Origin of the sequence: Aeromonas sp. FDAARGOS 1416 (genome assembly GCF_019048085.1) — a bacterium.
Classification (GTDB): domain Bacteria; phylum Pseudomonadota; class Gammaproteobacteria; order Enterobacterales; family Aeromonadaceae; genus Aeromonas; species Aeromonas veronii.
Genome location: NZ_CP077301.1, coordinates 2,418,790 through 2,534,132, shown reverse-complemented (window position 1 = coordinate 2,534,132; position 115,343 = coordinate 2,418,790). Strand labels below are relative to the sequence as shown.

At 58.7% G+C, this 115,343-nt stretch carries 106 protein-coding genes, 2 tRNA genes and 2 pseudogenes (2 of these 110 only partly in view); 81 read left to right on the top strand and 29 right to left on the bottom strand.

Going from position 1 to position 115,343, the window contains the following annotated elements:
• Positions 1-1,337, top strand: partial view of a type I DNA topoisomerase gene (gene topA / locus I6L46_RS11225; RefSeq protein ID WP_216975517.1) — the 3' portion only. Its footprint begins 1,285 nt before the window's first position; 1,337 of the gene's 2,622 nt are visible here — the last part of the coding sequence; the start codon falls outside the window, past its left edge; the stop codon is at positions 1,335-1,337.
• Positions 1,338-1,445: 108 nt separating this feature from the next.
• Positions 1,446-1,610, top strand: a complete 165-nt coding sequence (locus I6L46_RS11220) for a hypothetical protein (protein WP_216975515.1) — start codon at positions 1,446-1,448, stop codon at positions 1,608-1,610.
• A gap of 16 nt (positions 1,611-1,626) precedes the next feature.
• Here the strand turns inward: I6L46_RS11220 and I6L46_RS11215 are convergent, their stop codons facing one another.
• From I6L46_RS11215 to I6L46_RS11165, 11 genes are all read right to left on the bottom strand, one after another.
• Positions 1,627-1,983, bottom strand: coding sequence for an MGMT family protein (locus tag I6L46_RS11215; protein ID WP_216975512.1), 357 nt, complete (start codon positions 1,981-1,983; stop codon positions 1,627-1,629).
• A 66-nt stretch (positions 1,984-2,049) separates the two neighbouring features.
• Complete coding sequence (locus I6L46_RS11210; RefSeq protein WP_216975510.1) at positions 2,050-3,603, bottom strand: PAS domain-containing methyl-accepting chemotaxis protein; 1,554 nt, start codon at positions 3,601-3,603, stop codon at positions 2,050-2,052.
• 212 nt (positions 3,604-3,815) lie between these two features.
• Positions 3,816-5,681, bottom strand: a complete 1,866-nt coding sequence (locus I6L46_RS11205) for a beta-N-acetylhexosaminidase (protein ID WP_216975508.1) — start codon at positions 5,679-5,681, stop codon at positions 3,816-3,818.
• Complete coding sequence (locus tag I6L46_RS11200) at positions 5,666-6,538, bottom strand: BadF/BadG/BcrA/BcrD ATPase family protein (protein WP_216975505.1); 873 nt, start codon at positions 6,536-6,538, stop codon at positions 5,666-5,668. Before I6L46_RS11200 ends, I6L46_RS11205 begins: the two co-directional genes overlap by 16 nt.
• Positions 6,531-8,276, bottom strand: a complete 1,746-nt coding sequence (locus tag I6L46_RS11195) for a glycoside hydrolase family 9 protein (protein ID WP_216975503.1) — start codon at positions 8,274-8,276, stop codon at positions 6,531-6,533. Before I6L46_RS11195 ends, I6L46_RS11200 begins: the two co-directional genes overlap by 8 nt.
• A gap of 114 nt (positions 8,277-8,390) precedes the next feature.
• Entirely contained in the window at positions 8,391-9,383 is a 993-nt protein-coding gene (locus I6L46_RS11190) for an ABC transporter ATP-binding protein (RefSeq protein WP_201957951.1), read from the bottom strand.
• 11 nt (positions 9,384-9,394) lie between these two features.
• A complete protein-coding gene (locus I6L46_RS11185; RefSeq protein WP_216975501.1) occupies positions 9,395-10,414 on the bottom strand; it encodes an ABC transporter ATP-binding protein in 1,020 nt (339 codons plus the stop codon).
• Positions 10,411-11,331: an ABC transporter permease gene (locus I6L46_RS11180; RefSeq protein ID WP_216975498.1), complete on the bottom strand. Its 921-nt coding sequence runs from the start codon at positions 11,329-11,331 to the stop codon at positions 10,411-10,413. The genes I6L46_RS11185 and I6L46_RS11180 overlap by 4 nt, the downstream gene beginning before the upstream one ends.
• 1 nt (position 11,332) lies before the next feature.
• On the bottom strand, positions 11,333-12,316 hold the full coding sequence (locus I6L46_RS11175) for an ABC transporter permease (protein WP_005334871.1): 984 nt from the start codon (positions 12,314-12,316) through the stop codon (positions 11,333-11,335).
• A 118-nt stretch (positions 12,317-12,434) separates the two neighbouring features.
• Positions 12,435-14,120, bottom strand: coding sequence for an ABC transporter substrate-binding protein (locus tag I6L46_RS11170; protein ID WP_005353816.1), 1,686 nt, complete (start codon positions 14,118-14,120; stop codon positions 12,435-12,437).
• 415 nt (positions 14,121-14,535) lie between these two features.
• Positions 14,536-17,973, bottom strand: a complete 3,438-nt coding sequence (locus tag I6L46_RS11165; protein ID WP_216975497.1) for an ATP-binding protein — start codon at positions 17,971-17,973, stop codon at positions 14,536-14,538.
• A 249-nt stretch (positions 17,974-18,222) separates the two neighbouring features.
• On the opposite strand from I6L46_RS11165, the gene I6L46_RS11160 reads away from it, so the two are divergent.
• Positions 18,223-18,298: transfer RNA gene (locus tag I6L46_RS11160), tRNA-Gly, on the top strand.
• Positions 18,299-18,355: 57 nt separating this feature from the next.
• Positions 18,356-18,429 (top strand) — tRNA-Cys (locus tag I6L46_RS11155).
• 48 nt (positions 18,430-18,477) lie between these two features.
• Here the strand turns inward: I6L46_RS11155 and I6L46_RS11150 are convergent.
• Positions 18,478-18,771 carry a hypothetical protein gene (locus I6L46_RS11150; RefSeq protein ID WP_005347702.1) on the bottom strand — a complete coding sequence of 98 codons (294 nt, stop codon included), beginning with the start codon at positions 18,769-18,771 and terminating at the stop codon, positions 18,478-18,480.
• Between the two features lie 212 nt (positions 18,772-18,983).
• Between I6L46_RS11150 and I6L46_RS11145 the strand changes: the two genes are divergently transcribed.
• The 9 genes from I6L46_RS11145 (at position 18,984) to I6L46_RS11105 (ending at position 26,151) form a co-directional block, all read left to right on the top strand.
• Complete coding sequence (locus I6L46_RS11145; protein WP_005334863.1) at positions 18,984-19,184, top strand: YbfA family protein; 201 nt, start codon at positions 18,984-18,986, stop codon at positions 19,182-19,184.
• A 431-nt stretch (positions 19,185-19,615) separates the two neighbouring features.
• Positions 19,616-19,879 (top strand): DUF2282 domain-containing protein, encoded by a 264-nt coding sequence (locus tag I6L46_RS11140; RefSeq protein ID WP_021229844.1) that lies wholly within the window; start codon positions 19,616-19,618, stop codon positions 19,877-19,879.
• Between the two features lie 72 nt (positions 19,880-19,951).
• The gene (locus I6L46_RS11135) at positions 19,952-20,800 is read left to right on the top strand and encodes a DUF692 domain-containing protein (protein WP_216975495.1); all 849 of its coding nucleotides are present in this window, start codon (positions 19,952-19,954) and stop codon (positions 20,798-20,800) included.
• Entirely contained in the window at positions 20,793-21,545 is a 753-nt protein-coding gene (locus tag I6L46_RS11130; protein WP_216975493.1) for a DNA-binding domain-containing protein, read from the top strand. Before I6L46_RS11135 ends, I6L46_RS11130 begins: the two co-directional genes overlap by 8 nt.
• The gene (locus I6L46_RS11125) at positions 21,542-21,985 is read left to right on the top strand and encodes a DoxX family protein (RefSeq protein WP_216975491.1); all 444 of its coding nucleotides are present in this window, start codon (positions 21,542-21,544) and stop codon (positions 21,983-21,985) included. The genes I6L46_RS11130 and I6L46_RS11125 overlap by 4 nt, the downstream gene beginning before the upstream one ends.
• Before the next feature lie 97 nt (positions 21,986-22,082).
• Complete coding sequence (locus tag I6L46_RS11120) at positions 22,083-22,562, top strand: GNAT family N-acetyltransferase (protein ID WP_216975488.1); 480 nt, start codon at positions 22,083-22,085, stop codon at positions 22,560-22,562.
• A 91-nt stretch (positions 22,563-22,653) separates the two neighbouring features.
• Positions 22,654-23,955: a methyl-accepting chemotaxis protein gene (locus I6L46_RS11115; protein WP_216975485.1), complete on the top strand. Its 1,302-nt coding sequence runs from the start codon at positions 22,654-22,656 to the stop codon at positions 23,953-23,955.
• A 180-nt stretch (positions 23,956-24,135) separates the two neighbouring features.
• Complete coding sequence (locus I6L46_RS11110; RefSeq protein WP_216975483.1) at positions 24,136-24,690, top strand: DUF3332 domain-containing protein; 555 nt, start codon at positions 24,136-24,138, stop codon at positions 24,688-24,690.
• A gap of 87 nt (positions 24,691-24,777) precedes the next feature.
• Positions 24,778-26,151, top strand: coding sequence for an HD-GYP domain-containing protein (locus tag I6L46_RS11105; protein ID WP_216975481.1), 1,374 nt, complete (start codon positions 24,778-24,780; stop codon positions 26,149-26,151).
• Between the two features lie 77 nt (positions 26,152-26,228).
• Here the strand turns inward: I6L46_RS11105 and I6L46_RS11100 are convergent, their stop codons facing one another.
• From I6L46_RS11100 to I6L46_RS11075, 6 genes are all read right to left on the bottom strand, one after another.
• On the bottom strand, positions 26,229-27,287 hold the full coding sequence (locus I6L46_RS11100) for an FUSC family protein (RefSeq protein ID WP_216975480.1): 1,059 nt from the start codon (positions 27,285-27,287) through the stop codon (positions 26,229-26,231).
• A gap of 62 nt (positions 27,288-27,349) precedes the next feature.
• Complete coding sequence (locus I6L46_RS11095) at positions 27,350-29,113, bottom strand: bifunctional molybdopterin-guanine dinucleotide biosynthesis adaptor protein MobB/molybdopterin molybdotransferase MoeA (protein ID WP_216975478.1); 1,764 nt, start codon at positions 29,111-29,113, stop codon at positions 27,350-27,352.
• Positions 29,110-29,754 carry a molybdenum cofactor guanylyltransferase MobA gene (gene mobA, locus I6L46_RS11090; RefSeq protein ID WP_216975476.1) on the bottom strand — a complete coding sequence of 215 codons (645 nt, stop codon included), beginning with the start codon at positions 29,752-29,754 and terminating at the stop codon, positions 29,110-29,112. The genes I6L46_RS11095 and mobA overlap by 4 nt, the downstream gene beginning before the upstream one ends.
• Entirely contained in the window at positions 29,726-30,421 is a 696-nt protein-coding gene (locus I6L46_RS11085; protein ID WP_005334830.1) for an energy-coupling factor ABC transporter ATP-binding protein, read from the bottom strand. The genes mobA and I6L46_RS11085 overlap by 29 nt, the downstream gene beginning before the upstream one ends.
• Positions 30,422-30,455: 34 nt before the next feature.
• Entirely contained in the window at positions 30,456-31,157 is a 702-nt protein-coding gene (locus I6L46_RS11080; protein WP_005347674.1) for an ABC transporter permease, read from the bottom strand.
• A gap of 64 nt (positions 31,158-31,221) precedes the next feature.
• Entirely contained in the window at positions 31,222-32,064 is an 843-nt protein-coding gene (locus I6L46_RS11075; protein WP_216975473.1) for a substrate-binding domain-containing protein, read from the bottom strand.
• A 254-nt stretch (positions 32,065-32,318) separates the two neighbouring features.
• Between I6L46_RS11075 and I6L46_RS11070 the strand changes: the two genes are divergently transcribed.
• Both I6L46_RS11070 and I6L46_RS11065 read left to right on the top strand, forming a co-directional pair.
• Positions 32,319-33,674, top strand: a complete 1,356-nt coding sequence (locus I6L46_RS11070) for a sigma-54 dependent transcriptional regulator (RefSeq protein WP_216975472.1) — start codon at positions 32,319-32,321, stop codon at positions 33,672-33,674.
• Between the two features lie 25 nt (positions 33,675-33,699).
• Positions 33,700-35,802, top strand: a complete 2,103-nt coding sequence (locus tag I6L46_RS11065; RefSeq protein WP_216975471.1) for a HAMP domain-containing sensor histidine kinase — start codon at positions 33,700-33,702, stop codon at positions 35,800-35,802.
• A gap of 80 nt (positions 35,803-35,882) precedes the next feature.
• Here the strand turns inward: I6L46_RS11065 and I6L46_RS11060 are convergent, their stop codons facing one another.
• A complete protein-coding gene (locus I6L46_RS11060; RefSeq protein WP_013723539.1) occupies positions 35,883-36,749 on the bottom strand; it encodes a helix-turn-helix transcriptional regulator in 867 nt (288 codons plus the stop codon).
• Positions 36,750-36,764: 15 nt separating this feature from the next.
• Positions 36,765-37,622 (bottom strand): formate dehydrogenase accessory sulfurtransferase FdhD, encoded by an 858-nt coding sequence (locus tag I6L46_RS11055; RefSeq protein WP_216975469.1) that lies wholly within the window; start codon positions 37,620-37,622, stop codon positions 36,765-36,767.
• Positions 37,623-37,893: 271 nt separating this feature from the next.
• Between I6L46_RS11055 and I6L46_RS11050 the strand changes: the two genes are divergently transcribed.
• From I6L46_RS11050 to I6L46_RS11005, 10 genes are all read left to right on the top strand, one after another.
• On the top strand, positions 37,894-38,811 hold the full coding sequence (locus I6L46_RS11050) for an FRG domain-containing protein (RefSeq protein ID WP_216975467.1): 918 nt from the start codon (positions 37,894-37,896) through the stop codon (positions 38,809-38,811).
• Between the two features lie 381 nt (positions 38,812-39,192).
• Positions 39,193-39,747 carry a DUF3305 domain-containing protein gene (locus I6L46_RS11045; protein WP_216975465.1) on the top strand — a complete coding sequence of 185 codons (555 nt, stop codon included), beginning with the start codon at positions 39,193-39,195 and terminating at the stop codon, positions 39,745-39,747.
• The gene (locus tag I6L46_RS11040; protein WP_216975463.1) at positions 39,740-40,333 is read left to right on the top strand and encodes a DUF3306 domain-containing protein; all 594 of its coding nucleotides are present in this window, start codon (positions 39,740-39,742) and stop codon (positions 40,331-40,333) included. Before I6L46_RS11045 ends, I6L46_RS11040 begins: the two co-directional genes overlap by 8 nt.
• Before the next feature lie 103 nt (positions 40,334-40,436).
• Entirely contained in the window at positions 40,437-42,206 is a 1,770-nt protein-coding gene (locus tag I6L46_RS11035) for a 4Fe-4S dicluster domain-containing protein (RefSeq protein ID WP_216975461.1), read from the top strand.
• Positions 42,207-42,216: 10 nt separating this feature from the next.
• Positions 42,217-42,834 carry a molecular chaperone gene (locus I6L46_RS11030; protein ID WP_075114851.1) on the top strand — a complete coding sequence of 206 codons (618 nt, stop codon included), beginning with the start codon at positions 42,217-42,219 and terminating at the stop codon, positions 42,832-42,834.
• 101 nt (positions 42,835-42,935) lie between these two features.
• A complete protein-coding gene (locus I6L46_RS11025; protein ID WP_005303194.1) occupies positions 42,936-43,139 on the top strand; it encodes a transcriptional initiation protein Tat in 204 nt (67 codons plus the stop codon).
• Between the two features lie 23 nt (positions 43,140-43,162).
• Entirely contained in the window at positions 43,163-46,039 is a 2,877-nt protein-coding gene (locus I6L46_RS11020) for a formate dehydrogenase subunit alpha (RefSeq protein ID WP_216975460.1), read from the top strand.
• A gap of 4 nt (positions 46,040-46,043) precedes the next feature.
• Entirely contained in the window at positions 46,044-46,670 is a 627-nt protein-coding gene (gene fdh3B, locus I6L46_RS11015; RefSeq protein WP_005334799.1) for a formate dehydrogenase FDH3 subunit beta, read from the top strand.
• Positions 46,667-47,638: a formate dehydrogenase subunit gamma gene (locus I6L46_RS11010; RefSeq protein WP_216975458.1), complete on the top strand. Its 972-nt coding sequence runs from the start codon at positions 46,667-46,669 to the stop codon at positions 47,636-47,638. The genes fdh3B and I6L46_RS11010 overlap by 4 nt, the downstream gene beginning before the upstream one ends.
• Before the next feature lie 160 nt (positions 47,639-47,798).
• Entirely contained in the window at positions 47,799-48,209 is a 411-nt protein-coding gene (locus I6L46_RS11005) for a DNA breaking-rejoining protein (protein WP_234919099.1), read from the top strand.
• Positions 48,210-48,296: 87 nt separating this feature from the next.
• On the opposite strand, the gene I6L46_RS11000 is transcribed toward I6L46_RS11005, so the two are convergent.
• Complete coding sequence (locus tag I6L46_RS11000; RefSeq protein ID WP_216975455.1) at positions 48,297-49,061, bottom strand: ABC transporter substrate-binding protein; 765 nt, start codon at positions 49,059-49,061, stop codon at positions 48,297-48,299.
• Between the two features lie 274 nt (positions 49,062-49,335).
• Between I6L46_RS11000 and I6L46_RS10995 the strand changes: the two genes are divergently transcribed.
• A complete protein-coding gene (locus I6L46_RS10995; RefSeq protein WP_100653246.1) occupies positions 49,336-51,051 on the top strand; it encodes an NAD-dependent malic enzyme in 1,716 nt (571 codons plus the stop codon).
• 87 nt (positions 51,052-51,138) lie between these two features.
• On the opposite strand, the gene I6L46_RS10990 is transcribed toward I6L46_RS10995, so the two are convergent.
• The gene (locus I6L46_RS10990; RefSeq protein ID WP_202002041.1) at positions 51,139-51,480 is read right to left on the bottom strand and encodes an RT0821/Lpp0805 family surface protein; all 342 of its coding nucleotides are present in this window, start codon (positions 51,478-51,480) and stop codon (positions 51,139-51,141) included.
• Between the two features lie 449 nt (positions 51,481-51,929).
• Positions 51,930-53,156, bottom strand: a pseudogene (locus I6L46_RS10985) (hypothetical protein); the annotation flags it as partial.
• Positions 53,157-53,462: 306 nt separating this feature from the next.
• On the opposite strand from I6L46_RS10985, the gene I6L46_RS10980 reads away from it, so the two are divergent.
• From I6L46_RS10980 to I6L46_RS10960, 5 genes are all read left to right on the top strand, one after another.
• A complete protein-coding gene (locus I6L46_RS10980; RefSeq protein ID WP_005334784.1) occupies positions 53,463-54,701 on the top strand; it encodes a uracil-xanthine permease family protein in 1,239 nt (412 codons plus the stop codon).
• A gap of 551 nt (positions 54,702-55,252) precedes the next feature.
• A complete protein-coding gene (locus tag I6L46_RS10975; RefSeq protein WP_005334783.1) occupies positions 55,253-55,984 on the top strand; it encodes an ABC transporter substrate-binding protein in 732 nt (243 codons plus the stop codon).
• Between the two features lie 64 nt (positions 55,985-56,048).
• Positions 56,049-57,575, top strand: a complete 1,527-nt coding sequence (locus tag I6L46_RS10970) for a methyl-accepting chemotaxis protein (RefSeq protein ID WP_216975452.1) — start codon at positions 56,049-56,051, stop codon at positions 57,573-57,575.
• Positions 57,576-57,951: 376 nt separating this feature from the next.
• Positions 57,952-58,743, top strand: a complete 792-nt coding sequence (locus I6L46_RS10965; protein ID WP_216975450.1) for a winged helix-turn-helix domain-containing protein — start codon at positions 57,952-57,954, stop codon at positions 58,741-58,743.
• Between the two features lie 10 nt (positions 58,744-58,753).
• Positions 58,754-59,272: a hypothetical protein gene (locus I6L46_RS10960; protein WP_005353702.1), complete on the top strand. Its 519-nt coding sequence runs from the start codon at positions 58,754-58,756 to the stop codon at positions 59,270-59,272.
• On the opposite strand, the gene I6L46_RS10955 is transcribed toward I6L46_RS10960, so the two are convergent.
• Positions 59,262-59,681: a GNAT family N-acetyltransferase gene (locus tag I6L46_RS10955; RefSeq protein WP_216975448.1), complete on the bottom strand. Its 420-nt coding sequence runs from the start codon at positions 59,679-59,681 to the stop codon at positions 59,262-59,264. The genes I6L46_RS10960 and I6L46_RS10955 overlap by 11 nt on opposite strands.
• Positions 59,682-59,841: 160 nt before the next feature.
• Here I6L46_RS10955 and I6L46_RS10950 point away from each other — a divergent pair, with 160 nt between their 5' ends.
• Entirely contained in the window at positions 59,842-60,342 is a 501-nt protein-coding gene (locus tag I6L46_RS10950) for an SRPBCC domain-containing protein (protein ID WP_128816009.1), read from the top strand.
• Between the two features lie 205 nt (positions 60,343-60,547).
• Here I6L46_RS10950 and glk read toward each other — a convergent pair.
• Positions 60,548-61,519, bottom strand: a pseudogene (glk, locus tag I6L46_RS10945) (glucokinase); the annotation flags it as partial.
• A gap of 347 nt (positions 61,520-61,866) precedes the next feature.
• Here glk and I6L46_RS10940 point away from each other — a divergent pair.
• The 3 genes from I6L46_RS10940 to I6L46_RS10930 all read left to right on the top strand — a co-directional run bounded on the left by I6L46_RS10940 (position 61,867) and on the right by I6L46_RS10930 (position 65,323).
• Complete coding sequence (locus I6L46_RS10940; RefSeq protein WP_005334759.1) at positions 61,867-62,721, top strand: MurR/RpiR family transcriptional regulator; 855 nt, start codon at positions 61,867-61,869, stop codon at positions 62,719-62,721.
• A gap of 163 nt (positions 62,722-62,884) precedes the next feature.
• Entirely contained in the window at positions 62,885-64,324 is a 1,440-nt protein-coding gene (gene pyk / locus I6L46_RS10935) for a pyruvate kinase (RefSeq protein WP_005362071.1), read from the top strand.
• Positions 64,325-64,537: 213 nt separating this feature from the next.
• Positions 64,538-65,323, top strand: a complete 786-nt coding sequence (locus I6L46_RS10930) for a hypothetical protein (RefSeq protein WP_005353696.1) — start codon at positions 64,538-64,540, stop codon at positions 65,321-65,323.
• A gap of 91 nt (positions 65,324-65,414) precedes the next feature.
• Here I6L46_RS10930 and I6L46_RS10925 read toward each other — a convergent pair whose 3' ends face one another.
• Both I6L46_RS10925 and I6L46_RS10920 read right to left on the bottom strand, forming a co-directional pair.
• Positions 65,415-67,166: an amidohydrolase gene (locus I6L46_RS10925; protein ID WP_216975445.1), complete on the bottom strand. Its 1,752-nt coding sequence runs from the start codon at positions 67,164-67,166 to the stop codon at positions 65,415-65,417.
• Between the two features lie 66 nt (positions 67,167-67,232).
• Entirely contained in the window at positions 67,233-68,144 is a 912-nt protein-coding gene (locus tag I6L46_RS10920; RefSeq protein ID WP_216975442.1) for a GyrI-like domain-containing protein, read from the bottom strand.
• 154 nt (positions 68,145-68,298) lie between these two features.
• Here I6L46_RS10920 and fliE point away from each other — a divergent pair, with 154 nt between their 5' ends.
• From fliE to I6L46_RS10725, 39 genes are all read left to right on the top strand, one after another.
• Complete coding sequence (gene fliE, locus I6L46_RS10915; protein ID WP_005362062.1) at positions 68,299-68,616, top strand: flagellar hook-basal body complex protein FliE; 318 nt, start codon at positions 68,299-68,301, stop codon at positions 68,614-68,616.
• Between the two features lie 62 nt (positions 68,617-68,678).
• A complete protein-coding gene (gene fliF / locus I6L46_RS10910; RefSeq protein WP_047439665.1) occupies positions 68,679-70,388 on the top strand; it encodes a flagellar basal-body MS-ring/collar protein FliF in 1,710 nt (569 codons plus the stop codon).
• Entirely contained in the window at positions 70,381-71,442 is a 1,062-nt protein-coding gene (gene fliG, locus I6L46_RS10905) for a flagellar motor switch protein FliG (protein WP_005334749.1), read from the top strand. The genes fliF and fliG overlap by 8 nt, the downstream gene beginning before the upstream one ends.
• A 68-nt stretch (positions 71,443-71,510) precedes the next feature.
• Positions 71,511-72,335, top strand: a complete 825-nt coding sequence (gene fliH, locus I6L46_RS10900) for a flagellar assembly protein FliH (protein ID WP_139433180.1) — start codon at positions 71,511-71,513, stop codon at positions 72,333-72,335.
• A 52-nt stretch (positions 72,336-72,387) separates the two neighbouring features.
• Positions 72,388-73,719: a flagellar protein export ATPase FliI gene (fliI, locus tag I6L46_RS10895; protein WP_005334747.1), complete on the top strand. Its 1,332-nt coding sequence runs from the start codon at positions 72,388-72,390 to the stop codon at positions 73,717-73,719.
• A gap of 27 nt (positions 73,720-73,746) precedes the next feature.
• Positions 73,747-74,187, top strand: a complete 441-nt coding sequence (gene fliJ / locus I6L46_RS10890; RefSeq protein WP_216975440.1) for a flagellar export protein FliJ — start codon at positions 73,747-73,749, stop codon at positions 74,185-74,187.
• 67 nt (positions 74,188-74,254) lie between these two features.
• The gene (locus I6L46_RS10885; protein WP_216975438.1) at positions 74,255-76,183 is read left to right on the top strand and encodes a flagellar hook-length control protein FliK; all 1,929 of its coding nucleotides are present in this window, start codon (positions 74,255-74,257) and stop codon (positions 76,181-76,183) included.
• A gap of 57 nt (positions 76,184-76,240) precedes the next feature.
• Positions 76,241-76,756: a flagellar basal body-associated protein FliL gene (fliL, locus tag I6L46_RS10880; protein WP_043822474.1), complete on the top strand. Its 516-nt coding sequence runs from the start codon at positions 76,241-76,243 to the stop codon at positions 76,754-76,756.
• Positions 76,757-76,763: 7 nt separating this feature from the next.
• Positions 76,764-77,834 (top strand): flagellar motor switch protein FliM, encoded by a 1,071-nt coding sequence (gene fliM, locus I6L46_RS10875; protein WP_005334736.1) that lies wholly within the window; start codon positions 76,764-76,766, stop codon positions 77,832-77,834.
• A gap of 49 nt (positions 77,835-77,883) precedes the next feature.
• A complete protein-coding gene (gene fliN / locus I6L46_RS10870) occupies positions 77,884-78,276 on the top strand; it encodes a flagellar motor switch protein FliN (protein ID WP_005298791.1) in 393 nt (130 codons plus the stop codon).
• Positions 78,273-78,653, top strand: a complete 381-nt coding sequence (gene fliO, locus I6L46_RS10865) for a flagellar biosynthetic protein FliO (RefSeq protein ID WP_005362049.1) — start codon at positions 78,273-78,275, stop codon at positions 78,651-78,653. The genes fliN and fliO overlap by 4 nt, the downstream gene beginning before the upstream one ends.
• A complete protein-coding gene (fliP, locus tag I6L46_RS10860; RefSeq protein ID WP_005334729.1) occupies positions 78,640-79,413 on the top strand; it encodes a flagellar type III secretion system pore protein FliP in 774 nt (257 codons plus the stop codon). Before fliO ends, fliP begins: the two co-directional genes overlap by 14 nt.
• A 25-nt stretch (positions 79,414-79,438) precedes the next feature.
• Positions 79,439-79,708, top strand: coding sequence for a flagellar biosynthesis protein FliQ (gene fliQ / locus I6L46_RS10855; RefSeq protein WP_005334727.1), 270 nt, complete (start codon positions 79,439-79,441; stop codon positions 79,706-79,708).
• Positions 79,705-80,502 carry a flagellar biosynthetic protein FliR gene (gene fliR / locus I6L46_RS10850; RefSeq protein ID WP_005353677.1) on the top strand — a complete coding sequence of 266 codons (798 nt, stop codon included), beginning with the start codon at positions 79,705-79,707 and terminating at the stop codon, positions 80,500-80,502. The genes fliQ and fliR overlap by 4 nt, the downstream gene beginning before the upstream one ends.
• Positions 80,495-81,625, top strand: a complete 1,131-nt coding sequence (flhB, locus tag I6L46_RS10845) for a flagellar biosynthesis protein FlhB (RefSeq protein ID WP_005334720.1) — start codon at positions 80,495-80,497, stop codon at positions 81,623-81,625. The genes fliR and flhB overlap by 8 nt, the downstream gene beginning before the upstream one ends.
• Before the next feature lie 107 nt (positions 81,626-81,732).
• Complete coding sequence (gene flhA, locus I6L46_RS10840) at positions 81,733-83,835, top strand: flagellar biosynthesis protein FlhA (RefSeq protein WP_005353675.1); 2,103 nt, start codon at positions 81,733-81,735, stop codon at positions 83,833-83,835.
• Positions 83,836-83,851: 16 nt separating this feature from the next.
• Entirely contained in the window at positions 83,852-85,276 is a 1,425-nt protein-coding gene (flhF, locus tag I6L46_RS10835) for a flagellar biosynthesis protein FlhF (protein WP_069529541.1), read from the top strand.
• Position 85,277: 1 nt separating this feature from the next.
• Positions 85,278-86,153, top strand: coding sequence for a MinD/ParA family protein (locus tag I6L46_RS10830; protein WP_013723550.1), 876 nt, complete (start codon positions 85,278-85,280; stop codon positions 86,151-86,153).
• Entirely contained in the window at positions 86,146-86,865 is a 720-nt protein-coding gene (locus I6L46_RS10825) for an RNA polymerase sigma factor FliA (protein ID WP_019444723.1), read from the top strand. Before I6L46_RS10830 ends, I6L46_RS10825 begins: the two co-directional genes overlap by 8 nt.
• A 111-nt stretch (positions 86,866-86,976) precedes the next feature.
• Positions 86,977-87,360, top strand: a complete 384-nt coding sequence (gene cheY, locus I6L46_RS10820) for a chemotaxis response regulator CheY (RefSeq protein WP_013723552.1) — start codon at positions 86,977-86,979, stop codon at positions 87,358-87,360.
• Between the two features lie 12 nt (positions 87,361-87,372).
• Positions 87,373-88,113, top strand: a complete 741-nt coding sequence (locus I6L46_RS10815) for a protein phosphatase CheZ (protein WP_042054457.1) — start codon at positions 87,373-87,375, stop codon at positions 88,111-88,113.
• 11 nt (positions 88,114-88,124) lie between these two features.
• Positions 88,125-90,326: a chemotaxis protein CheA gene (locus tag I6L46_RS10810; RefSeq protein ID WP_216975436.1), complete on the top strand. Its 2,202-nt coding sequence runs from the start codon at positions 88,125-88,127 to the stop codon at positions 90,324-90,326.
• 32 nt (positions 90,327-90,358) lie between these two features.
• Positions 90,359-91,474 carry a chemotaxis response regulator protein-glutamate methylesterase gene (locus I6L46_RS10805; protein WP_101529888.1) on the top strand — a complete coding sequence of 372 codons (1,116 nt, stop codon included), beginning with the start codon at positions 90,359-90,361 and terminating at the stop codon, positions 91,472-91,474.
• Between the two features lie 2 nt (positions 91,475-91,476).
• Positions 91,477-92,214 (top strand): flagellar motor protein, encoded by a 738-nt coding sequence (locus I6L46_RS10800; RefSeq protein ID WP_005343988.1) that lies wholly within the window; start codon positions 91,477-91,479, stop codon positions 92,212-92,214.
• 2 nt (positions 92,215-92,216) lie between these two features.
• Positions 92,217-93,137 carry a flagellar motor protein MotB gene (locus I6L46_RS10795; RefSeq protein ID WP_005334698.1) on the top strand — a complete coding sequence of 307 codons (921 nt, stop codon included), beginning with the start codon at positions 92,217-92,219 and terminating at the stop codon, positions 93,135-93,137.
• A gap of 4 nt (positions 93,138-93,141) precedes the next feature.
• The gene (locus I6L46_RS10790) at positions 93,142-93,936 is read left to right on the top strand and encodes a ParA family protein (protein ID WP_005334696.1); all 795 of its coding nucleotides are present in this window, start codon (positions 93,142-93,144) and stop codon (positions 93,934-93,936) included.
• Complete coding sequence (locus tag I6L46_RS10785; protein WP_204385218.1) at positions 93,933-94,805, top strand: chemotaxis protein CheW; 873 nt, start codon at positions 93,933-93,935, stop codon at positions 94,803-94,805. The genes I6L46_RS10790 and I6L46_RS10785 overlap by 4 nt, the downstream gene beginning before the upstream one ends.
• Positions 94,806-94,874: 69 nt before the next feature.
• The gene (locus I6L46_RS10780) at positions 94,875-95,363 is read left to right on the top strand and encodes a chemotaxis protein CheW (protein WP_005298836.1); all 489 of its coding nucleotides are present in this window, start codon (positions 94,875-94,877) and stop codon (positions 95,361-95,363) included.
• 28 nt (positions 95,364-95,391) lie between these two features.
• Positions 95,392-95,769 (top strand): DUF2802 domain-containing protein, encoded by a 378-nt coding sequence (locus tag I6L46_RS10775; protein WP_168176983.1) that lies wholly within the window; start codon positions 95,392-95,394, stop codon positions 95,767-95,769.
• A 198-nt stretch (positions 95,770-95,967) separates the two neighbouring features.
• A complete protein-coding gene (gene ccmA / locus I6L46_RS10770; protein WP_005353659.1) occupies positions 95,968-96,612 on the top strand; it encodes a cytochrome c biogenesis heme-transporting ATPase CcmA in 645 nt (214 codons plus the stop codon).
• A gap of 4 nt (positions 96,613-96,616) precedes the next feature.
• Positions 96,617-97,285 (top strand): heme exporter protein CcmB, encoded by a 669-nt coding sequence (gene ccmB, locus I6L46_RS10765; RefSeq protein WP_005353658.1) that lies wholly within the window; start codon positions 96,617-96,619, stop codon positions 97,283-97,285.
• A gap of 170 nt (positions 97,286-97,455) precedes the next feature.
• Positions 97,456-98,196 carry a heme ABC transporter permease gene (locus I6L46_RS10760; protein WP_216975434.1) on the top strand — a complete coding sequence of 247 codons (741 nt, stop codon included), beginning with the start codon at positions 97,456-97,458 and terminating at the stop codon, positions 98,194-98,196.
• Positions 98,197-98,198: 2 nt separating this feature from the next.
• Complete coding sequence (ccmD, locus tag I6L46_RS10755; protein WP_005353657.1) at positions 98,199-98,405, top strand: heme exporter protein CcmD; 207 nt, start codon at positions 98,199-98,201, stop codon at positions 98,403-98,405.
• Complete coding sequence (gene ccmE / locus I6L46_RS10750) at positions 98,402-98,893, top strand: cytochrome c maturation protein CcmE (protein WP_005334685.1); 492 nt, start codon at positions 98,402-98,404, stop codon at positions 98,891-98,893. The genes ccmD and ccmE overlap by 4 nt, the downstream gene beginning before the upstream one ends.
• A gap of 82 nt (positions 98,894-98,975) precedes the next feature.
• Positions 98,976-100,931: a heme lyase CcmF/NrfE family subunit gene (locus I6L46_RS10745; RefSeq protein ID WP_194496009.1), complete on the top strand. Its 1,956-nt coding sequence runs from the start codon at positions 98,976-98,978 to the stop codon at positions 100,929-100,931.
• A complete protein-coding gene (locus I6L46_RS10740; protein ID WP_216975432.1) occupies positions 100,928-101,458 on the top strand; it encodes a DsbE family thiol:disulfide interchange protein in 531 nt (176 codons plus the stop codon). The genes I6L46_RS10745 and I6L46_RS10740 overlap by 4 nt, the downstream gene beginning before the upstream one ends.
• 11 nt (positions 101,459-101,469) lie before the next feature.
• Positions 101,470-101,949, top strand: coding sequence for a cytochrome c-type biogenesis protein (locus tag I6L46_RS10735; protein ID WP_017788562.1), 480 nt, complete (start codon positions 101,470-101,472; stop codon positions 101,947-101,949).
• The gene (ccmI, locus tag I6L46_RS10730; protein WP_216975430.1) at positions 101,946-103,214 is read left to right on the top strand and encodes a c-type cytochrome biogenesis protein CcmI; all 1,269 of its coding nucleotides are present in this window, start codon (positions 101,946-101,948) and stop codon (positions 103,212-103,214) included. The genes I6L46_RS10735 and ccmI overlap by 4 nt, the downstream gene beginning before the upstream one ends.
• An 85-nt stretch (positions 103,215-103,299) precedes the next feature.
• Positions 103,300-104,112 carry a VacJ family lipoprotein gene (locus tag I6L46_RS10725; RefSeq protein ID WP_216975428.1) on the top strand — a complete coding sequence of 271 codons (813 nt, stop codon included), beginning with the start codon at positions 103,300-103,302 and terminating at the stop codon, positions 104,110-104,112.
• A 112-nt stretch (positions 104,113-104,224) separates the two neighbouring features.
• On the opposite strand, the gene sodB is transcribed toward I6L46_RS10725, so the two are convergent.
• Positions 104,225-104,809, bottom strand: a complete 585-nt coding sequence (gene sodB, locus I6L46_RS10720; protein ID WP_216975426.1) for a superoxide dismutase [Fe] — start codon at positions 104,807-104,809, stop codon at positions 104,225-104,227.
• A gap of 287 nt (positions 104,810-105,096) precedes the next feature.
• Between sodB and I6L46_RS10715 the strand changes: the two genes are divergently transcribed.
• From I6L46_RS10715 to I6L46_RS10690, 6 genes are all read left to right on the top strand, one after another.
• Entirely contained in the window at positions 105,097-105,441 is a 345-nt protein-coding gene (locus tag I6L46_RS10715; protein ID WP_005353650.1) for a Grx4 family monothiol glutaredoxin, read from the top strand.
• 358 nt (positions 105,442-105,799) lie between these two features.
• Positions 105,800-106,804 (top strand): bifunctional threonine ammonia-lyase/L-serine ammonia-lyase TdcB, encoded by a 1,005-nt coding sequence (gene tdcB, locus I6L46_RS10710; protein ID WP_103251234.1) that lies wholly within the window; start codon positions 105,800-105,802, stop codon positions 106,802-106,804.
• Positions 106,805-106,815: 11 nt separating this feature from the next.
• On the top strand, positions 106,816-108,147 hold the full coding sequence (tdcC, locus tag I6L46_RS10705; RefSeq protein WP_139437651.1) for a threonine/serine transporter TdcC: 1,332 nt from the start codon (positions 106,816-106,818) through the stop codon (positions 108,145-108,147).
• Between the two features lie 199 nt (positions 108,148-108,346).
• Positions 108,347-109,555, top strand: a complete 1,209-nt coding sequence (tdcD, locus tag I6L46_RS10700; protein WP_216975423.1) for a propionate kinase — start codon at positions 108,347-108,349, stop codon at positions 109,553-109,555.
• A 44-nt stretch (positions 109,556-109,599) separates the two neighbouring features.
• Positions 109,600-111,894 (top strand): formate C-acetyltransferase, encoded by a 2,295-nt coding sequence (pflB, locus tag I6L46_RS10695; protein ID WP_216975421.1) that lies wholly within the window; start codon positions 109,600-109,602, stop codon positions 111,892-111,894.
• Positions 111,895-111,963: 69 nt separating this feature from the next.
• The gene (locus I6L46_RS10690; RefSeq protein ID WP_201986609.1) at positions 111,964-112,347 is read left to right on the top strand and encodes a RidA family protein; all 384 of its coding nucleotides are present in this window, start codon (positions 111,964-111,966) and stop codon (positions 112,345-112,347) included.
• Positions 112,348-112,428: 81 nt separating this feature from the next.
• Here the strand turns inward: I6L46_RS10690 and I6L46_RS10685 are convergent, their stop codons facing one another.
• Entirely contained in the window at positions 112,429-113,640 is a 1,212-nt protein-coding gene (locus I6L46_RS10685) for an RsmB/NOP family class I SAM-dependent RNA methyltransferase (RefSeq protein ID WP_216975419.1), read from the bottom strand.
• Positions 113,641-113,855: 215 nt separating this feature from the next.
• Between I6L46_RS10685 and I6L46_RS10680 the strand changes: the two genes are divergently transcribed.
• Positions 113,856-115,343 carry the 5' portion of a reprolysin-like metallopeptidase gene (locus I6L46_RS10680; RefSeq protein ID WP_216975417.1) on the top strand. Its footprint extends 531 nt past the window's final position, so 1,488 of the gene's 2,019 nt are visible here — the first part of the coding sequence; its start codon is at positions 113,856-113,858; its stop codon lies off the right edge, out of view.

Here is a 115,343-nt window from a genome sequence, read left to right as displayed (position 1 = left end):
GTCGTACCCTGCGCTTCGCCGGTTGGACCAAGGCGCTGCCGCCGATGGGTCGCAAGGGCGAAGATAGCCAGCTGCCGGCGGTGACCGTGGGCGAGCTGCTGAAACTGGTCAAGCTGGATCCGCGCCAGCACTTCACCAAACCGCCTGCCCGTTTCACTGAAGCTGCGCTGGTGCGCGAGCTGGAAAAACGCGGCATCGGCCGTCCGTCAACCTACGCCTCCATCATCTCCACCATCGTTGATCGCGGTTATGTGCGGGTCGAAAGCCGCCGTTTCTTCGCCGAGAAGATGGGCGAGATCGTCACCGATCGTTTGGTGGAGAACTTCGTTGAGCTGATGAACTACGAGTTCACCGCCAAGATGGAAGACAAGCTCGATGGCATCGCCGAAGGGAGCCTTGAGTGGAAGAAGGTGCTGGACGCCTTCTACGCCGAGTTTACCCAGGAGCTGGAGAAGGCCGACAAGGCGCCCGAAGAGGGCGGCATGCGTGCCAACCAGATGGTGATGACCGACATCGACTGCCCGGATTGCGGCCGCAAGATGGGTATTCGTACCGCCACCACCGGCGTGTTCCTCGGCTGCTCCGGCTATGCCTTGCCGCCGAAAGAGCGCTGCAAGAAGACCATCAACCTGGTCTCTGCCGACGAGTTTGTCTCCGCCACTGACGGCGAAGAGGCGGAAACCGAAGCGCTGCGCGCCAAGCACCGCTGCGGCGTCTGTGGCACTGCGATGGATGCCTACATCATCGATGACAGCCGCAAGCTGCACGTCTGTGGTCGCAACCCGGACTGCGATGGCTACGAGATCGAGAAGGGCCAGTTCAAGCTCAAGGGCTACGAAGGGCCGAGCATCGAGTGCGACCGTTGCGGAGCCGAGATGCAGCTCAAGAACGGCCGTTTCGGCAAGTACATGGGCTGCACCAACGAGACCTGCAAGAACACCCGCAAGATCCTGAAAAACGGCGACATCGCGCCGCCGAAGGAGGATCCGGTGCCGCTGCCTGAGCTCAAGTGCACCCAGTCCGATGCTCACTTTGTGCTGCGTGACGGGGCTGCTGGTCTGTTCCTTGCGGCCAGCAACTTCCCCAAATCCCGCGAGACCCGCGCGCCGCTGGTGGAAGAGCTCAAGCGCTTCAAGGATCGCATCTCCGCCAAGCACAAGTATCTGGCCGGTGCCCCACTCACTGATCCGGACGGCAACCCCGCCATCGTACGTTTCAGTCGCAAGACCAAGGAGCAGTACGTGATGAGCGAGGTCAACGGCAAGGCGACCGGTTGGACCGCTCACTACGACAACGGTACCTGGCAAGAGAGTTTGCCAAAGGCTAAAAAAGCGTGATGAAAAGAGGCCCCGACAAGGGGCCTCTTTGCTTATGGATAGCGGTATACTGAGACAGCTGCAAGGAGTGCAGCTGTCGTCAATCGCGAAGTAGACAAGGAGGTTGAGATGGAGATTAACGAGATCCGGCCGGGCATGAGCTGTATGACCCGGGAAGGGGCGGCCTATGTGCTGGAGGTTGACCGGCAGAGCCTGCTGGTGCTGCTGCAGCGAGCGGATGAGACTATACCAGTGCAGGTGCGCAGCGACGAGATCCTGACGCCGCTGGAGTGAGCCGGCTGTGCCCCCCTCAAAACGGCAGTAGAAAAAGCAGCTCGGCCAGATCGGGCTGCCATTGCCACTCCTTCATTCTGACCCTCCCCCCGATCACCACGACCCCCTCCTGCTGCAGGCGTCCCGTCTGTTCGGCAAAGCCTTGCGACCCTTTCGGTAATGAGATAGTGCCCGCCGCGCCCAGTACCCGATGCCACGGCAGTACCTTGTCGGTTTCCCGCAGCACCTTGCCTACCAGTCTCGCCCGTCCGGGCAACCCGGCCAGATCGGCCACCTGACCATAGCTGACCACCCGGCCTGCCGGGATCAGGGCGATGATCGCTTCGATACGGGCAGTTTTGTTCAATGAGGATGGACTTGGTTGAATGCTCATAGACCCGATTCGTCAAAAACAACAGAAGCGCCATTGTGGCGCTTCTGTCATGGGTCTGGCAATGATTCAGCCGAAGGTCTGGCTAAGCCCCTTCAGTTGCTTGGCCCGTTCCAGCAGAGCCTGACTGGAGTGATCGACATCCAGCATCTTCTGACTGTTGGCGTGGGAGTATGCGGATATCTGGTGGATGCTGCGGCTGATCTCCTCCACGACCGCTTGTTGCTGCTCAGCAGCGGTGGCGATCTGGGTGGAGTGTTCGGTGACCAGCTCTATCTCTGCCAGCACGGTATGGAGGCTGCTGGCGCCCTGGCGGGTCATCTCGGCACATGCGCGGGTCTGTTGCAGGTTCTCCTGCATCATCCCCTTCCAGCGTCCCAGCGTGTGCTGGATCTGCTTGATGCTGCCCTGGATCTGCTCGGTCGCCTTGTGGGTGCGGGTCGATAGAGTTCGCACCTCGTCGGCCACCACCGCAAAACCACGGCCCTGCTCTCCGGCGCGAGCCGCTTCGATGGCGGCGTTGAGGGCCAGCAGGTTAGTCTGCTCGGCGATGCCCTGGATCTCGCCCATCACACTGCCAATCCGTTCGGATTCGCTGGCGAGCTCTACCGCCGAGTTGAACGCCAGCTCTGCCTGTTTGGCGAGTTGTTCGATCTGTTGCTCGGTCTGGTTCAACTGCTGGTTGGTTTGTTCACAACGATTGCGAGCTTCGTTGACCTGACCGTTGGAGTCCTGAATGTTGCGGGCGATCTCGTGGGCCGTGCTGGCCATCTGAGTCATAGCCGTAGCCATCTGCTGGGTCTGGGCATCTTGCTCGTTGATATCGAGACATGCTTGATGAGAGGCCTGCTTCAGATTGATGGCCAGGGTTTGCAGAGGTGCCGTGGCATCGTTGATCCGCCCCAACACGGTTCGGATGCGGGCCTGCAGCATCTTGATATGAAAATCGGCAATGGCGCCGGGGTTGTCACCGGAGTAGACCAGCCGGGTCAGACTGTCATATTCACGGCCCAGCTGCTGCAGATAGTGGGGCAGGGCAAAGAGCTCGCGCCAGTAGGCTCCGCCAATAAGCAACAGGGGCAGCAGCATCAGCAGGACGGTCATGGCCCCTTGGCTGGCGAAGGTCCAGCCCATCATGCCGAGCAGCAACAGGGTAATGGCCGGGGTGCGCACTCTGGCAAGAGAGGGAAGGTTGCTGCTGTTGCCGCGCTCGGCCTTGAGCAGTGCCTGGTAGGTCTGAGCGGCGATGCGCTTGAATTGGGGCTCGGGCTTGCAGCGTACCGACTGGTAGCCGCTGATCCTGTTGCCTTCGTAGATGGGGGTGACGTAGGCATCTACCCAGTAGTAACGACCATCCTTGCAGCGGTTTTTTACCATACCGCGCCAGGGTTTGCCCTCCTTGAGGCGGGCCCAGAGATCGGCGAAGGCGGCCTTGGGCATGTCGGGGTGGCGTACCAGATTGTGGTTGTGACCCACCAGTTCATCGACCGTGTAGCCTGCGATGTCGCAAAAGGCCGGGTTGGCGTAGGTGATCACCCCGCGCAGGTCTGTGGTGGAGACCAGTTGTACGTCGGCAGGAAACTCCACTTCGCTGTCCAGGGTATGGACGTCTCTGCGGGTCATAGGAATACGCTCCGATGTTCTTGTTGATAATGTTGTCGTTGTTATTGTGGCAGATCTGGAGGTGGCCGCAGGCTCGCGCCAGCAGGAGGCAGACCAGCTTCATTGGGGGCTGGATTTTGCCAATAATGGCGGATGAATGGTAGGGGGAAGTTGATGTTTTGTTGGCTAATCGTAAAAAAGGCGGCCGATTGGCCGCCAAAGTAGAGACAACATTACCTCTGTGGCATCCGGTAGCGCACCTGCAACTGATCGAGGATCTGCTGCTGACCCGGCAGGCGGGCGGCGAAGTGCTCCCAGCCCTTGTGGGCGGGATCGCTCCAGGCCACCTCGGCCGTGGCCAGCATACGCGGGAACAACATGTAGTCGAGACGATCACGGCTGGTGATCAATTCTGACCACAAGGGGCTCAGCACCCCGAGGATGTTATCGTTGGCATGGAAATCGGCTGGGGCAGGATCGCAAGCATAAACCTGCTCCAGATTGAGGGTCCCCGCCCAGTAGAGGCCGGGTTCATGAATATCGGCGCTCCAGGCGAGATCGAGATAGAGGAACTGGGCGGGCGCCATCACCACAGGATAACCGGCTGCGGCTGCGTCCAGCCCCGCCTGAAAGCTGGTCCAGGCACAGATGGCCGCTTTGCGGCTCACCTTGTCGCCATGCAGGATCTCCTCCCAGCCGATCATCTGTTTGCCTCTGGCGGCCAGATAGCGCTGGCAGTGGCGCAGCAGATGGCCCTGCAGCTCGCGGCAGTCGGCGTAGCCCTGCTCGGTCATCAGCTGCTGGCAGGCGGGGCTGTCGGTCCAGACCCCGGTCGGCACCTCGTCACCCCCCATGTGGATCTGCGGGCCGGGAAAGAGCTCGCATACCTCGTCCAGCACCGCCTCCAGGAAGCGGTAGGTGCCGGGCAGGGCGGGGTTGAGCACGTTGTCATCGAAATGCTGAACCGAGCGGTAGCGGGAGTGATCCGCCGTTTCGATCAGCAACTCGGGCAGCGCCTTGATGGCGGCGTGGCAGTGGCCCGGAATGTCGATCTCGGGAATGACGGTGATGCCGAGCTCACTGGCATAGCTCACCAGCTCCTTCACCTCGCTCTGGGTGTAGTAGCCGCCATAGGGTTCGGCGCCGCCGCTGAGCTGGGGGCCGATCGCCAGATCGTGGCCGCGCCAGGCACCCACGTCGGTCAGTGCCGGGAAGGCCTTGATCTCGAGTCGCCACCCCTCGTCATCGGTCAGATGCCAGTGGAAGCGGTTGAACTTGTAGAGGCTCATCAGCTTGAGCAGACGCTTGATGGTGGCCGGAGTGTGGAAGTGGCGGGCGCAATCGAGAAAAATGCCGCGAAAGCCAAAGCGCGGGGCATCCTCCAGCGTGACGCAGGGCAGGCTCTCCCCATGTTGCAGATACCACTGGGCTAGCGTCACCAGCCCATGACGCCAGCCCGTTTCGTCGGCGGCGGCAATCACCACCTCCTGCGGCGTGATGGTGAGTTGGTAGGCTTCGGGTGCCAGTTTGGCCTCGGTCAGCCGGATTTCAGCGTCGTGATCCTGCTCCAGCGCCAGCGACGTCAGCTCGTTGAAGTGGGCCAGCAATTTCGGTACATCGCGGGGAGCGCTGACATGAGCCCGCTCGGCCAGACGGAAGTTCCCCTCCAGCAGTACCAGATGGGCCGGTTGCGGCACGATACCGGGCAGAGGCTCGACATCCGGCAGATCTGGGCGGGCTACCGGCGGGTTCTCCAGTCCGAGATCCTGCGCCGCCAGCGTCACCGGCAGCAGCTGGGCACCGGTGGTCGCCTCCGGCAGGCTGAGGAAGAACCCCTGCGGCATGTCGGAGAGCTTCTTGATGGGGGTCTGGCGGCAGCAAAAGCGCAGCTCGCAGCTGCCAGCGTTCGGGACAATCACCTTGTAGCTGCCGCTCTGGCGCTCCAGCTCGCCCCCTTGCAAGGAGTCGGGGTCGATATGGCGAGCCAGACAGAAGTGCAGCTTCCACTTGGTATCAGGCATGCGTGAGAGGGTGAAGGTGAACCAGACATCCTCGCTGTCACGTCGGGCGACCTGGGTGTGGATCAGGGGTGTAGACATGGAAAATCCTCTGATTGGGCAAACAGGATGGCGCCATCGAGCGCATCTGCCTGGGGGGGGATCAGGTTGAGCTGGCCGAGACGGGGAGCGAGGCGGGTGCCAATCCCACCCAGCAGGGCGATCTGTCTGGCACCCAGCTGGGTCATCCCCTCCAGCAGGATCCGCAGTTGTTCGCAGGTTTCGTCCAGCAGCTGATTGGCGAGCTCGTCGCCATCGCTGGCTGCATCAAATACCCAGGGGGCAAAGTGGCCATAGTCCGCCGGAATGGCGTGGGCGGCCCAGCGAACCACCTCGGCCTGATCCCGCTTGAAGCGGTCCATCAGGCGGATTGCTAGAGTGCTGGGGGGCAGAATGCCGTCGTGGCAGAGCAGGGATTGCTGGATGGCGCGCAGCCCCAGCCAGGCGCCGCTGCCTATGTCTGAAATGGGGAAGCCGCGGCCGGAACAGGTGCGGATCTGCCCCTCCTGATAGACCAGCCCCACCGAGCCGGTACCGGCGATCAGAATGGCCCCCTCACGGCCGCCAAAGGCGCCGAGGCAGGCACCGAAGGCATCGGAGGTGAGCCTGACGCTGGCGAAGGGGAAGGGCATCTCGAGCAGGGCGTGATAGCAGTCGGCCAGCTCGGCGGAGGCGAGCGCCAGTCCGACCCCCATCTGCTGTTCACTCTCGATAGCGATCCCGGCGGCAAGGCGGGCGCTGGCGATGGCGGCCAGCACATTGGCGTGGGCATGGGGGATGCCCAGCTCCAGATTGGAGCCGGCAGCACGCCCCTCTCCGAGCAGCTTGCCCGCCCGATCCCGAATGCGGGCGCGGGTGTGGGTGCCCCCGCCATCGACGCCGACCCAGAACTCAATCATGGCGACCTCCATTTCCCTGCGCATTCAGCCAGGTGATGGCCAGGGCAAACCAGGCTGCGTGGGGGATCCACTGCTCGCCCCAGCGCCAGTTCTGATCCAGCCGATCCTTGTACTCCTCCGGAATAAAGGCCACCTCATTTTCGTCATCAAACCCGGCGGTGATGCCGTTGCAGATCCCCCCCTGCGCATTGGGATAACCGGCAGTATAGGCGGGGTTGTTGATGCCGTGGCCCGCCAGCATGCAGGCGTTGAAGGGGTTTTGCCCGAGGATCCAGTCGAGTTGGCGCTGACCGTAAGTGATGAGCGGCTGGCTCTGGCGGGGGAAGTGGCGGGCGCCAGCAAAGGCCATGGTCGCCAGCGAGGCGAGGCGGGCATTCTCCCCCTGCCACCAGTAACCGGACTCGTTGTGATGGGGCATAAAGAAGCTGACGCGCGGCGCTTCATCCACCCCTTTGACATATTGGCGGGCGAGGGAGAAGGGGTTGCCCGCGCGGGCGCAGAGCGCCAGCTCGGCGGCCAGCGCCTGCTCCACCACGGTTTGTACCCGGGCCTGGTGCTCCTGATCCGGCTCTACGCCCAGATATTCCAGCAGCGCCAGCACCGGCAGACCCGCCTCGGCGGCGTGGTAGTAAGGGCGCGAGCCATCCTCGTTGGCCGACCAGTAGTGACCCAGCTCAGGATGAGGGCGCTGGCGGGCGCAGAGCTTGCTGGCTCGGACTCTCGCTTCATTCAGCCACTCGTTGCCGAAGGTGCGGGTCAGCTCCACCGCTGCCAGCAGGGCGCAGTAATCGTCGATGATGTTCTCGACCCCGTCATCAAGGTAGGCAAGGTTGTGCTCACGCAGATGCAGGTAGCCGCGTTTGGCCGCCTCGGCGTAGCGGCTGGCATCGAAGTCGCCGCTGACGCTCTCGCGGGCAGCGCGGGCCAGCGCGGCGATGGCCATGCCGCCCCCTTGGCGGAACCCCGCCTGCCAGTTGGCAGACTTGAGCCCCTGCTGGGTGGCATAGGCGCACAGCTCGCGCTGGGCGGGATCCTTGCTCCACTTGTCGAACAGGGTTATGTAGAAGAAGCCCGACTCATCCTGCATCCGGCAGAGGAAATCGGCGCCGTGCAGCGCCTCGTCATTGAGCCGCTTGCAGAGGTTCACCCCGTCGATATCGCGGCGCGGGGCCAGCAGTTCCCGGCACTTGAGCAGAGCCCACACCACCATGGGGGTCTGCTGGGGGTTGAGGTAGTTGGCGTAGGAGAGGTGGCTCAGGTACTTGCTCATGTCGCCGCTGGCATCGAACCAGCCGCCGTGCACATCTTTGTGCTGGTCGGTGCCAAACAGGCGGGCGTTGCGGTCGGCCCGATCGAAGGTGCCGCTGGCGCGCTGGCCCTTGAAGTAGTGGATGACATCGGAGAGACAGCTGTTGGCCAGCAGATCCTGGCCGATGGCAAAACGGGTGGAGCGGACTATGCGTTGCTCTGTGGCGGCTGCGCCTATGGGGGCAATGATCGCCTCCAGCCGATAGTGGCCGGGCTCCTTGAAGGCGGAGAAGTCGGCGCGCCAGTAAGCGCGGCCCTGCCAGCCTGGGACGCTGCCAGCCGGTTGCAGCGGAGTTTCAAACAGGATCTGGCCATCATCAAGGCGTTGCAGCCTGACATAGCCGCCGAGATCAGGGGCGGGGGAGGTTTGCAACAGGGCGACCTTGTGTCCGTCGCTCTCGTAGCCCACCTGATTGATCAAGAGTTCCATCAAGGTATTACTCCTGTGGTTCACCGCCGGGCGGTGAGGCACATCACGGGGCTGTGGCCGCCCCGTATCGAGGCATGGCCGGACAGGGTTGTCCGGCCGGTCTAAGGCTCACCCTCACTCGTAGAGGTAGCAACGCACGAAGTGGTTGTCGGCAAGCTTGGTGATGGGGGGCAGCGCCTCCTTGCAGCGGGGCATTGCCTGATTGCAGCGCCCGGCAAAGGGGCAACCGCAGGACTCCGGTGTCCAGAGCGGGATCTCCCCCTTGCGGCCACCCTCCAGCTCGGCGTGGATGCTCTTCTCGGGGTCGGGCACCGCCGAGATGAGCAGCTGGGTGTAGGGGTGCTGCGGGTGATGGAGTATCTCGTCCACCTCGCCCCACTCTACCATGTGCCCCACATACATTACCGCCAGATCTTCCGCCACATAGCGGGCGGTGGCGATGTCGTGGGTGATGTAGAGCATGGAGACGCCCAGCTCGTTCTTCATCTGCTCCATCAGGTTGAGGATGCCGATGCGAATGGAGACGTCGAGCATGGAGGTGGGTTCGTCCGCCAGCACCACTTCCGCTTCCACCGCCAGATTGCGAGCGATGTTGACCCGCTGGCGCTGGCCGCCGGAGAGCTGGTGCGGATACTTGGCCGCCGTTGCCTTGGCAGGGGTCAGGCCGACCTTCTCCAGCAGGGCGTAGACCATGTCGGGCAGCTCTCTCTTGTCGATCACCTTGCTGTGCAGCAGCAGGGGGCGGGCGATGTGGTGGTAGATGGTGTGGGTCGGGTTGAGCGAACCGAACGGATCTTGCCACACCATCTGTACGCTCTGGCGATAGTCCAGCAGGGCGGTGCCCTTGTTAAACTCCTCCAGATCGTGGCCGCGATAGAGAATGCGCCCGGCACTGAGCTTGTACATCTTGGCGATGATCTTGGCGATGGTGCTCTTGCCGGAGCCCGACTCCCCGACCACCGCCAGGGCGCGGCCCCGGTGCAGGTTGAAGGTGATGTCGGAGAGGGCCCGCATCTTGCCACTCTTGATGGCATTAGAGTTGATGGGGAAGTCCTTGTAGAGATGCTGGACTTCGATGATGGGTGCATCGGTTTTGGCGATTTGCATGACAGACATCCTTAACAGCCAGCGGCCTTGTCCAGATAGATCAGGGGATCTTGTTGTTCATCCTGCACGTCATAGAGATGGCAGGCGGTCTGTTGCCCGGGGCGGATCTCGGCCAATTGGGTGTACTCCTGACGGCAGCGATCGTGCACCTTGCCGCAGCGAGCCTGAAAGCGGCAGCCGACCGGCACCTCCAGCAAGTTTAGCGGGGTGCCCGGGATCCCCTCCAGCACCTTCTTCGGCCCGTGCAGGGGCGGGAAGGAGTTACCGAGCCCTCTGGTATAGGGGTGCAGCGGCGCGGTCAGGATCGCTTTGGAGGGGGCAACCTCCACCAGTTCACCGGCATACATGATGCCGATGCGATCGCAGAACTCCACCATCAGGGAGAGGTCGTGGGTGATAAACAGAATGGAGAAGTTGAACTTCTCTTTCAGGGCATAGACCTTCTGCAGGATCTCCCGCTGCACCACCACATCGAGCGCCGTGGTCGGCTCATCCATGATGAGCAGCTCGGGGTTGAGCGCCATGGCGATGGCAATCACCAGTCGCTGGCGCATGCCGCCGGAGAACTGGTGCGGGTAATCCTTGAGCCGGCTCGGGTGGATATCGACGATGGTGAGCAGCTCCTGGGCGCGCTTGATCGCCTCGTAGCGGGTCATGCCGAGGTTGTGGGCCAGCAGCACGTCGCAGAATTGCTCCTCCATCCGCAGTACCGGGTTGAGGGCGTTCATGGCGGACTGGAACACCACCGACACCTGTTGCCAGCGGTAGGAGCGCAGCCGCTCGTCACCGTAGTGGAGGATGTTCTCCCCCTTGAACAGGATCTCGCCGCCGCTGATGTAGGCGGGCGGCTTGTGTAGCCGGGCCACCGAGAAGGCGACGGTGGATTTACCGCAGCCCGACTCGCCGGCGAGACCGAAGATCTCGCCCTGTCTGATATCGAAGCTCACCGAGTTGACGGCGCGCACATCGCCATTTTCGGTGATGTAGTCGACGCAAAGATTGCGTACTGACAGCAGGGGATGCTTGTTCATGCTGTCTTCTCCTGTGCTGTGGCAACCGGAGTGGTGACCGGCGCCGCGAGTTTCTTCCAGCGGTTCAACCCTTTGTGGGAGCGCAGCTGCGGGTTGGCAATCTCGTCGATGGCGAAGTTGAGCAGGGCCAGACCGGCACCCAGGGTGGCGATGGCGAAGCAGGGGGCCAGCACTTCCCACCAGGCGCCGATCAGGATGGCACTGGAGGTCTGGGCGTTGTAGAGCATGATGCCCCAGCTCACCACGGTCGGGTCGCCGAGACCGAGGAACTCCAGGGTCGCTTCGGTGACGATGGCGTAGATGATGGAGCCGATAAAGCTCACCCCGATGATGGAGATGAGGTTGGGCAGGATCTCCACCAGAATGATGCGCCAGGCCGGCTCGCCCAGCACTTCGGCGGCGATAACGAACTCTTTTTCGCGCAGCGCCAGGGTCTGGGCCCGGATGACCCGCGCGCCATAGGCCCAGGAGGTCAACCCGATTATCACGGCAATCACCGCCGGTGACGCCTCCCCGATAAAGCTCGCCAGCACCAGTAGCAAGGGGAGGTTGGGGATCACCAGTACCACGTTCATCAGGAAGGTGAGGCACTCATCTACCAGACCGCCGAAGTAGCCGGCGGTGATGCCGATGGCGACGGCCAGGGTGCAGACCAGCAGGCCTGCGCTGAAGCCCACCAGCAGCGAAATACGGGCACCGTTGGTGAACTGGGCCCAGATGTCGTGGCCCATGCGGGTGGACCCCATCACGAACTCGGCACTGGGCGGCTGGTGCGGGCGAGCCACCCGTTTGGTCGGTTCGTTGCTGGCCAGAATGGGGGCAAAGAGGGCCATCAGTACGAAGGCAACCACGATGGCGAGGCCACAGGCAGCCTTCTTGTTGCCCAGCAGGATTTTGAGAATGGTCGGCATACGCATCTTATTTGCCTCCTGTACGCAGACGGGGATCCAGGAAGACGTAGAGCACGTCGGCCAGGAAGTTGAAGCTGAGCATGGTGATGGTCATGATGAGCAGCTGCCCCTGAATGAGCGGGTAGTCGCGGGCCAGAATGCCCTGATAGAGGGTCAGGCCCAAGCCGGGATAGTTGAAGATCACCTCGGTGATGAGGGAGCCACCGATAACGAAGCCGAGCGCCATGGAGAGGGCGGTGACGCTGGGCAGAATGGCGTTGCGGGCGCCGTAGTTGAAGATCACCCGGTTGCTGGAGAGCCCTTTGGCCTTGGCCATGGTGATGTAATCCTCACCCAGCAGGTTGATCATGTTGTTGCGCATGGTGATGAGGAAGCCCCCCACCTGCACCACGGCCAGGGTCAGCACCGGCATGATGGCGTGGGTCATGATGCTCTTGATGTGCTCCCAGCCCCAGTCAGCCTTGATCTCCGGGCTGTAGGCGTAGCCGATGGGCAGCCACTCGAGGCTGACCCCGAACAGGAACAGGGCGAGCAGTGAGACCACTACCGGCGGAATGGCCTGCATCACCAGGGTGAGCGGGGAGAGAATGCTGTCCATCCGGCCGCCGCGATACCAGGCGGCAAAGATGCCGACGATGGAACCGAGGGAGAAGCTCAGGATGGTGGAGGTGCCGACCAGAAACAGGGTCCAGCCGATGGCACGGCCCAGCACGTCAGAGACCTGCTGCGGGTAGAAGCGCACCGAGGTGCCGAGATCCCAGGTGAAGACACTCTTCACATAGGTGAGAAACTGGGTGCCGATGGGGCCGTCGACAAAGCCGAAGGTGGCTTTGAGGGCTTCCAGGGCGGCGGGTTCCATCATGGCGCCAGCGCGGGCAAACATCACGGAGACAGGATCCCCTGGCATGGCACGGGGTAACAGGAAGTTGATGGTGGCGGCTACCAGAAAGGCAACCAGATAGAAGGAAAAGCGTCTCAGTATGAATCCCATGATAGTACCTTTTACTGCAAGTCTGCCCCGCGTCGGGTATAGCTACCCCAACCCCGGCAAAGCCGAGCAAGAAGGGGATTAACGGGGAAGATGGCCCCCCGCAGGGGGCCGGGATTGTTTAGCTGTTTGGCTTGAGGGACAACACGTGCAGCAGACGCTCAGGGGTGTCCGGGTGGAGCTGAGGTTTGGCTACCGGGTTATCAGCACTGAACCAGCCGTTGAAGCGCTTGGTGCTGTACTCGTACCAGGTCGGGTTGTTGAAGACCGGAATGATGGTCTGGTTGGCACCAACACGATCCTGGATGGCGAACATGATCTCCTTCTGCTTGGCCGCATCGGCGGTCTGGGTGAAGTCATCGATCAGCTTGTCGAGCTCGGGATCCTTGTAACGGGGCGCGGCGAAGCGGTTGCCACGGTCGCCCATGTTGCGGGAGTGGAACGCGGTCTCGAAGTACTTGTGCGGGTTGGCACCGGCAAAGTAACCCTGCAGGGCGACATCGAAGTCACCGGTGATCAGGTTCTCGGTCCAGACGGTTGCTTCCGGGGTGGCGGTCTTGGCGTTCAGGCCCAGCGCCTGCAGCCCTTCTACACCGATCTGAACTGTGTTGACCCAGTCGGTCCAGCCGTTCGGTACCAATACCTTGAACTCGATCTTTTTGCAGCTCGGAGTGTCGAGGAACTTGTCGCCGTCACAATCCTTGTAGCCTGCCTCTTTCAGCAGGGCCTTGGCCCCTTCCAGATCGAACTTGTTGTACTTGCCGTACTTCTTGTCCACTTCCGGGTTGTTCCAGGAGTCAAAGGCTTTGCCCAGACCTGACGGGTACTCGTTGACGGTGGGGTAGCCGTAGCCCGCGATATCCACCATGGACTGGCGGTCCATCGCCATGGAGAAGGCGCGGCGGAAGTTGATATCGTTGAAGGCTTCGTTATTGCCCGGGTTCTTGGTCTGGAAGTTGACGTTGAACGCCACGGTACCGGAGGCCGGGAACCAGTATTTGTTGTTCTTCGGATCGTTGCCGACGTAGAGGCGCTCGATATCCGGCACGAAGGAGCCGAACCAGTCGATGTCACCTTTCATGACAGCAGCCAGCACCTGGTCGTTGGTGGCCATCTGCGGCATGCGGATACAGTCGATAGCGAGGTTGGCGTTATCCCAGTAGTGCGGGTTGCGGCACTGGGTGTAAAGCTGGGCGGAGAAGTTGTCCACTTCGGTGAAGGGGCCTGTACCAACCGGCTTGTCGTTGGTGAAGGCAACCGGATCTTTCACCGATTTCCACTGATGCTCCGGCACGATAGGTACCAGCACCAGATCATTCACCACGTTGGTGTTGACCTCGGTCAGGTCGAATTTGACCTTGTTGGGGGCCAGCTTCTCTACGCTCTTGATCTGGGTCCAGATTGAGCGCTCATCCAGCGCCTTGTTGGCCTTGACCAGATTGAAAGAGAAGATGATGTCATCGGCATCAAAGGCTTCGCCGTCAGACCACTTCACGCCATCACGCAGATCGAAGGTGACGGATTTCAGGTCATCGCTGAACGCATAGTTGGTGGCCAGACGATAGACGGGTTTGCCCCCTTGCATATCGTTGAAGATCACCAGCGGTTCATAGATGAAGTGACGGGTGGTGTGCAGCAAGCCCGCTTGCAGGAAGGGGTTGAAGTTCTTGACCCAAGCGGTTTCCTGCTGTGCGACCATGGTCAGCACGGTTTTGTTTTCTGCGGCCATGGCGTTACCGGCGGCACCGGCAAGCATCATGGTTCCCAGCATTACAGCGGTAGAGATTTTGGATACTTTGGCAAGCATATGTTTTCCTTTCTTATTTTTTGGCATTCCCGAGGGTTCGCCTTGTTTTGTGTGAGCACCGGTTTCGCATGCTGATGAAATCGGCCCTCTGTGTTGGTCAGGTGTCTAACCTTTGTCGTTCTGTTTTCCAACGCCCTAAGCAAACCAGAATTAACAGGAAAACAACAACTATTGATTTCGTTGTTTTCGTAAAAATTGACGGTGTTACGTCAATCTCGTCAAAATGCTTTTTTATCTGTTTAGAATCATTGGTTTGCGTTATTTGCTCTCGCGTAGAAAGTGGCTGTGAAAATGGCGTATATGACAAATTTGTGAATTGGATCTGCTCTCGGTTTCGGGGTCGGGCGGGGCTTTGTTTTGCATAAAAAGAAACCAGATTGCCAATTGTGATCCGGCGCCCGTTTAGGGCGCCGTGTTACGGCTTGCGGTTGGCGAGTTGACGCAGGGTCTGTGCGCTGTGCTGCAACTGCTGGCGCTGGTGGTCATTGAGCGGGCAGTGGCCCAGCACATACTCGGTGGTGGCTACTACCGTCTTCCAGCGTGGCGACTTGGGCAGGGTGTCCAGACTCAGGTATTTGTCGAGGGTGCGGGTCTGCGGGCTGGATCTGTCCATATAAACCCGCCACAGCTTGCTCTTCTCTGCCAGCACGATTTTGCCCTTGCCGGTCCCCTGCTGCCAGGCATCCAGGGTGAGCTGCATGGTCTCTACCAGCGCCCGGCGCAGCGGCTCGTCATCCTGCTGGCGAATGAGGTCGTCGGCCAGCGAACGGAACTCGCCACCCAGGCGGCTCAGCTCGCCCAGCAGCTGTTCATCTTCGATGATGGCTTGCCGCGAGAGGTTCTTGAGGGCGTTCTCCAGCGCCATTACCCGGTTCTCATCCTGACGCAGCTCGGTACTCAGAGTGAGGGCGAAAGCAGCCTGTCCTCCGAGCGCGATGGGCAGGGCACGGGCGTTGAGCACATCTTTTTGCCCGGCCACCAAAAATTCCAGATTGTGTTCCCGCTCGCTGGCTAGATCGGGCCACTGCTGTTGTAGCGGGGTGGCGAGCCACTCATTGAGGGGCTGCCCCTCCATGGCTTCCGGCTCCTGTCCCAGCAGGCGTGCCATCACCCGGGAGGCAAACAGCACTGTGCCCTGCTCGTCGATAAAGATCATGGGGTCGGCCCCTTCGCCGAGCAGGGCCAGCAGCCGCTGCTGATCCTGATGCAGTCGCTCCTGCAGGGTGAGGCGATGTTCGATCTCCTGCTTCAATAGCCGGTTCTCTACCAGCGAGGCGCGTCCGGCCTTGGCCTCCAGCAGTGCCTTGACCCGGGCAAACAGCTCCTCCTTGCAGAAGGGTTTGACCAGATAGTCGTTGGCGCCGGCTCCAAAGCCCTCCTCGATATCCTTGGGCTGGTTGAGGGCGGTGAGCAGTAGCACCGGCAGCATATCTTTCGGGTGCTGCTGGCGCAGCCGGCGGCAGACGTCGAAACCGGAGAGGGTCGGCATCATCACATCGAGCAGGATGAGGTCCACCGGCTCCTCGGCCAGCTTGGCCAGCGCATCGTGGCCGTCACTGCTGGGCAGAATGCGGTAGCCGCAGGGCTGCAGCAGATGGCGCAGGATGTGCAGGTTGATGGGCTCGTCATCCACCACCAGAATGAGCGGCGCATCCTCGGGGGGAGGGGGCAGATCGTCGCTCTCCCAGTCTGGCAGGATCAGCGGCTGCTGGCGAACCAGCTGATGCTCGATCTGGCGGCTGTCGAGAGTCAGATTGGCCGCTTTGCCGGTGGCAAGGGGCAGAGTAAAGGCGAAGGTAGAGCCAACGCTCGGCTCGCTCTCGACAAACAGCTCGCCCCCCATCAGGTGCACCAGCTGGCGGGTGATGGAGAGGCCAAGGCCTGCCCCCTGCTTGCTTACCTCCGGGCTCATCTGTACCAGCGGCTCGAAGATGTGCTCCAGATGATCGGGGGCGATGCCGATGCCGGTATCCGTGACCTTGATGCGCAGGAAGTTGTTCTCGACGATGGCACTGAGCACCACCTTGCCCTGCGGCGTGTACTTGATGGCATTGCCCACCAGGTTGTAGAGCACCTGTTCGAGCCGCTGTTCGTCGGCCAGCACCGGCGGCAGTTCGGCCGGGCTGATATCCACCAGAGTGAGGGGTTTGGCCTGCACCAGATGCTGGCAGAGGTCCAGCACCAGCCGGATAACCCCCTTGGATGAGACGGGCTGGGAGTGGATCTCCAGCTGGCCGTAGCGCATCTGGTGGTAGTCCAGCAGATCGTCAACCAGACGGGCCAGGCCGTCGGCGCTCTTGATAATGAGGCCGAGCTGTTTTTGCTGCCCTTCGGTCAAATCCTGCTGGCTGGCGAGCATCGACTCTGCCATCCCCTTGATACCGTGAATGGGGGTGCGCAGCTCGTGGGAGGTGTTGGCCAGCAGTTCATCCTTGAGTTTGTCCGCCTGCTGCAGGCTGAGGTTCTGCTTGTGGGTCAGCTTGACCTGCTGTTGCAGCTCCTGGGTCTGCTGTTCGATCAGTTCGATCTTGTCCTTCACCGAACGCTGCATATGGCGAAACGCCTCGGCCAGCCGGTCGATATCATCGCCGGTGCGCTCGATGGCGATGGGGTGATCCAGCGCGCCGTCGGCCACCTGCTCGGCCGCTTCGGTGAGAGAGCGCAGCGGCGCCGTGATGGAGTGGGAGAGCCAGCGAGAGAAGAGGATCAGCAGCAGTACCGAACCCGCGCCCAGCACAATTACCAGAGTTTCCAGCTGGCGGATTGGGGCATAGGCTTCCCGGGTGGAGATCTCGGCGATAAAGGCCCACTCGGTATCGAACACCTTCACCTGGGTGTAGGCGGCCAGCACCTCGTCATCCTGATAGGAGTGGAACAGCCCGACCCCCTGCTCGCCGGAGAGCGTCTTGGTGATGAGGGGCGTTTGCAGCGGCCGGAAGTTAGGGCTGAAGCTGTTCTCGACGCTGAACTCCGGTGCCAGCCAGGCATCGGCGCGCATCCGCTTGTCGGGGCCGATCAGGATGGTTTCGCCGGTCTCGCCCAGCCCCTCCCGCTCCGCCATGATCTGGTTGAGCTTGTCCGGCAGCAGCTCGAAAATCACCACACCGCGCACATAGTCGTACTGCATCACGGGCGCCGCCATGTAGGCGACCACCTGCCCGGTCAGCTCGTTGCGGCCAAAATCGGTGAATTCGAAGATCTGCTGCGGCTTCTGGCCGCCATCAAGGCGGCGTTTGATCTTGGCGAAGGTCTGGCCCAAGCCACTGCCCTGATAAGGTCCGGAGAGCAGATTGGTGGCAAAGTTGGGGTGCTTGGTGACCGAATAGACCACATCACCGTTGAGGTCCACCAGAAAGATGTCGCTGTAGTTGGACTTGCGCACCATGTCGGCATAGCCGCGATGAAAGCGCTGGTGCACCCGGCCATACATCTCGTCGGCGAGGATCAGCGCGGTGATGGAGGGTTCGATCTCCACCTGACTGTCCGGTTTGCGCAGTTGATCCCAGGAACCGGGCAGATAGCGGGCCTGAGCACGGCTGCGGGCTTCCTGCGGTGTGGTGCCCAGCTTCTCGAAGGCGCCGGTAAAGCCATAGAAACGGCCGATACTGTTGCCGGCGAAATCCTGCTGGGAGAAGTTGATGATCTGCTCTTTGAGGTTGTTGAAGTAATCCTCGAGCTGACTCTTCTTGATATTACGGACGGAGACCAGATGGTTGGAGGTCTGGGTGGTGAGATCCTTGCCGTGGCTGTATAGGAAGAAGAGGGTGATGACCAAAAAGGGCACCATGCCCAACATGAAAAAAGCCAGCATTAACTGCGGCCTGAGTCCACGAAGCGTGAAGATCCATTTCATCTTGTGATTTTCAATTGAGAATCCGGTTATTAAGCCGCTCAAGTCTCGAACGAAAGCGTAATCATTTCAACGACTTTATCCCAAATTCGCTTGGTGGGTCACAGCTGACTGGAGAAAAATGCAGCAAGGCGTTTAAACCCTGAGCAAACAGTCTGCATCAGGGCTTAAATTGCGAAAAAGGGGTTGTGCTGGCGCTCGTGGTACGTATAATGCGCCTCGTTGTCAGGCAACTGGCACGAAAGTAGTAACGCGGGAATAGCTCAGTTGGTAGAGCACGACCTTGCCAAGGTCGGGGTCGCGAGTTCGAGTCTCGTTTCCCGCTCCAATTTTCCATCGCACCAACGATGGAACTCACTTTCAAGACAATCAGTCTTGTCAGCATGGCGCGTTAGCAAAGCGGTTATGCAGCGGATTGCAAATCCGTTTAGTCCGGTTCGACTCCGGAACGTGCCTCCATCTTTTCTCTGTTTATCTCAATCATCACTCTTCGAGTCTGAGCCTTGGTCAGTATCCTTGCTGTACCAGTAACTGTTCGCAGCCAGCCTGTTTCCACTCGCGCTCGAGATAGTGGCTCACATCCGCCATGTTTTGCCCCCGATATTGAAACTGCACCTCGGCGCTGTGCTGGTTGAGATCCGCAATCCGTTGCTTCAGTGTGCCGCATTGCCACAGGCTGACGGTGGGCACGCCCCGTTCGGCCAGCACGATGGCATCTTCCCGATTCAGTTGCCACTCCTCCAGTTGTGCCCGTGTCAGGGCAACCATCAGCACCAGCAGTGCCACTTCCGGCAGTTTCATGCGTGTCTCCCTACTGCATGTTTTTCCCCTGATAACTGTGGCAAAGCGCACGATTTTCGCAAGTTTGTTAACTGTTGGTTAATGACGTAACCCGTTTTCAGTATTTCCCGTTTTTCACCATTTTTTTATAAAAAAATGCGTTGGTGATGTAGTAATCCTACATGGACTGGGGTAATCTTTGCTCAGTGGTCTTACCAGTGAGGAGTTACATCATGTTTCATCCCTTTTCCCTGACTCAGATTATTCTTCGTCGCATTTATGTATTGCTGGTGGGCATTCTGGCTTTCCCCGTGATGCTGTTTCGCAGCGATCGTGCCCGCTTCTACAGCTATCTGCACCGGATCTGGAACAAAACCAGCACCAAACCGGTGTGGCTCAAAATGAGCGAGCGTGGCGAGCGGATCTTCTACTAAACCCCATTCGCGCCATGTGCAAAAAGAGACAGCCAAAGCTGTCTCTTTTTTTATCTGCTTGCCGCAACTCCTGGCTCCCCCCCCCCCGCTTGTTGATTTATTGTTTCTTGCAAGTTGCATCCAGCCCTGCCTGTTGGCGGGGATTCTTTATGTCTGACGCCTCTCTTTTGATGGAAGTAGTGAAGAAGATTAACGGGGTGAAAGCACCATATGGCACTTTCCTCGTTCATTAATGGGTGGTCGTCGAGAAATTTTCAATGATGAAATAGCTGTTTAAAATCAATTGATTGAATGTTTTCCTTTGGTTTTTTTAACTCTTTTTGTGTTTTTTTTGAAAGGGAATATCCCGTTTGCCGGTTCTATTGCAGGTACCCGGTTGCGACAAATCGGGGATATCAGCAACATCCAACGACATCAAAAGGAACATGAACATGAATGTTAAAAAAAACACTGCTATCGCCTCCGCCATGACCGGTCTGCTGGCGCTGGGCGCCCAATTTATCGCGGCACCAGCAATGGCTGCCGATGAAAAGGAGAAGTGCTACGGTGTGGTCAAGGCCAGCAAGAATGACTGTGCGACCAAGAGCAGCTCCTGCGCCGGTACTGCCAAGGAAGATGCTCAGGGTGATGCCTTTGTGGTGATGCCCAAAGGGCTGTGCGAGAAGCTGGTCGGCGGTTCGCTGCAACCCAAGTAAGAGACATCGGGCAGGGGATGGCCAACGGGCCGCCCCCTGCATCTTCTCTGGTTGGCGAAAGCGAGTCTTGCGATGAACCCTTTGATTGGTATCGGATTACGCACTCCCCATTACGACGAGATCCGGCAAACCCTGCCGACAGTCGGTTGGCTGGAGGTGCATAGTGAAAATTACTTCGAACGGCACAGCCAGGGTTTTCAGGTGCTCGCCGAACTGGCGCAACACTACCCCGTCAGTCTTCACGGCGTTGGCATGTCCCTCGGTTCTGCCGACCCGCTCGATCCGCACCATCTGCAGCAGTTGTCGACACTGGCCGCGGCGATCAAACCGGTACGGATCTCCGAACATCTCAGCTGGGGCAGCATTGGCGGGCGTTACTTCAACGATCTGCTGCCGGTGCCCTATACCCGCGCCTCCCTGCGCAACATGAGCGACAAGATCCAGCAGGTACAACAGACCCTGGGTTGCCGCATGTTGATTGAAAATCCCTCCTCCTATCTGCAACTGCCCGGGGAGATGAGCGAGTGGGAATTTCTGGCCGAGCTGCAGCAGCGCAGCGAGTGCGGCATCCTGCTCGACCTCAACAATCTCTATGTCAGTGCCTTCAATCACGGTTTCTCTTGCGATGAGTATCTGGCGGCGATCGATCTCGCCACCGTCGGGGAGATCCATCTGGCCGGTTATACCGAGAAACAGCTGCCGGAAGGCTCCCTCTATATCGATACCCACAGTGCCCCTGTGGTGGAGCCGGTCTGGGAACTCTATCGCCAGATCTGCCGCAAGCAGGCCATTCCCACCCTGATTGAGTGGGACCTCGAGATCCCGCTGCTGCCGGTCTTGCTGGCAGAGGCGGCGCAGGCCGGCGCCATTCTGGATGAGGCGCGTGCCATGAGTGCACCACGGGAGGTGGCCCATGGCTGAGCTGGCACAGCTGCAACAGCATTTTGCGGATGGTCTGCTGGGGGCGCCTGACGCTATTGCCCCTCACATCAGCTCCCGGCTCTTTTCTGCCGAATCTGTGCTGCAGGTCTATCGCAACCACTTCATCCTGAGTCTTGGCGAGGTGCTGGCGAGCAGTTATCCCGCCGTCAAGGCTATGGTCGGGGAGGACTTTTTTGCAGCGGCGGCCCGTGGCTTCGTATTGGCCGAGCCGCTCAGGGAAGGGAGCGTCATGCACTATGGCGCCGGATTTGGCCAATGGTTGGCCCGCTTGCCGACTACAACCGGACTGCCCTGGCTGGAGGAGCTGGCTCAGTTCGAATGGCAGCTTGAGCGTGCCAGTCTGCTGCCGCTGGAATCACGCTGCTGGCCAGCCGAGCGTCTGGCCGCATTATCGCCGCAACAATGGGAGCGGCTCCGACTCTTGCCAGCCACGGATCTGCTGCTGGTTGCCAGCGATTATCCGGTGCTGGCCCTGTGGCAGATGGCGCTGCACGGTGGTGAAGCGGTGGAGGTGCTTGATGCCCCCGTCTGGTTGGCATTGAAGAAACAGCTGGATTGCCGAGTTGCCCCCTTGCCCCTGACGGCGGGTGAATGGGCGCTGTTGCAGGGTTGTCTCGCTGGTACGGCGCTGGTCGATCTGCTGGCGGCCGACCCTGCGGCCAGTGAACATCTCACTCGCCTGATAACCCTTGGTCTGCTGGTGGATATGGAGGTAATGCCATGATGGCAAACAAATGGCTGGCGCTGGCCAGCTCAAGTGGTGATTTGCCGCGCTGGAGCAGCGCTGGTGTGCTGTTGCTGGCGCGGCTGTGGGTCGCCTCGGTTTTTTTCACTTCAGGCTGGCTCAAGCTCACGGCGTGGGATTCCACCCTCTATCTGTTTGAATCCGAGTATCAGGTGCCCCTGCTGCCCTGGTTGTGGGCTGCTTATCTGGGTACGGCGACCGAGCTGCTGTTGCCGCTCTTCCTGCTGGCGGGGCTTTTTACTCGCCCGGCCGCCTTGCTGCTGTTTGGCTTCAATATCATGGCGGTGATCTCCTATCCGACCCTCTGGGCGGGTGGCTTTTACGATCACCAGCTGTGGGGCTGGATGCTGCTGACCCTGATCATCTGGGGCGGCGGTGTGCTGAGCCTGGATCGCTGGCTGACACGTCGCAGCCATTGATTTATCAGTGATTTCCCCAATGACAAAGAGCGCCACAAGGCGCTCTTTGTCATAATGACGGCCGGCGAAATTTCCCATGAGAGAAAAGGAGCAACCCATGATCATTCGTCAGGCAAGGGCCGCAGATATTCCCGCACTGGTGGCGCTGCGCATGGAGCTGTTTTGTGAGGTCGGTGAGCTGGTGACGCCGCAGGCAGACCCGGCCTTGTGGCAGGCCACCCTTGACTATTTCACCCGGGCGATGAATGAAGAGAGTGCTTTATCCTGGCTGGCTGAGGCCGATACGCAGGAGGGCGGCAAACAGATCGTGGCAGCAGGGACGCTGGCATTGTTTGTACGGCCACCCTATCCCGGCAATCTGGCGGGGATGGAGGGGTATCTGCTCAATATGTATACGCGGTCACAATGGCGCCAGCAGGGGATCGCCACGGCGCTGCTCGATGCCATTACAGCCTTCGCCAGATCGCGTCAGCTGGGCAAGGTGTGGCTCCATGCCAGCGAGCAGGGGCGCCCTCTCTATGAGCGGATCGGCTTTGTTGCCAATCCGACATATCTGGAGTGGGATCTGGCACCTTAATCGATGGGACCCCGTTATCCCTCTGCTTTCTCGTCTAAAGTTCATGCAGATGTGATGTAGTTGTAAACAGGTAACAGAGGGGCAGGGCAAGATGTTCAACTTCAAACTCAAAGCGGAATTACAAGCGTGTCAAATGCAGTTGGCCCAGGCCCAGGCATTTATTGATGCAGTAAAAGTCGGTGTCGCTACTATCAGTTTCACACCAGGTGGCGAGATCCTCGAGGCGAACCCGCTGTTTCTGAGTGTGGTGGGCTATAGCGAGCAGGAGGTGATTGGTAAACACCACCGGATCTTTTGTGATGCCCACTACGCCCAGTCATCCTCCTACGCCCAGTTTTGGGAACAGCTGCGTCAGGGGCATAGCCACAGTGGCACTTACCAACGCTTTGATAAACAGGGTCGGGAGTTGTGGCTGGAGGCGACCTACTTCCCGGTCAAGCTTGACGGCAAGGTGGTCAGAGTGGTCAAGATTGCTTCCGATATTACCGAGAGTTATCAGCAGTTGAGTCGTCAGAAAGCGATCATCTCGGCACTCGATCGGGCGCTCGCCATTATCGAGTTCACCCCCAAGGGGGAGATTGTGACGGCCAATCAGAATTTCCTCTCCTGCGTCGGTTACTCCCTTTCGCAGCTCAAGGGGCAGCATCACAGGCTGTTTTGCGATGAGAGCTTCTATCGCGAGCAACCCCACTTCTGGGACGATCTGGCCCACGGCCAGCTCAAATCCGGGCTGTTCAGTCGCCGTGACAGCCACGGCAACGAGATCTGGCTGGAGGCTACCTACAACCCCATCAAGGATGAGAGCGGCAAGGTGGTCAAGGTGATCAAGTTTGCCAGTGAGGTGACAGAGCGGATCAAGCGCGCCCAGGCAGTGAGCGAGGCGGCCAACATAGCCCAGACCATTTCGCAGGAGACCACCCGCTTTGCCGAAACCGGGTCTGAACTGCTGGCGGCATCGGTTGCCATCTCTAGCGCCATTTCCGAACAGGTGAGTCGCACTTCCGGCCTGATTGGCCAGCTCAATGAGCAGTCGAAAAGCATTGAAGCCATCGTCTCGACCATCAGCAGTATTGCCGAGCAGACCAATCTGCTGGCCCTTAACGCAGCCATCGAGGCAGCCCGGGCTGGCGATCAGGGGCGCGGCTTTGCGGTGGTGGCCGACGAGGTACGTCAGTTGGCTGCGCGCACCTCCCTCTCGACCGGCGAGATCGCCAGCGTGGTTCAGAAAAACCGCGAACTGACGGCCCAGATCACCGGCAACATCAATGAGGTGGCCACCAGTGCCCAGCGTGGCAAGGAGCAGATCGGCGAGGTGAGTGGCGTGATGTCACAGATCGAGCAGGGCGCCATCAATGTGACCGAGACAGTATCCAATCTGGCCATCGGCTCCTGACGGTTATTGATTGTTGAATGAAGCACCGGTCGGATGACAATCCCATCGGTGCTTAATTATTGCTCACTTGGTACGCCAATCTGAACTCTTCCTGTATCACCCCGCCATTGTGAATTGTCCTCTTCTGGCCCCTTGATTAGGCTTGCCGCCTCATTTATTTCAGAGCAGGAACAGAACACGATGGCATTACAACAGAAGGGGCGGGCAATGGCCCTGCTGGTTATGGTCGCGAGCATGGGGCTGAGTGGCTGCATGGGGCAGATGGGGCTCTCCGGCATGGTGACCAAGGGCAACCTGAGCGTGGTGGATAACCGCTACGCTCGTGCCGGGGTCTTTATGCTGCTCTCCCCTGTCTACGGTCTGGCCGCGACCGCTGACCTGTTCGTCTTCAATACCATCGAGTTCTGGTCTGGCAAGAACCCCATCACCGGCAAATCTCCGGCTGTGGTGGACATGAAGGCCAATCCGGTGATCAAGGTGAACCAGCATCTGGATCCGGCCCTCAAGACGGTGCCGCTGGCCATGCTGCCGCAAGGGGTACGCGAGGTGGAGATCAGCTACCCGGACGAGCATACCGCCCAGATGGAGGTGCACTATCTGGATGGCCGCCGCAGCATGATGCGTGGCGAAAAGCGTGGTGAGCTGATGGATATCTACTTCGATGGCCGCTTTGTCTCTACCCTGAGCCGTGCGGAGCTGGAAGAGCGGGCTAATCAGGGCAAGGTTGCTGCCTAAATTCAACTGAATCCAGATCGATCCAGCTTCAGATGGGGTATACCTAATCTGCTGGCAAAATCGCCATGATGTCTAAGGGAGTAGACTATGACGGTGAATGGATTGCGATTGGCGGAGTTGATTGGTTCCCTCAGTCATGCGCTCGACATGACCGAGGGACAACCAAGAGGACACTGCATTCGCTGCTGCTGGATAGGTTCCCGTCTGGGGGAGCGGCTGGGACTGGACGCCCGTCTGCGCCATGATCTCTACTACACGCTCCTGCTTAAGGATCTTGGGTGCAGCAGCAATGCCGCCCGTATCTGCGAGCTCTATCTCACCGACGATCTTCACTTCAAACGCGATTTCAAACTGGTGGATGGCTCCCTCTCCGAGGTAGTCAACTTCGTGCTGGGCCACACCGGCTTGCAGGCGGATCTGCTGGGACGTTTTCGCAGCCTGTTTCATATCTTTCGCAACGGCGACCAGATTGCCAACGAACTGATCCAGACCCGTTGTCATCGGGGGGCGGATATCGCTCGCCAGCTCCGTTTCAGTGACGAGGTGGCTGATGGCATCCTCTCCCTTGATGAACACTGGAATGGCAAAGGTCGGCCCCTGCAACTGGCTGGCGAGGTGATCCCGCTCTTCTCGCGCATTGCCCTGCTCTGTCAGGTGGTGGATGTGTTTCACGCGGCCGCAGGTCCGGATGCGGCGCTCAAGGAGCTGCGCGAGCGCAGCGGCAGCTGGTTTGATCCGGCACTGGTTCGCGAATTTGAAGCGCTGACCGACGAGCAGTTCTGGCAAGGGCTGGCCGATCCCCAACTGACCGAGTGGGTGCTGGTCCACCCGGCCGGGCAAGGGGAGGTAGCGCTGGATGAAGATTATCTGGACGAAATCGCGGCGGCCTTCGGGCAGGTGGTGGACTCCAAAAGTCCCTACACCGCGGGTCACAGCGGCAGGGTTGCGCTCTATACCGACATTCTTGCCACCCAGATGGGCTTGTCCGAGTCGCGTCGACGCTGGCTCAAGCGGGGCTCCCTGCTCCATGATGTAGGCAAGCTCGGGGTGAGCAACGCCATTCTCGACAAGCCGGGCAAGCTCGATGCGCAGGAGTGGGCGGCGGTGCAGATGCATGCCGCCTATACCGAGGAGATCTTGGGCCGTATCGGCGCCTTCGAGGAGCTGGCACAAGTGGCGGGCGCCCACCATGAGCGGCTCGATGGCAAGGGCTACCCCAAGAGGCTGAAGGGGAACGAGATTACCCTTGAGACGCGCATCATTACCACAGCCGACATCTTCGATGCCATCACCGCCAAGCGCCCCTATCGCGGCGCCATCCCTGTGCCGCAGGCGCTGGAGATGATGGCGGAGAATCTGGGCACCGCTATAGACCCCGACTGTTTTGCCGCCCTGCAGGCGGGTATTCAGGATTTCTCCCTCTACCTCACCACCGAGCAGCCGCTGGCCAATGCCAGTTAAGATTTGCTGCCTTCATGGCCCAAGCGGCCAGTCAGACAGCAAAACGCCCCGCAACTGCGGGGCGTTTTGCATTGGGTCTAGTCCGGCTGCTTGCGATGGGGCGGGGTGAGGATCAGTCCCAGCAGGCGGCGCAGGTGGGTGAGCTGTTCGGTCAGCTGGACGTTGAGCCAGAGGTAGCCATTGATGGCCGCCTCTGCGTTGGGCGGCAGCGATACCTGGGTCGCCACTTCGTGCAGGCGGGCGATGGCGGCATCGGCCCCGCGCCCGTCACCGGTTTGCATCATCAGGGCAAGCTGGTTGATCGCCTCCTCGGTGGCCAGATGGCAGGCGTGCAGTTCGCGGGTACTCAGCATCAGAAAGTGACTCTCTCGATCGTTCCAGTAGGTGTTGGCCAGCATCTCAAGAGTGCAGAGGGTGTTGCGCATGGTAACCTGCACCGCATCAAACAGGGCGACGCTGTGGCGCGTCTCCTTGGCCGCCGGGGCCAGCAGGGCCCGCAGTTTGCCGGTCTGGGCTAGCAGTTGGGAGAGATTGTGCTTGAGGCGCGGGCGCTCCAGCACATTGGGGGAGAGGTGAGTGTGATAGAGCCGCCCCGACTGCTGCAGGATCTGGTGCAGTTGCAGCCGCCAGTGGCTGTAGGCCCGCTGGGGATAGATGCTGCAAAAGAGCAGCGCCAGCAGGGAGCCCAGTATCACGTCGGCACTGCGCCACAGCGCCGTCTCTATATCCCCCGGCATGGCCCCCATGGTGACCCCCAGGGTGATGCCGATCAGCAGCCCCACATAGGGGCGTTTGCCGAGGGCCAGATAGCCGCAGAGGAACATGATGCAGCCGCACCAGATCAGGGTAAGCGGTAGCGAGTAGATCTCGAGATAGAGCGCCACCACCCCGCAACTGGCGCCGAAGATGGTGCCCACCACCCGCTGCAGGGCGCGGGAGAGCACATTGCCCCAAAACGAGATGGGGCCCATCACCACCACCAAGGTTATCAGCGGCCAGGTGCTCTCCGGCAGTTTCAGCTCGCGGGTCAGCAGAAAGGTGAGCATAAAGGCGAGCGCAATGCGCAGGCCATGGACGATCCGGTAGCGGCCATAGACCAGCAGATCGAGTCGGGAGAGGGGGGCATCAAGACGCACGGTCTGCCTCCTGTCAGGTGGGGGACGGGGCGCCGTGCATCCGGCCGACGCCCCGTCGGGATTTAGGCCAGTCGTCCCTGCAGGGGGTGGATCCAGACACGTTCGCCAACGGCGATCCCGGGTTGATCCGGTACGATTTCAATCAGGCAGTTGGCATCGGCCATGGAGCTCAGAATGCCGGAGCCCTGTGGCCCTGTGGTGCGCACCCGCAACTGGCCGTTACGGTCCTGATGAAAGATGCCGCGCAGAAACTCGGTGCGCCCCGGGCGGCTCTTCATCTTCTCGTCCGCCAGTGCCGAGAGGCGCAGCGGCTGCCACCGCTTGCCTTGCAAGCGGGCGATGGCAGGCTCGACAAACTGCAGTACGCAGATCATCGCCGCAACCGGATTGCCCGGCAGGCCGAAGAAGGGGGTCTGCCCCAGCTTGCCAAAGGCGAGCGGGCGGCCCGGCCGCATCTGGATGCGCCAGAAATCGATCTGGCCGAGCTCTGCCAGCACCAGCTTGATAAAGTCGGCGTTGCCTACCGAGACCCCACCCGAGCTCAGCACCAGATCGGCGCTGGCGGCGGCCTGCTCCAGCTGCTGGCGCAGAATGGTTTTGTCATCGGGAATGATGCCAAGGTCCATCACCTCGCAACCGGCGGCACGGATAAGGGCCATCAGGGTGAAGCGGTTGCTGTCGAAGATGTGGCCGGGGGCGAGCTGCTCGCCCGGTGCCTGCACCTCGTCGCCGGTACTGAACAGCGCCACTTTCAGCGGGGTGCGCACCGTGAGGCTGGCTTGACCGAGTGATGCCGCCAGCCCCAGCTGGGGGGCGCCAAGCCAGGTTCCGGCCGGGATGGCGACCGCACCTTTGGCGAGATCTTCGCCGGCGAGGCGCACATTCTGCCCAGCCCGGATCGGGGCGGTGACGGTGACCCACTCACCTTCAATATGTGTCTCTTCCCGCATCACCACGGTATCCACCCCAGGGGGCAGCGGGGCGCCGGTCATGATCTGCACCGCCTGACCGGCCAGCACAGGCTCGTGGCGCTGCTGGCCCGCCAGCACTTCCCCCACCAGTTGCCAGCGGCCAGCGGCGAGATCGTCGCTGCGAAGGCCGATGCCATCCATCGCCGAGTTGGCGTGGGGGGGCACATTGATGGGACTGATCAGATCGGCGGCCAGCACGGCGCCGTGGCACTGGGCCAGTGGTTTTTCGGAGCAGGCCGTGCTCGGGGTGAGGGCCGCCAGAATGGCGTTGCGGGCCGCCTCGACCGAGAGAAAGCCCTTGCCCGCCTCCGGCTCCTTGCTCTGGCAGCCGTCAAGCCAGCGGCAGACGAAGTCGGCAATGGCCGCCAGATCGTTGATATCGAGGCGGGGCAGGCTTGTCTGCTGTTGTTCGCCACTCTGTTGGGGCTGATCGCTGGCCAGCGCGATGATGTCGCTGTCTTCGGGGAAGAGCAGCGGCTTGCCAATCTCGGCGCGGTGCAGCTCGATTTTCGGGAAGTGTTCGTGCTTGAACCCCTCGACCAAGAGCAGATCGAGCTCTGTTTGATCGAAGCTGGCCAGCAGCTGGCGAAAATCGGCTTCGGCCAGTTCCGTCTCAATGATACGGGCATGACGACGACGGGAGGCGACCATCATCTGCTGGGCACCCGCCTTGCGCAGGCGATAGCTGTCTTTGCCCGGCTGGTCGATATCAAAGTCGTGGTGGGCGTGCTTGAGCACCCCGATGCGCAGGCCGCGATCCACCAGCAGGGGGATCAACTGCTCCAGCAAGGTGGTCTTGCCGGTGCCGCTCCAGGCGGCGAAGCCGAGCAGGGGAAGGGTGGGGGCCGGGGTCATGAGGTGACTCCTTGTTGGGGGGCGATAGCCGGGGCGAGCAGACGGGCCTCGTAGGCGGCCAGCTCGGCAGGGCTATTGAGATTGATAAAGGCATCCGGCTGATCGGCAAAGCTCACCACCGCCATATTGTGGCGGGCAAACCAGATATCGATTTTGCGCTCCCCCTCTGCCAGTGCGGCGGTGAGGGAGGGGAGCAGGGATTTGTGCAGCAGGGCGACCACGGGTTGCAGCCAGTCGCCGTCGTGGGCCACTACCAGCTCGGTATCCGGGGTCAGGGCGGCGCGAAAGCGGCTCATCAGATCCAGCGGCAGGGCGGGGCCATCGCAGGGAACGAACAGCACCCAGTCGTGACGGGCGGCGGCAAGGCCCGCCTGCATGCCCGCCAGCGGGCCGAGATAATCGTTGTTGTCATCGCAGATGACCGGGGCCAGCGCCTGATAGCTGGCCTGACTGCGGTTGGCGTTGATCAGCACCTCATCCACCTGGGGGCGCAGGCGCGCCAAAACATGGTCGATAAGAGGGCGTCCCGCCAGTGCTACCCATCCCTTGTCTTCGCCCCCCATCCGGGTGGCGCGGCCTCCTGCCAGGATCACTGCTGATACGGCAACGGGATCAGAGTGGCTGTCGCTTTTTGAAGTCATGTCGCTCGATGATTTTTAAAGGGGTCGTCTCTTGCAGCTGGCCACGGGCGAGGGTCCATTGCCGCTCGCACAGGTCGGTCAGGGCGTTGCTCTGGTGGCTGATGACGACCAGGCCGCTGCCATGTTCCCGCAGATCTTGCGCCAATGCGGCCATCAGGGCAACCGAATGTGTGTCGAGATTGGCGGTGGGCTCATCCATCAGCAGAAAGGCCGGTTGCAGCGCCCAGGCGCGCGCCATCGCCAGCCGTTGCCGTTCGCCACCGGACAAAATGCTGATGTGCTCCCGCGCCAGCCCTTCCAGCTCGACCCGGCGCAGCGCCTCGAACACCCGGATCTCGCTGCCGAGCTGTTTATCGAGCGCCCAGGCCACGTTGTCGTGCACCGTGCGATCGAACAGATAGGGGGTCTGGTGCAGATAGGTGACCCGGCCCGGCCCCAGATCCCGCTTGAGCAACCGGTTGAGTCGCTGTTGCCAGCGCCCCGGCAGATTGGTGTGGCCGCGGGTGGGGGTCAGCAGCCCCGCCAGGATCTTGAGCAAGGTGGTCTTGCCCACCCCGTTGGCTCCGTGCAGCCAGATGGCATCCCCCGGTGCGATGGCGAGCCGGTCAATCTCGAACAGCTGGCGCTCGCCAAAGCGCATCGTTAGCTGGTGGGCGGTCAGGGCCATGGGGTACTCCTGTTGGTACACAGTGGGGGCATGGTCAGTTCTTCAGATAGCTGTGGCCGCGACAGGCCGTCAGCAGCAGGTTGAGCAAGAGGGCGAGGGTGAGCAGCACTATGCCGAGCGCCACCCCCTGGGTGAAGGCCCCTTTCTGGGTCTCCAGCGCGATGGCGGTGGGGATATTGCGGGTGAAGTGCAGGATATTGCCCCCCACCATCATGGAGCAGCCCACCTCGGTGACGATGCGGCTAAAGGCGCCGATGATGGCGGCCAGCAGGCCAAAGCGGCACTCGTGCATCAGGCCGATCAGCGCCTTGGGCCAGGAGACCCCCAGGGTCAGGGCGGTCTCCCAGGCGCGCCGATCGCTCTGGACAAACGCCGCGTGGGCCATGGTGGCGATCACCGGGAAGGCGATCAGCATCTGCCCCACCACCATCGCCTGCTGGGTAAAGAGCAGCTTCCAGTCGCCAAAGGGGCCGGCCCGCGACAGCAGCATGTAGAGCAAGAGGCCAATCACCACGGTCGGCACCGATTGCAGGGTATTGATGCAGGAGAGCCAGAGCCAGCGGCCGGGCAGCGGCAGATAGGCCAGGGCAAAGCCCAGCAGCAAGGCGGGCAGCAGCACCAGCAGCAGGGCGATGCAGGAGACGGAGAAGGAGACCCCCACCACCTGCCACAGTTCGGTGTCACCACTGAACAGCAGGGCGAGGGCAGCCAACGTAGTGTCGAGCAGGGTCGGCATCAGGCGCCTCCCTCAGCGAACCGGGGGAGGGCCAGCAAGGTCATCGCAGGGGTCAGGGTTGCCATTATTTCCCGTTGGCATCCGCCACAAACAACGCCTGACCGGCTACCTTGAAGTCGCCGATCAGCTTCTGGCCATGCTCGGAGACCAGCCAGTTTTTCAGGGTGCGGGCCCCTTCGGTGTTGAGATCCGGGTAGCGCTTGGGGTTGACCAGGATCACCTGATAGGGGTTGAACAAGCGCTTGTCACCCTCCAGCAGCACGGCGAGATCCAGCTTGCTCTGGTAGGCGAGCCAGGTGCCGCGGTCGGTCAGGGTGTAGGCTCCGAGCTCCGAGGTCATGGTCAGGGTCGGGCCCATCCCCTGGCCGATGGATTTGTAACCGGCAAACTCGGGTTTCACGTCAGCGGCTTGCCACAGGGTCTTCTCCTTGATGTGGGTACCGGACTCGTCACCGCGGGAGATAAAGGTCTGGCCTTTATCCTTGATGGCCTGCAGCGCTTTGGCCGCGTCGTGCAGCTTGGCCAGACCCGCCGGGTCTTTGGCCGGGCCGACGATGACGAAGTCGTTGTACATCAGGTGTACCGGCTCGATGCCAAAGCCCGCATCGACGAACTTCTTCTCGGCAGAGGGGGCGTGGGTCATCACCAGATCCGCGTCGCCATTTTCGCCCATCTTCAGGCTCTGGCCGGTACCGGCCGCCATCACCTGCACCGGATAACCGGTCTCCTTGGTGAACTGGGGCAGCAGCCAGCCCAGCAGACCGGACTGCTCGGTGCTGGTGGTGGTGGCGAGGCGGATCGGCGCTTTTGTGGCATTAGTATCCGCTTCGGCGTGGGCTGCACCGGCGATCAGCAGGCTGGTGGCGAGGGAGAGGGCAAAACGTTTGAGGCTGGTTTTTATCGTCATCGTGATGCAACTTTTTCAGGGTGGCTGAGGAGAGGGCAAGAGTAAGCAAGCAGGGTGCCAAACCGTTCCTTTGCCGCTGCATTCACGGTTTGCCGTTTAAAAACAGAAGCTTATTAGAATCAATTAGGTGAGCTTGTTATCGCTTTTAATAATTGGTGTTGGTGCTTTTGATACGGTAAGGACAAAATGTCCCACTAAGGTTCCGGTTATCGGGACATTCACCGACCGTACGTGCATCCGAGGTACTTTTTTCCATGACACACCCTCCCAGCCGCTGGTCTGCCCTCTCCCTGCTTATCGTTGACGATGAGCCCGGCATGCGCAGCTTTCTGGCCAAGGCGCTGGCCAAGCGTTTTGCCCAGATTGAGACTGCCGCCAGCGTGGAGGATGCGGAAGCCCTGCGCTGCCGCCTTCACTTCGACCTTATCATTGCCGACATCCGGCTGCCGGGGCGCTCCGGCATCGAATGGCACGAGGCCATCGACCCGGCCACTCGGCGCAGCGACATTATCTTCATGACCGGTTTTGGCGATATGGAGACCGCCCTCAAGGCGCTGCGCCTCGGCGCCAGCGACTTTATCCTCAAGCCCTTCAACCTCGATCAGATGGTGCAGGCGGTGGACAGAGTCATCGAGCGCCGCCAGATGGAGCGGGAGAACCTGCTGCTGCGCCGGGAGGTGAGCAAGCTCTTCCCGCCCACCCTGATTGGCGACAGTGCCAAGACCCGCGAACTCAAGACGCTCATCGCCAGAGTGGCCCCTTCCAACGCCGCCGTACTGGTGGAGGGGGAGTCCGGCACCGGTAAGGAGCTGGTGGCCCGCGCCCTGCATCAACTCTCTGGCCGGATGGGGGCCTTTGTGCCCCTCAACTGCGCCTCCATCGCGCCGGAGCTGTTGGAAAGCGAGCTGTTCGGTCACGTACAGGGGGCCTTTACCGGCGCCCGCAAGGGGCGTGACGGCCTGTTCCGGGTCGCCCATCAGGGCACGCTCTTTTTGGACGAGATCGGCGAAATGCCCCTTGCCATGCAGGCCTCCCTGTTGCGGGCACTGGAGCAGAAGGCCATCCGCCCGGTAGGGGCCGAGCGCGAATTGGCGGTGGATGTGCGCATCGTCGCCGCCACCAACCGCAACCTCAAGGCCGAGGTGGAGGCGGGCCGCTTTCGCGAAGATCTCTTCTATCGCCTCAACGTGGTGGCGCTGCCGGTCGCCCCGCTGCGGGAACGGATCGACGATATCCCCGCGCTGGTACACCACTTCACCCGCCAGCTCACCGCCGAGATGGGAATGGGTTCCTTGAGCTGGACCCACGAGGATGTGGTGGCGATGCAGGCCTATCCCTGGCCCGGCAACGTGCGGGAGTTGCGCAACCTCATCGAGCGCTGCCTGCTGCTGGGCAAGCCCCCGGCGGATTACTGGCAGAGCAGCAAGCCTGCCGAACAGGGCGCGAGCGAGGAGGGCTATCCGCTGGCGTGGCCGCTGGCGGAGGTGGAAAAAGCCCACATCCTGCAAGTAGTGGCGAGCCATGATGGCAACAAGTCGGCCGCCTCCCGGGTGCTCGGGGTGGCGCGCAAGACGCTGGATCGCAAATTCAAGGAGTGGGCCATCGAATGAGGAAGGCTGACTGGATGGGGTGGCGATGAAACTGACCCTGCTCTCCCGCTGCATGCGCGCCCTGTTGCCCCGTTGCGTGCGCACCAAGGTGCGCTGGCGCCTGCTGCTGCTCACCTCGGTACCCATCATGCTCACCCTGGTGGGCATGATAGCGCTCACCCTCTACTGGACTCTCACCTACAGCTGGCAGAACCTGCTCACCACGGTGCGCAGCGATCTCGGGGTGGCCCACCACGCCATCACGGTGCAGCAGCAGCGCCAGACCGAGCATCTCGAGCATCTGCGCGATGCCTGGGCTTTTCAACTGCGGCTGCGGGAATCGCCGGATCAGCTGCATGACTGGGTGATGCCGCTGGCGGCCAACTATGGTCTCGATTTTCTGCGCTTGCGCCGTGGCCCCGAGCTGGATCAGCTGACGGCGCAGGAGCGCGCTGCTCTCACGGCCGGACGCAGCGTCAGCCACTTCGTGGTCTGGTCGCAGCAGGAGATGCTCGCTCTCTCCCCGCAACTGGCCAAGCGGGCTGTGTTGTGGCAGCGGGATGGCACCAGGGTGGTGGAGGACAGGGGGCTGATCAGCCTCTCACTGACGCCGGTGATGGGCCGCGACGGCTCCCTTTGGGCCGTGCTGGAGGGGGGCGAGCTTGTCAACGGCAGCACCCGGCTGGTGGATGAGCTCAAGGGGCAGGTGTTTGCCAAAAACACCCTGCCGGATGGCAGTGTTGGCACCGTCACCCTGTTTCTCGACGATCTGCGGGTGAGCACCAACGTACCGGTCAGCAGCAGCCGTCAGGTGGGCCGGGCGGTGGGCACCCGGGTCTCGCCGCCGGTGCGCGAGCAGGTACTGGGGCGGGGGGATATGTGGGTTGACCGCGCCTTCGTCCACGATGCCTGGTATGTCTCTGGCTACGAGCCGCTGCTGGGAGCCAGGGGCGAGCGGCTCGGCATGCTCTATGTGGGCTTTCTCGAGTGGCCCATTATCCGCACCTACCTCACCAATCTGGTGGAGCTGGGCTCCGGCGTAGTGCTGCTGTTGCTTCTCTCTGGCCTGCTGGTCTATCGCGGCGCGCGGGATCTCTTCTCCCCTATCGAGCGGATGCACAAGGTGGTGCGGCAGGTACAGGCCGGGGAGTCGGCCCGCATCGGTCCGCTGGCCCTAGACCCCGACCACGAGCTGGCCCAGCTCGGTCGCCAGTTTGACGCCATGCTGGACAGGCAAGAAGCGCATCAGCAGCAGATGGCCCGCAGCGCCGACGAGCTGGAGCAGAAGGTGGCCGAGCGTACCCAAAGCCTCGAGCTCAAGACCGCCGAGCTGGAAGATCATATCCATATGCTGACCGAGGCGCGCCAGCAGCTGCTTATCAGCGAGAAGCTGGCGGCCCTTGGCGAGCTCTCCGCCGGGGTGGCCCACGAGATCAACAACCCGCTGGCGGTGATCCTCGGCAATGTGGAGCTGATGAAGCTGGAGCTGGGGGAGGCGGCCGAGCCGGTCAGCGAGGAGCTGGCACTGGTGCTGGCCCAGATCGAGCGCATTCGTGCCATCACCCGCAGCCTGCTGCAATATTCGCGCCCCGGCGACTACGAGACGGCGCCGGTGTGGCAGCACCTCAACCCCATCATCGAGGAGAGCCTGACCCTGGTGCGCTCCGCTCTGCGCCAGCAGCAGGTGGAGCTGGTGGCCGATCTCAGGGCCCAGCAGCCCATTGAGGCAGATCGCCAGCAGCTGTTGCAGGTGTTGATCAACCTCTTGGTCAACGCCAGCCACGCGCTGGGGGAGCAGGGGGAGATCCGGGTCGAGAGCCGCGACTGGGTCGATGAACTGGGTCAGCTGCGCGGGGCTGAAGTGCGGGTGATCGATAACGGCAGCGGCATCGAGGCGGCCATTATCGACAAGATCTTCGACCCCTTCTTCACCACCCGCGCCACCGGCACCGGTCTGGGGCTGGCCCTGAGCCACCGCATCATCAGCCGCTGGGGTGGGGAGCTCTTGGTGGACTCCACCCCGGGGCAGGGGAGCTGCTTTACCGTACGGTTGCGCAGCCATGCTCTGCTGCCCAGCGGCAGCGAGCCTGCGAAACTGGAAGGGTGGCGCATCGCCCTCAATGCCGAGGGGCGTGAGACAAGCGATTGATGCTGTTATAAAAAGGCCCGTTACAAAAACAGCCCGTCAACATGGTTGGCGGGCTGTTTTGTCTGTAGGTGAGTGGTTATTTACTGCGGGCTCCACACCAGCTTGCCGCTCTGGGTCAAGTCATAGCCGCCGAGGCGGGCCGCCAGCTCGCGTCCCTCTGGGGATTGCAGCCAGCCGATCAGCTGTTGCAGCAGGGTGCGAAAGAAGACCCCCTGCGGCATCACCAGATCGAAGCACTCCTGCGACAAGGGCATAAAGCCGAGGCCAAACTCGGTGGCGGTACTCTGGGCGCCGGGCCCGACATCCGCATCGCCGCGGCTGATGGCGGCAGCCAGCTCCCGCTCGCTGTTGACCTCGAGGGTGCGCTCCAGCCGGGTCAGCGATTCCCCTTGTGTTTGCAGCCACTCCTGCAGGGCGCGCTGGCTGCCCGCCCCTTCTTGACGCATGGCCCAGCGCCAGTCGAGCGCCTCTTTCGCCTCCTTGGGTTGCAACCCCTGGCGCAGCACCAGCCCCTGCACCCGCCTGAATCCATGAACGATCACCCATTGCCGGTGGCCCTGATACTGCTGCACCAGCGCCGGGTGGCGCAGGTGCGCCTCCTCGGCCTGCCCCCAGTGGATGGCGCAGAGATCCACATGGCCGCGCGCCAGCATCGCCAGCCCCTGACGGGTGCCGCACGGGGTGTAGCCCACCAGTGCCTGGGTACCGAGCTGCTGTGCCAAGCGGCTGCTGGCGTAGTGGAGCAGCACATCGTCCGAGCCTGCCAACAGCAGCCGGTCGTTCATCACCCCCTCGTGGCAACTGCCGAGCAGCCAGCGATCGAGCAGGGAGCGGGGAAACAGCCACTTGCCGGTCGCCTTGGTGGCGGGGATGCGCGCTTCGTTGGCGAGCTGGTAGACCTTCTTCTCGTTGAGATCGAGGTATTCCGCCACCTGCTTGACGTTCATAAATTCGTTCATTGCTTAGTCCCGCATCCCGCGACCGGCTGAACCGGGCGCAAGCACCGGCGGCTTCTCGTCCAGCACCATATGGTCGTGGCCGCTGAATACCTCGAAGTGGCGCCCCTTGGCGCGGGCAATCATGGTGATGCCGAGCTGACGGGCGAGATCCAGCCCCATCTGGGTGACGCCGGAGCGCGACAGCAGCACCGGAATGCCCATCTGCGCCACCTTGATCACCATCTCCGAGGTGAGCCGCCCCGTGGTGTAGAAGATCTTGTCGTGGCCACTCTCGCCGCGCATCCATAGCTCGCCCGCCAGGGTATCCACCGCATTGTGGCGTCCCACATCCTCGACAAAGGAGAGGATTTCGCTGCCGCGACAGATGGCGCAGCCATGGACAGCACCGGCCATCTTGTAGGTTTCGTTATGGGCCGACAGCGCCTTGAGCAGGGCGTAGAGGGTGCTCTGTTTAAGCGTGGGCGCCGCCAAAACCACCCCTTCGAGCTTCTTCATCACGCTGCCATACATGGTGCCCTGACCACAGCCGGAGGTGACCGTCTTCTTCTCCAGCGATTTGTCGAGATCTTCGGCCTGCTGGCTGCTCACCACGGCGGCGGCCTCGCTATCCCAGTCGACAATCACCGACTCGATGGCCGAAATATCCTCGATAAAACCCTGATTTTTCAGATAACCCAGCACCAGCGCCTCGGGGCGGGCCCCCAGCGTCATCAGGGTCACTATCTCCTTCCAGTTGAGGTAGACCGTCAGTGGCCGCTCACAGGCGATTTGGCGGGTGTTCATCGTGCCCTGTTCATCCATCACCTCGACGGCCATGGTGAGCTGGGCGGCAGCATTGCTTTTGATAAAGGTCGGTGTCATGGGCCCCTCGCGACCGGTTGCCGGGATCTAAGGGGAGGGATACAGCAAGTTTTGTTCCAAAAAATATTTAGGCTGTGCTCTCTTTCTACTGCAGGCATAATCTTACCCTGCAAGAGTTTGATTGAAGGCTGGCGACATAATAGATTTTATTGGTTGAGTGTATAAACTTGGCTGGACAAATTATTGTAAGCGCATGAGTATATGGATGGCTCATATACTCATTTTTCTTTGGTGAGTAGTGGTGAGTTAGTCTATAAAACATGAAGCTATCATGATACAGGATAAATTGATGTCGTTCCCCGCATTCGAAGAGATTAATTATTTTACTGCAAGTGACCTATGGGAAGCATTGAGCCCGACCAAATCATTTTTCGATGAGCCATCAAATATTGTTTATCGTGGTCAAGCTGATGCCGAATGGTCTCTTATTCCATCATTGTTGCGTAATGAAAATCTAAATCCATTATTGAAGTTTATGGGCAGAAGATGTACGGCTGATGAATTGGTGTTTACAGAAATTTGTCTGCTAGAGGAATTTTCTAAATACTGTGATAGCATTGGGGTTCGCATCCCAAATGATTCTATGAAATTTCGTCGTGAAATTTTAAGTTCTCAAGTACAAGACCGATACTATATTAGGCCCGAACTTTGGCCAAATCATGAACTCATAGAATTAATGGCTTTAGCACAGCATCACGGGGTTCCAACTCGTTTGCTTGATTGGACAAAACAACCATATGTAGCAGTATATTTCGCTGTTTCTAGTGCCATGGCTAATCATGTAAATTGGAAAGATAATAGCAAACTAGCTATATGGGTATTTAATACGGAAAGAGTTGGCGATTATCAGAATGTTCAGGTGGTGCAAGTTCCTGGTAGCACGTCAAATCATGTGTCCGCTCAGTCAGGTTTGTTTACTGTTCATCCTCATTCTGGTCATCGAGGTGGTGATTTCGAAATATCTGGCCTTGAATATGAATTCTCAAAGTTACCAAAAACACCACTATTAAAGTTAACTCTGCCGGTAACCGAAGTTTTGAGTTTATATCGCCTCTGCTTGAAAGTTGGTATTAATGCAGCAACGATTTATCCTAGTGCTGATGGTGCAGGGAAAGCTGTTCAGGATGCAATATACTCACGGATAATCAGCAATAAAAATTATGGCACGGATATTAATAGTGATCTTTAATTTATTATGTCGGACTAAATCGTAGGTTGGTGCTGAACGAAGTGAAGCCCAACGTTTACCGCGAACAGCCTTATCAAGGCAATAATCGGATAATTCGGCCTTATTTGATTATTGCCATTCCCTCGAACAAGCACTGACGGATTGGTTTTACGCCGCCTGTTGGGCTTCGCTGCGCTCTGCACCAACCTACGCCCGCGCCGATCCATATCCCGCACAACGCGCCAACCCGCAGCAATGCCTCCATCAACTACCAAACCGGCCTTGGCCCCACTCTTGCTAAGTCTTATCCCATTGATGGCCGTGGCCGCCATAAATCTCCTGCCGTGAGCCGCCCCGAACAGGGTGGATCACGGGGGAGGGCGGCCCGGCAGAGACCTTCTAATGGGAGCCGTGACAGTGCAAGAGACAACCAATACCTTGCCCCCGCAGCGCTGGCTGCAACTGGAGTTAAAGGCCATCGACAGCCAGGTTGGCCGCTGGCAGAGCCGCCGTTTCGAGATTGCGGCGCTCCACCCCGCCGAACCTGAGGCGGCCGGTGCGCTGCCTCTTACCCTGTTTCGCGATGAACGGGGGGATTATCGCTTCAATTTGAGCTCCGGCTCGCCCCGCCTCTTTGTCACCGGAAGCCGTGTGGACACTGGTTTTATGGCCGATGGTCTGACCCTGAGCCAGACCGTGGCCGCTGCCTATATGGATGGCGAGCGGCAGGTGCTCTCCTGCCCGCTGCCCGAGGCGCTGCAAGCCTGGGTGGAGGCCTTTATCGGTCGCCATGGCGAGCTGCTGGAGGCCCGTCGTAAGGGCAAGAAGGGCAAGGGACGGGCGCAGGATCAGCTGGGAGTCGATAGCCAGGATCAAGCCAGCTGCGGCGCCGTCAAGGCCACCGGCCCCGATGGCCGTGAGCGTGGCAGTGACAGCGGAAATCGCGCCCATGAGTGAGTTCCTCAAGCGCTGGTCGTCGCGCAAGAGTGAGGCGCGCAAGCATCAGGTATTGCAGCCACGGGAAGAGGGTATCCCCGAGGCGGTTGCCGCCCCCATCGAAGGCAGTGGCGAAGGTGAAACTCCAGATATTGCGCTGGTTAGCCCCGTAGTCAGCACTGACAAGGGGAGCAGTGAATCCCTTGCCGTTGAGGGGGCTGGGAGTGGCGAACCGCCGCTAATAACGGCTCAGCCGGACAAGGCCAAACTCCCCGACAGGGAGGCGCTGCGGGCCATGTTTCGCACTCACAAGCCTGATGGGCTCGACGACTACACCCAGGATTTTAGCCAGCCCGAATTGTTGCCTGCGGCCCTGACCGCCGGGCTGCGCAACTGGCTGGTGGATCTGGTGATCGCCCCGGAGAGCGAATCGACCAATCCGGCCAGCGGATCTGCTGAACCGGTGGCGCTTGCCAGCGAGCCTGCCGCCGACGAGCTGGCTGATAACCATTCTCAAACCCACACCGACGATCGGGACATTTTGGTTTCCTTTGGTGGACAAAATGTCCCAACCAAAGGTGGGGGAATGGAACCCTCAGGATCCTGACTCCCTGTCAGTCACTTTTTTTCCGGGGGAGTTGGCTCGCCTCTTGCTCTCTCGGCTTACCAACAAGCGCCCATCCCATGAGGTGGCGCGCACAGGAGCGTATGTGAGCACTGAACAAACATTGCCAAATCTGACCCCAAATCTGGCCCCAAATCTAGCCCGCGAGGCGGGGGCGGCCGAGCATAACGCGCGCGCTCGCGCCTATGCCCTGCAGCATACGGTCAAGACCGACAACCTGATCCCGGCCACTGTCTCTTACCAGAGTCAGGGGCGCCTGCTGCTGGTCGGCCCGGAAGATCGCATTCGCCGCGCTGCCAGCCAGCTGCCCGCCGGGGTGAAGCCCACTTTGCTGGTGACCGAATCCGTTTTTGATGCCGAGGCGGCGGATCTCGAAGCCATTTTCGATGCCACCGCATCCCTCGCGGCCCTGACCCTGCGCGAGCCGAGCCTGACAGGGTATCTGGGGCAGTTCCAGCTCACCGGCCTCAATGGGCAGGGTGAGCGGGTTAACCTGGCTGCGCTTTGCTTCCCACAACAAGGCTTTCCACACCAAGCGGCTGCTGTTAGTGAACAGCCACGTGAACCGCACTTTGATCTGGTGGCCGATCTGGGCCGTGCCCCGCTCTTTGCGCTGGAACGCCCGCCGGTCGGCTATCTGCATCTGGCCGATGATGTTGGCTTGGTCGAACGACTCGCTGAGCTCTGTGCGCTGACCGGTATCTTCGACAAACCTCGCTATTTTCGTCTCGACCCCGAGGCCTGCGCCTTTACCGCCCGTGGCGTGCCCGGTTGCAGCCGCTGCCTTGATGTCTGTCCGACTGATGCGCTCAAGCCCATCAATGGTCGCATCCAGATCGATCCCCATCTCTGTCAGGGCTTTGGTAGCTGCGCCTCGGCCTGTCCGACCGGGGCGATTGCCTATCACCAGCCCGACGCCAACACCAGCGGCGACTATCTGTTCCGATTGCTCAAGCACTACCGCGAGGCGGGGGGCGAAGCGCCTCGACTGCTGATCGCCGGCGAAAACGAGCGCGAATGGGTGGAAGCCGAACTCACCCGTTTGCCTGCCAACTGGCTGCCAGTCTGGGTGGAGGAGAGCGCGAGTTTGGGTATCGAGAGCTGGTTCGCCGCCCTCGCCTATGGCGCCAGTGCGGTGTGCATTGCGCTCGGTGATGATGCTCCCGCAAGTGTGCGGGCATTGGTTGAGCGGGAGCTGGCGAGCGCCGCCGTGCTGTTGGCGGGTGCCGGTCTCGCTGCCGATCGCATCACCCTGTTTAACGTTGATGCCGAAGATAAGCCGATCTCCGGCCTGCCAGCCGTTGCCCTGCTGGAGAAGCCGCTCAAAGGGGATAAACGGGAGAACCTGTTTGCCGCCTTCGATGCCCTCTGGCAGGCCAATGAGGGGAGCCGTGAGCCGCTGGCGGTGCCCCACGGTGCCCCTTACGGCAGTGTGGAACTCAAAGAGTCTGACTGCACCCTCTGCATGGGTTGCGTGGCGGTCTGCCCGAGCCGTGCCCTGCATGCGGTGGGGCACACTCCGGGTCTCAACTTTATCGAGCAGGATTGCATCCAGTGCGGCATGTGCGAAAAGGCGTGCCCCGAGCAGGCCATCGTACTGATGCCCCGCCTGCAACCCGTGCCCGAGGCGCGCCGCGCCGTGCAGAGCCTCAAAGCCGAAGAGGCGGCCTGCTGCATTCGTTGCGGCAAGCCGTTCGCGCCCGCCTCGATGATCCGCCGCATCCAGCAAAAACTGGCCGGTCACTCCCACTTCCAGAACGAGGCCGCCCAGCGGCTGCTGATGTGCGAGGACTGTCGGGTCAAGGATGTGTTTGCGGCGCTGGCGGCGGATCCCGTCTCCCAGCTCAAGGTGTGAGGGGCCAGTGATGAGTGAACAACATAACGAAAAGGCTGGCGAACTGACCATGACCGAACTGGAACAGAGCAGCGCCGATCTCTACGCCCTGCTGGCGAGCCTCTGGCGCGCCGCCCCCCGTGGCGAACAGCTCGCCTGGCTGCAAGGGTTGCAGCCGATGCCGGGCCCCTTTGCCAGAGGGCTGGGGCTGGTGCAGCTGGCGGCCAGCAGCCACCACGAAAACGAGCTTGCCGAGGAGTATCAGGATCTCTTTATCGGGCTGGGGCGCGGAGAGATCGTGCCGTTTGCCTCCTGGTATCTCACCGGCTCATTGATGGAGCTGCCGCTGGCGGTGCTGCGCGCAGATCTGCAGTCCCTCGGTTTTGAGCGCCAGAGCGGAGTGTGCGAGCCGGAAGATCATCTCGCCGCCCTCTGTGAGGTGATGGCGGTACTGATTGCCGAGCAACACCCGGAGCGCAACCGCTTCTATGAGCGCCACCTTGCCCCCTGGGTACTCGCCTGCTGCCGCGATCAGCAACAGGCGAAAGGGGGCAGCTTCTACCGGGCGGTCGGCGCCCTTGCCGAAGATTTCTTCAAGCTGGAAAACGAATTGCGCCTGCCGTTTGGCGCCTGCGTGGTGCCGGGCTGAATGCCCCGAACCACCCACAACAAAACGAACAGACGAGATATCCCATTGGACGCGAAGCTGGCGCGCAGGCGCCAGCAAGAACAACAATAGAGGTCACAAGAATGAGCGATGAACAGCTGAAAGACCCGTCCCGCCGCAATCTGATCAAGGGAGTTGGCGTGGTCGCCACCATAGGCGTATTGGCCGGTGCCACCGGTCGGGTGGTGGGCAAAGAGGTGCTGACCCACGACACCGAGCCTGACAAGGGCTATCGGGAGACCCCCCATGTTCACGACTTTTATCGCACCCTGCGCGGCACCGACTGAGCCGGATCAGTGAAGGAGAACTCATGAAACTGACAAAACGTGCCGAGCAGCCCCAGGCGGGCGAGCAGGGCAATGAGGCCATTCGCGGTCAGGGGCTGACCCGTCGCGCCTTTATGGTCAACTCCGGTCTGGTGGCCGGTGGCGCCGTGGCCGCCGGTTGGCTGGCCCCGGCCATGATGCAGCGGGCCGAAGCCAAAACTGTGGCGGCCGGGGTGCCGGTCGAGGTGAAGCGCACCATCTGTTCCCACTGCTCGGTGGGCTGCGGCGTCTATGCCGAGGTGCAAAACGGCGTCTGGACCGGTCAGGAGCCGGCCTTTGATCACCCCTTCAACCTTGGCGGTCACTGCGCCAAGGGGGCGGCCCTGCGCGAGCACGGCCACGGTGAGCGTCGCCTCAAGTACCCGATGAAGCTGGTGGGCGGCAAGTGGCAGCGCATCAGCTGGGATCAGGCCATCGAAGAGGTGGGTAACGAGGTGCTGCGCCTTCGCAAGGAGTCCGGCCCCGACAGCGTCTACTGGCTCGGCTCCGCCAAGCACTCCAACGAGCAGGCCTACCTGTTTCGCAAGATGGCCTCCCTGTGGGGCACCAACAACGTGGATCACCAGGCGCGGATCTGCCACTCCACCACGGTCGCTGGCGTAGCCAATACCTGGGGCTACGGCGCCATGACCAACAGCCTGAACGACATGCACAACAGCAAGTCGATCATGTTCATCGGCTCCAACCCGGCGGAGGCCCACCCGGTCGCCATGCAGCACATCCTGCTGGCAAAAGAGCGCAACGGCTGCAAGATCCTGGTAGTTGACCCGCGTCGCACCCGCACTGCCGCCAAGGCGGACATGTACCTCTCCCTGCGCCCGGGCACCGACGTCGCCTTTATCTGGGGCATGCTCTGGCACATCTTCAAGAACGGCTGGGAAGACAAGGAGTTCATCCGCACCCGCGTCTATGGCATGGACGAGGTGCAAAAAGAGGTGGCGCGCTGGACTCCGGCGGAAGTTGAGCGGGTGACTGGCCTCAACGAACAGCAGGTCTATGGCGCCGCCAAGCTGCTGGCCGACAACCGCCCCGGCTGCGTGGTCTGGTGCATGGGCGGCACCCAGCACACCACCGGCAACAACAACACCCGCGCCTACTGCATCCTCGAACTGGCCCTCGGCAACGTGGGCAAGAGCGGGGCGGGCACCAACATCTTCCGTGGTCACGACAACGTGCAGGGCGCCACCGATTTTGGCGTCACCTCCGATTCCCTGCCCGGCTACTACGGGCTGGAAGAGGGCTCCTGGAAGCACTGGGCCCGGGTGTGGGATGTCGATTACGAGTGGATCAAGGCACGTTTTGACAACAAGGCCTACAACGGCAAGCTGCCGATGAACAACAACGGCATTCCGGTCTCACGCTGGGTGGACGGGGTGCTGGAGAACGCCGATCTCATCGAGCAGGGCTCCAACATCCGCGCCATGTTCTACTGGGGCCATGCGGTCAACTCCCAGACCCGCGGCCCGGAAATGAAGAAGGCGATGCAAAAGCTCGACATGATGGTGATTGTCGACCCGTATCCCACAGTCGCTGCCGTCATGAACGATCGTACCGACGGCGTCTACCTGCTGCCGGCCACCACCCAGTTCGAGACCTATGGTTCCGTCACCGCCACCAACCGCTCCATGCAGTGGCGCGACAAGGTGATAGAACCCCTGTTCGAATCCAAGGTCGACCACGAGATCATGTATCTGCTGAGCAAGAAGCTCGGCTTTGCCGACCAGCTGTTCAAGCACATCAAGGTGGAGAACAACCAGCCACTGCTGGAAGATATCACCCGCGAGTACAACCGCGGCATGTGGAGTGTGGGCTACACCGGCCAGAGCCCGGAGCGGCTCAAGGCGCACCAGCAGAACTGGCACACCTTCCACAAGACCAACCTCAAGGCCGAGGGCGGCCCGGTCAATGGCGAAGTGTACGGTCTGCCCTGGCCCTGCTGGGGAACTCCGGAGATGAAGCACCCCGGCAGCCACATCCTCTACGACACCAGCATTCCGGTATCGGAAGGGGGCGGAGGTTTCCGCGCACGTTTCGGCATCGAGTATCAGGGCGTCTCGCTGCTCGCCGAAGACTCCTGGCCGAAAGGGAGCGAGGTGGAAGACGGTTATCCCGAGATCACTGCCGACTTGATGAAGCAGCTCGGCTGGTGGGATGAGCTGACCGAGGCCGAGAAAAAAGAGGCCGAGGGCAAGAACTGGAAGACTGATCTCTCCGGCGGTATCCAGCGGGTCGCCATCAAGCACGGCTTCGTCCCCTACGGTAACGCCAAGGCGCGCTGCGTGGTGTGGACCTTCCCGGATCAGGTGCCCAAGCACCGCGAGCCGCTCTACACCCCGCGCCGGGATCTGCTGGCCGACTACGCCACCTGGCCTGATTCAAAGAGCCTGTGGCGCCTGCCAACCCAGTACGCCTCGGTGCAGGAGAAGGATGTCAGCAAGGAGTTCCCCATCATCCTCACCTCCGGCCGTCTGGTGGAGTACGAAGGGGGCGGTGATGAGACCCGCTCCAACCCCTGGCTGGCTGAATTGCAGCAGGAGATGTTCGTCGAAATGAACCCGGCGGATGCCAACGACGTCGGCGTGCGCGACGGTCAGGATGTGTGGGTGGAGGGGCCGGAAGGGGGCCGGGTCAAGGTCAAGGCGCTGGTGACCCCTCGGGTCAAACCAGGGCTCGCCTTTATGCCGTTCCACTTCGGTGGTCACTTCGAGGGCCAGGATCTGCGATCCAAGTATCCGGAAGGGTCTGACCCCTATGTGCTGGGAGAGTCGGTCAACATAGTCACCACCTATGGCTATGACCCGGTCACCCAGATGCAGGAGACCAAGGTCACCCTGTGCCGTTTTCGCAAAGTAGGAGCCTGATCCCATGGCCAGAATGAAATTCATGTGTGACACCAAGCGCTGCATCGAGTGCAACGGTTGTGTGACGGCGTGCAAGAACGAGAACGACGATGCCCTCGAGTGGGGCATCCAGCGCCGCCGAGTGGTGACCCTCAACGACGGCCTGCCGGGTGAGACCTCCATCTCGGTCGCCTGCATGCATTGCACCGACGCCCCCTGCATGGCGGTCTGCCCGGCCGACTGCTTCTATCACACCGACGACGGCATAGTGCTGCACAACAAGGATCTCTGCATCGGTTGTGGCTACTGCCTGTTTGCCTGCCCGTTCGGGGCGCCCCAGTTCCCGAAAACCGCCGCCTTTGGCGATCGGGGCAAGATGGACAAGTGCACCTTCTGCGCCGGCGGCCCGGAAGAGGATCACAGCGAGGCGGAGCGCCAGAAGTACGGTGCCAACCGCATCGCCGAGGGCAAGCTGCCCATGTGTGCCGAGCTCTGCTCCACCAAAGCACTGCTGGCAGGGGATGCGCAGGTGATCTCCGACATCTTCCGCGAGCGGGTTGCCTATCGCGGTGCCAAGGATGCGGCTTGGGGTAATGGCGATGAGCTGTTCCACGATGCCAGTAAGCTGAACAAGCAGGGAGGGGCGGCATGAAAACCTGGCTAATGGCCCTGTTTGCTGCCCTGCTGCTGGTGAGTACCGCAAGTTTCGCCGATGCCGAGAAAGAGGCGGTCGGCTTTGCCGGCGCCGATTATTGGCGTGCGGTGAAGGATGGGCAGGAGGGGGTGACCACCTCCCGCTCGCCGGAGCACGGAGTGCTTATCTCGGTGCCGGGCCAGCTCTGGTTCGAGGTGAAGACCAAGTGGGTGTCGCCGCTTGGCGCCATCGCCATCTTCGGCTCCTTGGCCATGTGCGGTCTGATGTACCTGATCGTGGGGCAGACCAAGCTCTCCAAACCGCGCACCGGGCGCAAGCTCAAGCGCTGGAGCAGGCTGGATCGGGCACTGCACTGGACCACGGCGGCTATGTTCCTGACCCTCTCCGGGTCGGGGCTGGCCATCATCTATGGCAAGTACTTCATCAAGCCGGTGGTGAGCCTCGGGGTGTGGGAGAACTGGATCTGGTTTGCCAAGGTGTTCCACAACTACGTGGGGCCGCTTTTCTTCCTCTGCCTGATGGGGGTGCTCATCAAGTGGTTCCGCCACAACATCGTCAATATGGTGGATGTGCAGTGGTTCATGAAGTTTGGTGGCATGCTCGGCAAGCACAAGGGAAGTCACCCCTCGGCGGGCTTCTCCAACGGCGGCGAGAAGGCGATCTTCTGGTTGCTCATCTGGTTTGGCAGCATTGTGGTGGCGACCGGGTTGTTCCTCGACTTCCCAATCTTCGGCCAGCTGCGCCGCCAGATGGAGTGGGCCAGCTTCATCCATATCGTCGGAGCACTGATCCTTATCTGCGGCTTTATTTTCCATATCTACATGGGCCTGTTCCAGTTGGAAGGGGCGCTGGAGGGGATGGTGACCGGCGAGGTGGACGAGACCTGGGCCAAGGAGCACCACGACCTCTGGTATGAAGAGGTCAAGCACACCCTCGATGAGCCCAAGTCGGGCAAATCAAGCTGATGGTCGACAAAGAGTAAAAGAGAAGGGGCGCAGCGGCGCCCCTTTTGATGGCGGGTCGATGGTGATGGCAAATTGATTGAGCGATGCCGCAAACGGCGATGGTTTTTTGGGCCACCTTGAGCAACAGTAACAGGGGTTCCATTCACACAAGGGATGACAAATGATGAGAAAAGCATGGCTGGCGGCGGTATGTGCATCTGCACTCTTCGGTGGTATTGCGGGCGTGGCGCAGGCGGCTGACGGGATCAAGACCCAGCAGGTGCAGTTCAAGAAGGGGGAGTCAGGGGCAACCATCAACAGTACCATTCAGGGTAGCCAGACCCTCGATTACAAGCTGACGGCCAACAAGGGCCAGAGCATGGTGGTGATCCTGACCGGCAAGCCCTACTTCAATATTCTGCCGCCGGGCAGCAAGGGGGAGGCGATCTTTGTTGGCTCTCGTGACGGGAACAACTTTGAGGCAACCCTGCCTGCCAAGGGCACTTATACCATTCGGGTCTACCAGATGGGGGCGGCCGAGAGCAGCAAGGCCAAGACGCCGTTCAAGCTGGAGGTGGGCATCAGCGGCTAATGCCAGCAGCTGACAAGCATCACAGAGGTGGCGGCCACAAAGGGCCGCCACCGTTGTTTTATCCCCTCTGTTTTTGCCTCGCCAAGGTCAATATTCACCCTGGGCCAGCCGTTCGAAGTAGCGCTGATAACGTCCGCTGGCGATGGCCTGCTGCAACTGCTGATTGAACTGATCCCGCAGTTTGGCTGAATCCGGCATCTTGCGCGGGAACATCACGAAGCTGTCGTTGCGCAGAAAAGGGGTCTGACTGTGGGTGATGAGTGCCGCGCTGGCGGGGGCGAACTGGCTCTGCAACTCGGCCAGACCGACTCGCAGCTCTTGCGGATAGAGGTCGATCCGCCCGCGCAGCAGCTTGCCGAAATTCTGTTTCACATCGGTGACTTTCTGTTGGGTTACCTTGCCATCGGCCACCATCTTGTCCAGCTCGGGCCCGTAGCTATAGGCGATATCGCCCCCCAACCGCATGCCGATGATCTGCTCAAGGCGCTCGGCCTGCAGCTGCCGTGATTTGAGGGAGAAGAAGACAAACTGCTCCTGCAGCACCGCTTCGCTGAACAGAAAATCCTGCTCCCGCTCCGGTTTGTGCATCCAGACGGCGGTGGCATCGTAGAGCTGGCTGTTGGCCGCCAGCGAATAGACCCGACCCCAGGGGGCGAAGTGGAACTTCACCTCATAGCCCGCCTCCTTGAACAGATCGCTGATGAGGTGGGCCACGGGACCATGCTGTTTTGATTGCTCGGAGACGAAAGGGGGCCATTCACCCACGATGATGTTGAGCACCCGGCCCGGTGCGGCGAGAGCCGATTGGCTGGTCAGAAACAACCACAGAGCAAGCAGCGGGATCAGGCGCATGGCAGGAAGAAGGGGACGCAGGCTGGCAGAGGCGAGGGCATCAGGTCACTCCCGGCTGTGATGCGGTGAAAGGGGCTGGGTTGCCCGCAATGCTAACATGAGTCTCATTCCTTGCCGTGGATATTTGTCTCGCCGGGGCCGCCGGACGCCTATTTTGGCCGCAGGGTATGCCCAAGCTCACAAAACCGATCGAGTAAACGTCATATGATTGATTTCATTATGAGTCTTGCTCTCCTGCCGAACGGCAATTTCACGTAAATCAAAGAGAATGACTATGGCTACCGGACAATATCTGCTGTGGAAAGATGCACAGGGACAGGATTTTCGCCCCGTTGCACTGACCGGCACTGATCTGCTTAACAATCGATACCTCAACAAGGGCACGGCCTTCACCGAACAGGAGCGGGCCGATTTTGATCTCGATGGTTTGTTGCCGCCTCAGGTGCAAACTTTTGAAGCCCAGCTCGAGCGAGTGTATGAGGGGTTCAAGAGCGCTTGCAGCGATATCGAGAAGTACCAGAACCTGCGTGCCCTGCAGGATCGCAACGAGACTCTCTTCTATGCCCTGTTGTCACGCCATGTGGAGGAGATGACTCCCTACATCTATACCCCGACCGTGGGCAAGGCGTGTCAGGAGTTCAGCCACCGCTTCCAGAAGCCCCGCGGCCTCTACATCACCCCGGACAACGTGGATGACATGGGCAGTCAGGCCCGTCACTTCGATGCCAAATCGATCCGCATCATCGTCGTCACCGACAGCCAGGGCATTCTGGGGATCGGCGACCAGGGTGTTGGCGGCATGGGCATCCCCATCGGCAAGCTGGCGCTCTATACCCTGGGGGCCGGGATTCACCCCGCCTGCTGCATGCCCATCGCGCTGGATGTGGGCACCGACAACCAGAAACTGCTCGATGATCCCATGTATCTGGGCCGCCCCCACAAGCGTATTCGTGGCAAGGAGTACGAAGAGTTCATCGACAAGTTCGTGCAGGGGGTCAAGCGCCACTTCCCCAATGCCGTGCTGCAGTGGGAAGACTTCAGCAAATCCAATGCCTTCAATAATCTGGCCCGCTACCAGCAGGCACTGCCGTCATTCAACGATGACATTCAGGGCACCGGTGCCGTGGTGCTGGCCGGTATCATAGGCGCGGTCAAGGTCAAGGGGGAGACCCTGGGCCAGCAGAACTATCTGGTCTACGGCGCTGGCGCCGGTGGGGTTGGCGTCGCGGATCAGATCTGCGCGGGAATGATCCGCGAGGGTATGGATCCGCAGGCGGCCCGCGATCGCATCTATATTCTGGATACCCAGGGGCTGGTGTGCGACAACCGGGACGGGCTCGACGAGTACAAGCGTCGCTACGCCAAGCCGGGGTTGCTGCTGGCGGGCTGGGATACCGAGGTGCCCGGCAAGGCTAATCTGGCCGATGTGCTGCGTCATGTGCCCATTACCGTGCTACTGGGTACCAGCGGCTCGGGCGGGGCCTTCCAAGAAGAGCACATCCAGCTGATGCTGAAACATTGCGAGCGCCCCATGGTATTCCCGCTCTCCAACCCCACAGCAAACTGTGAAGCGCTGCCGGAAGATATCTACCGCTGGAGCAAGGGCAAGGCGATCGTGGCGACCGGTAGTCCCTTCAAGGACGTGAGCTACGAGGGGCAGGAGTTCAGGGTCGGGCAGGGCAACAACGTCTTTATCTTCCCCGGTGTAGGTCTGGCGGCCATCGTCAGCCAGATCCGCGAGATCACGCCCGATGTCTTCACGACCGCCGCCTTTGCGCTGGCTGAGTGCGTGAGTGAGGTGGACCTGGCGAAAGGGGCCGTTTATCCCCGCATTCGCGAGCTGCGCAGCATCTCGGTGCATGTGGCGACCGCCGTGCTCAAGGATATCGTGCGTCGGGATCCCTCCCACCCACTGATCGGTCAGGATCTACAGCAGCATATCCTCAACCACATGTGGGAGCCGGTTTACCTGCCCTATCGTCGGGTATAACCGCATATTCACCGCTCGGATAACGGGTCGGTAAAGATGACAAGGGGGTAGCGCTGCTACCCCCTTTCGTTTACCCCGTGGCATTCACTAAGTTCGCAATGGCCGCCAGCGCCCTTGCTGACTGCGACAGGCGGTATCCTGCCACTGCTGGCTCGCCTTGCCGATATAGAGTTGCTCGCGATAGTCGCGGCACCACTCCCCACTGGGATGGCGGAAGGTGCGTAGCGGGGTGACGCTACCCGAGTGACGGTTAGCCGGATTGAACCAGGTGAGGCTTTGCCCTTTGGTGCGGGTTTCCAGCGCCTTGGCAAGGGCCTGATTGGCTAGTTGAACATCTGCCTTATCCATCTGATGGTAAAGCGGCGGGGTGTCGACCGTGGCGCAGCCAGTGAGGCCGAGCAGGAGGAGTGGTAACAGATATCGCATTATAGTTGCCCCTGTTGGCGAAAACCGTTGTTGAGCAGCGCCCGCTCCTGCTCATCGGTAAGCACTTGCTGGCGATCATCGACCGTGCCATCACCTCTTAGTTTGTTGCCGTTGGCATCGACGGCATCCACGCCGTTGTCATCGATGGTGCCATCACCCCTGAGCTTGTTGCCGTTGGCATCGACGGCATCCACGCCGTTGTCATCGACTGTGCCATCACCTCTGAGCTTGTTGCCGTTGGCATCGACGGCATCCACACCGTTGTCATCGACCGTGCCATCGCCCCTGAGTTTGTTGCCGTTGGCATCGACGGCATCCACACCGTTGTCATCGACCGTGCCATCACCTCTTAGTTTGTTGCCGTTGGCATCGACGGCATCCACGCCGTTGTCATCGACTGTGCCATCGCCTCTGAGCTTGTTGCCATTGGCATCGATGGCATCCACGCCGTTGTCATCGATGGTGCCATCACCCCTGAGCTTGTTGCCGTTGGCATCGATGGCATCCACGCCGTTGTCATCGATGGTGCCATCACCCCTGAGCTTGTTGCCGTTGGCATCGACGGCATCCACGCCGTTGTCATCGACTGTGCCGTCACCTCTGAGCTTGTTGCCATTGGCATCGACGGCATCTACACCGTTGTCATCAACGCCATTGCCAAATCCGCGGCCACCCCCATGGCGTTCTCCCCCTGCATGTTTTTCTCCACCAGCATGCCGTTCACCTCCACCATGCTGCTCTCCGCCGGCATGCTCGCCTTGGCTGCCACTGTCATCGCTGCCCCCATCGCTGTCGCTGCCACCGCCGCTGTCGCTGCCTCCGCCGCTGTTGCTGCCACCACCGCTGTTGCTGCCACCACCGCTGTTGCTGCCACCACCGCTGTTGCTGCCACCACCGCTGTTGCTGCCTCCGCCGCTGTTGCTGCCCCCATCGCTGTCGCTGCCACCGCCGCTGTCGCTGCCACCGCCGCTGTCGCTGCCACCGCCGCTGTTGCTGCCTCCGCCGCTGTTGCTGCCTCCGCCGCTGTTGCTGCCTCCACCACTGCTGCCCCCACTGCCACCATCGCCATCTTTGTTGTGAACGATCAGCTCATTGGCGATGTAGCTGTGGCTGCCATCGAGCAGCAGATTGAAGAGTGCGGTAGTGGGAGATGCCTCGATCCAGCAGAGTGACTCAACCAGCAGTAATTCCGGCTGGGGTTTCAGGGCCAGATTGCCCGTCACCATGGCAGGTGCCGGGCGACACATTATCTGCATGCCGGTAAATAGCGGCAGCACCGCCAGTTGCGGGTTTTCGGTTCGGGTCATGGCCGGTGAGATGGCCGCCCAGCCCCGAGTGGTCAGCAGAGGGTGCTCTGCGGTAAAGAACGGGGGCAGATCATTGATCCCGTAGAGTCTGCGCTTGCCCAGTATGACCCGTTCGATCGCCAGGATCCGGTTACTGCCGCCGTGCTGATCCAGCACCTGTTCACCGACCCGGAGCGTTTCTATCGGGCGGGTGGAACCATCGGCCATCGTGATGCGAGTGCCGGCGATAAAGCAGGACTTGGCATAGGCCTGATTCATTTGCCACTCATTTTGGGCGAAATCATAACTGAACGGGTTCGCAAACAGGGCGAGTGCGATGGCCGAGCCAATAAGCAATCTGCGCTGGCTGGCCTTGAATGGGGGCTGTGACATGGGGACTCCTTGTCCATCTTGATTCACAGGATCCATTATAGAGCGCGCCCCTGGCGGCGGCATTTTTGACCATAAACACAATAAACATGATGGAAAAACGATTGGCGTTCGTCACAATAATGCGTAAAATCACATACTCGATGCTTGTAGCAACGAATCCCGCCTAAAAAGCCAGTTTCATGCCCTTCCCAAGCAGTAAAAGGCAACAAGTGACGTATTTGTGTTCATTTTGTGCCTTGGAAAAGTCTTGTGATAACTGAAAAGTGATAAATATCCCCGTCAGTTATCAAAAAATTAAGGACATCCATGTTTTCCTTAGTCAAGCAAAGTGTCGCCGGGCTGCAAATCCTGTTTGTCGCCTTCGGTGCCATGGTTCTGGTGCCCCTGCTCACCGGACTGAACCCCTCCATGGCCCTGCTTGGCGCCGGTGTGGGCACCCTGTTGTTCCAGCTCTGCACCCGCCGCCAGGTCCCGATTTTCCTCGGTTCCAGCTTTGCCTTCATCGCCCCCATCATCTACGCCACCCAGACCTGGGGATTGCCATCCACCATGTTTGGCCTGTTTGCCGCCGGTTTCATGTATTTCATTCTGGCTGCGCTGATCCGGGCAAAAGGGATGGGGTTTGTGCACAAATTGCTGCCCCCGGTGGTGATTGGCCCGGTGATCATGGTCATAGGTCTTTCTGTGGCGCAGGTTGCCTGCAACATGGCGATGGGCCGCGCCGGTAGTGAGCAGGTGGTTCCTGCGGGAACTGCGCTGACACTGGCCGGTATCTCGCTGGCGGTCACCCTCATTGCAGCTGTGTTTTGCAAGGGGTGGATCAAGCTGATCCCCATCCTGTGCGGCGTGATTGCCGGTTATGTCTCGGCGGTCTTCATGGGCCAGGTGAGTTTCGATGGCATGGTTAACGCCCCCTGGTTGGCGCTGCCCCACTTCGAAACCCCGGAGATCAACTGGGCTGCTGCGTTGTTCATGTTGCCGGTAGCCATCGCCCCCTGTATCGAGCATATCGGTGGCGTGTTGGCGATTGGTGGCGTGACTGGCAAGGATTACACCAAGGATCCGGGTTTGCACCGTACGCTGGCCGGTGACGGCATCGGCGTCTGCTTCGCCGGTTTCATCGGTGGCCCACCCGTGACCACCTACGCCGAAGTGACCGGTGCCGTGATGATCACTCGCAACTTCAATCCGGTCACCATGACATGGGCTGCGGTGTTTGCCATCATTCTGGCCTTCTTCGGCAAGTTCAATGCGCTGCTTACCTCCATCCCCATGCCGGTGATGGGCGGTATCATGCTGCTGCTGTTCGGATCCATCGCTGCCATCGGTCTCAAGACGCTGGTGGAATCCAAGGTGGATCTGGGACTGTCACGCAATATCGCCATCGTCGCCGTGACTCTGACCGTCGGTGTCGGTGCGCTGGAGATGAAGATTGGCGACTTCGCGCTGGCCGGTGTTGGCCTGGCCTCTGTTGCCGCCATCCTGCTCAACCTGATCCTGCCTGCGCACTCCGAAGAGGGTGTGATGGACGCGGCCAAGGACTGAGTTTCACCAGACGTTTATTGTTGATTTGGAGAAGGCCACCTCGCGGTGGCCTTCTCATTTTCGCGTATCTAGCGCCACTTTTTGGCTCGACGGAGCTCATCTGGAATCTAATTTGGAAGCAGATGAGGGGGTTAGCATTCTCATTTGACGTATCTCTTTTCGTGACCTTAGCTAAAGGACAGGTTTGGCTCTGAGGTCTCCTCGAGCAGTATGGGAAAATGGATGTTGGCGTTTTCTATCATTTCTCTCCCAGACCCCTGTCATAAAACGATGCGCTTTTTCTTTGCCACGGCGCTGTTGTATGGCAGAGGCTTATCCGCCCCACTCCGCACTCCCCTCATGCTGCCCTGGCATGTTTCCACCTCGATTTGTTGTGAGCCTCCCTCGCCGGTTGCGTTTCGTTGCGCACAGGCAAAATCCGGATCTGTTTGCTGCTGCACGTTGGTGGGCGGCGAGCCGTGAAAGCCGGCATGACCCCAGCGGGTCAGACGTGCACCGCCATCGGTAACGGCGGATGTTCAGGGATGAATGGCAAGCAAAGCGAGGTTGCAATGAACTATCAACTGCTGTGGAAAAGTGCAATTTTTTCAGTCTCTTCCATGATGGCGATAAGCGCTGTTCAGGCTGCGCCACTGAACGTGATGACCGAGGATTACCCGCCATTCAACATGCAGGGGGAGGGGGGCAAGATTGTCGGGCTATCGACCGAGGTGGTCGAAGAACTGTTCAAGCGTGCCGGGGTCGAATACAAGCTGACCCTGATGCCCTGGAAACGGGCGTACGAAGATACCCTCGGTACTCCCAATACCGCCCTCTACTCCACGACCCGCACTCCGGAGCGGGAAGCACTGTTCAAGTGGGTAGGGCCGCTGGTCAATAACAACTGGGTATTTTTCTCCAGTTCGACCGCCAATATCACGGTCAAGTCGCTGGAAGATGCCAAGCAGTATTCGGTGGGTGGCTATAACGGTGATGCGGCCGCCGAATATCTCAAGGCCCAGGGATTTGCCAAGTTGCAGCTGGCGGCCAACGATACCGCCAACGTGAAGAAACTGGAGGCGGGCCGCATCGATCTTTGGGCAACCGGCCAGTATCTGGCGCCTTATCTGGCCAGCAAGGAGAAAGTAGCTTCACCCAAGCCGGTCTTCGTGTTCAAGGAAACCCAGATGAGCTTGGCGTTTAACAAGGATACGCCCGATGAGCTCATCACCAAGCTCAACGAGATCCTCGCTGCCATGAAGGCGGATGGCACCATCGACAAGATCAATGCCAAGTACCAGTAACAGTACCAATAGCAAGTGCCGCTCAATGGCACTGCGCCGGCTGCCGTAAAACCGGGAGGAAACCATGGATTGGAAAAGTCTGACGTTCAGGATTGCCGTGTTGACCTCCCTGTCGGTGAGTCTGCTACTGGTGTTGTTTGGCGCTTACAACTACCACGCCGTCAAGGCGGAGAGCTACAGCAAACAGAGTGCGCTGGTCGAACAGGCCATCGGTCGGCTGCAGCTCTCCCTGCCCGGCCCGCTGTGGAATTATGAATCGGCCTTCATCGAGGCATCACTCAAGTCCGAGCTGGCGGCCGATATCCTGAGTGCTTTGCTGGTGGTCAACAAGGACAAGCTGGTGGCCGGGTTTGCCCGTGACACGGCGGGGAGCATTGCCCCCGTGACAGCCATGCCTGCCGATACCACTGCCTATGGGGGATATGATCTGGTCTATGACGACAGCGGCCAGAAAAACACCGTGGCCCGATTGCTGGTGCAAACCAGTGATGCCGCCATTCAGGCCCAACTGCGCCAGCAGTTGATCACCACCGTCTGGCAGATCCTGGTGCTCGATCTCTGCATCATCGCCCTGTTGATGGTGCTGATTCATCGCAACGTGCTCAGGCCGCTTCACCAGATGAATCAGGCGGTGTTCGATCTGGCCAAAGGAGAGGGGGATCTGACCCGGCGTCTGAAGATTAGCCGCCAGGATGAGATGGGCGCGTTGGCCACCAACATCAACCACTTTATTGCCAAGTTGCAGGAGATGGTGGCGGAGATCAACGAGCTCTCTGCCGGTGTGTTGCAAACCGCCGAACTCTGTGACTCCCTCTCGGCAGATACCCGGGTAGGCAGTGACGCCCAGCAATCCGAGCTGGATCAAGTCGCCACCGCCATTACCGAAATGAGTCAGGCTGTGCAGGAAGTGGCTGGCAATGCGGTGAAAACTTCTGGCGCCACCGATGAGGCCAACCTCTATGTGGAGCAGGGTTACAATCTGGCGGGCCATGCCAATGAGGCCATCCATCAACTGGTGGGGGAGGTGGAGCGAGTCGCCACCCTGATGCGCACCCTTTCGACCGAAAGCAGCAGCATTGGCACCATCATTGAGGTGATCAACGGCATTGCCGAGCAGACCAATTTGCTTGCCCTCAACGCGGCTATCGAGGCGGCGCGGGCGGGGGATCAGGGGCGCGGTTTTGCGGTGGTGGCGGATGAGGTGCGCACCTTGTCGGGCCGTACTCGCCAGTCGACGGAGGAGATCAGCGCCAGTATCAAGCGGTTGCAGCAAGCGACTCAGAATGTCGGTGCCGGCATGCAACAGAGTCAGGAGAAGGCATCCCGCGCCGGCATCGAGGCGGCAGATGTGCAGACATCGGTGGAGAAGATTAAAAATCAGGTCAGCCTGATCCGCGAGATGAACATGTATATCGCCCAGGCATCGGAAGAACAACACTCGGTGGCGGAAGCGGTCAGCCACAGCGTCAACCGGATTGCGACGCTCAACAGCGAGAGTGCGGCCAGAGTTGCACAGGTTGCCGAGGCCAGCAGCGATCTGCGGCAGCTGTCGGCCCAACTCGACACCCTGCTCAAGCAGTTTCGGGTCTAGTCAGTTCACCTCGCCCCGTTGGATCATCCTGCGGGGCAGGTAAGGTTCCCTTTATTGTGAGCGCTGCGAGATGTTGTTAGGGGCAAGGGGCCTTGTCCTGCAGCGTTTTTCGTCATGCCCATGTCACTGTTCAGCTGAGATTGGCGTGACCGCGATACGCGAAACTCGCAGCATCATGCTCTGCCCGATACGCAGTCCGACAGCGCTGGACGCATATTTTCATTTTCCCCGCTCATGCCTGCCTGCATCTATTGTGCCGCTGATCTCGACCCTTTAGAATTTCGTTTAATTACAGCGAGTCCTGAGCCGCCATCTGGCTTTATCAGGTGTGGAATCCCATCTTCTTCATGATGAATGCAAATAACAGGTGGTTGGTATGACGGGGGTTGCGCCAGGCAATAACATATCAGCCTATCACTTCGGTGATTATGTCTTTGATGTCAAAAGGCGAGAGCTGATCTTCTGTGCCGACAAGGACAACTTGCAAAGTGCCCGGGTGGTGCGCTTGTCATCGGCAGAGAGCCTCATTTTCAGCTATCTGCTCGATCACCATGACGAGGTGTGCGACAAGGATCTGTTGCTCGATATCGGCTGGTTGGGTCGCCCCATCAGCCCCAACTCCCTGAACGTGGCTATCGCTAATATTCGCCGCCACTTCGCCTCATCCCCCCAGACGCTGGATATCAGAAGTACCCCGAAAAAAGGGTACTCCCTGCATCTGAACTGCAAGATGAAGAGCTATTACGGCAAGGCACTGCCAACAGAGAGTGAGCCCTTGCCCGAGCCGATGAGCGAGCCCACGCCTGCAGCGGCTGCGCAGCCACCGTCGACATCACCAAGCTCCGACCACGAGGTCATCAAAGAGCCTGCTGCTCCCCGTTCTTTTGGTGAGCGCGCCAAACTTGCCTTTCTCAGCGGTATCGGGCGGCCAATGCTTGCAAGGGGCCTGATATACGTCAATCTGCTACTGGTTGTGCTGATGGCGTTTGTCGCCAGCTATCTCCATTTCGAGTGGCTCCATGTGCACTGCACCGACTCGCCGACCGGCGTTGTTTGCCAGATGGAGGCACGGAGCGATGTGTCACCAGTCAAACCAGCATCGCTGGTGCTTGTCTCCGGCCACCAGGTTCGCGTGCTTTCCTATAAAGAGCTCGAAAAAACGCTGTAAGGGATCTCTGATGAAACGAACGCTGAAAAATACCTTGCTGCTGTTGCCACTGCTTGTCGTGCTGCTGTTTGTGGTCGGGATGTTTATCAACAGTCTGGGCTGCCATTACGACCTGAAGATGTCGGCCAATGGAGTCAACTATCACGGGGTGTGCCGCTGGGGCAAAATCACCGTGATCGAAGAGGAGGAGGCGACCAGGGAGAAGTGGCGGGTGACCGGTTTTCAACTGACCTTCTTCAACCAGCTTGTTTACCTCATCGACAGTCGTACCCAACTGCACGAATCGGGTAACGATGACTCCTATCTCAATGAGTACAACCTGATCCAGTCGCAATATGCGCTGGTCAACTATGCCTGGGTGCCGCTGACCGAAAACAAGGTGGCAATTTTCCAGCGCGATCCGGTGCACGAGGTCGTGATTGCTCAGCGAGATGGCTGGTTCGATCTCTACCGCTGGTTCTTCCCCCCGGCACCGCTGGTGCCTGTTCAGCCACAAAGCGCAGGTGCCGGGCGTCCCGCTAGTTTCTAAGCAACTTGCACCAGGGACCGGTGACCTCGCAGTGGCCTGTCTCATCACTGTTTTGCCAGCCCAGCCTATGGTAGAAGGCTACTGCCGCCGTGTTGCGGGTCGCAACCTTGAGCGAGCCGTGCGGCGAATCAGCGAGGCCCCGCTCCAGCAGGGCGCGCCCTATCCCCTGACCGTGCCAGTCGCTTGACACATAGAGGTGATGGACGAAGTGATCGGGCTGCCAGATGGCGATAAAGCCGCAGATATTGCCCCCCTGCTCGGCGACCCACACCTGTTCACCTTTGGTCTGCACCTGGAAATCCTCGAGTTGGAAACGGGCGGGATCAACCCAGTGAAAGGTGTGGCGGCGGCTCTTTAAAAACAGCCGAGCCAGTTGGGGAATGTCGTGTTCTTCCATGAGCCGGATCATGATGCCCTCCCGGATCAAGCCAATGTTCATTGAGGCTGCTGCACAGCGGCAGGTTAATCGATGCAAATGACAAGGGTGTGATTAAGCACTGTCCATTGTATTTGCCATGGGGCTATACTGCCGGAGTCCCTTGTATGGATGGCTTGAGGATCGCTGATTTATGGACAATAAACTGATTGAAGGCAACATTTTTGTTCCGGCGCACATAGACGATGTCTGGCACGCCTGGACTACCGAAAGCGGTCTGCGCAGTTTTCTGGCTCCCGAATGTTTGATGGTGGCCGAACCGAATGGTCCTTTCGAGATCTACTTCAGGCCTGATGCCCCGCTGGGTGAACGTGGCAGCGAAGGGTGCCGGGTCATGGCCGTCATGCCCTATGACCTGCTCAGTTTCAGCTGGAATTTCCCGCCCAGCCTGCCCCATATCCGCCAGCAAAAGACCCAGGTTTGCCTGCGATTTGTGCCGGAAGGGCAGGGGACTCGCCTCTACTTCCTCCAGAGCGGTTGGGCCAATGATCCGGATTGGGATCAGGGTTATGCCTATTTTCGGGAAGAGTGGCTGGAGACCAGCCTGCCACGGTTGCAGTACCGTTTTACCCATGGCCCCATCGACTGGAATAATCCCCCCGACAAGACGCAGCTGAAGGCGTTGGCCCAGTAATCCCGGATATCAGACATAAAAAAAACCGGCCAAAAGGCCGGTTGAAACAGTTCAGGCTTGTCAGGTGACAAACGTATCCAGCGGATGAGAGTCGCTTTCCACTCCTTGTGAAGCACAACCCTCTTGGTTACGTGCGGCTACTTTATGCCATTCACACTGAATCGAGGCTGAACCATGGATGATCCCGCCTCGTTCCCCTCTTTAATCAGATAGTGATCCCCATCGACTGGCGCAAGTAAGCGCCCGCTCCGAGCAGCCCCGGCCCTTCATGGGTGATCAGAAACACCGGGATCTCCTTGAGGTAGGACTTGAAGCGCCCCTTGTCTTCAAAGGCGACCCGGAAACCGGAACCGGTAAAGAACTCCTGGAAGCGCGGCACTATGCCACCTGCGATATAGACGCCGCCAAAGGTGCCCATATTGAGGGCCAGATTGCCGGCAAAGCGGCCCATCAGCACGCAGAACAGGCTCAGAGTGCGGCGGCAATCGAGGCACTCACCCGCCAGTGCGCGCTCGGTAATGTCTTTGGGGGCAAACGGTTCGGGCTCACGGCCATCGGATTTCACCAGCCCGCGATAGAGATTGACCAGACCCGGACCGGAGAGGAAACGCTCTGCCGAGACATGGCCCAATTCGCCTCGCATTACTTGCAGCACCGCATCTTCCTCTTCGGTGTTGGCAGCAAAATCCACATGACCACCTTCACCCGGCAGACTCAGCCACTGCTCACCCGCCTTGACCAGATGGGCGACCCCAAGGCCGGTGCCCGCACCATAGATGGCGATGGGCTTGCCCGCTACCGGCGCGGCGCCGCCAAGCTGGATGCGATCCGATTCAGCCAATACCGGCACCGCCATCGAGACCGCAGTAAAGTCGTTGATCACTTGCAGGCGTGCCAGCCCGAGATTGCTCTGCATCTCGCTGATGGAGAATTCCCAGCTGTGGTTGGTCATGGCAACCCAGTCACCGTTGATGGGGCAGGCGATGGCGATGCAGGCTTCAGCCACCTGAACCTTGTGTTCCTCCAGATAGAGGCGTACCACGGCTTCAAGGCTGGGGTGGGCCAGACCTGAGTAGGTCTTTGCCTGAGAGATAGTACCGGTGGCCAGCTCACACAGGGCCAGACGCGCATTGGTGCCGCCGACATCGCCGACCAGCGCATGGGTATGCTGCATAACAACTCCTTCGTTACAGGATGGGGACGACTCTGGTGTCCCGAGATTATTGTTGGATTATGACGGCCCATTCTATCCGAGCTCAGGCTTGCTCACCCGCCGGATCGATACAAACGTGCGCCTGCTCACAGTGTTGTTGCTTTGCAACATTTGTAAGCGCTTTCATGGCTAGGTGACGTTTTGTAACGAAAAGTACGAAATAATTAGAGATGAGTCATACTTTGTATGGCAGGCGTTAGTTGCGATAACCGCTTGTCTTGTATAGTCCTTAGCTTGAATGGAAACTTGCTTAGCCGTAGATTGAGTGCAAAGACACTGAAGCTAAATTACAAAAACGCCTGGTGGTGATGATGAATACCCTTGATAAAATTACGAACAACTTGGAAAGTTTCAGTAAATCAGAACGCAAGGTTGCCGAGGTGATCCTGGCGTCTCCCCAGACCGCCATCCACTCCAGCATCGCCGCTCTGGCCAAGATGGCCGATGTCAGTGAACCGACCGTCAACCGCTTTTGCCGCCGTCTCGATACCAAGGGCTTTCCTGATTTCAAACTCCATCTGGCCCAGAGCCTGGCCAATGGCACCCCTTACGTTAATCGTCATGTGGAAGCGGAAGATGGGCCTGATACCTACACCGCCAAGATTTTCGAATCCACCATGGCTTGTCTGGATGCCGCCAAAAACAGCTTGGATATCTCCGCTATCAACCGCTGCGTCGATATCCTGACCCAGTCCAAGAAGATCAGCTTCTTCGGCCTTGGCGCCTCCTCCGCCGTTGCCCGCGATGCCCAGAACAAATTCTTTCGCTTCAACATTCCGGTAGTGAGCTTTGACGATATAGTCATGATGCGCATGAGCTGCATCAACAGCAGCGAAGGGGATGTGGTGGTGCTCATCTCCCACACCGGCCGCACCAAGGCGTTGGTCGAGATCGCCGCGCTGGCTCGCGAGAACGACGCCACCGTGATCGGCATGACCGCCAAGGACTCCCCGCTGGCCCGCGAGTGCAATCTGGTGCTCTCCATGGATGTGCCGGAAGATACCGATGTCTATATGCCGATGGCATCCCGCATCGCCCAGCTGGCGCTGGTGGATGTGCTGGCGACCGGTTTTACCCTGCGCCGGGGGATGAAATTTCGCGAAAATCTGAAGAAAGTGAAAGAGGGATTGCGCGAATCCCGCTTCGAAACCCCGCACTCTTCCTGAACCGTCGGGGGCTCAGGCCCCCGACTGTCTATGCCACCCGCCTTGGTGTAGTATTGTAATTTAATAACAAAAACCACCCAGATGGTTTGCAAACGGGTGCATCGAGCCATGGGCTTGATGGGGCAGAATCTCAAGTCATATCAACTTCATATTGGAGTCTTTCATGCCTAGACGTACAAAGATTGTAACCACACTCGGTCCGGCTACCGACCGCGAAGGGATCCTCGAAGGGATCATCCGCGCCGGGGCCGACATGGTGCGGATGAACTTCTCTCACGGCACTGCTGAAGACCATATCCTGCGCGCCAATCAGGTGCGTGACATTGCTGCCAAGCTCGGTCGTCACGTTGCCATCATGGGGGATCTGCAAGGCCCGAAAATCCGTGTTTCTACTTTCAAGGATGGCAAAATTTATCTGGCCATCGGTGACAAGTTCATTCTCGATGCGGCCCTCGGCAAGGGTGAGGGTTGCCAGGAGCAGGTTGGCATCGATTACAAGAGCCTGCCAGACGATGTGGTTCAGGGCGACATCCTGCTGCTGGACGATGGCCGTGTGCAGCTGAAGGTCGAGCAGGTTGAAGGCACCCGCATTCACACCACGGTGACCGTGGCCGGGCCGCTCTCCAACAACAAGGGCATCAACAAGAAAGGGGGCGGTCTCTCAGCTCCGGCCCTGACCGAGAAAGACAAGGAAGACATCAAGACCGCTGCCCGCATGAATGTGGACTATCTGGCTGTCTCCTTCCCGCGCTGTGGCGATGATCTGCGCTACGCCCGCGAGCTGGCCCGCGAAGCCGGTTCCAATGCCAAGATCGTGGCCAAGGTTGAGCGCGCCGAAACCGTCGCCACCGATGAGGCGATGGAAGACATCATCCTCGGTTCCGATGCTGTGATGGTCGCCCGTGGCGATCTGGGTGTCGAGATCGGTGACCCCGAGCTGGTTGGTGTACAGAAGAAGTTGATCCGCCACTCCCGTCGTTTGAACCGTGTGGTGATCACCGCTACCCAGATGATGGAGTCGATGATCAACGCGCCGCTGCCGACTCGTGCAGAGGTCATGGACGTGGCCAACGCCGTGCTGGATGGTACCGATGCGGTGATGCTCTCCGCCGAGACTGCTGCCGGTCAGTTCCCCATCGAGACCGTGACCTCCATGGCGAGCGTCTGTGTCGGTGCCGAGAAGCACCCGAGCCTGAACGTCTCCAACCACCGCATGAGCTACACCTTCACCTCGGTAGAAGAGGCGGTGGCCATGTCCACCATGTATGCGGCCAACCACCTGGAAGGGGTGAAGGCGATCGTGGCACTGACCGAGTCCGGCACCACGCCGCTGCTGATGTCCCGTATCAGCTCCGGTCTGCCGATCTTCGCCATGTCTCCCCACAACAAGACCCTGGCCTGGACCAATCTCTACCGTGGCGTCACTCCGGTGATGTTTGACGGTGACGAGACCAAACCGGTCTACGAAGTGTGCCGCGACGCGCTGGCCGTGCTCAAGGAGAAGGGGCTGCTGCAAAGCGGTGACATGGTGCTGCTGACTCACGGTGACAAGATGGAAACCGTGGGCAGTACCAACACCTGCAAGGTGATGATGGTCGAATAAGCCCGTCCGGTTTTACTGTGCTTAAAAAGGCTGCTCCTCTTTGATGAGCAGCCTTTTTGTTAACCGCAGTCGGGCTGTGGCGGGATAAACAGGACTCAATGATTGCTTAACCGGATTCCCCTTCCGATAATGCGGGAGTGATTTTCAGCGGGTAGCCTGTTGTAGGTGATCCCCCTAGGTAACCCAGACCCTCGACAATACGGGAGTGAAAAAATGAACAAGCGTAACTGGTTGCTGGCCCTGTCACTGAGTCTGGCCTTCTCACCCTGTTATGCCGACTGGGCCAAGCTCAAGGCCGCAGCGTCCGATTTGGGAGCGGCAGTGAGCGAGACCAGCAAGGAGGTGTGGCAGGATGTCAGCGATTTTTCCAAGAAGAGCTGGGCCTCCATCTCGGCCTGGGGAGAGGATGCCTTCAATACCGCCGGGGTCTGGACCGACAAGAGCATCGCGACCGGCAAGGAGTGGCTGAAGGCAGCCGACAAGGAGCTCAACGAGATGCTCAACCCCAAGACGGCGAAAGAGGCGAGGATCGCGCTCAATACCATGGCCGACACTGCGCTGATCCGGTTGTTCAACGAACAGCCATCAGCCAAGTTGTTGTTTGACAAGGCTTATGGTTATGCGGTGTTCGATTCGCGCAAGTTCTCCCTGATGCTGCATACCAATCAGGGGGCCGGGGTGGCAGTCAATCGCAAAACCGGCAAGCACACCTATATGAAGATGTTTGGCGCGGGTCTGGCGGCCGGGATTGGCGGCAAGTTCTATCAGCAGGTGATCCTGTTTGAAGACAAGGCCAGATTCGACGCCTTCGTGACCCAGGGGTGGGAGGCCACTTCCGAAGTGGGCGTGGTGGCAGGCAAGGAGAGCGCCGAGCTGACCGCCAAATACAATGGCGGCATGGCCATCTACCAGATTGGTGAGAAGGGCCTGCTGCTCGATGCCAATATCTCCGGCTCCAAGTACTGGATTGACAAGGACTTGACTGAAACGAGCCGCTAATCCCGCCGTTATCGGTTGCTCACTGCACGTCATGCGCTTGTCGTGATCTTGCCAACAGGCCCGCAGTGCGGGCCTGTTTGTTCTCTCGGTGTCAGTGGGCTGAATAGACCTGCTTGCCCTTGAACATGGTCCAGAGCACCTTGGTCTCCTTGAGCTCTTCGCTTGCTACCTGTTCCAGATTGCGATCCAGCAAGATCAGGTCAGCACTCTTGCCCGCGCTGATGGAGCCAATCTCTTTCTCCCGTCCAATTACCTTGGCGGCGTTGAGGGTATAGGCCTGCAAGATGGCCTGACGGCTGATCTGCTCGCTGGCGGGGGGCAGCAAGCCAAGCTCCCCTTGACGAGTGATCGCGGTATACATGGCGAGGAAAGGGTTGGGGCTGGAGACCGGCCAGTCACTGGCACCGGCGATAATGGCGCCGCTTTGCAGCAAGCTGCCTGCCGGATAGAGGCGGGCTAGCAGTGCCGGGGGCACTTTTCCCTCAAGCAGCAGGGTAGTCGCCACGTTTTTACCGGCCCACAAGAGTTGCATCGATGCGGCCACATTGAGCGGTTTGAAACGGGCAATGCTGGCCGGGCTCACCACCTCCAGATGGGTGATGCTGTGCAGCAAGCGGTGATCCTGATTGTGGGCCCGGGCATAGGCGATGGCATCGAGGGATTCACGGACGGCCCGATCGCCGATGGCATGAAAGTGAGCGATAAGTTGATGGGCATCCGCGGTGCGGATCAGCTCGTTAAAACGCTGTTTGTCCAGATCGTCCTTGCCGCTGTAACCGGGACGGTTGAGGTAGGGTTCGCTCAACTTGGCGGTCTGGGATGGATACTCGATGACACCATCTTGCAGGATCTTGATCCCCACCAGTTTAACGTCCGGGGCGTCTTGAAACTGCTGTTGCAGCGCTAATACGTCATCAATGATGGCGGGTGATGCATGTATCCCCACCAGTGCCAGTGCGGATACATGTCCGGTCAGCTTGCCTTCCCGGGAGAGCATGCTGTACGCCGGCAGCAGGCCAGTATCGCGGCGATCCGGCTCGGCGTTGAAGATAGGGGCGAGGGGGCGAATGTTGCTGATAGGGTCCATCCAGGCGGTAATGCCCACCTGATTGAGTTGTTTGGCGGCGGTCATGATGGCACTGGCAATCGTCTCGTCGCTGACGGGGGGCAGCGCCTTGAGGATGGCATCCCAGCCGCCTTCCGAGGCAAAGCCATTGAGCATGCCGGATGGGGTGAGGCCAAAATTGCCTTTCAGCGGAGCATAACGACCGGCAAGGGTGTCGGCATCAATGCCAGCCTTGCGCAGCATGGCCTGATTTGCCCAACCGGTGTGGGCATCCGAACCGGCAAGCACTACTGGGATCTGCCGGTATTGCGGGCCATTGAACACCTGATCGAGCAGGGGAAGCTGATGCCAGTAGTCGAGGGAGACATTGCTGTATAGCTCTACATCGCCCAGTGTCAGGCGGGGATCATCCTTGCTGCGGGTCAGAAATTGCTGCACCTGCTCAACCTCATTCATGGCATCGGGAAAGTTAACCGTCATCCCCTGAAAACCGGCAAATGCCGCATGAACATGGCTGTCGATGAGGCCTGGCATCAGGTACTTTCCTTTCAGATCAAGACGCTTGGCATGGCTGCCAAGGCGGGCGCTGACCTCCTGATAGCTGCCGACTGCCACTATCTTTTTACCTTCAATGCCGACTGCTTCCGGGTGAGGGTTCGCCGGATCACCACTGTAGATGGTGCCGCCAAAGATCAGCGTCTGGCTCTGTGACTGGGCATTGGCGGCAGCGGGAAGCGTCACCAGCAGGCTGGCGAGAAACAGCGTTTTGATATTCATGGGCATGACTCCGTCGCTTCGGTGCCCGAAGGCACCGAAGTGGGTAAATGGAAATGAGGTATCGGCTTATCGGTTGATCAGCGGGATACAGATATCAAACACGTAATGATCCCGGTCGGGGTCCGTGCCTGAGTGGTATTGCTCGTAACACGGGCGATCGTCGCAGTTCAGCCCTTGGCCCACTACCCAGCGAAATGCCGTCTCCCAGCAGGCGACCAGTTGATCGCCGCGAGCGATAAAGTGACATACCGCATAGGGGCCCTCGGCGATGGTCTGGGTGGTTAACTGGCGCCCTGCGGGGATCTCTGGCCCCAGCTCGATGCAGACGTCAGTACGACAACGGGTCTCATCGGTGATATCGGGGATATCCCAATAGAGACTCAGGGTACCAGCCGGTGTCATCGCCTCGTCTGAGGCGAACAGCGCGAGCAAATCCCGATGAGCTTGCTCACAGGTCTCTTTGCCATAGGGGCCCAGGCGGCGCATGTACGCCACGCGCCGGGCGGGCATCTGCCTGACGCTAGCCCCCTGCAACAGACCCGGGTGTTCGGTGACCGGGTGCATGACCAGGTCATCATAGGTGTCAAAGGGAAGGGGATCGTTTCCAATCTTGCTTTTCCAGTTTCCCCCCTGCTGCTGGCGGTATTCCGAGGGGCTCATGGCGAAGTGCAGGCGAAAGGCCTTGGCGAAATTCTGAGAGCTGGAGAACCCGGCGGCCAGTGCGAGGGTGGTGATGTCGCTTTGGGGGGAGGCGAGCAAGCGACGGGCAGCGCGTTCCATACGCAGGCGCCGGGTAAATCCGGCAATGGTCTCGCCGACCATCGTCTTGAAAATACGGTGGAAGTGGAAGGTGGAGATGGCTGCCGCTGCTGCGACCTCATCCAGGCCCGGATTGTCATCCAGATGGTGGCTGATGTAGTCCATCGCCTTGAACACGGGTTTGCGATAATCCAGAGCGGACTCCTTGCCAGCCAGCAAAAGTGGGCGTCAGAGTCGGATTTAATCAGAGCCACCTGCCGTTGTCGAACCCGTCCGGCCTGGTCAGGCCACTCATCCTCGTCGCGTTTTTAACGCATTGGCACTCTAATTGCTTGTTGCATGCCAGCGTCAATGATTTGTCTGGGGATGGAAAATGGAAATTAGTGCAAGCAGCCTGATGCAAGAGATGCAGGCGCTCAAGATCGAAGCAGGCGCAACGCCGCTGGCACAACCCGGTCGTCAGGTAACCTCCGACTTTGGTCAGCTGCTGCAACAGGCGCTTGGCAACGTCAACGAACTGCAAGGGGCCGCCAATGACCTGCGTACCCGTTTCGATATGGGTGACAAGTCGGTGGATCTGGCCGAGGTGATGATCGCGGGCCAAAAATCGTCCATCGCCTTTGAAGCCACGGTACAGGTGCGCAACAAGATGGTCGATGCCTACAAGACCATCATGAACATGCCGGTATAAGCGACGCCAATAAACCATGACGACTGAACATCATGAACATGTCAGCAATAAGGACATAAATCGTGGCTACTGACCAAAACGGCGATCTGCTGATAAACGATGAGGGCACCGCCGCCCTCGATGAAAATGAGCAGAAGAGTTCGGCGCTGGGCTTCCTGTCCAACACCGATGTGCTGCGGCAAATCACCCTGATCCTGGGGCTTGCCATCTGTCTGGCCATTGCGGTGTTTATCCTGCTGTGGGGCAAGGAGCCGGACATGCGTCCCCTCGGCACCTACACCACCCAGGAGCTGGTGAAGACTCTCGACTTCCTCGATCAGCAGAAGATCCCCTACGAGGTAGATGGCAAGAGCGTGCTGGTCAACGCCGAAAATTACCCCACTATCCAGTTGGCTCTGACCCGTGCCGGTCTCGCCAATGCCACCGATAGCAACATCGGTGGTGAAGATATCCTGCTGAAAGATTCCAGTTTCGGCGTCAGCCAGCGGATGGAGAGCGAACGTCTGAAGCTGAGCCGCGAGCGCCAGCTGGCGAGCGCCATCGAGCAGTTCCAGAATGTGGCCAAGGCCCAGGTGCTGCTGGCCATTCCGAAAGACAACGTGTTTGCCCGTAACGAACGTAAACCCAGTGCCACCGTGGTGCTCAACCTGAAAGGGGCGGCGCTGGGGCAGGGGGAGGTGGATTCCATCGTCGATATGGTGGCCTCCGCTGTACATGGCCTTGAGCCGACCCGCGTCACCGTCACCGACCAGAATGGCCGCCTGCTGAACTCCGGCTCGCAAGACCCGATCTCGGCCCAGACTCGCAAAGAGTTTGCCATGCAGCAGAAGCAGGAGCTGGAGTACAAACAAAAAATTGACGCCATCCTGATCCCGGTGCTGGGGGCCGACAACTATACGGCGGAAGTGGATCTCTCCCTCGACTTCTCCCAGCAGGAGCAGACCCGCAAGACTTACAACCCGGACCTGCCTGCTGTGCGCTCCGAAATGACCATGGAAGAGAACAGCGCCAGCGGTAGCAATGGTGGTGTGCCCGGCGCCCTCTCCAACCAGCCCCCTGCCGCCTCCAATATTCCCGAGGAGGCGACCGGTGGTGATGGTGCCAGCGCTGCCGCTTCTGGCCGTTCCCGCAAAGAGGCAACCCGCAACTTCGAGCTGGATACCACCGTCAGCCATACCCGTCGCCAGATGGGAGGCATTCGCCGCATGACCGTCTCGGTTGCCGTGGATTACAAAGCGGTACCCGGTGCCGACGGGGCCGTGACTCGTGAGGCGCGCACCCAGGCAGAACTCGATACATTACGTCGTTTGCTGAGTGGTGGCCTTGGCTTTGATGTGACCCGTGGTGATACCCTTGAGGTGGTCGCGATTCCGTTCAATCGTCCAGAGCTGGATACCGTGGCCGAGGTGCCGCTTTACGATCAGCCCTGGTTCTGGCGTGCGGTGCGGATTGCCGCCTCGGTACTGGTGATCATCGTCTTGATCGTCACCGTGGTTCGCCCCATGCTCAAGCGACTGCTCTATCCGGATGCCAAACCGGAAGGGGAAGTGGATTTCGACAACCATACCGTACTGGGTGGCGACGACGAGTTGAGTCTGCTGTCAGCACAAGTCGAGAATGATCAGGTATTTGGTGTACGCGATGGTCAGCTGAAACTGCCGGATCTGCACCGTGACGAAGACTTGCTCAAGGCGGTACGTGCGCTGGTGGCGAACGAGCCGGATCTGGCCGCTCAGGTCATTAAAGAATGGGTAACGAACAAAGATGCCTGAAGAAAAGAAGAGTCAAGTCACCGGCAATGACATCACTGACAGTCAGCGCCAGATCCTCGACCAGATGTCGGGGATGGAGATGGCTGCGGTGCTGATGCTGAGCCTCAATGAAGAGGATGCCGCCCAGATCTTCCGTCATCTCGAGCCCAAGCAGGTGCAGCGGCTCGGTATGTCGATGGCCTCCATGTCCGACTTCAGTCACGATCGGGTGGCAGCGGTGCACCGTCAATTCATCGACGATATCCAGAAGTACACCAACATCGGTATCGGCAGCGAAGACTTCGTGCGCAAGGCGTTGGTGGCGGCCCTTGGCGAGGACAAGGCGAGCAACCTGGTGGACCAGATCATTCTCGGTTCAGGCGCCCGCGGTCTCGATTCGCTCAAGTGGATGGATGCCCGTCAGGTGGCCAGCATCATCCAGAACGAACACCCGCAGATCCAGACTATCGTGCTCTCCTATCTGGAGCCGGAGCAATCCGCCGAGATCCTGAGCCAGTTCCCGGAGCAGGTGCGCCTCGATCTGGTGATGCGTATCGCCAACCTCGAAGAGGTACAACCGGCGGCACTGCAAGAGTTGAACGACATCATGGAGAAACAGTTCGCCGGTGCGGCCGGTGCCCAGGCAGCCAAGATGGGCGGCCTGAAGGCAGCCGCCAACATCATGAACTACCTGGATACCAATATCGAAGGCCAGCTGATGGACTCCATCCGCGAGTCGGACGAAGAGATGAGCCAGCAGATCCAGGATTTGATGTTCGTGTTCGAAAACCTCATCGATGTGGACGATCGCGGCATCCAGACCATGCTGCGGGAAGTGCCTGGGGATCTGCTGCAACGCGCCCTCAAGGGCTCCGACGATCAGATGCGCGAGAAGATCTTCAAGAACATGTCCAAACGGGCGGCCGAAATGCTGGCAGACGATCTGGAGGCCATGGGGCCGATCCGGGTCTCCGAAGTGGAAGCGGCCCAGAAAGAGATCCTCTCCATCGCCCGTCGTCTGGCGGATGCTGGCGAGATCATGCTGGGCGCCGGTGGCGGCGAGGAGTTCCTCTAAGCCATGGCCCATAAACCGAATTGCGATGCCAAACCCGCATCAGGCTGTGGTGAGGAGCCGCGCAAAGCATGAACAACAAACTGCGTGGGTATGTGCGCCCCGAGGGCGATGATGCCCGTGTTGAGACCTGGGGCTGGCCCGAGATGGAGGTCGAGGTAGAGGCGGGAGCGCCTACCAATGCTCTTGGCCTGGCCCCCGACTGGTATCAGCAGGAAGAGGAGGTGGTGGAGCCGGAGCCCGAACAGGAGCCGGCCCCCAGCATCACCGCCGAAGAACTTGAAGCGATCCGTCAGGCCGCCTGGGAAGAGGGAATGGCCGAGGGGCGCGAGTCCGGTTATGCCAAGGGAATGGAAGAGGGCAAGCTGGAAGGATTGCAACAGGGCCACTCTGCCGGTCTCGAACAGGGGCGCGAGGAGGGGCTGGCCATGGGCCGCGAGCTGGTGGAGCAGGAGATCGCCCACTGGCAGGGACTCGCCGCCCGCCTTGCCAATCCGCTTAACGAGCTGGATCAGGCGGTGGAGCAGCAGCTGGTCTCGCTGGTGATGCAACTGGCCCGCGCGCTTATTCGTCACGAAGCGGAGACCTCCCCCCGCATTCTGCTGGAGGCGCTTAAAGAGGGGCTGGCCTTGCTGCCTGCCGCCGAACAGGGGGTGACTCTGATGTTGCATCCCGACGATATAGCGCGAATCGAACAGGCATTTGGCGCCGACGAGTGCGCCAAGCGCCACTGGCGATTGCAGAGCGATCCCACCCTCTCCCCCGGCGATCTGCAACTGGCTACCGAGCTCTCCAGCATCGATTTGACCCTCTCCGGGCGTATCGATCAGCTGCTGCGCAATTTCTTGCGGGACAATGCGTCGCAGAAACCGGCTTCGCCGGACTCACGCCCATAACCGATGCCGGACGTTGCCGTCCGGCTGCACTTTTTAGCTCTCAGGAGGCCAGATGAGCGGCTCGCTACTGAACCGGTTGCAAGGGTACAAGGTTCGCGACAGCGCCCCCAAACCGCCGGTTGCTGGCAAATTGACCCGGGTGGTGGGGCTGACCCTCGAAGCCATCGGCTGCCGCGCCGCCATCGGTGCCCTCTGCCGCATCGATACCCTTGATGGGACGCTGGAGGCTGAAGTGGTCGGTTTTTCTGGCGATCGCCTCTATCTGATGCCGAGCGAGCAGCTCAAGGGGGTGATCCCCGGTGCCCGAGTGGTGCCCATCACCGAAGAGCACGGCATTCCGGTCGGCATGAACCTGCTTGGTCGGGTCATCGACGGCATCGGCCAGCCACTCGATGGGCTCGGCCCCATTCTCTCCTCCCAGACCGTGCAGTTTGCCCAGCACCGCATCAACCCGCTCTCTCGCCGCCCGATCCATCAGCCGATGGACGTGGGGGTGCGCGCCATCAACGCCGTGCTGACGGTTGGTCAGGGCCAGCGGATGGGGTTGTTTGCCGGTTCCGGTGTCGGTAAATCCGTGCTGCTTGGCATGATGACTCGCGGCTCGGTGGCGGATGTGGTGGTGGTCGGCCTCATCGGTGAACGGGGCCGGGAAGTGAAAGAGTTTATTGAAGACATTCTGGGAGAGGAGGGGCGTGCCCGCTCCGTGGTGGTAGCGGCTCCCGCCGATGCCTCGCCGCTGATGCGGCTCAAGGGGTGTGAAACGGCGCTGGCCATCGCCGAGTATTTCCGCGATCAGGGGCTTAATGTGCTGCTCTTGATGGACTCCCTCACCCGTTATGCCCAGGCCCAGCGTGAGATCGCGCTGGCGGTGGGCGAGCCGCCAGCGACCAAGGGCTATCCACCGTCGGTATTTGCCAAATTACCGGCGCTGGTGGAGCGGGCGGGCAACGGCAGTGACGGCCAGGGCTCCATCACGGCATTCTTCACCGTCCTGACCGAGGGGGATGACCTGCAAGATCCCATTGCCGATGCGGCGCGGGCGATCCTAGATGGCCACATAGTGTTGTCGCGCGAGCTGGCCGATGCGGGCCACTATCCGGCTATCGATATCGAGAAGTCCATCAGCCGGGTTATGCCCATGGTGACCTCGCCGGAACATATGGATCTGGCGCGCACCCTCAAGCAGTTCTACTCCCTCTATCAGCAGAACCGGGATCTCATCACCATCGGTGCCTACAGTCAGGGTTCCGATCCGCGCATCGACCGTGCCATCATTCAAAAACCCTATCTGGATCAGTTCTTGCAGCAGGGGATGCGTGAGGTCATTCACTACGATGATGGCCTGCAAGCCTTGCAGATGGTGGCGATGCCATTGATGCGCTGATGATGGTCGGTAACAGAGAGGTCGACGATGAGTAAAGGGTTGGTATTGTTGGCCGATCGGCTGGTGGAGGCGGAGCAGCAGTGTGCGCTGGCGCTGGTGAAGGCGCAGCAGGATCTCAAGCTGTTCATGGATCAGCAAAATGCCCTCAACCAGTACCGCCAGATCTATCACCAGCAGTGGACCGATCGCGGCCTGCAGGGGATTTCGCCCCAGCAAAATACCCAGTATCACGCCTTTATCAACAAGCTCGAACAGGCAGCGACCCAGCAGTACGAAGGGGTGTTGCAGGTGCGTCAGGCGCTGGAACAGCGCCGTGAAGAGTGGCTGGCTGCACAGCAGCGGCGCAAGGCGGTAGATCTGTTGCTGGAGAAGCAGGCGAGTCGCGAGCAGCAGAAAGCCCAGCGTCAGGAGCAGAAGATGCTGGATGAGTACGCCATGTTGCGACGCTTTCATCAATCTGGCCTGTAACTTGCTTTGATATGGACATTGTCGGCGGCCATCTCTTTGGGGGCCACCAGAATTCAGGGATCCCATCATGATGCAGACACTGTTGACACAAACGCCTTCGGCTCCGGCGAACGGGTTGGACAAAGCGCCTCTGAGCGGTTCCGTCGAGAGCAAAAGTATCGATGGGGGAACCGGTAGCGACAGCAAGGGTGATTTCGCCACCCTGATTGCCAAGGCCCGGAACAGCGAACAGGGCGCCGCCGAGGCCACTCAGGGCGGTAACCATGTCCGATCAGCCAAATCTTTGGCGACCGAAAGCGCCTCTCCCAAAGAGGAGACTGGCAAGGAGCAGGATCCTGACGCCGACAACAAGGTGGAGGAGGTTCCTGCCACCGACTTTCTGCTGCGCCTGCAAGACTCCCTCAAGCTCGACACCTCGCTAGTGACACCCCAGCTGGCGGTGGCGGCCCAACAGAGCGCCACTGCGGTAGACGGCAATCCGTTGCCGCAAGAGGGTGAGCTGGAGGGGATTGCGCTTGATGAAAGCGAGCAGACCCCAGCCGCAGCCAGGATTGCCCAACAGCTTGCTGGTCAGACCGGGGCGCAGTCGCCTCTGGTGACGACCGCCAACTCGACTCCAGAAACCACCGTATCGTCCTCAGCGGCGCGAGTGGTGGCGCAGGGCGATGCCTCTGCTGCCGTTCTCTCCTCTGAAGGTGAAGATGCCGCCACTACTGCGGATGGGCAGGCCGGGGAGAAAGCCTCTGCCAAGGGGGAAACCCTCGGGGCAGATGGCAAGCACACCAAGCCCCTCACGGGGGCCGAGCGAATGGCCCAGCTGGCCAAGGTGCTGCCGGTCGATGAGTCGGCAAGCACCGCCAAATCCGCGGAGTCACTTGCTGCAAAAGAGGCTGGCGACAGCAAATCCGATCTCGCCGCCAGCAATGCTGTGACTAACAAGGGGCAGGCGACGCAAGCCACAACTCAGGGGGCTGCGCTCAAGGCCTTCAGCGAGGGGCTCAAGCAGCCTGAGGCGGGCGCTGCAACCACTTCAGCAACTGCGGATGGAAGTGGGGTAGCTGGCAAGGGGACAGAAAAGGGTGCCGCCGAGGGAAGCCAGCAGCCAGCCACCGCCGCTAATCAAGGTTCGGCGCAGGTGGCGACGGCGCAAAGTGCCGCAGAAAGTGCAGCAGCCCAGAGCAGCGTGACGACAAATGCGACGACTCAGAGCGATAGTGCTGCCGCCCCCGTGATGGTGGCGCCGCAGCAGGTGTTGGCACAGGCTGAATCTCAGGGGCCGCAAGCGCCGCTGTCGACCATTTCAGCCGGCATCAAGCAGATGGAAGTGACCGGTACCGACGAGGTGCGCAAAGCGGTTTCGCTTGAGGTAAAACCGAAGGCCGGTGAGGCGGAGAAGAGCCTGGTTACGACGACATCGAGCGGTGAGAGCAGCCCGAGCCAGACTGTTCAGCATGGCCAGAACAGCCAGACTCAGCCACAGGTAGCCGATAGTCGGGCGCCCGCCGCTGAAACGACGCTGCGCCGTGAGCCGCAGAATTTACCCCATTTGAAACTGGCCAGTCAGGAAGCGCCTGCCGAATTGCACCAGAAGGTCAATGTGATGCTGGCCGAAAAACTGCAACAGGCGGAAATTCAGCTCGACCCCCTCGGCCTTGGCAAGATGAAGATCCAGATCCAGATGGGAGCCGACAGCCAGGCCAACGTCCATTTTGTGGTACAACATGGACAGACCCGCGAGATGCTGGAGCAGGCGATGCCACGGCTGCGTGACATGCTGGCAGGGCAGGGGATCCAGCTTGGTCAGACGCAGGTGCAGCAGCAGTCGCAACAACAGCAGCAACAGGGCCAGCCCACCTTTAACGGGCAGGGGCAGCAAGGTCAGAGTAGTGGTCAGCCGCGGTCCGGTAACGGGCTGGTTGAAGGGGAACTCACCACTTCCAACCCCAGTTTGCTGGTGGAATCGACAAACGGTTCCGGAATTGATTTCTATGCTTGATGCAATCCCGAGTAAGTTTATGATATCGAACAAGTTTGAGACTAGGGTGGACAAGGGATGGCTGACGATAACGAGTTGACGCTAAAAGACCCGGCTGCGGGCAAGAAAAAGAAGCTGATCATTATCATTGCCCTGGCGGTAATTTTGCTGGGCGGTGGTGGTGCTGGCGCCTTCCTGATGCTCTCCGGCTCCGATAAACCGCCCGCTGAAGCGGCGGAAGGTGCCGAGGCCACACCCAAGGAGGAAGCGCCTAAACCTTCCCTCTATGTCGGTATGCCGCGCCCCTTTGTCTTCAACGTCGCAGGAGCCCAGCGAGATCGACTGGTGCAGATCAAGATCCAGCTGATGGTGCGCGGTACCGCCGACGAGACGCTGGCCAAACAGAATATCCCCCTGATTGAAGGCACTTTGCTGCGGGTATTCAGTGCAGCCAGTGCCGAACAGCTGATGACCTTCGAAGGCAAGGAGAAGCTGCGCAAGGATTCACTGGAAGAGTGCCGTCGGGTGCTCAAGGACCTGGTCTCTTCCCCCGTTATCGAACAAGTGCTGTTTACCGGCTTTGTAATGCAGTAGGTGAAGCGTGAGCGATCTGTTAAGTCAGGACGAAATTGATGCCCTCTTGCACGGTGTCGATGATGTCGAAGAGGAAGAGATAGGCGGCGCTGGAGACCCCGGCGTAGCCCAGTTTGACTTCTCCTCCCAGGACCGCATCGTCCGTGGTCGCATGCCGACGCTGGAGCTGGTGAATGAACGTTTCGCCCGCCATATGCGGATCAGTCTGTTCAACATGATGCGTCGTACCGCCGAGGTCTCCATCAACGGCGTGCAGATGCTCAAGTTTGGCGAGTATGTTCATACCCTGTTTGTGCCGACCAGTCTCAACATGGTGCGGTTCCGCCCGCTCAAGGGGACGGCGCTCATCACCATGGAGGCCCGACTGGTCTTCATTCTGGTGGAGAACTTCTTCGGTGGCGATGGCCGTTATCACGCCAAGATTGAAGGGCGCGAGTTCACGCCGACCGAACGGCGTATTATCCAGATGCTGCTCAAACTGGTATTCGAGGATTACAAGGATGCCTGGGCGCCAGTAATGGACGTGGGGTTCGAGTATCTCGACTCCGAAGTGAACCCGGCGATGGCCAACATCGTCAGCCCGACCGAGGTAATCGTGGTCAGCTCGTTCCACATCGAGCTCGACGGTGGCGGCGGCGACTTCCACGTGGCGATGCCCTACTCCATGCTGGAGCCGATCCGCGAGCTGCTGGATGCCGGTGTGCAGAGTGACAAGGGGGATACCGACGTACGCTGGAGCAAGGCGCTGCGTGACGAGATCATGGACGTCAAGGTGGAGCTGCGGGCCAAGCTGCTGGAGACCGAACTCACCCTGCGTGAACTGATGGAGCTGCGACCCGGCGATATCATTCCGGTCGATATGCCGGAAAATCTGCTGGTTTTTGTCGAGGACTTGCCCACTTTCCACGCCAAGATGGGCCGCACCAAGGATAATGTGGCGCTCAAGATCACCGACAAGCTCAAACGTCCGGAAGGGGTCAAGACGGAGATGCATCTGGTGACCCGGGGCGGGGTACGAATTGATGGCGAGGCCGAGCTGGAAGAGCTCGAGCGCAGTATCGAAGATCAACAGCGATAATTGACGGCTTATTACGGTAAACGGTCACGAAGTAGCATAAGGAAACAAGATGAGCGGAACTGAGGAAGAGGATCTGATGGCTGATGCCTGGGCTGCGGCTCTGGAGGAGCAGGTGACGGCGGAAGCCAAGCCAGCCCCGCTGGAAGAGTTGAAAGATGATGCCCCCATCAGTGCCGAGGAGCGTCGCAAGCTCGACACCATTCTCGATATTCCGGTCACTATCGCCATGGAGGTGGGCCGCAGCCAGATCAGCATCCGCAACCTGTTGCAGCTGAACCAGGGCTCGGTGGTGGAGCTGGATCGTGTTGCAGGCGAGCCGCTGGACGTATTGGTCAACGGTACCCTGATCGCTCACGGCGAGGTGGTGGTGGTGAACGACAAGTTCGGTATCCGCCTGACTGACGTCATCAGCCAGATTGAACGGATCAAGAAGCTCAAATGATGCGCCTTCTGTTGTTATTGCTGCCTGTTCCGGCCTTTGCCGAGACAGCGGCATCTGCCAACGTGCCTAGTCTGAGCTCCTGGTTGCTCTCCAGTCTGATGGTGATTGGTCTCATTCTGGTGCTGGGCTTTCTGCTCAAGAAGAGCAAGCTGGCAACCGCCATGGGGGGCGGCCAGATGCGGGTCATCGCCTCGTTGCCGGTGGGTTACAAAGAGAAGCTGCTGGTGGTCAAGGTGGGCGAACAGCAACTGCTGGTCGGCGTAACACCGCAGCAGGTCAACTTTCTCTACCGGCTGGAGGAGCCGCTGGACGAAAACCAGCCGCAGGCGTTTTCCCAGCAGCTTGGCAAATTGATGGGCAAGCATGAAAAAAGCTAACGGCTTATGGCTGAAAACGGGGCTGCTGGTCAGCCTGCTGATACCACTGTTTTGCTCCTGGCCTGCGTTGGCACAGGACGCCATGTCGGCGGTGACCGTCAAGACCATGGGGGATGGCTCTCAGGAGTACAGCCTGACCCTGCAAGTGCTGGCGCTGATGACCGCGCTCTCCTTCTTGCCGGCCATGGTGATCATGATGACCTCGTTTACCCGCATCATTGTGGTGTTGGGTATCTTGCGCCAGGCGATAGGTCTGCAACAGAGTCCTTCCAACCAGGTATTGATCGGCATCGCCCTGTTCATGTCGTTCTTCATCATGTCGCCGGTGCTGGATCGCATCAATGATGAGGCGTTGCAGCCCTATCTGGCCGAGACCATTCAGGCAAAGGAGGCGCTGGAGCGGGCCGAGTTGCCCATCCATCAGTTCATGCTGGCCCAGACTCGGATCAAGGATCTCAATACTTTTATGGAGATTGCCAACGTGCAGGTGGAGAAACCTGCCGATGTGCCGCTACGGGTGCTGATCCCGGCGTTTGTCACCAGCGAGCTGAAAACCGCCTTCCAGATTGGTTTTATGCTGTTCTTACCGTTCCTGGTCATCGATCTGGTGGTCGCCAGTATTCTGATGGCGATGGGGATGATGATGCTCTCGCCGATGATTGTCTCGCTGCCCTTCAAGCTGATGCTGTTTGTGATGGTGGATGGCTGGAACCTCATTCTGGGGTCATTGGCCAACAGTTTCGGACTGGGTGCCGGTTAGCCGGTCGAGCGCAAGGAGCCCGAACATGAGTCCTGAAACCTTTGTCGACGTCTTTCGCGAGGCGCTCTGGCTGGTCAATATCATGGTCAGCGCCGTGATCCTGCCCAGCCTCGCTATCGGACTGGTGGTAGCCATCTTTCAGGCGGCCACCTCCATCAACGAACAGACCCTGAGCTTTCTGCCCCGTCTTATCGTGACCCTGCTGGCCCTGGGAATTGGTGCTCACTGGGGAATGCAGAGTCTGATGGACTTCTTCATACTGATGGTCAATCAAATCCCCGAGGTGGTGGGATGACCTACACAACCGCTCTGATCATGGAGTGGTTGTCTTCCATCCTCTGGCCGCTGGCGCGGGTGAGCAGTCTGCTGATGGTGATGGCGGTGTTCGGCAGCCGTCTTGCTCCTGCGCGGGTACGGATGGGGCTGGCTTTGGCCATCACCTTTCTGATTGCCCCGCTGCTTCCGAAAATGCCCCCCATTGAACTCTTCTCGGCCGGCAGCTTTCTGGTATTGGGCCAGCAGTTGTTGATCGGAATTGCCCTCGGCCTGATGACCCAGTTTCTGATGGAGAGCTTCGTGATGGCCGGTCAGGTCATCGCCATGCAGACCAGTCTGGGTTTTGCCACCCTGGTGGATCCGATGAATGGCCAGTCGGCACCCGTGGTGGGGCAGTTTTATCTGATGCTGGCGACCCTGGTGTTTCTGGCGCTGGATGGTCATCTGGTGATGCTGCGGCTGGTCATTCTTAGTTTCGAGACACTGCCTGTCTCCGAGCATGGCCTCTCGGTTTCATCCATGAAAACCCTGAGTGCGTTTCTGGGTGTGATGTATCAGGCTGCTTTGGTGATGTCGCTCTCAGCCATCGTCGCCTTGCTCTTGATCAACTTCGCCTTTGGTGTCATGACCCGGGCGGCGCCGCAACTCAACATTTTCAGTATCGGTTTTGCGGTCAGCATGATGTCGGGTCTGCTGATCCTCTGGCTCACTATCGGCGGGTTCCTCGGTCACTTCGACATCATGTGGGAGCGGGTGCAGGAGGTCAGCTGCGAGCTGATCAACACCCAGTGTTTCGGGGGCGCTCATGGCTGATACCGACCAGGAACGTACCGAACAACCCACGGGCAAACGACTGCAACAGGCCCGTGAAAAAGGGCAGATTGCACGTTCAAAAGAGCTGGGGACCGCCAGTGTTCTGCTCTCGGCGGTCTTTGGCCTGCTGATGCTCAAGGGCTCGCTGGCGACTGCCATGATCAAGGTAGTCACCATGGGCTTTACCCTGGACAGGGAGCAGGCTTTCGATCCCAATGCCATGATCGCTATGGTGCCGGCGCTGCTGGGGGAACTGGTGCTTCCGCTGGGACTCTTGTTTGCACTGGTGGCGATTGCCGCGTTTATCGGCAACACCCTGATGGGGGGGATGAACTTCTCCACCGAAGCCATGATGCCCAAGATGAGCAAGCTGAGCCCGCTCAGTGGCCTCAAGCGAATGTTCGGGGTGCAGTCGCTGATTGAGCTGGTCAAATCCATCGCCAAGGTGGTGTTCATCACCCTGTTTGCCTGGTGGATGTTATCCAGCCAGTTCAATCACTTGCTCAACCTCTCTATGGAGGGGTTCCCCGGCGGTATTATCGATGCGCTGGAGTTGTTTCTCTGGATGTTGATCATCCTCTGCTGCGCCCTGCTTCCCATCGTTGCCATCGACGTGCCGTTCCAGCAGTGGAATCACATGCGTCAGCTCAAGATGACCAAACAGGAGGTCAAGGACGAGTTCAAGGACAGCGAAGGCAAGCCCGAGGTAAAGGGCAAGATCCGTCAGTTGCAGATGCAGATGGCGATGCGCCGGATGATGGGGGATGTTCCCAAGGCCGATGTGGTGATCACCAACCCGACCCATTACTCGGTAGCGCTCAAGTATGATGCGGGCAAACCCGGTGCCGCGCCCAAGGTCGTGGCCAAGGGCACCGATGAAATAGCAATGAAGATCAGGGAGATCGCCAGAGAGTACGAGATCCCCATCATGCCGTCACCGGCTTTGACCCGGGCTATTTACCACTCAACCGAGCTGGGCCACGAGATCCCGGAAGGGCTGTTTGCGGCGGTTGCCCAGGTGCTCGCCTATGTCTTCCAGCTCAAGAAATTCCGCCGTGGTCAGGGGCGCCGTCCCCAGCCGCTGGCTAAAGATCTGCCCATTCCGACCGAATATCGAAAATGACAAAGTTCTGACGTAGTCAAAATAAATCCATTGCATTTCAATGCCTTGCATTGTTGGCTTGATGTTTGCTTTAATCTGGCACCAGCAGGTTGAAATTGAGAAGCGCGATGGAATTCAAGGCAGTATTGGGCCAGTTCAAAGAGTACCGGGGAGTTTTGGGCAAAGGCCTTGGCACCCCTCTGCTGGTATTGGCCGCGCTCGGCATGGTGGTGTTACCCATCCCGCCGCTGATGCTGGATGTGCTCTTCTCCTTTAACATTGCCCTCTCCATCGTGGTGCTGCTGGTATCCGTCTATACCCGCCGCCCCCTCGAATTTGCAGCCTTCCCGACCGTACTGCTGCTCGCTACCTTGCTGCGGTTGGCGTTGAACGTTGCCTCGACCCGGGTGGTGTTACTGGAAGGTCATAATGGTAGTGCGGCGGCCGGCCATGTGATCGAGGCGTTTGGTAACGTTGTGATCGGCGGCAACTATGCGGTCGGCATCATCGTTTTCACCATCCTGATGATCATCAACTTTGTGGTCATTACCAAGGGTGCCGGGCGGATCGCAGAAGTGAGTGCCCGTTTTACCCTTGATGCGATGCCGGGCAAACAGATGGCCATCGATGCCGATTTGAACGCCGGTCTCATCAATCAGGAAGAGGCTAAGAAGCGTCGTCAGGACGTGACCCAGGAAGCCGACTTCTACGGCTCCATGGATGGTGCCTCCAAGTTTGTCAAAGGGGATGCCATTGCGGGCATCATGATCCTCTTTATCAACATCATCGGCGGCTTCATCATCGGGATGATGCAGCACCAGCTGACCTTCAGCGAATCGGCCGAGATCTATACCCTGTTGGCCATCGGTGACGGTCTGGTGGCGCAGATCCCCTCCCTGCTGCTCTCCATCGCCGCCGCCATCATAGTGACCCGTCAGAATACCGATCAGGACATGGGAACTGCGGTGCTAGGTCAACTGTTTGACAATCCAAAGGCGCTGATCATCTCGGCCGGGATTCTGCTGATGATGGGACTGGTGCCGGGGATGCCGCATTTCGCCTTCCTGAGTCTGGGGGCTCTCGCCGCTGCCGGCGCTTGGTGGTTGCTGCGCCGCGAGAAGCTGGCAGCCGCCAAAGCGGCCAAGGGCGAGCTGCTGCCTGCCACAGCCGAACAACCTCATGAGCAGAAAGAGCTGAGCTGGGACGATGTGATGCCGGTGGACATCATCGGGCTGGAAGTGGGTTATCAGCTGATCCCGCTGGTGGATCGCAATCAGGGTGGCGAACTGCTCAACCGGATCAAAGGGGTGCGCAAGAAACTCTCGCAAGAGCTGGGCTTTCTGGTCCCGGCCGTCCACATTCGCGACAACCTAGATCTGGCGCCAAACCAATACCGCATCACCTTGATGGGGGTCAGTACCGGCGAGGCCAATGTCTACCATGATAAGGAGATGGCCATCAATCCGGGGCAGGTGTTCGGCCAGATCCAGGGGATAGCCACCCGGGATCCCGCCTTCGGACTGGAAGCGGTCTGGGTTGCCAAGGAGATGGTCTCTCAGGCACAGACGCTGGGGTATACGGTGGTGGATACCGCGACCGTGGTGGCTACCCATCTGAGCCAGATCCTGACCAACCATGCGGCTCTGCTGCTGGGCCATGACGAAGTACAACAACTGCTCGACATGATTGGCAAACATCAGAGCAAGCTGGTCGAAGGGTTGGTGCCGGAAGTGATCAGCATGGGTAACCTTGTGAAGGTATTGCAGAATTTGCTCAATGAAGGCGTGCCAATCCGCGATATGCGCACTATCCTGCAGACCCTGGTTGAATACGCGCCGCGCAGTCCGGATCCGGAAGTGCTCACGGCCGCTTGCCGGATTGCCCTGCGTCGCCTGATTGTGCAGGAGATTGCAGGCCCCGATCCCGAGCTGCCGGTGATTACCTTGGCGCCGGAATTGGAACGTATATTGCATCAATCCCTGCAGGCTGGTGGCGGTGATGGTGCCGGTATTGAACCGGGTCTGGCTGAGCGGATGCAGCGTTCGCTGGTGGAAGCCACTCAACGACAAGAATTGGAAGGCCAACCGGCCGTGCTTCTGACATCGGGGATCTTGCGCAATACCCTGGCGAAATTTGTCAAGAATGCCATTCCTGGATTGCGCGTTCTGTCTTATCAGGAAGTGCCCGACGACAAGCAGATCCGCATCGTCAGTGCGGTAGGGCAGAACTAGTTAGCGGAGACGACGGGTGAAGATTAAGCGGTTTTTTGCCAAGGATATGCGAACGGCTCTGGCCGAGGTCAAGGAGACTCTCGGGCCTGACGCCGTCATCATGTCCAACAAGAAGGTCACCGGAGGGGTAGAGATAGTCGCCGCAGTCGATTATCAATCCCAGGTTCCGGGGCCCAAAGATGCGCCGGTTCGCCGTCAGCTGAACGATGAGAGCGTCAATATTTCGTCTGCTGCACGGCAGATGATCCGCCCCGAGCCGACGCCGGCGAAGGAGCAAAACGAACATTATGCCGATACTCTGGCCGCCTTGCTGGCGCGCCAGCAGAAGCTCAAGCCGGGCAATGGGGCGCCAATGGGCAATACCCAATCGGCCGGTTTGGCTGCTGCCAATGCAGCGCCCAGAACATTGGCCGAGCAGGGGCAGTGGGGCGCCGCTCCGGAACCTGCCAAGCCCAAGGCCCGGGTTGCCTCAGGCCAGCGCGCCCCTCAACCTGCCCAGCGGGATCAGGAGATGGAGGGGATGCGCAAGGAGATGGCCAGCATCCGCAAATTGCTGGAGCACCAGATCTCCGGGCTGATGTGGCAAGAGGTGGAGCGCCGCGAACCGATGCGGGCTCTGCTGATCAAGGAGCTCAAGAAGCTCGGCTTTGATGATGCCTTTGCCGATCAACTGGCGGGACTGATCCCCGAAGATATGTCCATCCATCAGGCGATGGCCCAGTTGGCCGAGGTGTTGACGGCCCAGCTCAAGATCAGCGAGGACGAGATCATGCGTCAGGGCGGCGCGGTGGCGCTGCTTGGCCCGACCGGGGTGGGCAAAACCACCACTATTGCCAAGCTGGCGGCCCGTTTCGCCATGAAGTATGGCGCCGAGCAAGTGGCGCTGATCACCACCGACAACTACCGGATTGGTGCCCATGAACAGCTGCAGACCTATGGCCGCATCATGGGTTGCCCGGTACGGCAGGTGCGTGATGCCGAAGAGCTGGCCAATGCCCTTTATCAGTTCCGCCATCGTCGGCTGGTACTTATCGATACGGCCGGGGTTGGCCAACGGGATATCCGGTTGACCGAGCAGCTCGATACCCTGGTCAAGAATGCCAAGGTACGGATCCGCAGTTATCTGGTGATGTCGGCAACTTCCCAGCGTCGGGTGATGCAGGAGGCGGTTGACCATTTCCGGCGTATTCCATTAAGCGGCTGCATACTTACCAAATTGGATGAAAGTCTGAATCTGGGCGAAGTGATTAACGTGTGTATCCAGAATTCATTGCCCATCAGCTATATCACTGATGGACAAAGGGTTCCGGAAGATATTCAGGTTGCCAATGCGGCGCAGCTCGTCGGGGCTGCCATGGGCTCGCTGGAGCGAGAAACAGAGGAGCCCTACTTCTGGGGCGCTGGCTTTGGCGAGGCCGAAGATTCGGAGTTTTATGAGTAACATGTATATGGATCAGGCGAGTGGTCTGCGCAAAATGCGTCAAAACAATCGAGTAAAAGTAATCGCCGTTTCCGGTGGCAAAGGTGGCGTGGGCAAGACCAACGTGACCCTGAACGTGGCCGGAGCCATGGCCGCCCAAGGCAAGCGGGTGATGGTGCTGGATGCCGACTTGGGTCTGGCCAACGTCGACGTCATGCTGGGGCTGCGGGTTCATCGTAACCTCTCTCATGTCCTGGCGGGTGAATGCACCATCGACGATATCATCGTCGAAGGTCCCTACGGCATGATGATCGTGCCTGCGACCTCGGGCACCCAGTCCATGGTCGAGCTTTCTCCGGTGCAGCATGCCGAGCTTATCCGCGCCTTCAGCGAGATGAAGACCCAGGTCGACATCCTGCTGGTGGATACGGCTGCGGGGATCTCCGACATGGTGCTGAGCTTCACCCGAGCAGCTCAAGACATCATGGTGGTGGTCTGCGATGAGCCGACCTCCATCACCGATGCCTACGCCCTCATCAAGATCCTCTCCAAGGATCACGGTGTGTTTCGTTTCAAGGTTGTGGCCAATATGGTGCGCAGTCTGCGCGAAGGGCAGGAGCTCTTTGCCAAACTGACCCGGGTAACGGATCGTTTCCTCGACACCTCCCTGGAGCTGGTCGCCTGTGTACCCTATGACACCAATCTGCGTGCCGCCGTGCGCAAGCAGAAGCTGATTGTCGAGGCGTTTCCCAAGTCGCCGGCCGCACTGGCGTTTCGGGCCCTTGCCAACAAGGCGGCGAGCTGGCCGGTTCCCAACCAGCCGGGCGGCCATCTGGAGTTTTTCCTGGAAAATTTGTTGCAGAAACCGGCCACAACACAGGAAGGTTCCCGTGAATAAAGCCCAAGCGTACTTGCGTCATCAGGATTCCTATGTGCTGGTGGAGCGTCATGCTCCCCTGGTCAAGCGAATTGCCCAGCATTTGTTGGCTCGCCTGCCCAGCAGTGTCTTGCTGGATGACCTGATCCAGGCAGGTATGATTGGGCTGCTTGAAGCCTCCCGCAACTTTGACGGTAGCAAGGGAGCAAGCTTCGAGACGTATGCCGGGATCCGCATCCGTGGTGCCATGCTGGATGAGATCCGGCGTGGTGACTGGGTGCCCCGCTCTGTGCATCGCAACAGTCGCGCTATCGCAGAAGCGATCGAGAATGTCGAGCAGACTCACGGGCGTGACGCGCGAGATACCGAGGTTGCTGCCGAGATGGGGGTCTCCATCGCTGATTACCATGCGATGCTGCAAGACGTTTCCTGCGGCAAAATTATCGGCATCGAAGATTTGGGAGTCAGCGAGGATGTGATCGGCAACCCCGATGACGCCCCTTCAGGCTCGGGATTCGATGAATTGGCTGCCGAGCGATTTCAGATTCAATTATCCGAGCAAATTGGTCGTCTACCAGAGAGAGAAGCTTTGGTTCTCTCTCTTTACTACGATGAAGAGCTGAATTTGCGCGAAATTGGCGAGGTTTTGAATGTCAGCGAGTCGCGTGTGAGCCAGATCCACAGTCAGGCAATGCACAGATTACGTGCTCGTTTGAGAGATTGGCATCTATAAGTGTTTGTACTGGCTACACTGAGATGAAACTCTAAGGCATAATCCGCACGACACAACCCGTTTTTAGCATCATGTAAGTGAGCCACTCTGGTGGCTATTTAGGAGGGAATTTTGGACAAGAACATGAAAATCCTCATTGTTGACGATTTTTCAACGATGCGCCGGATTATCAAGAACTTGCTGCGCGACTTGGGATTCAACAATACCCATGAGGCGGATGACGGCAATACAGCGCTGCCGATGCTGAAAAATGGTGATTTTCAGTTTGTAGTTACCGACTGGAACATGCCTGGCATGCAAGGTATTGACCTGCTTAAAGCCATCCGTGTCGATGAGAAGCTCAAGCATCTGCCGGTACTGATGGTAACCGCTGAAGCCAAACGTGAGCAGATCATTGAAGCCGCACAAGCTGGCGTCAACGGTTACATCGTCAAGCCCTTCACCGCAGCAACGCTCAAAGAAAAACTCGACAAAATTTTCGAACGAATTGGCTAAGGAGCTGCAGGGATGATGGCCAAAACGAGAGCAATGATTTCGCTCGATCAGGCAAGGATGCTTGTTGATCATCTGGAGCAAGGCGAATTTGAGCTGGCCGATGAACTGCTTGCCGAAGTGTGTGCCCCCAACGCAGCCGATCTGTTTGAAAAAGTAGGTCAGCTGACCCGACAACTGCATGATTCACTTCAAGAATTTCGCCTCGACCCCCGTATTCCCGATTTGGCTACTCATGATATTCCCGATGCTCGGGAGCGCTTGAGCTACGTTATCGATATGACCGACAAAGCGGCCAATCGCACAATGGATGCGGTGGAAGCCAGTTTGCCGATAGCGGATCGCCTGAATGACAATATCCAGCTGGTGATGCCGAACTGGAATGCCCTCATGTCTCGTGACATGAGCGTGGGACAGTTCAAATCCTTATGTCACCAACTTGATGATTTTATTAAGGCTTCAGAGTCTGATGCCGATAAATTACGGCAACTGCTGACAGAAATCCTGATGGCACAAGATTTTCAGGATTTGACAGGTCAGATGATCCGCAAGGTCATCAAGCTTGTTCAGGAAGTTGAAACAAAATTAATAGAAATGCTGACCATGTTTGGTGAGGCTTCTGCTGAGCATTCAACTCGTAGTATTCCTGTCAACGGGATTGAAGCAGAGGGCCCTATCATGAACCCCGAGGCTCGTGCCGATGTGGTCAATGGTCAGGATGATGTGGACGATCTGCTGTCTAGCTTGGGATTCTAATGGAGTGACGCATGGCCTTCGAAGTTGATGAAGACATACTGCAAGACTTTCTGGTCGAAGCATCTGAAATATTGGAACAGTTGTCTGAACAACTGGTCGACTTGGAAAAGCGGCCCGATGACAAGAACCTGTTGAATGCCATCTTTCGCGGTTTCCATACCGTGAAAGGGGGGGCAGGTTTTCTGTCGCTCGGTGAACTGGTTGATGTATGCCACGGTGCGGAAAACGTGTTCGATATCTTGCGTAATGGCAAGCGAACCGTTACTGCGGAGCTGATGGATGTGATCCTGCAAGCGCTGGATGCCATCAATGTCATGTTCGCCCAGGTTCAAAATCGCGAAGCACCCAGCCCTGCGTCAGATGATTTGCTTCATGACCTCCATGAGTTGTGCAAGCCAGAAGGGGAAGAGCAACTGCGCACGGCTACCAGTGCGGCTGCGGCTGTAGAATCTGAACCTGCAGCACCGGTAGTTGTTGAAGAAGTTGCTCCAGAAGTTGTTGAACCCGCAGCCATCAGCAGCGAGCCTGCTCCTGTCAATGGCGGCGGCTCGATCGATGAAATTTCTGCAGACGAATTTGAACGTTTGCTGGACGAGCTCCACGGCGTGGGTGGGGCTCCGACCAAGACGGCTGCAGCAGCCCCGATAGCGGGTGGCTCTGGCGATATCACCGATGATGAGTTTGAGGCCTTGCTGGACCAGCTCCATGGTCAGGGACAGCACATGGGGGCGCCAGAGGTGAATCCTCTGAAGTCCGTGCAAAAAGAGGTGGACGAGCTTATCGATGATGATGAGTTTGAGCGTCTGCTTGATGAATTGCATGGTCGCGGTCAAGGGCCTCAGAGTACTATGGCACCTGCCGCACCTGCCGCACCTGCCGCACCTGCCGCACCTGCCGCACCTGCTGCGGTGACTCCGCCCAAACCGGCCACTCCTGTTGCCAAACCAGCACCGGCAGCCCCCGCAAAACCCGCTGAAGCAGCCAAGGCACCAGCGCCTGCCGCCAAGGCTGCGCCTGCGCCAGCAGAAAATAGTGCCGTGCAAAGCGATACGACGGTGCGGGTGGATACCAAGACCCTCGATGTCATCATGAACATGGTAGGTGAGTTGGTACTGGTTCGTAACCGGCTGGTGAGCCTGGGTATTGCCAGTAATGATGAAGAGATGTCAAAGGCGGTTGCCAATCTGGATGTGGTAACGGCTGACCTGCAAGGTGCGGTGATGAAAACCCGCATGCAGCCAATCAAGAAGGTATTTGGTCGTTTCCCGCGCGTTGTGCGTGATCTGGCCAGAACCCTCAAGAAAGAGATTGAGCTGGTGATGGTGGGGGAAGAGACCGATCTTGATAAAAACCTGGTAGAGGCGCTCGCCGATCCTCTGGTTCACCTCGTTCGCAACTCATGCGATCACGGGGTCGAAATGCCGGATGTTCGTGAGAAAGCGGGCAAACCGCGGCAAGGGACGATCACCCTTAGCGCCTCCCAGCAAGGCGATCATATCCTGCTTTGCATCGAGGATGATGGGGCTGGGATGGATCCGGAGAAACTCAAGTCCATCGCAATCAGTCGCGGTGTTCTGGATGCAGATACTGCCGCTCGCATGAGCGACAACGATGCCTATAACCTGATCTTTGCCCCGGGCTTTTCAACCAAGGCCGAGATCTCCGATATATCTGGCCGTGGTGTCGGAATGGACGTGGTTAAAACCAGCATTGTCAGCCTCAATGGGTCAGTGCACATCGATTCCACTTGGGGGAAAGGTACCCGTCTCGAAATCAAGGTTCCGTTGACGCTAGCCATTCTGCCGACTCTGATGGTGGAAGTGGGTGAGCAGACCTTCGCACTTCCCCTTGGTTGTGTGAACGAGATTTTCCATCTTGATCTGAAAAAGGCCAACATGGTTGATGGCCAGCTCACCATCATTGTGCGCGAGAAGGCTATACCGCTCTTCTATCTGCACAAATGGTTGATTCGTGGCGCCAACAAGCGTTCACGCCAGGATACCGGACATGTGGTGATCGTGCAGATTGGCACTCAGCAAATCGGGTTTGTGGTAGACAGTCTGATTGGTCAGGAAGAGGTTGTGATCAAGCCACTCGATAACCTGCTACAAGGTACGCCTGGCATGGCCGGGGCGACAATTACCAGTGATGGCGGAATTGCTCTTATTTTGGATGTGCCGAGTCTGCTCAAAGCATATGCGCGTAGACATTAATAGCTCAGGCCCAAGGAGTTAGAAAAACAACAATGGCAGTCAAGGTATTAGTTGTCGACGATTCGAGCTTCTTTCGCCGTCGGGTGAGCGAGATCATCAATCAAGATCCCATGCTGACGGTGATTGATACGGCCCAGAATGGACGTGAGGCGGTAGACAAGGCGATGTCGCTGCGCCCTGATGTGATCACCATGGACATCGAAATGCCCGTGATGGATGGCATAAGTGCGGTGCGCGAGATCATGGCCAAGTGCCCAACCCCCATTCTGATGTTCTCCTCCCTGACCCATGAAGGGGCCAAGGCTACGCTTGATGCGCTGGACGCCGGTGCCCTCGACTTCTTGCCCAAGAAGTTTGAGGACATTGCCAGAGACAAAGATGAAGCGGTCAGACTGTTGCAACAACGGGTGAAGGAGATCTCCCGCAAGCGCTTCCTGATGACATCCGCTGCTCGTCCCAAAGCACCTGAACCGGTTGCTCGTGCTCCGCTGGGTAGCCCAGCGCCCAGATCTTCAGATCGTCAGCCTGACCTGCAACGAACGGTGCCAAGTGCCTCATTCAAGCGCAGTGGCAAGAGTTATCAGTTGGTGGCGATCGGGACTTCTACCGGCGGACCAGTTGCTTTGCAAAATGTGCTGACCAAGTTGCCGGGGGATTTTCCCCATCCCATCTTGCTTATCCAGCATATGCCAGCCACTTTTACTGCCGCGTTTGCTGCCCGTCTCAACGGGTTATGTCAGATTGGCGTCAAGGAAGCGGAAGATGGCGATGTGCTTAAACCAGGGCATGCCTATCTTGCTCCCGGTGGCAAACAGATGCTGCTAGAAGGTCGTGGTGCAGGGGCCCGCATTCGCATTGTGGATGGCAACGACAAGGTCAATTACAAGCCTTGTGTGGACATCACCTTTGCCTCTGCGGCCAAGACCTATGCCGACAAGGTATTGGCGATTGTGCTGACCGGTATGGGGGCTGATGGCCGTGATGGCGCCAGACTGCTGAAAGAGCAGGGATCAACCATCTGGGCTCAGGATGAGGCTTCCTGCGTGGTATATGGTATGCCCCAAGCGGTTGCCAAAGCGGGGATTGCCAGCGAATCACTCCCTCTGGACAAGGTGGCCCAGCGTATTCTGGTTGAGTTGGGGCGCTAATCATGGGCTTGCTCGGTCTGCTCCTGGCATTGGGGGCTATTGCCATTGCCCAACTGTGGCATGGTGGCTCCCTGTTGACGCTGGTGGACGGCCCCGCTTTTTTGATCGTGCTGGGTGGTACCGTTGGTGCAGTCACGTTGCAGACTCCAGCCAAGTACATCCTGCTGGCGTTGCGCCAGCTGTTATGGATTTTTACCCCTCCCCGCCAAGATCTTGCGACGCAGGCCGAACGATTGCAGTCATGGGCCGTCTTTGCGCGCCAGCAAGGGCTGCTGGCCCTTGAAAATCAGGCCGAGCAGGAGGAGGACAACTTTACCCGTCAAGGGCTCGGTATGATTGTCGATGGGGTATCCACAGAGGATATCCGTATGCTGCTGGAAGCGGACATCGATATCGAGCAGGAGCGTAATGAACATGCCGCCAGGGTATTTGAAGCCATGGGGGGGTACAGTCCGACCATCGGGATCATCGGTGCCGTGCTGGGCCTGATCCAGGCCATGTTTCATCTCGAAGACCCGTCAGCACTGGGGGCGGGTATCGCAGTGGCATTTGTGGCGACCATCTATGGAGTGGGGTTTGCCAACCTCATCTACCTGCCTATCGCCAATCGGCTACGCGCATTTCACTACCACTATGCACTCTTTCAGGAGATGACCCTGGAAGGGCTGCTGGCTATCGCTCATGGTGAAAACGGCTTGCAGGTTGAACGCCGGCTCAGGGCCTATTTGAAAGGAGAGTAGCCATGCGCAAGCGTTATCGGTTGCACTTGCAGGGTCGCGAGCATCTTGACCGCTGGCTGGTCTCCTATGCCGATTATATGACGCTGATCTTTGCCTTGTTCGTGGTGCTCTACTCTGTTGCTCTGGTGAACAAGGACAAGTATCGCGCGGTGATTGATGGTATGAGCCAGGCGTTCAGTGTCATGCAGTCTGGCGGCAATGGCTTGCTTGAAGGGCAGGGTAATTCCCTGCTGGATAACCCGGTATCTGCCTCTCCATCGTTGCTGGAAAGCCCTGCATCCCCCTCTCCTTCACTTGCTCCTATTTCTGGTGTGCCAGTGCTGCAAGATGGCGCGACACTTGCAAAACTCGATATGCAGTTGCAACAGAGCATGGGCTCGCTGGTGGATGCCGGTATCGTCAAACTGACGCAAGACGAGAACTGGCTGACGGTTGAACTCAGTTCCGGCTTGTTGTTTGGCAGCGGCAGTGCCTTTTTGGGACCAAACGCTGCACCGGTCATTAATACTCTTTCAAGTATTCTCAAACCGGTCGATAACTATGTAAGGGTTCGGGGTTATACCGATAACCAACAGATAAATAATGAAATTTATCGTTCTAACTGGGCGCTTTCTGCTGCTCGGGCCGAAGCGGTACTCAATGGTTTGATTGCTGATGGGATCGCCCCTCAGCGTCTGGCGTTCGAGGCATATGGTGAGTTTTCCCCCTTTGCTGACAACGGCAGCGAGCAGGGCAGACTGCAGAATCGCAAGGTTGTGGTCGCTATCTCCAAATTTGCCTGGGTGCCGCCGGCACCTGTGGTTGCAACACCGACGGTAGTTGCTGAACCGGTTCCAGCTGTACAGCAGGCGGTGGATGCAGGAGAGATAAAGGTGATCACCTTGCCCGGTGGTGGCATACGCATAACAACAAGGCAGGATTGATACAGTGATTGTTTGGACGGTTGCCAACCAGAAAGGTGGTGTGGGTAAAACCACCACAGTGGTCTCGCTTGCGGGGATCCTGGCCCAGCGTGGCCAGCGGGTGCTGTTGATTGATACCGACCCCCATGCTTCGCTGACTGCATATCTTGATTTTGATTCAGATCGCCTGGATGGAACCCTCTATGAGTTGTTTCAAGCTGTCAAACCGACAGCCGAGCTTGTCAATAAACTGACGCTCAAGACCAAGTTTGAAAATATCAACTTACTGCCAGCATCTATTACCTTGGCGACCCTTGATCGGGTGATGGGCAATCGTGAGGGGATGGGACTGGTACTGAAGCGGGCACTGCTGCGCATTCAGGATCAATATGATTACGTGCTGATCGATTGCCCACCAGTGCTGGGGGTGATGATGGTCAACGCGTTAGCTGCCTGCGATCGCATTCTGGTGCCTGTCCAGACCGAATTTCTGGCCCTCAAGGGGTTGGAGCGGATGATGAAAACATTCGAGATCATGCAGCGTTCCAAGCGTGACAAGTTTCGCTATACCGTGATCCCGACCATGTTCGACAAGCGCACTCGTGCCTCTCTGATGACCTTGAAGTCGATCAAGGATCAATATGGAGATTCAGTGTGGAATGCGGTGATCCCTATTGATACCAAGTTTCGGGATGCCAGCTTGCTGCATATCCCCCCGTCTATCTATTCTCCCGGGAGTCGTGGAACCTATGCATATGAAACGCTGCTCAATCATCTTGATGCCCTTGAGCGGCAACGGGTTCATGAGGTGACGGCATGAGAGATACCATTCAAGTTCGGGCGATGGATGACTATTTCCATTCCCTGCTGCTCGATGAGCCACTGGTGCTGGATGAGGTAGAAGAGGTTCAATCTGCCCCTGTTTTACAGTTGCAACGTCAGCCCCAAAGCGTCCCCGAGGTAGTCGCCGCACCATACCTCGAAAGCGATCCACGGCTTGCCCAACTTGGTGAGCTATTGGCTCAGGTGGGACAAGTCCAGTTTGAGAATGACGCCTTCATCCAGGAAGCGACTCTCACCGCACCGCTGGAGATTGTGGCAGAGGAATCACTGCTGCCGGTGGAGCCTGAGTGGCCTGCGGAGGTGCTGCTCCCCGAGGTTGCGGAGCCCCATACTACTATCCTGACCGAGACGGCGCTGGAGGTTGCTCCGGTAGAGGCCAGTGAACCTGTTGCCTGGGAAAATATTGATACCGGTAAAGAGTTTCAGGCCCTTTTCTTTGAAGTCGCGGGCGTGACGTTTGCTGTGCCGTTGACCGAGCTGGGTGGTATTCATCAGCTGGGCGAGATCACCTCCCTGTTTGGCCAGCCTGGCTGGTACAAGGGGATCATGACCTCTCGCGAGCAGAAGATGAATGTGGTCGATACTGCCCAGTGGGTCATGCCGGGTCAGCATCTCGAGATGGATGATTACAAGTATCTGATTATGCTTGGTGAATCGCCGTGGGGATTAGCCTGTCACCATCTCAAAGGGACTGAATTGTTACACCGTGACCAGGTGAAATGGCGCCATCAGGAGGGCAAGCGCCCCTGGTTGGCTGGCATGGTCAAAGAAAAAATGTGTGCCCTGTTACACGTCCGCGAACTGCTCCTGTTGTTGGAGCGTGGGGTTAACATAGAAGGTCGCTGATAACTTCTGCAATCGAGCTGTTTTATTGCTAGTTTTAGCAGTAGACGTTTTCATAAAAGGAATAAAAACATGACAGAAAAGCGCAATATTGCACAGAATCTGGCCGAAGATGAAGTGCTGCAATGGGTAACCTTCCAACTGGAAAACGAAACCTACGGCATCAATGTGATGCAGGTTCAGGAGGTGTTGCGCTACACCGAAATTGCACCGGTGCCGGGTGCGCCTGAGTACGTACTGGGGATCATCAACCTGCGTGGCAATGTGGTGACTGTCATCGATACCCGTTCCCGTTTCGGTCTGCCTTCCGGTGATGTGAGTGAAAACTCCAGGATCGTGATCATCGAGGCCGAGAAGCAGGTGATTGGCATCATGGTCGACAGCGTGGCAGAAGTGGTTTATCTGCGCTCTTCCGAAATCGATGCGGCACCTGCGGTCGGTACTGAAGAGAGCGCCAAGTTTATTCAGGGGGTGAGCAACCGTGATGGGCAACTGCTGATCCTGGTTGACTTGAACAAGCTGCTCTCCGATGAAGAGTGGGAAGATATCGGTTCCCTCTGATAAGTAAGGTGATGTTTTGATAATTGAGATGGTTGCCTTGGGGATGTCCCTGATTGCCTTGGCGTTTGCCTCTTATATTTGGTTCAGGAGCAAGCGCAGCAAGCAGGAGTCCGAGGCCAGTGTGGCAACCCTGCAAGGTCAGTTGGAAAGCTTGCGCAAGCAGATGATGGAACTCCATACCGGCGCTATTGGCATGGGGCAGCGTCTGCAGTCGGTGGAAGGGGCGATGCAGCAGGTCAATGAGCGCCAGCAAGAGCTGACCATGCAGGATCCCGAACGCAGGCTCTACAGCCGAGCGGCAAAGATGGTCGAACTGGGCGCCGATCTTGATGAAGTCATGAGTGAGTGCGAGTTGCCAAAGGCAGAGGCTGAGCTCTTGATATCGTTGCGAAAAGGTCGCTCATGATGATTCAGGAAGGCAATTGCCTTCCTGAATTTTATGGCGTGCAGCCGCTTGCCCCCCAGCTGCGTTGAGCAGGCGGTTTCTACCATATTTTCTTTGTGATCCCGGTCGCCAGTCAGTTCAATTGTTGCATCTTTGAAAAGACGTATTCCAATACTGTGTTAAGATGCAGACCGCTTCATTTTCTCTGAAAAAATCCCCATGCTGCTTCAAGTTAACAATCTGAGCTGCGTGCGCGAAGATCGCACTCTGTTTGAACACCTCTCTTTCTCTGTTGCGCCCGGCGATCTGGTGCAAATTGAAGGGCCCAACGGGGTCGGCAAGACCAGCCTGTTGCGGTTGTTGACCGGGCTGTCGCAGCCGTTTGCCGGTGAGGTGTGCTGGAATGGGGAGAATATTCGTCATTGTCGTGATGAGTATCATGCCAATCTGCTCTATCTCGGCCATCAGCCCGGCGTCAAAGCGGCGCTGACCCCTTTTGAAAACCTGAAGTTCTACCAGCAGTTGCATCACCCGCAGCAAACAGAGACTGACTTGTGGCAGATATTGGCCCGGGTAGGGCTGGCTGGATTTGAAGAGAACCCGACCGGGCAACTCTCTGCCGGTCAGCAACGCCGGGTGGCTCTGGCCAGACTCTGGCTGTCACAAAAACCGGCGCTCTGGATCCTCGATGAGCCCTTTACCGCTATCGACAAGCAGGGGGTCAAGGTGCTCGAGCAGCTCTTTCTGGCCCACGCCGAGCGGGGCGGCATGGTGATCCTCACCACCCATCAGGATCTGACCCTGATGCAAGGACGGCTGAAGACTATCTCGTTGACCCCCTTCGCATCGACATTGCAGGAGTAACGCCATGTTGCGCGCTGTTATGCACCTTATTCACCGTGAACTGCTGATGGCTCTGCGCCAGCGTTCCGATATTCTCAACCCGCTCTGGTTTTTCCTCATCGTCATCACCCTGTTTCCGTTAGGGATTGGCCCTGAGCCCAAACTGCTGGCCCGTATTGCCCCGGGGATTATCTGGGTGGCGGCGCTATTGGCGGCCATGTTGTCGCTGGAGCGGCTGTTTCGCGATGACTTTGCCGATGGCGCGCTGGAGCAGATGATGCTGATGCCGCACCCTCTGGGCTTGCTGGCGCTGGCGAAAGTGGTCGCTCACTGGCTGCTGACCGGCTTGCCGCTGCTGCTGATCTCTCCCTTGCTGGCGATTTTGCTGTCGCTGGATATGAACACCTATCTGGCTGTCGTCGCGACGCTGGCACTGGGCACTCCAGTATTGAGTCTGCTCGGCGCGGTCGGAGTCGCGTTGACGGTGGGACTGCGCAAAGGCGGGGTGCTGCTTAGTCTGTTGATCCTGCCGCTCTATATTCCGGTACTGATTTTTGCCACCTCAGCCATCGATGCCGCGGGGATGAGCTTGCCCTATGGCGGGCAGCTTGCCATTCTGGCCGCCATGCTGGTGGGGGCTTTGACACTGACGCCGCTGGCTGTGTCGGCGGCGTTGCGGGTCAGCCTCAACTGATGGCCGTGAGCTGAACCGGATTTGGCTCCGAACGGAGTCTTTTTGCAAAAAATAATGTTGCGATGGATCAAGGAGAGTGCCGCTTATTGCTTTCGGGGTATTTGATGCTGCCCTGCGGTCGGTATGGTAGGCCTCGCCAAACGATTAATAACAAAAAGGTTTTGTGAGCTATGTGGAAATGGTTGCACCCTTATGCCAAACCGGAGCGGGCCTATCAGCTGGCAGGCACGCTGTTGCCCTGGTTTGCGGTGATTAGTCTGCTCTCGTTTGTGATCGGTACTGTCTGGGGCCTCGCGTTTGCGCCAGCGGATTACCAGCAGGGAGATTCGTTCCGGATCATCTATATCCACGTGCCTTCCGCCATTCTCTCCATGGGGGCCTACTCCACCATGGCGGTGGCCGCCTTTATCGGCCTAGTGTGGCAGCTGCGGATGGCGGACATGGCGGTTGCAGCCATTGCGCCGGTCGGCGCCGTATTTACCTTTATTGCCCTCTTTACCGGTGCCGCCTGGGGCAAACCGATGTGGGGTACCTGGTGGGTGTGGGATGCACGGCTCACCTCTGAGCTGATCCTGCTGTTTCTCTACCTCGGCGTGATTGCTCTCTACAACGCCTTCAGCGACAAGGTGGTCGCTGGCCGTGCGGCCGGCATTCTGGCGCTGGTCGGGGTGATCAACCTGCCCATCATTCACTACTCGGTGGAGTGGTGGAATACCCTGCATCAGGGGGCCACCATCACCAAATTTGACAAACCTTCCATTTCACCCGAGATGCTCTGGCCGCTGCTGATCATGATCCTGGCATTTGCCGCATTTCTCGGGGCCCTGACCCTGATGCGTTTTCGCAATGAACTCCTGATGCGGGAGTGGCATCGCCCCTGGGTCAAAGAGATTGCAGAGCAGGAGAAGTAAGCATGCACTTTGCCTCTTTCAGTGATTTTATGGCGATGGGCGGTTACGCCTTTTATGTCTGGCTCTCTTTTGGCCTGACGCTGGTGTGTCTGGTCGGCATCATCATTTCTACCCGCATGAAAACCCGCAGCCTGCTCGCCGAGTTGCGCAGCAAGCAGGCGCGTGAGGCCCGTCGCAAGGCGGCCCAGCAGATGGAGAACACCCTATGAACCCGAGACGCAAAAAACGCCTCACCATCATTCTTGCCATCACCCTGGGTCTGGCTACCGTCAGCGGGCTGGTGCTCTACGCCCTCAGTCAGAATATCGACCTCTTCTATACCCCGAGCGAGCTGGTGGAGGGGAAGGGGCCGGACAAGATCAAGCCGGAAGAGGGGCAGCGCCTGCGCATCGGTGGATTGGTCGTGCCGGGATCGGTACAGCGGGATCCCCAGAGCCTCAAGGTTGCCTTCAAGCTGGTGGATAACGGCGGTCATCTGGTGAAGGTCGAGTTTGACGGCATCCTGCCGGATCTGTTCCGTGAAGGGCAGGGGATTGTTGCCCAGGGCACCCTCAAGGATGCCACGACCGTAGAGGCGTTCGAGGTGCTGGCCAAGCACGATGAGAACTATATGCCGCCGGAAGTGGCCGATGCCACCAACGGCATGCACTTCAAGCCGGAGTATACCGAGGCGCAGTTGAAGGGAGCCAAGCAGTGATCCCTGTGGTGTTTGCCTTTTCCGCTTTGCCTGCCGTGCGTGGTGCGGCTGTTGTCACCGTTCAATTGAAAGGAATGCCTTCATGATCCCGGAATTAGGTCAGTTTGCGCTGATCCTGGCCTTTGCCACCGCCCTGCTGCTGGGCAGCTACCCGCTGCTGGGCGCCAGCTGGGGGCGTCTTGGCATGATGTCGGCGGCCCGTCCGCTCGCCTATGCCCAGTTCTTGCTGCTGCTGCTGTCGTTTCTCTGCCTGACCTGGGCCTTTATCGATAACGACTTCACCGTGCAGTATGTGGCCACTAACTCCAATAGCCTGCTGCCGCTGGCCTATCGCATTTCCGCCGTATGGGGCGCCCACGAAGGTTCCCTGCTGCTGTGGGTTCTGACCTTAGGGGGCTGGACTGCGGCGGTGGCCATGTTCAGCCGCCGTCTGCCGCTCGATGCGGTGGCCCGGGTACTCGGTGTGCTGGGGCTGATCTCGGTCGGCTTCACTGCCTTCGTGCTGTTCACCTCCGATCCCTTCACCCGCACCTTGCCCTATTTCCCGGTCGATGGTCGTGACCTCAATCCGCTGCTGCAGGATCCGGGTCTTATCTTCCATCCGCCGATGCTCTACATGGGTTATGTGGGTTTCTCGGTGGCGTTTGCTTTTGCCATTGCTTCGCTGATGACCGGCCGTCTAGATGCGACCTGGGCTCGCTGGTCGCGCCCCTGGACCATGGCGGCCTGGGTATTCCTGACCCTGGGCATCGTGCTCGGCTCCTGGTGGGCCTACTACGAGCTCGGTTGGGGCGGCTGGTGGTTCTGGGATCCGGTAGAAAACGCCTCGTTTATGCCTTGGCTGGCGGGTACCGCTCTGCTGCACTCGCTGGCGGTGAGCGAGAAGCGCGCCACTTTCAAGGCGTGGACCGTGCTGCTGGCCCTCTCCGCCTTCTCGTTGAGCCTGCTGGGTACCTTCCTGGTGCGCTCCGGCGTGTTGGTGTCGGTCCATGCGTTTGCCTCGGATCCGACCCGCGGCCTGTTTATTCTCGGCTTCCTGCTGGCGGTGATCGGCTCATCCTTGTTGCTGTTTGCCTTCAAAGGCTCGCAGGTGAAGAGCCACGGTAAACACGAGCTGTGGAGCCGCGAGACCCTGCTGCTTTGCAACAACATCATGCTGGTGGCGGGTCTGCTGACCGTGCTGCTCGGTACCTTGCTGCCTCTGGTGCACAAGGAGCTGGGGCTGGGGAGCATCTCTATCGGTACCCCCTTCTTCAACCACATCTACAGCTGGCTGATCATCCCGTTTGCCCTGCTGCTGGGGGTTGGCCCGCTGTTTCGCTGGCGTCGTCAGGAGCTGGGGGAACTCAAAAGCAAGGTGGTTGTGGCACTGGTGCTGAGTCTGGCCGCAGCCTTGCTGTTGCCGCAGCTCTTTGCCGAAACCTTCAAGCCGTGGGCGGCGGTAGGGATTGGTCTGGGGGCCTGGATCATCGTCACCAGCGTGCAGGAGACCTGGGCGCGGGCGACCCACAAGCACAGCTTTGCAGTCGGTGTGCGCAAGCTTGGCAACAGCCACTGGGCCATGATTCTTGGCCACGTGGGGCTGGCAGTCAGCATCATTGGTATCGCCTGCACCCAGAACTACAGCATCGAGAAGGATCTGCGAATGCAGGCGGGTGATCGGGTGCACTTTGCCGATTACGAGTTCGTCTTTGCCGGGATAAAAGAGAAGAACGGCCCCAACTACGATGGTTTCAAGGGCGTGTTGGAAGTGCACAAGGATGGCAAGCAGGTGGCCCTGCTCAAGCCGGAGAAGCGGATGTACAAGGTGACCCGGATGCCGATGACCGAAGCGGCCATCGATGCCGGTATCACCCGCGATCTCTATGCGGCGCTGGGGGAACAGCTCGACAACGGTGCTTGGGCGGTGCGGATCTACTACAAGCCGTTCGTGCGCTGGATCTGGTTCGGCGGCGTCTTTATGGCTATTGGTGGCGTGTTGGCGATGCTCGACAAGCGTTACCGTTTCGGCCGTCGTGAGGAGGAGGCCAAGGCATGAACAAAAAGACCTGGTTGTTTTTAATCCCCTTTATCGTCTTTTTGCTGGGGGCAGTGTTCCTGTTCAAGGGGCTCTACTCCGATCCCACCAAGCTTGAGTCCGTGATGGTGGGTAAAGAGGTGCCGGTGTTCACTTTGCAGGACATTTACGATCTGAACAAGCAGCACGATCGCAGTATCCTGACCGGTCGCCCCATGTTGCTCAACGTCTGGGCCACCTGGTGCCCCACCTGCTACGGCGAGCACACCTACCTCAAACAGCTGGCAGGGCAGGGTATTCCCATCATCGGCATGAACTACAAGGATGAGCGCGACAAGGCGATCAAATGGCTGGCTGAGCTGGGCAACCCCTATCATGTCAACCTCTATGATCCGGACGGCATGCTGGGGCTGGATCTCGGGGTATACGGCGCGCCGGAGACCTTCTTTATCGACAGCAAGGGGATCATCCGGTATCGCCACGTGGGGGATATCAACCCCGAGAACTGGGCGTCGACCCTCAAACCCATCTTTGATGCCATGAAGTGAGGGGAGTCCTGATGAGAGTATTTATTGCTTCCCTGCTGCTGTTGCTGGGATGGGTGGTGCAAGCGCCCGCCATGGCCGCTATCGATGTCTACACCTTCGACAACGACAATCAGGAGCAGGTCTTCCGTGAACTGACCAAGGAGCTGCGTTGCCCCAAGTGTCAGAACCAGGATATCGCCGACTCCAATGCTGGGCTGGCCAAGGACTTGCGCGACAAGACCTACCAGATGGTGCGCGAGGGTAAGGATAAAGAGGAGATCGTGGATTACATGGTGGCCCGCTACGGCAACTTTATCCTCTATAACCCGCCCCTGATGGCCTCCACCCTGATCCTCTGGCTCGGCCCGCTGCTGGTGATCCTGATCGGTGGCGCCGTGGTCGTGATGCGCAGCCGCCGGCCACCTGCGGTGAAAAAACAACTGGATAACGCCTTGAGCGAGGAGGAGCAGCGCCGACTGGCCGAGCTGCTCAAAGAGGAAGAGAAACAATGACCGCTTTTTGGATAGTGATTGCGGGCTTGCTGGTGCTGGTGAGTCTGGCGCTCGTCGTGCCGCTGTGGCGTGGTGAAGGCAAACAGAGTATCAGTCGCTCGGCGCTCAACAAACAGCTCTATCGCCAGCGGCTGCTGGAAATTGGCGAAGAGCGCGAGCAGGGTGTTCTGGCTGAGGAGTCCGACTCGCTGGTCGAGCTGCAACGAAGCCTCTTGGATGATATCCCTGATGTGGAGCAGACCGCCCGCAGTGGCAAGAGTCTGATCTGGATCCCGGGTGTGCTGGTGCTGTTGGTGGTGAGCCTGGGGCTCTACTACAAGTTGGGCTCCTGGCAAGAGGTGAGTCGCTGGCAAGATGCCAGCGGCCGTCTTGGCGAGTTGAGCAACCGCATTCTGGTGGAGCGGGATGCCAAGGTGACCGAGCAGGATCTGCTGGATTTCACGCTGGCACTGCGTACCCGCCTCAAGGATGAACCGAGCGACTACCGCGGCTGGTTGCTGCTGGGACGCTTGGCGCTGGATGGCAATGATCCCGAGATGGCCAGCGAGGCGCTGGAGCGGGCCTACACGCTGGCTCCCCAGAAGTCGCTGGTGGCGGTGCCTTATGCGCAGGCGCTGATGATGACGGGGGATGAGGCGCAAGCGGATGCCCTGTTGCAGGCTGCTATCGCGCAGGATCCGGACAATATCGAGGCGCGTTCCGTCTATGCCTTTATGGCGCTGCAAAAAGAGGACTTCCAGACCGCGCTGGCTCGCTGGCAGGCGATGTTGCCACTGATGGAGAAAGGTACCCCCCGTTACGTGATGGTCGAGCGCTCCATGGAGTATGCCCGCGCGCAGCTCAAGCAGCGCGGCATCGAGGTGACGAATTCAGGCGCAGCCAAAGCGGGCGCAGTTGAGGGACAACCGCTGGCGGTGAAGGAGGGGGAATTCCCCATCCACGTCACGTTGGCGGCGGGCATTCAGATGCCGGAAGATGCCCATCTCTTCGTCTTTGCCGTGGTGCCCAACGGGCCGCCTATGCCCATCGCCGTGAAGCGTATCGCAGGGCCAACCTTGCCTGTTACCCTGTCACTCGGGGATGGCGATGCCATGATGGAAGGTAGCAAACTGGCGGCCTATCCGGAGCTGCAGTTCAAGGCACGTCTCTCGCGCGGTGGCAATGTGATGAACAAGGAAGGAGCCTTCGAAGGGGTATCCGTGCCGGTCAAGACGGCCGAGATCCCTGCTGCTCCGATTGACATCCGCATCGATCACGCCCTCTAATATGCCTTTGGATAACCCGGCCCCTGGATAGGGGCCGGGTTATCTATACTTCTGATAAATCAAAATAAAACGTCAGGACAATCATATGTATCTTCGTTCAGGGGCCATACTGGCAGCCCTCTTGCTGGCTGGCTGTGCCGGTGGCCCACCCAAGCCTGGCCCAGAGAGTCTGGATCTCAATCCCGGCATGAATAATCCGGGCGCAACCAGTACGGCGGCCGATCCGCGCGATCCCTTCCAGGGGGCCAACCGGGCCATGTGGGCGGTCAACTATGATGTGCTGGAACCCTATGTGGCACGTCCAGTGGTACATGCCTATGCCCGCTACATTCCGGTAGGGGTGAAGGATGGCATTGCCAACTTTGTTGCCAACTTTGATGAGCCAAGCAGCATGGTGAACCATCTGATCACCGGTGATTTGAAGGGGGCGGGCACCAACCTGGGGCGCTTTACCCTCAACACCACGGTCGGTCTGCTGGGTATCTTCGATGTGGCCAAACATGCTGGCCTCGAGCGTAACAAGCTGGAAATGGACACCGTGCTGGGCAGGGCCGATATCGGTAATGGTGCCTACATCATGGTGCCTGTCTACGGCCCGACTACCACCCGGGAGCTGGTTGGCGATGCGATTGACAGCTTCTACTTCCCCTATGCCCTGTTAACCTTCCCGATGAAGGTTGCACACTGGGCACTGGATGGCTTGGGCACACGTGCCAAGCTGATCGATCAGGAGCGGGTCATCGACAACTCCCTCGATCCTTATGCGCTGACCAAGGACTTCTACCTGCAATATAACCAGGGCAAGGTGACGGGCAAGCAGACCGAGCTGAAAGCGTCTCAGCAAGAGCAGGCCGACGATGCCAATCTGGATGAATATATGGACGAGTTGGACCAGTAAACGGGCTATCTCGATATGTAAAAGGCGCCTGCGGGCGCCTTATTCATTCTCGCAGCCACATAGAGATAAAAAAACGCCCCGCAGTGCGGGGCGTTTTGGCAAGCGAAGCGGATTAGGCAGCCAGATTCTTGGCCACGAATTCCCAGTTAACCAGAGCCCAGAAGGTTTCCATGTACTTCGGACGCAGGTTGCGGAAGTCGATGTAGTAGGCGTGCTCCCACAGGTCAACGGTCAGCAGCGGGCTGGTACCGGCTTCAGTCAGGGGGCAGCCAGCGTTGGAGGTGTTGACGATAGCCAGAGAGCCGTCAGCTTTCTTCACCAGCCAAGTCCAGCTGGAACCGAAGTTGCCGATGGCTGATTTGGTGAAGGCATCTTTGAACTCGGCGAAGGAGCCGAATGCCTTGTTGATAGCATCAGCCAGGGCGCCAGTCGGCTCGCCACCGCCGTTCGGGGAGAGGCAGTGCCAGTAGAAAGTGTGGTTCCAGATCTGGGCAGCGTTGTTGAAGATGCCGCCGTTGGAGGTCTTGATGATCTCTTCCAGAGACTTGCCTTCAAACTCGGTACCCGGCACCAGATTGTTCAGATTGACCACGTAGGTGTTGTGGTGCTTGCCGTGGTGGTATTCCAGGGTCTCCTGGGAGATGTGCGGTTCCAGAGCATTGATTGCATAGGGCAGAGCGGGAAGTTCGAATGCCATTTTCTACTCTCCATTGGCTGGACCGTGCGAGCGCGACGGTTGCAAGACATTGCGTACTCTTTTCCAATGTGAAAAGAGTTGTTTTTAAAATGGTGGGACAGGAAAGTCCAAAGCCAAGGGATTGTAGCAGTATCAAAGATGGCCTAACAACCCTTGATTGGCGCCATGATCGCGATCAATCCTGTGTGGGTTCTTTGCACAATTCGAGCCGGGTCACCCCTTTGTCAGTTTGTGCTCGGGCAAGATTGCAGTAGAATGGCCGCCGAAATCGCTCTAGTGAGGCACCTATGGAAACTATTGAAAAGATTAAGCAGCAGCTGGCTGACAACCCCATCATCATCTACATGAAGGGCTCCCCCAAGCTACCCAGCTGTGGCTTCTCTGCCCAGGCCTCCCAGGCTCTGATGTCCTGCGGCGAGCCGTTTGCCTACGTTGATATCCTGCAGAATCCGGATATCCGCGCCGAATTGCCAAAATTCGCCAACTGGCCGACCTTCCCGCAACTGTGGGTTGAAGGTGAGCTGATCGGTGGCTGTGACATCATGATCGAGATGTTCCAGGCTGGCGAGTTGCAGGCTCTGATCAAAGAGACTGCTGCCAAGTACAAGAAAGATGATGCGGCAGCCGAGTAATCGGTTCTGTGTTGTCGAGAGGGAGCCTTATAGGCTCCCTTTTTTATTGTCCCGGTTCTGGCAGGCAAGCAACTGATTGCCGGTTGCAAAAGCAACGCAATTGCCCTGAAAAATCTAATATTTACGGCTTTGTTTTGGAGTTGTTAATTATATTATTTCCCAATGTCTGATTACTTTTTTTAATCCATTTGGATTCAAGTGTTGCTGTCATCACATTTTTTGATAATTTCACCGTAACGCAGTCTCTTTGTAGATTTTTTTGTGTTTATGCTCACATTAATTGCAAGTGATAGAACCTAGTATCGCTTCGCCCTGTGAAATAAAACCCTACAAATTAATAAATAAAAAGAGATTTGCGATGAAGATGTATAGCAATCTGCCCATTGGTCTTCATGATATAACTGAAGCCAAAAAAAGACTGACCAATCATATATACAAGACCGCGCAACTACCCTCTAACTACATCAGCGAACGTTGCCATGGCGAGGTTTACCTCAAGCTTGAAAACATGCAACGTACAGGCTCTTTTAAAATTCGTGGTGCCTTCAACAAACTCAGTTCATTAAGTCTGGAAGACCGACAAAAAGGTGTTGTCGCCTGCTCGGCGGGCAATCATGCCCAAGGTGTATCACTCTCCAGTGCTATGCTTGGAATTGATGCCAAGGTGGTCATGCCTTGCTGTGCCCCCAAATCAAAAATTGCTGCAACCAGTGACTATTCAGCCAAAGTGATCCTCCATGGAAATAGCTTCAATGACACCATTGCCAAAGTCAGCGAAATCGTGGAGATGGAAGGCCGCGTATTTATCCCCCCCTTCGACGATGCAAAAGTAATTGCCGGCCAGGGCACCATTGGCCTGGAAATTATCGAAGATTTGTATGATGTCGATAACATCATAGTGCCGATCGGTGGCGGTGGTTTGATTGCCGGTGTTGCCATGGCTATCAAATCTATTAATCCGACCATCAAGGTGATTGGTGTGCAATCCGAGAATGTGCACGGTATGGCGGCCTCTTTCTATGCCGGTACCATGACCAATCACAGAACCAGCAGCACGCTGGCCGATGGCTGTGATGTGGCAAGACCCGGTTCACTGACCTTCGAAATCGTCAAACAATTGGTGGATGATATTGTACTGGTCACCGAGGATGATATTCGTCATAGCATGGTTGACCTTATTCAGCGCAACAAGGTGATTACCGAAGGGGCGGGAGCTCTGGCCTCGGCAGCGCTGCTCAGTGGCAAGCTGAAACATTATGTCGAAGGTAAAAAGACCGTCAGCATTATTTCGGGTGGCAATATTGATCTGACTCGGATCGCCGAAATTATCGAACAGAACAATATTCGTAAATTTAGCCTGTAAGGAATGCAGTCATGATATTAGACAGTGTTGTCACCGGCAGTAAAGAGAATACGCGTGCATGGCGTAAATCGGATACCACATGGGGATTAGGTCTGTTCGGTACTGCTATCGGGGCGGGGGTCTTGTTCTTTCCAATTCGGGCCGGATATGGTGGCCTGATCCCAATATTAATCATGCTGGTGCTGGCTTACCCCATTGCATTTTATTGCCACAGGGCGTTGGCCAGATTATGTCTTTCCGGCAGCAATCCTTCAGCCAATATCACCGAAACCGTTGAAGAACATTTTGGCAAAATGGGTGGCGTGGTAATTACCTTCCTCTATTTCTTTGCCATCTGCCCACTGCTGTGGATATATGGTGTGACAATCACCAATACCTTTATGGCATTCTGGGAACATCAACTGCAAATGGCGCCGCTCAATCGGGGTGTTGTCGCCCTTGGGCTGCTGCTGTTGATGGCCTTCGTGATCTATTTCGGTAAGGATCTGATGGTTCGCGTAATGAGCTATCTGGTCTTTCCCTTTATTGCCAGTCTGATCGTTATCTCTCTCTCCCTCGTCCCGTACTGGAACAGTGCCGTCTTTGATCAGGTCAATCTGAGCGAGATATCGATGTTTGGCCACGATGGTATTCTGGTCACCGTCTGGCTGGGGATCTCCATCATGGTCTTCTCCTTCAACTTCTCGCCGATTGTCTCCTCTTTCATCGTCTCCAAACGGGAAGAGTATGAGCAGGAGTTCGGTCGTGATTTTACCGAGAAGCGCTGCTCGAAGATTATCTCCGGTGCCAGCATGCTGATGGTGGCCGTGGTGATGTTCTTTGCCTTCAGCTGCCTCTTTACCCTGTCACCGCAAAATATGGCGGAAGCCAAAGCCCAGAACATTCCGGTGCTCTCCTATCTGGCCAACCACTTCTCCTCGCTGGCTGGCAGCAAGTCTGCGTTTGCCACCACCCTGGAGTATGCGGCGTCCATTATCGCGCTGGTTGCTATCTTCAAATCCTTCTTCGGTCACTATCTGGGGACGTTGGAAGGGTTGAATGGCCTTATCCTCCGCTTTGGCTACCAGGGCGACAAGAGCAAGGTTTCCAGTAAAAAACTCAATATGGTCAGTATGTTGTTCATCATGGGATCCACCTGGCTAGTCGCTTATGTGAACCCCAACATCCTCGACCTGATTGAGGCAATGGGGGCGCCAATCATCGCTTCCCTGCTCTGTCTGCTGCCGATGTATGCGGTGAGCAAGACACCAGCACTGGCAAAATATAAAGGTCAGGCCAGCAACCTGTTTGTCACCATCATCGGTGTGCTGACCATCCTGAATATAGTTTCCAAGCTGTTCTGAAAACCTTTTCTGCAAGTCATCAACCATTCAGGCCCCCCTGGTGGGGTCTGGATGGTGCAGTCAGACATGAGCAATAACCGGTTCTTCGTTGGCCACAATTATGTGGGCCCCGGGTAAGGCTTGCCGTTTTTTGACTTTCTGTTTATGGCGAAATGCCCTGACTGCAGTGACTCGACACTATTAATCTCGAGGCGATGTAATGAAGTTTGATTCGTTGGTTCTGGTTATCAATTGCGGCTCCTCATCGGTCAAATTCTCGGTACTGGAGAGTCAATCCTGTGAGGTGGTGATATCCGGTATGGCGGATGGTATTGAGACGGCCCATCCCCAATTGCAAGTGGGTAAAGAGCCCGCTATGTCATTAGCTGAAAATAACCACACCTGTGCATTGGCTGCCATTGCGGCTGAATTGAAAAAGCGCGATCTGCTGGATTCGATTGTGCTGATTGGTCATCGGATTGCGCATGGTGGTAGTGAATTTAGCGAAGCCGTGATCATTGATGAACATGTATTGGCCAAAATAAAGCAGGTGTCACCCTTGGCACCCCTGCATAATCACGCAAATCTGAGCGGGGTGATGGCGGCTCGTCAGCTATTTCCCACACAACCCCAAATTGCGGTATTTGATACCGGCTTTCACCAGACCCTGAAGCCGGAAGCTTATATCTATGGGCTGCCTTACCAATATTTGCAGGATTATGGCGTACGCCGCTATGGCTTCCATGGCACCTCCCATCGCTATGTCGCCGAGCAGGCTTGCGTATTTATGGGGCTGGATGAGCAGCATGCCGGTCTGGTCATCGCCCATCTGGGCAATGGCGCCTCTATTTGCGCTGTACAGGATGGCAAGAGCGTCGATACCTCGATGGGGATGACGCCGCTGGAGGGGTTGATCATGGGCAGCCGCAGCGGCGATATCGATTTTGGCGCGCTGGCCTATATCGCCAGCAAGACGGGTCAATCCATCGAGGATATCGAGCGGGTATTGAACAAGCAGTCCGGCCTGCTGGGTATTTCGGGGCTCTCCTCGGATATGCGGGTATTGGAATCTGCCTATCACGAAGGACATCCCGGGGCAAAATTGGCCATTCACGCTTTTGTCCATCGTATTGCCCGCCATATCGGCGGTCATGCCACCTCATTGCGCCGGCTGGATGCCGTTATTTTCACCGGCGGGATCGGCGAGAACTCGGCCTTTATCAGAAAGCAGGTATGCGAACGACTTAAGGTATTTGGCGTAGCGATCAGCGAGCCGTTTAACCAGCGTCCCAATAGCGAGGGCTGCCGGGTAATTTCGGCGGCAGAATCCATGGTACTGGCGGCGGTTATTCCCACCAATGAAGAGAAAATGATCGCGCTGGATGCCATTCGTCTGGGGCAGCTGGTTTGTCAGGCCGAGTGCGTCTGACATCTTCCACTCTTGTGTCATGAGTAGTGAATGAGGTTTATTTGATGAAAGTTGATATGCAATTGGATCAGGATAAATTCCGTCAGGCATGGCAAGGGTTTGCCGGTGAAAACTGGAAGCACGAGATCAACGTCCGTGATTTTGTCCAGCAGAACTACACCCCCTATGAAGGTGACGAACAGTTTTTAGCAGATGCGACCGAAGCGACCACCACTTTATGGAACAAGGTGATGGAGGGGATCCGCATCGAGAATACCACCCACGCGCCGGTCGATTTTGATACCAATATTGCCACGACCATCACCGCCCACGGGCCGGGCTATATCGAGCAGGGGCTGGAAAAGATTGTTGGCCTGCAAACCGACAAGCCCCTTAAAAGAGCACTGCACCCGTTTGGCGGTGTAAATATGATCCGCAGCTCTTTTGAAGCATATGGCCGGGAGATGGATCCCGAATTTGAATATACCTTCAGCGAATTGCGCAAAACCCATAACCAGGGAGTGTTCGACGTCTACTCTCCCGAGATGTTGCGCTGCCGAAAATCGGGAATTTTGACCGGTTTGCCGGATGGTTACGGTCGTGGTCGCATTATCGGAGATTATCGTCGGGTCGCGCTCTATGGCATAGATTATTTAATCCGTGAGCGGGAGCTGCAGTTTGCCGATCTGCAACCGGCGCTCGAGCGGGGAGAGCAGCTGGAGCAGGTGATCCGCCAGCGCGAGGAGCTGGCCGAGCACAAGCGGGCACTGGTGCAGATCAAGCAGATGGCGGCCAGCTACGGCTTTGACATCTCCGGGCCGGCACGTACTGCCCAGCAGGCGGTGCAGTGGCTCTACTTTGCCTATCTGGCGGCGGTGAAGTCGCAAAATGGCGGGGCCATGTCCCTCGGTCGTACCGCCACCTTCCTCGATATCTATATCGAGCGGGATCTAAAGGCGGGGCTTATCAGCGAGCAGGATGCCCAGGAGCTGGTCGATCACTTCATCATGAAGGTCCGCATGGTACGTTTCCTGCGTACCCCCGAGTTTGACTCCCTCTTCTCCGGCGATCCCATCTGGGCCACCGAGGTGATCGGTGGCATGGGGCTGGATGGTCGCACTCTGGTGACCAAGAACTCCTTCCGCTACCTCCATACCCTCAAGACCATGGGGCCGGCGCCCGAGCCCAACCTCACCATCCTCTGGGCGGAAGGGCTGCCGCGGGCCTTCAAGACCTATGCGGCTCGCGTCTCCATCGATACCTCATCCCTGCAGTATGAGAATGATGACCTGATGCGCACCGACTTCGAGAGCGATGATTACGCCATCGCCTGCTGCGTGAGTCCCATGGTGATCGGCAAGCAGATGCAGTTCTTCGGTGCCCGCGCCAACCTGGCCAAGACCCTGCTCTATTGCATCAACGGTGGGGTGGACGAGAAGCTGAAGATCCAGGTTGGCCCGAAAGTGGCGCCCATCATGGACGAGGTGCTGGATTACGAGACCGTCATGGCCAGCCTCGACAGCTTTATGGATTGGCTGGCGGTGCAGTACATCAGTGCGCTCAACCTTATTCACTACATGCACGACAAGTACAGCTATGAGGCTTCCCTGATGGCGCTGCACGATCGCGACGTCTATCGCACCATGGCCTGCGGCATTGCCGGTCTGTCGGTGGCGGTCGATTCGCTGGCGGCCATCAAGTACGCTCGGGTCAAGCCGGTGCGCGATGCTGACGGGCTGGCGGTCGATTTCGTGATTGAGGGGGAGTATCCCCAGTACGGCAACAACGATGAGCGGGCCGACTCCATCGCCTGCGATCTGGTCGAGCGCTTCATGAAGAAGATCCAGGCGCTGCCGACCTACCGCAATGCGGTACCGACCCAGTCGATCCTGACCATCACCTCCAACGTGGTGTATGGCCAGAAGACCGGCAACACCCCGGATGGCCGCCGCGCCGGTGCCCCGTTTGCACCGGGAGCCAACCCGATGCACGGTCGGGATCGCAAGGGGGCGGTCGCTTCGCTGGCCTCGGTGGCCAAGCTGCCGTTCAAATACGCCAAGGACGGGATCTCCTACACCTTCTCCATCGTGCCGGGGGCGCTCGGCAAGGAGCCGGCCAATCGCGAGAGCAATCTGGTGGGGCTGATGGATGGCTACTTCCATCATGAGCGGGATGTGGAAGGGGGTCAGCACCTCAACGTCAATGTGATGAATCGCGAGATGCTGCTGGATGCCATCGACAATCCGGACAAGTACCCCAGCCTGACCATCCGGGTCTCCGGTTATGCGGTGCGCTTCAACGCCCTGACCCGCGAGCAGCAGCAGGACGTCATCTCCAGAACCTTCACCAACATGATGTAGCTCTCATGCCCGGGGTGAGCAGGCTTGCTCCGGGCCTACTTTTTGTTTGTCAGCACGAGGAAGTAACAGATGCGACAGGTTATCACTACCAAGGCGGCGCCGGGCGCCATCGGCCCCTATGTGCAGGCCACCCGGATTGGCAACATCCTATACACCTCCGGTCAGATCCCGCTGGACCCGGTGAGCGGCGACGTTGTGGAGGGGATCGAAGCGCAGACCCTGCGCTCCCTGCAAAACGTACAGGCGATTGTCGAGGCGGCAGGCGGTGAGGTGCGCAACATCTTCAAGACCACGGTGTTTGTCTCGGATCTGAACGACTTTGCTGCGGTGAATCAGGTCTACAACGACTTCTTCACCGAGCACGATGCCATGTATCCGGCTCGCTCCTGCGTAGAAGTGGCTCGGTTACCGAAGGATGTGAAGATCGAGATAGAGGCGATTGCTGCGCTGTAACCCCATCGGGAGTGTGTCAGCAAGCCAAAACAGAGCGGCTGCCAATGGCAGCCGCTTTTGTCTATATGGTCATCGGGCAGATCAGGCGATCCGTTCGATACGAGCCATGTAGAAGCCGTCGAAGCCGGTCTCGGACGGGCTTACGGTGTGATCGTCACGCAGACGGAAGTTCTCGTTGGCGGCGAGGAACTTGTCCACCTGCTGGCGGTTCTCCTCGGGCAGGATGGAGCAGGTTGCATAGACCAGCAGGCCGCCGACTTTCACCATCTGGCTGTAACGCTGCAGGATCTCTTCTTGCAGCGCGACCAGCACCGGCAGACGCTCGGCGGTATCACGCCACTTGGCATCCGGATTGCGCTTGAGTACGCCAAGACCGGAGCAGGGCACGTCCAGCAGTACGCGGTCGGCGCTCTCTTTGAGGCGCTTGACGGTCTTGCTGCTGGTGATGACCCGGGTCTCCACGTTGTGGGCACCGGCGCGACGAGCGCGTTGCTTGAGGTTTTCCAGCTTCCACTCTTCCACATCCATCGCCAGCAGACGGCCTTTGCCCTGCATCATGGCGGCGATATGCAGGGTCTTGCCACCGGCACCGGCGCAGGCGTCGATAACGCGCATGCCTGGGGCAACTTCCAGCGCAGCAGCAACCAGCTGGGAGCCTGCGTCCTGCTGTTCGAAGCAACCATCGGCAAAGGCCTTGGTGCGGAACAGGGCTGCGTCGGAGGTGACCTGCAGGGCAGTCTCAACACCTTCAACCGGAATGGTGGTGACCTGCTCTTTGGCCAGCATGGCTTGCAGCTCATCACGGGTGCACTTGAGGGTGTTGACCCGCAGGTAACGCTTGGGCATCCAGGCCAGGGCGGCACGCTCGGCAGGCCAGGCTTCACCCAGCTGCTCGTTACCCAGTTTCTCCAGCCAGCTCGGGCAACCATCCATCAATACCGGGTTCTTCTTCGCCTCGGTCAGACGGCGGCGGAAGGCCTCTTCATTGAAGCGATCCAGGGTCGGGTGGTTGGGCTGGGCAATTTTGTGGAAGGCGTGCCAGCTGTGCAGCAGTGGCCAGACATTCTTTTCGGCCTGACGCACCTGAATACCGGTGAGGAAACAATAGAGGCTGAGACGGCGCAGCAGGTCGCCGGTGACCAGGGCAATCCTTGCCTGTTCTTGCGGTTTGAGTTCGATGCCGGAGAAGTGACGGGCATAAGCGCGGTCGAGGGTAAGACCCTGACCGAGCACATCGTCAACAATGGCAACGACCAGATCCCCGAAACGGGGCAACAGTGGGGATTTGAGCATGAGATTAACCTTGGCCAGATAAAGATGAACCGCACCTTTGTGAAGAGGGGCAGTTCTAAAATTGACAAATCCGCGCAATGATAGGGGTTAGACGGGGTTGGCGCAACATTCCCCATGGGTGAGTGGCTGAAACAGTGGCGCCGGGCTTCTTGATTCGGCGGGATAATGATGCCGGTAATGGTTCAAAAAAGTGCATGACTACAAGGATGACAAAGATGCATGTGACCAGTAAGTGTTCGTTGGCCCTGTTGGTGGCCAGTTTGTTGGGGTCAACCAGCCTGATGGCCAGCGAGTGGAGCACGGTAGCCGCCAGAGCGACTGCGGAGCAAGGTTATGAGGTGCGGGCTAATCAGTTTCGGGTGGCCAAGGTGCCGCTTGACTATTTTGCGGGGCTGCAAGCCGGGGCGAGTGAGCTGACCCTGCCGCTGCCCGATGGGGGGGAGGTCACCTTTGCTCTGGAAGCCTACGACTTGCTGCCTGCAGATCTTGCCGCCAAGTATCCGCAGATCCGCACCTTCAAGGGTCACAACCCGGCGCATCCGATAGAGACGGGGCGCTTCGATCTGGGGCCGCAAGGTTTCCACGCCATGTTCAGTCATCAGGGTAGGATGGTGTTTGTCGATCCGCTCAGCAATGCCGAAGGCTACGCCATCTATTACCAGCAGGATGCCCATAGTCGATTGGAAGAGGCTGCAGATGAGGTGATAGGGCCCAAGCTCAGCAAACTGGTGCGCAAGGTGCAAGTGGATGGCAATGTTCGCAAGCGCTACGTCATTGCCATTTCGGCGACAGGAGAATTTACCCAATACCACGGTGGCTCCAAAGCGCTTACCATGGCGGCGATTGCGACCTTGCTCAACCGCGTCAATCAGGTCTATCAACGGGATGTGGGCGCCGAATTCGTGCTGGCCAGTGGCAATGACAACCTGATCTTTACCGATCCAGTCACAGATCCCTTCTACAACGGATATAACCCTAACTATGTGAACAATGTCAGCAGCATCTATGAAGCCAATGATGCCAACAAGAACGTGCTGGTGCAGGCCAACTATTTCACCAATATGCAGCTTGGCAACTTTGATATCGGCCATGTACTCAATACCGGTAGCGGTGGTCTGGCCGGTTTGGCAGTGCTTTGTACCAACGATAAATCGGGCGGGATGTCGGGTTCACCCACACCGGTAGGAGATGCCTTCTTCGTTGACTATGTGGCTCATGAAATTGGCCACCAGTTTGGTGCCGATCATACCTTCAACGGCACTACCGGGAGTTGCGGTGCAGGTACCCGGGTTGCCAATCAAGCCTATGAGCCAGGTAGTGGCAGCTCCATCATGGCCTATGCCGGTATTTGTGGTGATGAGAATATCCAGACTCACAGCGACCCCTATTTTCATAGCAAGTCCATCGAGCAGATGCGTGCGCACATGGCGACCGTATCGACTTGTGGAACCACACTCGTGTTGAGCAATAATGCCCCGCAGGCAGCAGCAGGGGGGGACTATGTGATCCCTGCCAATACGGCCTTTATGTTAAAAGGGGCTGGTGGAGATCTGGATAATGATTCTCTGCTCTACAACTGGGAGCAGATCGATCTGGGTACTGAATCGAGTAGTGCCGCCACCATGATTGACGATGGCTCCCGGCCGCTGTTTCGTTTTGTCTCTCCCACGGCATCGCCGGAGCGGATCCTGCCGAGTTTGCCA

Excerpts from the sequence above, each read along its gene's own strand:
- I6L46_RS11220 (WP_216975515.1), top strand. The coding sequence starts at position 1,446 with ATGGAGATTAACGAGATCCGGCCGGGCATGAGCTGTATGACCCGGGAA.
- I6L46_RS10760 (WP_216975434.1), top strand. The coding sequence starts at position 97,456 with ATGTGGAAATGGTTGCACCCTTATGCCAAACCGGAGCGGGCCTATCAG.
- I6L46_RS11130 (WP_216975493.1), top strand. The coding sequence starts at position 20,793 with ATGGCTGAGCTGGCACAGCTGCAACAGCATTTTGCGGATGGTCTGCTG.
- I6L46_RS10795 (WP_005334698.1), top strand. The coding sequence starts at position 92,217 with ATGCGCAAGCGTTATCGGTTGCACTTGCAGGGTCGCGAGCATCTTGAC.
- flhB (WP_005334720.1), top strand. The coding sequence starts at position 80,495 with ATGGCTGATACCGACCAGGAACGTACCGAACAACCCACGGGCAAACGA.
- I6L46_RS11075 (WP_216975473.1), bottom strand. The coding sequence starts at position 32,064 with ATGACGATAAAAACCAGCCTCAAACGTTTTGCCCTCTCCCTCGCCACC.
- I6L46_RS11165 (WP_216975497.1), bottom strand. The coding sequence starts at position 17,973 with ATGAAATGGATCTTCACGCTTCGTGGACTCAGGCCGCAGTTAATGCTG.
- I6L46_RS11080 (WP_005347674.1), bottom strand. The coding sequence starts at position 31,157 with ATGCCGACCCTGCTCGACACTACGTTGGCTGCCCTCGCCCTGCTGTTC.
- fliN (WP_005298791.1), top strand. The coding sequence starts at position 77,884 with ATGAGCGGAACTGAGGAAGAGGATCTGATGGCTGATGCCTGGGCTGCG.
- I6L46_RS11005 (WP_234919099.1), top strand. The coding sequence starts at position 47,799 with ATGATGAGAAAAGCATGGCTGGCGGCGGTATGTGCATCTGCACTCTTC.
- I6L46_RS11120 (WP_216975488.1), top strand. The coding sequence starts at position 22,083 with ATGATCATTCGTCAGGCAAGGGCCGCAGATATTCCCGCACTGGTGGCG.
- fliL (WP_043822474.1), top strand. The coding sequence starts at position 76,241 with ATGGCTGACGATAACGAGTTGACGCTAAAAGACCCGGCTGCGGGCAAG.
- tdcC (WP_139437651.1), top strand. The coding sequence starts at position 106,816 with ATGATATTAGACAGTGTTGTCACCGGCAGTAAAGAGAATACGCGTGCA.
- I6L46_RS11195 (WP_216975503.1), bottom strand. The coding sequence starts at position 8,276 with ATGGAACTCTTGATCAATCAGGTGGGCTACGAGAGCGACGGACACAAG.
- I6L46_RS11000 (WP_216975455.1), bottom strand. The coding sequence starts at position 49,061 with ATGCGCCTGATCCCGCTGCTTGCTCTGTGGTTGTTTCTGACCAGCCAA.
- I6L46_RS11025 (WP_005303194.1), top strand. The coding sequence starts at position 42,936 with ATGAGCGATGAACAGCTGAAAGACCCGTCCCGCCGCAATCTGATCAAG.
- I6L46_RS11190 (WP_201957951.1), bottom strand. The coding sequence starts at position 9,383 with ATGCAAATCGCCAAAACCGATGCACCCATCATCGAAGTCCAGCATCTC.
- I6L46_RS11105 (WP_216975481.1), top strand. The coding sequence starts at position 24,778 with ATGACGGTGAATGGATTGCGATTGGCGGAGTTGATTGGTTCCCTCAGT.
- I6L46_RS10980 (WP_005334784.1), top strand. The coding sequence starts at position 53,463 with ATGTTTTCCTTAGTCAAGCAAAGTGTCGCCGGGCTGCAAATCCTGTTT.
- I6L46_RS11175 (WP_005334871.1), bottom strand. The coding sequence starts at position 12,316 with ATGGGATTCATACTGAGACGCTTTTCCTTCTATCTGGTTGCCTTTCTG.
- I6L46_RS11020 (WP_216975460.1), top strand. The coding sequence starts at position 43,163 with ATGAAACTGACAAAACGTGCCGAGCAGCCCCAGGCGGGCGAGCAGGGC.
- I6L46_RS10745 (WP_194496009.1), top strand. The coding sequence starts at position 98,976 with ATGATCCCGGAATTAGGTCAGTTTGCGCTGATCCTGGCCTTTGCCACC.
- I6L46_RS10830 (WP_013723550.1), top strand. The coding sequence starts at position 85,278 with ATGTATATGGATCAGGCGAGTGGTCTGCGCAAAATGCGTCAAAACAAT.
- I6L46_RS10690 (WP_201986609.1), top strand. The coding sequence starts at position 111,964 with ATGCGACAGGTTATCACTACCAAGGCGGCGCCGGGCGCCATCGGCCCC.
- I6L46_RS11095 (WP_216975478.1), bottom strand. The coding sequence starts at position 29,113 with ATGACCCCGGCCCCCACCCTTCCCCTGCTCGGCTTCGCCGCCTGGAGC.
- I6L46_RS10800 (WP_005343988.1), top strand. The coding sequence starts at position 91,477 with ATGGGCTTGCTCGGTCTGCTCCTGGCATTGGGGGCTATTGCCATTGCC.
- ccmI (WP_216975430.1), top strand. The coding sequence starts at position 101,946 with ATGACCGCTTTTTGGATAGTGATTGCGGGCTTGCTGGTGCTGGTGAGT.
- I6L46_RS10970 (WP_216975452.1), top strand. The coding sequence starts at position 56,049 with ATGGATTGGAAAAGTCTGACGTTCAGGATTGCCGTGTTGACCTCCCTG.
- fdh3B (WP_005334799.1), top strand. The coding sequence starts at position 46,044 with ATGGCCAGAATGAAATTCATGTGTGACACCAAGCGCTGCATCGAGTGC.
- I6L46_RS10735 (WP_017788562.1), top strand. The coding sequence starts at position 101,470 with ATGAGAGTATTTATTGCTTCCCTGCTGCTGTTGCTGGGATGGGTGGTG.
- fliG (WP_005334749.1), top strand. The coding sequence starts at position 70,381 with ATGCCTGAAGAAAAGAAGAGTCAAGTCACCGGCAATGACATCACTGAC.
- fliP (WP_005334729.1), top strand. The coding sequence starts at position 78,640 with ATGAAAAAAGCTAACGGCTTATGGCTGAAAACGGGGCTGCTGGTCAGC.
- I6L46_RS10965 (WP_216975450.1), top strand. The coding sequence starts at position 57,952 with ATGACGGGGGTTGCGCCAGGCAATAACATATCAGCCTATCACTTCGGT.
- I6L46_RS11140 (WP_021229844.1), top strand. The coding sequence starts at position 19,616 with ATGAATGTTAAAAAAAACACTGCTATCGCCTCCGCCATGACCGGTCTG.
- I6L46_RS11070 (WP_216975472.1), top strand. The coding sequence starts at position 32,319 with ATGACACACCCTCCCAGCCGCTGGTCTGCCCTCTCCCTGCTTATCGTT.
- I6L46_RS10930 (WP_005353696.1), top strand. The coding sequence starts at position 64,538 with ATGAACAAGCGTAACTGGTTGCTGGCCCTGTCACTGAGTCTGGCCTTC.
- I6L46_RS11150 (WP_005347702.1), bottom strand. The coding sequence starts at position 18,771 with ATGAAACTGCCGGAAGTGGCACTGCTGGTGCTGATGGTTGCCCTGACA.
- I6L46_RS11200 (WP_216975505.1), bottom strand. The coding sequence starts at position 6,538 with ATGATTGAGTTCTGGGTCGGCGTCGATGGCGGGGGCACCCACACCCGC.
- ccmB (WP_005353658.1), top strand. The coding sequence starts at position 96,617 with ATGTTGCGCGCTGTTATGCACCTTATTCACCGTGAACTGCTGATGGCT.
- ccmA (WP_005353659.1), top strand. The coding sequence starts at position 95,968 with ATGCTGCTTCAAGTTAACAATCTGAGCTGCGTGCGCGAAGATCGCACT.
- I6L46_RS11055 (WP_216975469.1), bottom strand. The coding sequence starts at position 37,622 with ATGACACCGACCTTTATCAAAAGCAATGCTGCCGCCCAGCTCACCATG.
- I6L46_RS11115 (WP_216975485.1), top strand. The coding sequence starts at position 22,654 with ATGTTCAACTTCAAACTCAAAGCGGAATTACAAGCGTGTCAAATGCAG.
- tdcB (WP_103251234.1), top strand. The coding sequence starts at position 105,800 with ATGAAGATGTATAGCAATCTGCCCATTGGTCTTCATGATATAACTGAA.
- mobA (WP_216975476.1), bottom strand. The coding sequence starts at position 29,754 with ATGACTTCAAAAAGCGACAGCCACTCTGATCCCGTTGCCGTATCAGCA.
- pyk (WP_005362071.1), top strand. The coding sequence starts at position 62,885 with ATGCCTAGACGTACAAAGATTGTAACCACACTCGGTCCGGCTACCGAC.
- I6L46_RS11145 (WP_005334863.1), top strand. The coding sequence starts at position 18,984 with ATGTTTCATCCCTTTTCCCTGACTCAGATTATTCTTCGTCGCATTTAT.
- I6L46_RS11010 (WP_216975458.1), top strand. The coding sequence starts at position 46,667 with ATGAAAACCTGGCTAATGGCCCTGTTTGCTGCCCTGCTGCTGGTGAGT.
- fliE (WP_005362062.1), top strand. The coding sequence starts at position 68,299 with ATGGAAATTAGTGCAAGCAGCCTGATGCAAGAGATGCAGGCGCTCAAG.
- I6L46_RS10740 (WP_216975432.1), top strand. The coding sequence starts at position 100,928 with ATGAACAAAAAGACCTGGTTGTTTTTAATCCCCTTTATCGTCTTTTTG.
- I6L46_RS10715 (WP_005353650.1), top strand. The coding sequence starts at position 105,097 with ATGGAAACTATTGAAAAGATTAAGCAGCAGCTGGCTGACAACCCCATC.
- I6L46_RS10975 (WP_005334783.1), top strand. The coding sequence starts at position 55,253 with ATGAACTATCAACTGCTGTGGAAAAGTGCAATTTTTTCAGTCTCTTCC.
- I6L46_RS10950 (WP_128816009.1), top strand. The coding sequence starts at position 59,842 with ATGGACAATAAACTGATTGAAGGCAACATTTTTGTTCCGGCGCACATA.
- I6L46_RS10815 (WP_042054457.1), top strand. The coding sequence starts at position 87,373 with ATGATGGCCAAAACGAGAGCAATGATTTCGCTCGATCAGGCAAGGATG.
- ccmE (WP_005334685.1), top strand. The coding sequence starts at position 98,402 with ATGAACCCGAGACGCAAAAAACGCCTCACCATCATTCTTGCCATCACC.
- I6L46_RS11210 (WP_216975510.1), bottom strand. The coding sequence starts at position 3,603 with ATGACCCGCAGAGACGTCCATACCCTGGACAGCGAAGTGGAGTTTCCT.
- I6L46_RS11170 (WP_005353816.1), bottom strand. The coding sequence starts at position 14,120 with ATGCTTGCCAAAGTATCCAAAATCTCTACCGCTGTAATGCTGGGAACC.
- ccmD (WP_005353657.1), top strand. The coding sequence starts at position 98,199 with ATGCACTTTGCCTCTTTCAGTGATTTTATGGCGATGGGCGGTTACGCC.
- pflB (WP_216975421.1), top strand. The coding sequence starts at position 109,600 with ATGAAAGTTGATATGCAATTGGATCAGGATAAATTCCGTCAGGCATGG.
- I6L46_RS10785 (WP_204385218.1), top strand. The coding sequence starts at position 93,933 with ATGAGAGATACCATTCAAGTTCGGGCGATGGATGACTATTTCCATTCC.
- I6L46_RS10810 (WP_216975436.1), top strand. The coding sequence starts at position 88,125 with ATGGCCTTCGAAGTTGATGAAGACATACTGCAAGACTTTCTGGTCGAA.
- I6L46_RS10685 (WP_216975419.1), bottom strand. The coding sequence starts at position 113,640 with ATGCTCAAATCCCCACTGTTGCCCCGTTTCGGGGATCTGGTCGTTGCC.
- I6L46_RS11135 (WP_216975495.1), top strand. The coding sequence starts at position 19,952 with ATGAACCCTTTGATTGGTATCGGATTACGCACTCCCCATTACGACGAG.
- I6L46_RS10780 (WP_005298836.1), top strand. The coding sequence starts at position 94,875 with ATGACAGAAAAGCGCAATATTGCACAGAATCTGGCCGAAGATGAAGTG.
- fliQ (WP_005334727.1), top strand. The coding sequence starts at position 79,439 with ATGAGTCCTGAAACCTTTGTCGACGTCTTTCGCGAGGCGCTCTGGCTG.
- fliJ (WP_216975440.1), top strand. The coding sequence starts at position 73,747 with ATGAGTAAAGGGTTGGTATTGTTGGCCGATCGGCTGGTGGAGGCGGAG.
- I6L46_RS11215 (WP_216975512.1), bottom strand. The coding sequence starts at position 1,983 with ATGAGCATTCAACCAAGTCCATCCTCATTGAACAAAACTGCCCGTATC.
- I6L46_RS11185 (WP_216975501.1), bottom strand. The coding sequence starts at position 10,414 with ATGAACAAGCATCCCCTGCTGTCAGTACGCAATCTTTGCGTCGACTAC.
- fliR (WP_005353677.1), top strand. The coding sequence starts at position 79,705 with ATGACCTACACAACCGCTCTGATCATGGAGTGGTTGTCTTCCATCCTC.
- I6L46_RS11065 (WP_216975471.1), top strand. The coding sequence starts at position 33,700 with ATGAAACTGACCCTGCTCTCCCGCTGCATGCGCGCCCTGTTGCCCCGT.
- I6L46_RS11060 (WP_013723539.1), bottom strand. The coding sequence starts at position 36,749 with ATGAACGTCAAGCAGGTGGCGGAATACCTCGATCTCAACGAGAAGAAG.
- I6L46_RS11040 (WP_216975463.1), top strand. The coding sequence starts at position 39,740 with ATGAGTGAGTTCCTCAAGCGCTGGTCGTCGCGCAAGAGTGAGGCGCGC.
- fliH (WP_139433180.1), top strand. The coding sequence starts at position 71,511 with ATGAACAACAAACTGCGTGGGTATGTGCGCCCCGAGGGCGATGATGCC.
- I6L46_RS10955 (WP_216975448.1), bottom strand. The coding sequence starts at position 59,681 with ATGATCCGGCTCATGGAAGAACACGACATTCCCCAACTGGCTCGGCTG.
- I6L46_RS10885 (WP_216975438.1), top strand. The coding sequence starts at position 74,255 with ATGATGCAGACACTGTTGACACAAACGCCTTCGGCTCCGGCGAACGGG.
- I6L46_RS10925 (WP_216975445.1), bottom strand. The coding sequence starts at position 67,166 with ATGAATATCAAAACGCTGTTTCTCGCCAGCCTGCTGGTGACGCTTCCC.
- I6L46_RS11030 (WP_075114851.1), top strand. The coding sequence starts at position 42,217 with ATGAGTGAACAACATAACGAAAAGGCTGGCGAACTGACCATGACCGAA.
- I6L46_RS11205 (WP_216975508.1), bottom strand. The coding sequence starts at position 5,681 with ATGTCTACACCCCTGATCCACACCCAGGTCGCCCGACGTGACAGCGAG.
- flhA (WP_005353675.1), top strand. The coding sequence starts at position 81,733 with ATGGAATTCAAGGCAGTATTGGGCCAGTTCAAAGAGTACCGGGGAGTT.
- I6L46_RS10940 (WP_005334759.1), top strand. The coding sequence starts at position 61,867 with ATGAATACCCTTGATAAAATTACGAACAACTTGGAAAGTTTCAGTAAA.
- I6L46_RS10805 (WP_101529888.1), top strand. The coding sequence starts at position 90,359 with ATGGCAGTCAAGGTATTAGTTGTCGACGATTCGAGCTTCTTTCGCCGT.
- I6L46_RS10995 (WP_100653246.1), top strand. The coding sequence starts at position 49,336 with ATGGCTACCGGACAATATCTGCTGTGGAAAGATGCACAGGGACAGGAT.
- I6L46_RS11125 (WP_216975491.1), top strand. The coding sequence starts at position 21,542 with ATGATGGCAAACAAATGGCTGGCGCTGGCCAGCTCAAGTGGTGATTTG.
- I6L46_RS11085 (WP_005334830.1), bottom strand. The coding sequence starts at position 30,421 with ATGGCCCTGACCGCCCACCAGCTAACGATGCGCTTTGGCGAGCGCCAG.
- tdcD (WP_216975423.1), top strand. The coding sequence starts at position 108,347 with ATGAAGTTTGATTCGTTGGTTCTGGTTATCAATTGCGGCTCCTCATCG.
- I6L46_RS11110 (WP_216975483.1), top strand. The coding sequence starts at position 24,136 with ATGGCATTACAACAGAAGGGGCGGGCAATGGCCCTGCTGGTTATGGTC.
- fliI (WP_005334747.1), top strand. The coding sequence starts at position 72,388 with ATGAGCGGCTCGCTACTGAACCGGTTGCAAGGGTACAAGGTTCGCGAC.
- I6L46_RS11050 (WP_216975467.1), top strand. The coding sequence starts at position 37,894 with ATGATACAGGATAAATTGATGTCGTTCCCCGCATTCGAAGAGATTAAT.
- I6L46_RS10775 (WP_168176983.1), top strand. The coding sequence starts at position 95,392 with ATGGTTGCCTTGGGGATGTCCCTGATTGCCTTGGCGTTTGCCTCTTAT.
- fliO (WP_005362049.1), top strand. The coding sequence starts at position 78,273 with ATGATGCGCCTTCTGTTGTTATTGCTGCCTGTTCCGGCCTTTGCCGAG.
- sodB (WP_216975426.1), bottom strand. The coding sequence starts at position 104,809 with ATGGCATTCGAACTTCCCGCTCTGCCCTATGCAATCAATGCTCTGGAA.
- I6L46_RS10725 (WP_216975428.1), top strand. The coding sequence starts at position 103,300 with ATGTATCTTCGTTCAGGGGCCATACTGGCAGCCCTCTTGCTGGCTGGC.
- I6L46_RS11045 (WP_216975465.1), top strand. The coding sequence starts at position 39,193 with ATGGGAGCCGTGACAGTGCAAGAGACAACCAATACCTTGCCCCCGCAG.
- I6L46_RS11180 (WP_216975498.1), bottom strand. The coding sequence starts at position 11,331 with ATGCGTATGCCGACCATTCTCAAAATCCTGCTGGGCAACAAGAAGGCT.
- I6L46_RS10960 (WP_005353702.1), top strand. The coding sequence starts at position 58,754 with ATGAAACGAACGCTGAAAAATACCTTGCTGCTGTTGCCACTGCTTGTC.